Here is a 115,343-nt window from a genome sequence, read left to right on the forward strand (position 1 = left end):
TGGCTCCCCGAGGCCGGGCCCACCATGCCCTCGGTGACCTGGTCCGCGGTCGTCAGCATCGCGGTCCCGCTGTACATCGTCACCATGGCGGCGCAGAACGTGCCCGGCGTCGCCATCATGAGCTCGTACGGATACACCGTCCCGTGGCGGCCGGCGCTCACCGCGACGGGCGTGGCGAGCGCGGCGGCGGCGCCGTTCGGCGCCCACGCGGTCAACCTGGCCGCCATCACCGCGGCCCTGCCCGCATCCGACGAGTCCCACCCCGATCCCGCACAGCGGTGGCGCACCTCGGTGACCCTGGGCCTGTCGTACCTGGTCCTCGGAATCACCACCAGCGCCCTGATCAGTTTCCTGTCGGTGGCACCGACCGAGATCATCGCCACCGTCGCCGGCCTGGGTCTGCTGGGCACGCTCGGCTCGTCGCTGCGCTCCGCGCTCGCCGACGACACGGTGGCCCGGGCCGTCGACTGCCGCACTGCTGCCGTCGTCACCTTCGTCGTCGCCGCCTCGGGCACCACCCTCGCCGGGATCAGTTCATCATTCTGGGCCCTGATCGCCGGCCTGGTGGTCTACGGCGTTCTCGGCGCCGGCTCGAAAGCCCGCTGAGCGCCGCAGGCAGGACCCACGAAGCGGTCGCCGAACTCTAAGTCGTCGCCGGGACTGCGGCGGTGACGTCGACGCCGAGGCGGGCCAGGACCTCGGTGCTGGCCTTGGCGAAGTTGAGGCTGCAGAAGTGCAGGCAGGGGGCGCCCTCGGCGATGAGCCGCTCCGCCCACTCGGTGGCCAGGTCGATACCGACCGCGCGCACGGCCGCCCGGTCCTCCTGGTCTCCGGTGCCGGCGGCCGCGGCCAGGCGGGCCTCGACGTCGACCGGGATCACCGACCCCGACAGCGACACCATCTTGCGCACACTGGCCAGCGAGGTGATCGGCATGATGCCGGGGATCAGCGGTTTGGCCGCCTGCTCCGGATCGGCCGCGGCCAGCCGGTCACGCAGCCGCAGGTAGTGCTCGACGTCGAAGAAGACCTGGGTTATCGAGTACTCGGCACCGGCGCGCAGCTTGCTGACCAGTGCCTGGGTGTCCTGCCGGAGGTCGGGTGCGCGGTGATGTCCCTCGGGGAACGAGGCGACGCCGACGTGGAAGTCACCCAGGTCGCGGATCAGCCGGACCAGTTCCTCTGCGTAGGTGAGCCCCCTCGGGTGCCTGACCCACTCACCCAGCGGGTCGCCGGGCGGGTCACCACGCAGCGCGAGGATGTTGGTGATGCCCTGCGCCGCGTACGCGCCCACCAGCGACCGCAGTTCGTCGATGCTGTGGTTGACGGCGGTCAGGTGGGCAACGGGCAGCAGCGTGGTCTCCGCCGCGAGTTGGCCGGTGATCCGCACGGTGCGGTCCCGGGTCGAACCACCGGCGCCGTAGGTCATCGACACGAAGGCCGGACCGAGGCGCTCGAAGGTGCGTACGGCACGCCACAGCCGCTCCTCGCCCTCGGCGTCGCGCGGCGGCATGAACTCGACCGAGAACGGGATCCGGCCACGATGCGGCGCCGACAACCGATCCACAATGGAGGGGGACGTCGAATTGGTGGTCACCGGGACATCATACGGAACGGTCCGGAATGTCCGCCGGACCGGACGGCTAGCCTGATAGCCGTGACCTCCGCGCACCCGGTAGATCAATTCGCCATACCGTCCGGCCTCGACGACGTCCCGGCTGCCGTCGGCGGCGTCCTCGATGACTTCTTCGGCCGGGTGTTCCCGCATGCCGCGGCCATCGACCCGGTGGTCGGCGAGGCCGCGACGATGCTGCGCGAGTTCACCATGAACGGCGGCAAGCGGATCCGGCCGACGCTAGTGTACGCGGGCTGGCGGTGCGGTGTCTCCGAGCGGGACCGGTTGCGGCCCGGTGACGGCGACAATCCGGCCGAGGCGCTGCGGGCGGGTGCGGCGATCGAACTGATCCAGGCCTGCGCCCTTGTCCACGACGACATCATCGACCGCTCCGACACCCGTCGCGGCCGGCCGACCATCCATCGGGAACTCGAGTCGACGCACGCCGACGCGGGCTGGTCGGGAAGTCCCGCCGCGTTCGGGGTGGCGGGGGCGATCCTCATCGGCGATCTCGCGCTGTCGTGGGCCGACGACCTGTTCCACGGCGTCGGTGTCGCCGAGGAGATGCCCGCCGGACCGTTGCGGCGCGGCGCGGCCCGCCGGGCGGGTGCGGTGTGGGCGGCGATGCGCACCGAGGTGCTCGGCGGCCAGATCCTCGACGTGGTCAACGAGAGCCGCGGCAACGAATCGGTCAGCGCGGCCTACCGGGTGATGGAGTTCAAGACCGCCGCCTACACGGTGGCCCGGCCGCTCGAACTCGGCGCCACCCTGGCCGGCGGGTCGGTGGAACTGATCAACGCCCTGCGCAGCATCGGACACGACCTCGGAATCGCCTTCCAGCTGCGCGATGACCTTCTCGGTGTGTTCGGCGACCCCGAACAGACCGGCAAGCCGTCCGGCGACGACCTGGTCGCCGGAAAGCGCACCGCGCTGATCGCGGTCGGGCTCAACCGCGCGGGGGCCGCGGTGGGCGGCGAACTGCGCGGTCTCATCGGCCGCGAACTCTCGGCGGAGGAATTGGCCCGGGCCCGGGAGATCCTCGTCGACGTCGGTGCGGTCGCCGACATGGAGCAGCGCATCGACCATCTCGGCGAGCGCGCCCAGGCCACGATCACCGCGCTGAACACCGACGATTCGGTACGCGCCGAATTGTCCGCCCTGGGACATCGTCTCGGGCACCGGCAGCGGTGACGGCCCGCGAGGACCGCCATGCGGTGATCGTCGGGGCCGGGCTGTCCGGGCTGACCGCGGCGCTGCGGCTGCGGGGCGCGGGATACCGCGTCACGGTCGTCGAACGCGACGCCGCCCCGGGCGGTCTGGTCCGCACCGAAACACTCGCGGACGGGCCGCTCTACGACACCGGCGCCACGGTGCTCACGATGCCGGAACTGATCGTCGAATCCCTCGGTGAGGTGGGGATTCCCGCCGACGACGCGTGGCGGCGGCTGGATCTGGTGCCCGTGGACCCCACCTATGTGGCGACGTTCGCCGACGGCTCCGAGCTGACGCTGCCGCGGGGCGCCGAGGCCATCGAGGCGGAGATCGCCGCACGGCTCGGGGATCGCGAGGCCGCGGGTACCCGGCAGTTGTTCGGTTGGCTTCAGCGGCTGTACGACGCCGAGTTCGGGACCTTCATCGACCGCAACTTCCACCGGCCGGGTGACCTCGCCGATCGGCGCACCCTCACCGACGCGGCGACGCTGATCCGGCTGGGCGGACTCGCCAGCATGTCCTCGAAGGTGTCCTCGTTCCTCTCTGACGAACGACTACAGCGGCTGTTCACCTTCCAGGCACTTTATGCGGGTGTGCCGCCGCAGCGGGCCGCCGCCATCTACGAGGTGATCGCGCAGATGGACATCGGCCGGGGGCTGAGCCATCCGCGGGGCGGGATCGGCCGGGTCGGCGCGGTGCTGGCCGAGGCGCTGGTCGAGGCGGGCGGTGTGCTGCGGCTGTCCACGGCTGTGTCCCGGATCGTCACCGACGGCGGCGCTGTGAGCGGTGTGGTCGCGGGCGGTGAGTTCATCGCCGCCGACGCCGTGGTCGCTACGATTGCGCCGCCCACGGTCGCGACGCTGCTGGGCCGCCGGATGCCGCGCGGACCGCGCTGGCGCCGGGTGCGGTACTCCCCCAGCGCGGTCGTGGTGCACGGGACCGTCCCCCGGTCGGTGACCGAAACCTGGCCCGGCCATCACCACACCCTGAGCTTCGGTGCGGCGTGGGCGGAGACGTTCGAGGATCTGACCCGGCGGCCCGGCAGGCTGATGCGGGATCCGTCATTCCTGATCACCCGGCCCGCCTTCTCCGACCCCGCCGGGTACACCGCCGACGGTGCGTCGGGGCAGGTGGAGGCCGTGTCGGTGCTGGCGCCGTGTCCCAACCTGGATACCGCGAACCTGGCGTGGGAGGCGATCACCGGCCCGTACGTCGCCGAATGCCTGCGCACCCTGGATGGCCGTGGCTTCGCCGGCATCGCCCACCGTCTGGACATCGCCCGGGTCGATACGCCCCATACCTGGGCCGAGGCCGGACTACCCGCGGGCACCCCGTTCGGCGCCGCGCACACGCTGACGCAGACCGGTCCGCTGCGCACCCCCAACAAGTGGCCGTCGCTGCCGAATCTGTTGCTGGCCGGCTCGGCCACCATCCCCGGGGTGGGGATCCCCCCGGTTCTCCTCTCCGGTCGCCTCGCAGCGGCCCGGGTCCTCGAATCCTGGGACCGCCGGTGAGCACCGCCCGGATCCTGTACCTCGGTGCGCTCGGGTCCGCGCTGGTGTGCCTGGGGAGTTTCGGGATGGGCGATCTGCCCCGCAACTCGCCGGTGGTGACGGATTCGGGATGGGCGTGGGTGTCGTACGGGCACGGAAAGACGTTGTCGTCGATCGTGTTCTGGGCCGGCGTCGGTGCGATGGTGTTTGCGTGGATACGCCTGGGCAGGCGAATCCGGTACGGCACAGGGGACATCGGCACAGGGGACATCGGCACAGAGGACATCGGGAACACCACGGAGGACGACGCCCTCAGTGTGCGGTCGCTGCGGCGCGCGGCACTGCTGTGGGCGGCGCCGCTGGTGGTGGCCGCGCCGCTGTACAGCCGCGACGTGTACGCCTACCTCGCCCAATCCGCCCTTCTGCGTGAGGGTTTCAATCCATACACCGACGGCCCGGCGCACTACCCGGGGCCGCTCCTGGACAGCATGGCGCAGGTGTGGACCGCCACCACCGCCCCGTACGGGCCACTGTTCATGGGACTCGGCCGGGCCGTCGTCGAGATCACCGGCGACCACGTGATCCTCGGGGTGCTGGCGATGCGGCTGGTACTGCTGCCGGGCTTGTTCCTGGCGCTGTGGGCGATCCCGCGCCTGGCAACACATTTCGGAGCGTCACCGCAGTCAGGACTGTGGCTGGTGCTGTTCAACCCGATGGTGCTGATCCATCTGATCGGCGGCCCGCACGTGGAACTGCTGATGATGGGGGTGCTGGTCGCCGGCGTGGTGCTCGCCCTGCAGGGCAGGCACATCGCGGGTCTGGCGGTACTGGGGGTCGCCGTGTCGATCAAGGTCACCGCGGGTATCGCGGTCCCGTTCGTGGTGTGGATCTGGTTGTCGCACATCCGGCCTGAACGCGAGTCCGCCGACACAACCAGGACGGCCCCCGGCGCGTCAGGTTCAGACCGGGTGCGGGCGTTCGCCGCCGTCGCGGCGGTCCCCGGCGCCGTCTTCGGTGCGTCGACGCTGGTCCTGGGCCTCGGGGTCGGTTGGCTGCACGGTCTGAGCTGGGCCGACCGGATCATCAACTGGTTCACCATCCCGACCGCGGTCGGGCACGTGGTGACCTGGGTTGCCGCGCCGTTCACCGCGCTGAACCTGCAGGAGGTGCTGCCGGTCACCCGCGGCATCGGCTCGGTCTGTCTGGCGCTGATCCTGGTGGGCCTGTGGTGGTGGGGCCGCCACGACGAACGCTCCGCGGTGACCGGGATGGTCCTGGCGATGCTGGCGGTGCTGCTCCTGGAACCGTCGACGCTGCCCTGGTACTACACGTGGGCGCTGTGCCTGGCGGCGGCGCTCACCTTGTCCGACCGGATGCGGATGACGGTGGTGGGAGTGTCGACGTTCATGCTGGTGGCGTTCCAGCCCGACGATTCGATCTGGTTCTACCGTCCGCCGTACCTGATTCTGGCGCTGGCAGTTTCCGCTCTCGCCGCGGTGTCGCTGACCCACCGCGATCCGCTGCGGCTGGGCCGGATCGTGCGCACCTCCCCGCCCACGGCAGCGACATGAACGGCAGCGACATGAACGGCAGCGGCATGAGAGGTCGCCCGGCGTCGGGCGCGGCCGAACGCGGCTATCGTCGCGGTGCCGAACTCACCGCCCGGCACGGCCGCACCTATCACCTGGCGGCATCGCTTCTGCCGCAGGACAACCGGCGCGCGGTATACGCGCTCTACGGTTTCGCCCGCTACGTCGATGACATCGTCGACGCCCCCGGCGACGGCGATCGGCTGGCCGAACTGGACCGTGCCGAGGCCCTGCTGGACCAGGCGATGGAGCCGGGATCACCCGAGCAGGGCGGTGTCGGCGATCCGTTGGCCGAGATCGTCGCCGCCCTCGCCGACACGGTCCACAGGTTCGGCATCCCGGTGCGCACATTCGATGCGTTCCTGCGCTCGATGAGGATGGACGCTCCCGGTTCCCCGCTGTTCCGCAACCGGTATCGCACCCTGGCCGATCTGGCGGACTACACCGACGGTTCGGCGGCGATCATCGGCGAGCAGATGCTCCCGATCCTCGGGGTCAGCACCCCCGACGCACGGGTCACCACGGCGGCCCGTGCGCTCGGCGACGCCTTCCAGCTGACGAATTTTCTGCGGGATGTGGCCGAGGACCTGGCCCGTGACCGCATCTACCTTCCGCTGGACGAACTGCAGGCCTTCGCTGTCGACGAGGAGCATCTGCGGCACTGCCACGCCTCCCGCACGACATCACCGGAGTTGCGGCGGGCACTGGCGCATCTGATCGCGGTCAACCGCGACATCTACCGGCAAGCCCGGCCCGGTATCGCCCTGCTCCCCCGCCGGGCGCGTCCGGCAATCGCCGTCGCCGCGGCCGCCTACGCCGAGATCCTCTGCGAGATCGAACGTTCCGGCTACGACGTGATGTCGACCCGCGCCGTCGTCCCCACTCCCCGCAAACTCAGGGTCGGAGCATCGGCCCTACTTACCCGATAACCAAACACCGCGATCCGCGAGCGCAGCGAGCGGGCGCAGAACTACGGTCCGGAGGGCCGTCGTGTTCTGGACTGAGGAGCGCGAGGGAGCGTGCGACCGAGTGCGACGAGGGAAGAACACGACTCCTGGCCCGCAGGACCCGCGATCCGCGGAGCGGTCGCCATGTCACAGCGCGAGGGCCTGGGCGCGTCTCATCACCTCGCGGGCGGAGTGGGTGTGCAGCGCTTCGGCGGGGTGCATGCCGAGGTCGTCGATGGTGGTGAACATCCAGTGCATGGCCTCGTCGCGGCTGAAACCACCGTCGAGGAGGATGTGGACGAGGCCGGTGTAGTGCTTGGCGATGCCGGCGTCGTCCATGAACAGCGCGGGGATGGCGGGTTCGCCCGAATGGGATACCGCGAACAGGTTGTGGTCGCGGATGAGGGTGCGGACCCGGCCCGCGGAGACGCCGAGGTGTTTGGCGACCTGGTCGACGGTGAGGGTGTCGGTTCCGTCCGGCAGGGCGGTGTCCGCGGTCAACGGTAGTGATGCCACAGCACGAGGATACCGTGCCACCGGTAGATTCTTCCCCTGTGACAGCTTCCCCTGATCCGCTTATCGGCACATCCCTGGAGGGCCGGTATCGCATCGATGCGTTGATTGCCCGGGGCGGGATGTCGGCCGTGTATCTGGGCCTGGATCTGCGTCTGGGCCGGGCGGTGGCCATCAAGGTGATGGACGCGCGGTACGGGGCCGATTCACTGTTCTTGCGCCGCTTCGAGTTCGAGGCCCGCGCGGTTGCCGGGTTGCGGCATCCGGGGCTGGTCGCGGTATACGACCAGAGTGTCGACGCCGGGACCGCGTTCCTGGTGATGGAGCTGGTGGAGGGCGGCAGTCTGCGCGAGTTGCTGCGCGAACGCGGCCCGATGCCGCCGCATGCGGTGGTGGCGGTGGCCGATCCGGTGCTGGGTGCGCTGGGGACGGCGCACCGGGCGGGTCTGGTGCATCGCGATGTGAAGCCGGAGAACGTGCTGATCTCCGACGCCGGCGAGGTGAAGGTCGCCGATTTCGGGTTGGTGCGGGCGGTTGCCGAGGCGGGTGTGACGTCGGCGAGCGTGATCCTGGGGACTGCGGCGTATCTGTCGCCGGAGCAGGTGGAGTCGACGACGGCGGATGCGCGCAGCGATGTGTACTCGATGGGCGTGATGATCTTCGAGATGCTGACGGGCCGGACACCGTTCCGGGGTGACACACCGCTGTCGCTCGCCTATCAGCGGCTCACCTATGACGTGCCGGCACCGGGCGATGTGATCACCGGGGTGCCGCCGGAGCTCGACGAGATCGTGTTGCGGGCCACCGAACGCGCTCCAGCCAATCGCTATCCGGACGGTTTCGCCATGCAGGAAGCGATTCTGACGATGGCCGACGAGCTCGATCTGCCACCGTTCACGGTGCCCGCGCCACGCCGGTCGGCCGAGCGCATGATCGTGGCGCGCAATCGTGCGGTACAGACGCAACCGCACGCCCCGTCGGGGTTGTCCGCTGCCCGCCTCGCCCCCGGTGTGGCGGCGGTGGCCGGGCGGCCCGGCGACGGCCCGGCGGCCGATCCGCGGTCGATGCCGGCGGCGTTTCCCGATGCGGCCGCGCGCGGAACCGGGGAACCTCAACCGGAGCAGGCAACGCCTGACGACGCCCCGGCGGGAGCCGCAGGTACCCGCGACGCCGAACCCGCCAGCCCTCTGGCACAGCTCGATGAGGGAGCATCGGCGCTGGCCACAGCGATGTGGCTGATCGCGGTGGTGCTGTGTGCGCTCGGTGTGGGCGGTATCGGCTGGTGGGTCGGGGGCGGCCTGTTCCACTGAAGTCCGCCCGCCACCCGCGGTGGTGACGCGGGCGGCGGGCGGTGGGTGAAGCGAGTGGGGGCCCGGATTCAGCCGCGCAGCATCTCCGCGACGAGGAACGCCAGTTCCAGCGACTGCTGCGTGTTCAGCCGGGGGTCGCAGGCGGTCTCGTACCGGCCGGCGAGGTCGACGTCCGAGATGTCCTGGGCGCCGCCGAGGCATTCGGTGACGTCTTCTCCGGTGAGTTCGACGTGCACGCCGCCGGGGTGGCTGCCGAGGGCCCGGTGGACCTCGAAGAAGCCCTGCACCTCGTCGACGATGCGGTCGAAGTGACGGGTCTTGTAGCCGGTCGAAGACTCGTGGGTGTTGCCGTGCATCGGATCGCACTGCCAGATCACCTTATGGCCGGTGGCCTCGACGGCTGCGACGATGGGGGGCAGCACCTCGCGCACCTTGCCGTTGCCCATCCGGGCGACGAGGGTGAGGCGGCCGGGGGTGTTGTGCGGGTCGAGCTTCTTGACGTACTCGACGGCCTCTTCGGGGGTGGTGGTGGGCCCGATCTTCACCCCGATGGGGTTGGCGATGAGTTCGGCGAACGCGATGTGCGCGCCGTCGAGCTGCCGGGTCCGCTCACCGACCCACAGGAAGTGCGCCGACAGGTCGTAGAGCAGCGGCTCGTCGCCCTTGGGGTGGTCGGCCAGGCGCAACATCGCCCGTTCGTAGTCGATGACGAGCGCTTCGTGGGAGGCGAAGATGGCCGCGCTCTTGAGGCTCGAATCGGTGACACCGCAGGCGTCCATGAACCGCAGTCCGCGGTCGATCTCGGCGGCCAGGGCCTCGTACCGGGCACCGGCCGGGGAGGTGCGGACGAACTCGCGGTTCCAGTCGTGGACCCGGTAGAGGTCCGCCTCGGAACTGGTCAGCGCGCGCACCAGGTTCATCGCGGCGGCGGCGTTGGCGTAGGCCCGGACCAGTCGCGACGGATCGTGCACCCGGGCGCGCTCATCGGGTTCGAAGCCGTTGACCATGTCTCCGCGGTAGGAAAGCAGGCCGAGCGAGTCGGTGTTGGCCGAGCGCGGCTTGGCATACTGTCCGGCGATGCGGGCCAACTTGACCACGGGGACACTGGCGCCGTAGGTGAGGGCGACGGCCATCTGCAGCAGGGTGCGGATGTTGGCCTTGATGTGGGGCTCGGTGTTGGCGGCGAAGGTTTCGGCGCAGTCGCCGCCCTGCAACAGGAAGGCGCGGCCCTCGGCGACCTCGGCGAGCTGCGCGGACAGCGATTCGACCTCGGCCGGCATGCAGATCGGGGGCGCGCTCTCGAGCACGGTGCGTATCTTGCGCGCCTCGTCCTGCGGCCAGCTCGGCTGCTGCAGGGCCGGACGGCTGATCGCGTCGTCGAAACGCGCCTGCAGGTCCCCGGGAAGCGGGGGCAGCTCGGGAAGCTCGTCAATAGGAACGTCTACGGTCCAGTTCACCACCAGACAAGGGTAGACGACCTGTCCTGGCCGCCCGGCCACCGGGTTTACCGGCGGAACGTGACGAATCCGGCGTGGTCAGCGGCCGGCGTAGCCGGCGGCCTCGATGGCCTCCCAGCGGCGCAGGTTGTGGCGGGCATCGCTGAGGGCGTCGTGCGCGTCGTCGGGCGCCGGCGGCAGAGCGGGCTTCCCCGCCGATTCCCAGTGCTGTTTGAGTTCACGGGTGAACCGCGGCATCGGCCGCGGCAGCGCGGTCATGCTGCCCCACAGCTGACAGATCGCGACGTGGTCGTAGGCGCCGATCCAGGCCCACAGTTCGATGTCCGAGCCGTCGGCGGTGAGGAAGTCGAGCAGGTCGTCGCGGATGGCGCGGCGCGACCGCCACGCCTTCGACGATGGCGACGGCAGCTTGGGCAGCACGTTGGCACGGACCCAATCACCGGCCCGGCCAGGATCGAATTCGGTTGACACCGCATAGAACTCGCGGCCATCCTCAGCGACGACGCCGACCGAGACCAGGTCGATAGTGCTGCCGTCCTCGATGAACTCCGTATCGTAGAAGAACCTCATGCCGCGGGTGTCACGCCGCCGCCGGGGTACTGCCCCGGCCGTCGCCGCCACCGTCGGGAGACGAATCTGGCTGCGCCGGCTTGTTTTTCAGCGACGCGGCATAGACGTCGACATACTGCTGTCCGGACAGCTCCATCAGGCTGTACATGATCTCGTCGGTGATCGCGCGCTCGATGAAGCGATTCCCCTGCAGCCCGTCGTAACGCGAGAAGTCCAGCGGCTTACCGACTTTCACAACGATCTTCGCGGGCCGCGGCAGGATCGATCCGGGCGGGTTGAGCTTGTGCGTGTTGATCATTGCGACCGGGATCACCGGCACCCCGGCGTCGAGCGCGATCCGGGCCAGGCCCGTCTTGCCCTTATAGAGCCGGCCGTCGGGTGACCGGGTGCCCTCCGGGTACATACCCATCAGCTCGCCCTTCTCCAGCTGACGGCGGGCGGCGGTGAGCGCGCCCGCAGCCGCCTCGGCACCCGAACGGTCGATGGGGATCTGCCCCACCGCGGTGAAGAACCACTTCTGGAAGCCGCCCTTGAGGCCGGTTCCGGTGAAGTACTCGCTCTTGGCGAGGAAGTAGATCCTGCGCCGCACCATCAGAGGGAGGAAGAAGCTGTCCATCACCGCGAGGTGATTGCTGGCGAGAATGGCCGGGCCGTTGTCGGGGATGTTCTCCAGGCCCTCGACCCGCGGCCGTCCGAGGACACGCAGAATCGGGCCCAGAAAGACGTATTTGAAGAGGTAGTACCACATTCCCCGTGCTCCCTGTCGCCGCGCCGTACCAACCCCCGAAACATTACCCGCCGCCGGACCCGGTCACCCGGCGACGTCCGCCACCCTATGGCGAGCCCGGTTCGCCGAGGGTGCGGACCGGCGTCGGGGCGGCCACGGTGACGAACCGCGGGTCGGTGGCCCCGATCCCCTGCCGGGCGACCTCCGCCGCCCCGATGACGCCCGCGGCCTCGCCGAGCTGGGTGCCCCGGATCCTGGCCAGCTGCCGGTATCCGGCGCCGGTCACCAGCCGGGCGTAGTGTTCGCGCGCCTCGTCGAGGAACAGGCCCGACGAGGCGCCCACACCGCCGGCCAGCACGATCAGGTCCGGGTCGAAGATGTCGGCGATCATGGCCAGCCCCTGCCCCAGCGACAGCGCGAGTTGCGAGTAGGCGGCCACGGCGACGGCGTCACCGTCGGCGGCGGCCCGCGCGACCCGCCTGCCTGTCAGCGAACCAGGGTCCGCGGCGACGTCGGCGGCGAGCGCGCTGCGGCCCCAGTCGCCGTCGGCCAGCAGCTCGATGACGGTGTCGACGAGTGCGGTTCCGCTGCAATACCGTTCCCAGCAGCCGGCCTTGCCGCACGAGCACCGGCGGCCCCCGGGCACGATCGTCAGATGGCCCAGCTCCGGGGCCACCCCGAAACTTCCCCGGTAGATCTCTCCGTCGAGGATCAGGCCGGCGCCGATCCCGGTGCCGATCGCCAGCACCAGCGAATTGTGGCCGCGAGCGGCCGCGCCGTACCGGAACTCGGCGACGGCCGCGGCGTTGGCGTCGTGTTCGGTGAACACCGGCAGCCCGATCCTCGCGGACATGTCCGCGGCCACCGCCGCCTCGCGCCACGGCAGGTGCGGCGCGAACCTGACGATCTGTCGGTCCCGGGTGAGAAAGCCGGCGATGGCCAGGCCGACCGCCTTGACCGCCCATCGCGACACCAGTTCGCCCACCAGCCTGTCGAGGCAGTGTTCGAGCGCGTCGGCCGTCTGCGGGGTGGCCGCGCGCAGCGTGTCGAGCATCGCGCCCTTGTCGTCGACCACCGAGGCACGGACGCTGGTGCCGCCGATGTCGATACCGATCGTCAGGGCCGTCATCACTTCTCCTCCGGCGAGCCGGCCCGCCCGCCACGATCGATGCGTACCGAGATCGGCGCGTACGCGGTGTGCGCCCGCGCCGACGCCTGTGGCTGTGCCTGCGCCGATTGCAGCGCCCGCACCACGGCCTCGAGGACGGCGATCAGCGCGGTCAGGAGTCGGGCGAGCAGATCGCCGAGTTCCACCAGCAACTGCGCGATCTCTCCCGATGCCTCGGCGAGATACTCCCCGATCGGGACCTGGGCGCCGAGCCGGTCGCCGGCGCCGGGTGCGCCCGCGGCGAACGCGGCCGTTCCGGGTGAGAAGCCTGTGGCACCGGACGCGGTGTCGGTGGTACCGGGGGCTGCGGCCGCCGGGCGCGCGGCGGGGTGTCCGGGTGGGGCGAACACGGACGCGATGGTGTCGATGTTGGCCGCCAGACTGAGCAGTAGCTCGCGGACGACGTCCGTCCCGCCGGCCGCATCACCGGCCGAGGAGCTCTGGTGGGTTCCCCCGGCGTCCTCACCGTTGCTGGTCATCGTCTCTCGCGATTCCTCACGTGTCCGGCCGGGGTTCCCGGGTTCCCCAGATGTCTGTGCGCCGACACCGAAGTCGGGGTTGCGGTGCCCTGTCTGCAGTGTCCCTGTCTGCAGTGACCCTGTCTGGGTCCTTGTGGTCGGCATATTATGTGTCCCCGGTCCGTGGGAACGAACCGCCTGGTGATCGCGTGCCCCCGACCGGTGTGAACACGCTACACCGCGAGCCGCTCCCGCACGGCGAAACCGCGACCGGCAGAAGGGTTATCTGACCGGCCACACCGCCGGATCGGGAGCGAAGACGACGCGTAATCGGTCATCGTCCCACTGGGCGTCGACCGCGTCGCAGCGCCGCAGCACCGATGGCAGCCGCACCGGATAACGGAAACCGTCGATGGTGACCAGCAGATCGTCGTCGGCGCGGCCCAGCCGCAGGGTATCCGGGTCGGGCAGGCGCTGGCGCCAGACCAGCTCAAAGCGGGAGTCCAGTCCGGTGCCGGACAGCGTGCCGACCTTCGCCGTCGACGATCCCTGACCGACACCCGACGGCTCATCGAGCGTGACACCGAGTTTGCGCAGACGGGCGGGCCGGTCGAGCGGGGTGGGGGCGGTCGCCACCTCATACACCCGCACGCCGTCGGATTCGTCGGCGGCCAGGACCTCGCGGATCCCGGCGACCACCGGGTCCGGCCCGGTGCCGGGACCCTCGTCCCCGGTTGCTCCGAGTCCGGTGCGGTTGATCACCACCGAGCGCAGCGCCAGGCCCATCAGGTCGATGGTCGCCAGCGAGGACTCCAGTAGATCGGCACCCCGATCGTCGGCGGTCACCACCAGCGTCACCGCCGCACTCGTCGGGTCGCAGATCAGCTCGGCCACATCCAGACAGTCGGTGTCAATCGCGTCGACCGCTGCCGAAAGTTGCGCCAGCACAGGACGTTCGGCTGCCGCGGCGATGCGCAGATGCCGGGGCCAGAGCCTGTTGATGATCTGGTGCAGCACCGACGGTGCCCGCAGGAACACCATCGGATCGCCCGCGCCGGAACAGTCGAGCACAATCCGCCGCCAGCGTCCGGAGGTCGCCTCGTCGCGAACCCGCCGAAGCAGCAAGAAGTCCTCGATGCCGGGTAGCTGGACCAGCTCGCCCGGATCGACACCCGCGACGACGCCCACCCCGGGGAGTTTGATCGCCGAGCGGGCGGTCGCATCGGACAGGATCGCGCTGAACTGCGCCCAGGTCTCCTCCAGCAGTGCCAACCGGTCCAGTGACAGCAGGTACAGTCCGTCGGACACCGGGACGACCTCATTGGGGCGCCGGAAGACGCCCAGCCGCTGCGCGGTCCGGGACAGCCGGTCGAGGGTGATCAGCAGCGTGTCGTCGTCACCGTTGACCGGCCGCAGCACCGGCGACCCGGCGGATCGCCTGCCGCCCGGACGCCCGGACCCCGCATGGGCCAGGCCGAGTACGCCGGCGGTGGCCACCGAGGACACACCGGACCCCGCCGGACCGAGGACGATGTGGATGGGCGTCAGATCGATCAGCCTTCAACCCTCTTCTTCAACTCGTTGAGCGCGATGTCGGTGATCGCCTTCTCCGCCCGGCGTTTGAGCTGCCCGATCATCGGGACCAGGAGGTCGACCATCAGCTCGTAGGTGACCTTGGTGGAACCGGGAACCTGCTGGCTGAGCACGTACCGGCCGCGCTGATCGCGCTGCAGGTCGCTGCTCACCAGGCGCCACGACACCTCGGTGCCGCCGGCGGCCCACTCATAGGCCAGGACGTAGGTGTCCTGCAGGACACCGGCATCCAGTTCGAACCGGACCTGCGCGGCCCGCCCGTCGGGAAGGGTCTGCAGGACCTCGACCGTACGCGCCGCCGACACCCACTCGGGATAGCGCGGGAAGTCCGAGATCACCGCCATGATCCGATCCGGATCGGCGCCGATGACGACGGACTGCTCGGTCCTGTCGGCCATTAGGCCGCTCCGGACCACGGGGTGGCCGGGGAGCCGACCTCGCGGCCCCGTTCGAGCCGGTCCTTGACCTCGAACGACATGATCTTGCCCGCCACCCGCCGGGCCTTGTTGAGGTCGGCGAGCAGATCCATGAGCGCACCGGGATCGGCGGGCAGCGCCTCAACGGGCTCGGCGTGGAGAAAGTAGTGCAGGACGAATCCGTCGAGGACCGACTCGCACCAGATCTCCATCGTGCCGGTCACCGGTCCCGAGATCTTCCACCGCACGCCCTGCGCGCCGCGGTCCTCCACGACCTCCAGCCGCAGATCCGGCCACCAGCGTCGCCACGACGCCTTGTCACCGACCACATCGGCCGCGGATCCGGGGGCTGCGGCGACAAACGTCTGGTCCGCCACCTGAATGCTCGTCACACCCCATAGCTTCACATATCCCCTCACCGACCGGGTAGACACCTCGCCAAGTTGAGGGTTATGCCCGGTACACCCGATACAGGGAGATCGAGGTCGACTGGTTCTATTCACAAGTACACAGCGAGTTCGGTGACATGGATCATAGGGTTACGATTCGAGATGACCGGCACGGCACCGTGAAGAAAGGCCCCCCTTGACCACCGAATACAGCGTTCCCGCCGATTTCACGATCGCCGGCGACGCGAACTGCACCGACATCATCTTCGACATCGCTGCACGATCCCCCGGCCAGGCGGTCTTCCTCGACAAACGCGGCACCCAGTGGGTGCCGGTGTCGGCATCCGACGTCGCCGCCCGGATCACCGCGCTGGCAAAGGGATTCATCGCGGCCGGTGTCCAGCCCGGTGACCGGGTGGCCATCCTGAGCCGCACCCGCCTCGAATGGATGCTCATCGACGTCGCCATCTGGACCGCGGGCGGCGTTCCGGTCCCGATCTACGATTCGTCATCGGCCACCCAGATCGAGTGGATCCTCACCGACTCCGGGGCCACCACCATCGTCCTCGAAGACGCGGGCCACCGCGCCGAGTTCGACGTCGCCCCGTCGGCCGCCGGTGTGCGTGCCTTCCAGATCACCGGAGGCGACGGCCCCGGTGCCATCGAGGAGCTGGCAGCGCTCGGCGCGGACGTCAGTGACGACGAGGTCGCCGCGCGACGCGCGACGGTACGCGCGGACTCCCCCAGCGTACTCATCTACACCTCCGGCACCACCGGACGGCCGAAGGGCTGCGTGCTCACCCACTCCAACCTGCTCTCGGAGTGCCGCGCCGCACTGTCGACCGGTATCGGCGAGAAACTCGAACCCGGCAAGCGGCTGCTGATGTTCCTGCCGCTGGCACACGTTCTCGCGCACGCCATCACCCTGGTGGCCATCGACGGTGGCGCCGCGGTCGGTTTCACCTCCGACATCAAGAACCTGGTGCCCGAGTTCGGCAACTTCCGGCCGTCGGCGATCCTGTCCGTGCCACGCGTCTTCGAGAAGGTGTTCAACACCGCCCGCCAGGGTGCCCACGACGGCGGCAAGGGCAAGATCTTCGACCTCGCCGCCGACACCGCGATCGCCTTCTCCGACGCACAGCAGAACGGCGGCGCGAGCCTCGTCCTCAAGCTCAAGCACACCGTCTTCGACAAACTCGTCTACAGCAAGCTGCGCACCGCGCTCGGCGGTCAGTGCGAGATGGCGATCTCCGGCGGTGCCCCGCTCGGCGCACGCCTCGGTCACTTCTTCAGCGGCGTCGGCATCCCGGTGTACGAGGGCTACGGCCTGACCGAGACCACCGCGGCCTTCAGCGTCAACACCCCCGGAGCGACGAAGATCGGCACCGTCGGCAGGCCGCTGCCGGGCAACAGTGCCCGCATCGCCGACGACGGTGAGATCATGCTGCACGGCGGTGTCGTGTTCGACGGCTACTGGAACAACCCGACAGCCACCGAGGCCGCCGTCGAGGACGGCTGGTTCCACACCGGCGACATCGGCACCATCGACGACGAGGGCTTCCTCAAGATCACCGGCCGCAAGAAGGAACTCATCGTCACCGCCGGCGGCAAGAACGTCTCGCCGTCGGGCCTCGAAGACGTGATCCGGGCGTCGGCGCTGGTATCGCAGGCACTCGTCGTGGGTGAGGCCAAACCGTTCGTCGGTGCTCTCGTCACCATCGACGCCGAGGTGTTTCCGTCGTGGAAGGAACGCACCGGCAAGGCGGCCGACGCGACCGTCGCGGACCTCGCCGACGACCCCGACCTGCGTGCCGAGATCCAGGCCGCGGTCGACGAGGCCAACCTGACGGTCTCGCACGCCGAGGCGATCAAGAAGTTCCGGATCCTGCCCACCGATTTCAGCGAGGAATCCGGCGAGATGACCCCCACCCTCAAGGTCAAGCGCAACGTCGTCACCGAGAAGTTCAGCGCCGACATCGAAGCCATTTATAAGAAGAATTAGCGCACCCACGACTATCGGCCGCGATTCACGAGCCTGCGAGCGGGCGCAGTACAACGGTCTGAAGGGCTGTCGTGTTCTGGACTGACGAGTGAGCCGGGTGAGCTTGCGAGCCCGCGTGAACGAGGAGGGAAGAACACGACTTCCGGCCCGCAGGACCCGCGATCCGCGAGCCTGCGAGCGGGCGCAATACTAGAGCAACTGTTGGAGGCGGGCGGCCATGTGGCGCCATTGCCAGTGGTCGACCGCGAATTCACGGCCGGAGTAACCCATTTCGCGCAGGGTCACCGGATCGTTGAGGAGTGAGACGAGGGTGGCGGCCAGTCGGCCGGTGTCGCGGCCGTTGACCACGTGTCCGGTGATGCCGTCGCGGACGGTTTCGGGTGCACCCCCGGAATCACCCGCGACCACCGGGATCCCGGAGGCCGACGCCTCCAGGAAGACGATGCCGAGTCCCTCGACGTCCAGTCCCCTGCCGCGGGTGCGGCAGGGCATGGCGAACACGTCGGGCATGGCGTGGAAGGCGGCGAGGTCGGCGACGGGAACCGATCCGGCGAACAGCACGTGGTCATCGACACCTGTCGCGGTGGCCAATTCGTGCAGTTTCTCCGCGTAGGGTCCGCCGCCTGCGATGACAAGCATCACTTCGGGCACGTCCCGGATGACTGCGGGGAGGGCCCTGATGAGGGAGTCCTGGCCTTTGCGCGGCACCAGCCGCGACAGACACAGGATGGTGGGCCGCTCCCCGATGCCGAGTTGCTGCCGGATGCGTTGCCGGGCCTGTGGATCGGGGGCGAACCGCTCGATGTCGACGCCCGGCGGCAGGTACTCCAGGGCCGCCCGCGGCCCGAAGGCCGCCGAGAAGCGCCCGCGCGTGTATTTGCTGACGTAGGTGATCGCGTCGGTGTTGTCGCCGATGAACCGCAGCACCTGCCGGGCCAGCGGCAGCATCGACCAGCCCACCTCGTGCCCGTGGGTGGAGGCGATGATGCGCTGGGCTCCCGCCCGGCGCAGTGCGGGGGCCAGTACGGCCAGCGGCGCGGCCGCACCGAACCAGACCGTGTGGATGTCGTGGTCGCGGACCAGGCGCGCGGCACGGCGTGCCACCAGTGGCGTGGGCAGCATCAGGGTGGTGCGGTGCCGGATCACGGTGTACGGCGCGCGTGCGTCGAACTCCTCGCACCCGCGCCATCGGGGGGCGTACACCACCACCTCGCCGGGAGGCAGGCGGTCGACAAGGTTCTCCAGATACGACTGGATGCCGCCGGGACGGGGCGGAAAGTCGTTGGTGACCAGTAGGGTCCGGCGCATCAGCCGGCCTCTTTGACCAGCCAGCGCCGCCACTGGGTGACCAGGTCGCCGCTGGTGATCTTCAGTTCCGTGGAGAGGGCGGCGTCGGCGACGGCCGCGTCACCCGCCGCGGCCTTGCGGTAGAGAGACTTGAGCTTGTCTTCGCCGAACCGGGTCGCGATGAATGCCCACAACGACCAGGCGGACTGGTAGGCCAGGCCCGCGCGCGGCCCGGACACCGCGAAATCCGCGTCGGCGGGCAGGGTGCGTGGCCCGGACCCCGAGCGGACCGCGGACGCGAGGTCGGGTGCGGCGTCCGCCAGCCGACGGTAGGTGTCCTTGCGGCCGACGTATTCGGCCAGGCCCTCGGTGACCCACAGCGGCGCCTTCGCCGAGGTGATCGACCGGGTCGCGACGTGGGTGATCTCGTGACGCAGCACGACGCCGAGCGCCGGCGGCGGTATCTGTTGGGCGTTGGGGGTGAGCACGATCCGCTGGCCCCGTACGGTCTTGTCGGCGTCGATCCCGGTGAACACCGTCGCGGCGGCCGCTGCACCGTCGGCGTCGGGGGCACCCGACACCTGGGTGAACTGCCTGCCGGTTCCGGTGGCCACGACGACCACCTTGCGCGGCCACTCCACGCCCCAGAACGCCTCCACCGCGCGCACCGCGCCCGGCAGGAGCCCGCGGGCCCGCTCGACGGTGTCAGCGGTGCCCGGGTAGGACGCGATCACTGAGGTGCCCCCCGCGGTCGGCACGTCATCGACACGCAGCCCGGCGAGTTCCCACAGCATGGTGGCCGGCGCGTTCCCGCCGATCAGGGTGGCGTCGCCGACGACCTTCCAGTCGTCTTCGTAGCGTGCGACGACCATCTGTTCGTTGACGACGAGCTCGGGCTCGTCGACGCCGGGGGCGCGGGCGCCGCCCAGCGCGTAGTGCAACTCGACCGGGGCCACCCATACGTCGGAGCTGCCCTGGTCTGTCAGCTTGTCGGTGATCGCCTCGGGCGCCTGGGTCTCCGCCTCGTCGGACAGGACCAGTTGGTACCGCAATTTCGCGAGGCGCAGCGCCGAACCGCGAGAGTCGTCCGGCATCGGCCGTGCGGGCGTCGAGCTGACCGGTCCCGACTGCTTCGGCGCCGTCGACCGCGGCGTCGCAGAGGTGGACGTTCCCCCTGCGCCCCGACGGCCCGGGTTATCCGGCTCGGTGGACGACGGACCAGGGCTTTGCGTCGGCCCGGCACTTGGGGAAGGAGCAGACGACCGGGTGGTTGTTGAGGTTGCCCGGGGCGGGCGGGTGCCGAAGTTGGCGGCGGCCGTTTCCAGCCGCGTACGGAAGGCCGGTGTCGCGCTCGCGTCGATCAGCCCGGCCAGCGTCTTGGTGTCACCGGTGGCGAGAGCCGTGGACAACTTGTCGAGCAACGCGGTGACCCCGTCGGCGCGCTGCTGCTCGTAGACGTTCGCATTGGTCGTGGTGGTGGCGGCACCCGACGGGATCGGCAGCTTCCCATCGTCGCCGGAACATCCCGCGAGGAGTGCGGAAGCCACGAGAACGACCGCCAGTGCGGCGGTGAGCCGATGGCGACGCGGACAGGCTTCGGGCACCGATGTGAGAAAGGGCATGTAGGACGCGTTCAGTACCGGCGCGCCGAGTTGTACGGTCCGGCGTCGTCCACCGGCACGACCTTGACGGGCACACCGAAGGTCGAGGCGTGGATGACATAGCCGTTGCCCACGTACATGCCGACGTGCGAGGCGTCGGGGTAATAGATGATCAGGTCACCGGGCTGCAGCTGTGAGCGGTCGACCGGTGAACCACCGGCGAGCTGCGCCTGGCTGGATCGTGGCAGGGTCTTGCCGACCTGCTGATACGCCCACACCATCAGACCGGAGCAGTCGAAGGAGTCGGGGCCGGTGGCACCCCAGACATAGGGATCGCCGATGCGGGTGAGCGCCGCCTGGACAGCGGCCAGGGTGTACGCGGTGCCCGTGGGCAGCAACCGGGGATCGAAGGTGAATCGCGGGCCGCGCAGCGCGGCGAGCTGCTTACCGGTCATCGACTCGTAGATGGTGCGCACCTGGATCGCCTGCAACTGCAGCGCGTTCTGTTTGGACTGCAGTTCGCTCTTGGTCTTGGTGACCGTGGCGATGGCCTTGTCTGCGTCGGCGGCCTTGCGGTCGGCCGTGGCCTTGGTCGCGGTGGCCTCATGCTTGGCCTTGGTCAGCCCGCGCAGGTTGGCGGCGGTCTGCCGGGACAGCACCTCAAGTCCCGACATCTGGTCGAGAAGCGATTGCGGCGAGTCACTGACGAGCACGGCGTAAAGCCGGTTAACGCGTGCGCCTTTGGAGCTGGCCCGGGCAAGCGCGTTCACCGTGCGCTTGTAGCGCGCCAGTTGCCGGACCGCGTAGTTTCTCTCGGCGTTGGCCTTGCGGGACTCGGTACGTGCGCGCTGGGCGATTGTGCGCTGCTTGTCGTACTCGATCTGCGCGTTGTGCATCGCCTCGGCGGACTGCTCGGACTCGCGTGCGAGCTTCTTGTACCGCACGAGGAGCTGTTCGGCGGAGGCCGCAGGCTCGGCTTGCGCAGGGGTCGCCACAGCGGCGGTCGTGGCCGCAATCAGCACAATCGCGGTGATCCACGCGACAAAACGCATCGGTGACAGACTAGGGCGCCACTCATAGAGTGACAGCCCCTCACCACAGCGGTCACGACACACGACCGGCGTCGGTCGCGCCCCCTCCGATACCACTATCGCCACACTCCTCGCGCGACTCTCCTCATTGACGGGCCGCGGGCGGGGCACCCGTCACCAGGTACGACCCGCCCGTGTTGAGTACGGCTGCGCTCAGTAGCGCCGGACTCCCACCAGGTCCCACTGCTTGACGTGGGCGCGCTGCACGGGCACGCCGTAGGTGGACGAGTGGATAAAGATTCCGTTGCCCTCGTAGATGCCGGCGTGACCGCCACCGTTGAAGATCAGGACGTCGCCGGGCTTGGCGTCGGCGTAGTTGACGGCCTGGCCGCCGCCGAGCTGACCGTAGCTGTCGCGCGGAATGGTCTTGCCGGCCTGCTGGTAGGACCAGTACACGAGGCCGGAGCAGTCGAACGCGCTCGGGCCGGCGGCACCGTAGGAGTACGGCGACCCGATCTTGGTCGCGGCATACCGGACGGCTTTCTCGCCGGTGGTCTGGCGCGGGGCCAGGATGCTACGGGGACCATGCTGGGTGATCTTGCCGTGGCTCTTCGGCGTGACCGTCTTCTGCAATTCGCGCAGTTCCTTGGGGATCTGCTTCTCGCTGATGCCCGGAATCTCGAAGGTGCCGACGTTCGGGATGGTCACCGGGGCCGCCTCGGCAGCACCAGCGGCAACGCCGAGCGAGCCGATCGAAAGCGATCCGGCGATCAGCGCCGACTTGGCGAGCTTGCCGGTCCGTGCAGGCTGTTCCAAACGATGTTTGGCCACGAAGAACGTTCTCCTTCTTACTTCTCCCTGAACCGCCTACCGAGTTAGCTGTCGGGTTCGGGCGGAAGAAATTGCCCTACGTCTCGTCCGGTGGGACGGTGACGATTCACCCCAATTCGGCCATCGCTGGCGATGTCCGAAACCGGTGGGTCCCCGGTTCATCCGGTTGGATGACTAAGCGGTGACCTTCACGGACCACTCCGGTTGGAGTTACGACGCTCCGTCAAGGTCTCAGAAAGGTTACGAAATGAAACGGCCTTCTGTCCACTGGTCGACCGAATAAATTTCTACACGCTCATCACCCGGCGCGCAGCGTTTTGGCCGACTGGCCCGTAACGGGGCCCTGAACAGCTGAAATGCAATTTCTTGCAGATCGCGCAGACACAGTTGTCACCATTGCAGCGAGCGAGAAAACCTCGATGGCCGACGATATATCGCGGTCAGCCGCCGACTCCCGCCCTGTTACCAAGACTTCACCTTGTTCGCCGGCATCTGCGCTGCTCGGAGCGGCAAACAGTACCTGCATCATGCAGCCGTCACAGGCCGCCGGGCGCCCCGGGCACCCATAGCAATCGATCAGCATGTGTGACTTCCCTCTCGTTCTGTGCGTTCCAGCGACCAGATGAGCAGGACCCTAGAACACACGTACGACAATTGTTCTGCGCCCACTCGCTGCGCTCCTGGATCGCGGGTCCTGCGGGCCACAAGCCGTGTTCTTCCCTCGTCGCACTCGGTCGCAAGCTCCCTCACGCTCCTCAGTCCAGAACACGACGGCCCTGCCAGCAGTGTTGGGGCACCCCGCTCACGAGCTCGCGGAACCACCTGGCGCGAAGCGAGTGGACACAACCGGCCAGGTCCGGAGGGCCGTCGTGTTCTGGACTGACGAGTGAGCCGGGCGAGCCTGCGAGCCCGCGTGAACGAGGAGGGAAGAACACGACTCCTGGCCCGCAGGACCCGCGATCCGCGAGCCTGCGAGCGGGCGCCGTATCCCTGTCGTAGGTGCGAACTAGTGTGCGATCCGTGCACGAGCAGTTGAGTTTTGCCGATGTCGACGGAGGCGCCGCTCTTTTCGGCGAGGTGCCCTCGCGGTACGACGACATCTCCCTGTTCGACGCGACCCTGGTGGTCGTCGATCTGGAGACCACCGGCGGCAGCCCGGTGGACGACAGGATCACCGAAATCGGGGCGGTCAAGGTCCGGGGCGGCGAGGTGATCGGCGAGTTCGCGACACTCGTCGACCCGGGGATGCCGATCCCGCCGCAGATCGTCTCGCTCACCGGGATCACCGAGGCGATGGTGCACGACGCACCACGCGACAGCGAGGCCTTCCTGTCGTTCCTGGAGTTCGCCCGTGGCTCGATCCTGGTCGCCCACAACGCCCGGTTCGACATGGGATTCCTGCGCCGCTGCGCCGAGCGCCTGCACGTCCGCTGGCCGTTCCCGGCTCCCCTGTGCACCGTGACGCTGGCACGCCGCATCCTGAGCCGCGACGAGGCCCCTTCCGTGCGGCTGTCGGCGCTGGCCGAGCTTTTCGACGTCACGGTGCGCCCCACCCACCGCGCGCTCGACGATGCTCGTGCCACGGTCGAGGTGCTGCACCGGCTGCTCGAGCGGGTCGGCAACCAGGGCGTGCGGACAGTCCGGGAGCTGGCCTCCTACCGTTCGGAATCCGCGTCGCGGCTGGCCGCCAAACGTCATCTCGGCGAATCCCTGCCAACCCGTCCCGGCGTGTACCTGTTCCGTGGGCCGACCGACGAGGTCCTCTATGTCGGCACCGCGGTGAATCTGCGCAGGCGCGTCATGTCTTACTTCTCCGGCACCGATCCGCGTCGGCGGATGAGCGAGATGGTGCGGTTGGCGACGCGCGTCGATCACGTGGAATGTGCGCATGGGCTGGAGGCGGGCGTGCGTGAACTCCGGCTGCTGGCCGCCCACGCGCCCGCCTACAACCGTCGCTCGACACAGCCCAGGCGCGGCTGGTGGCTGGTGCTGTCCACCGAGCGCTTTCCCCGGCTGAAGGTGTCCCGCTCCCCCACCGACCAGTCGGTGGGCCCGTTCTCCGACCGCATGGTGGCCGCGTCGGTCGGAGACCTGATCTCGGTGGGTGCGGGGCTGCGGACATGTGCGACCACGGGTCGCGGGGCCACACACCATTGGTGCCGGCCCGACTCGTCGGGGCGGATGATCGGCGGGTGCCGGGCCGCGTCGCCGGTCCCGGTGACGCTGACGGAGTACGCGGGCCGGGTCATGAAGGCGCGCGCCGTGATGCTCGGCGACTGCGGCGACATCGTCGAACGCGCCATCGCGGAGGTGTCGCGGCTGGCCACGGCTGAGATGTTCGAATCCGCGGCCCGGCAGCGGGACAGGACCGCCGCGATGATCGACACGCTCGCCCGGTGCCAGCGGCTGCGGGCGCTGTGCGTCGTGGCCGAGCTCGTCGTCGCCCGGCCGCACGACGGCGGCGGCTGGGAGCTCGGGGTGATCCGGCACGGCCAACTGGCCAGTGCGGGCCTGGCACGCCGCGGGGTACCTCCCATGCCGGTGGTGGAGGCGCTGGTGGCCGGTGCACAGACCGTCAACCCGGGGGTGGGGCCGCTATGCGGGGCACCGCCCGAGGAAGCCGCGCTGATCTATCGGTGGATCACCGAGCCCGGCGCGCGCATCGTGTCCGCGTCGCAGCCGCTCACCCTCCCCGCCCACGGCGCGGCCCGGAGGCTGGACTGGTCACGACTGGCCCGCGAGGCACGACGGTAGGAGCCCCGGGCTATTCCTCGCCGATCGAGAACCCGCCCTCGACCTCTGAGCTGGAGTAGCTGCGGAAGGCGATGTGGGTGGCGCTGTGGGTGACGCCGGGCAACCGGTTGATCTTGCCGGTGACCACCTCGGCGATCTGCTCGTGGTCGCGCACCTTGATCTTGGCGATCAGGTCGACGTCTCCGGCGCACGAGTACACCTCACTGACGCCGGGGATGTCGGCGACGGCCTGCGCCGTTTCCGGGATCCGGTGGACATCGGCGGAGATGAGGACGATGGCGGTGATCATGCTCGTCACCCTAGTTCTTCGCGGCGCCGAGTTCGGTGCTCAGCGCAACCCAGCGATCGAGTACGTCACGGGCCGTGCCCGAGTCGATGACCGCCGCCGCCCGGTCCCGTGCCCCGGACATCGCCGCGGTGAGGGTTTCCGCGGTGAACGATTCGGTCTGCTCGAAGGCGACGATCGCTCCCGCCGCGTTGAGCAGCACCGCATCACGCACCGGACCGATCTGCCCGTCGAAGAGCTCCCGGGCGATCCGGGCGTTCACCGCGGCGTCGCCGCCTTGAAGGGCCGACAGTTCGACCAGCCCGATCCCCAGATCCCGCGGATCCAGGGACAGTTCGGTGACGGTGCCGCCGACCACCTGCCATACGTGTGAGGTGGTCGTGGTGGTCAGTTCGTCGAGACCGTCGTCGCCGCGGACGACGAGTGCCGACGTCCCACGCTCGGCGAATGCCTGCGCCAGCACCGGCGCGAGATCGCCGAACGCGCAGCCGATGAGACCGGCCGCCGGCGCGGCCGGGTTGGTGAGCGGCCCGAGGACGTTGAAGACCGTCGGGATACCGATCTCCTTGCGCGGCGGCCCGGTAAAACGGAACGCGGGGTGGAACACCGGGGCGAAGCAGAAACCGACGCCGACCTCGGCGACACAGCGGGCGACGGCGTCGGGGCCGAGTGAGATGGTGACACCGAGTGCTTCGAGGACGTCGGCGCCGCCGCTCTTCGACGACGCGGCGCGGTTGCCGTGCTTGACCACCGGAATCCCGGCGGCGGCGACCACGATAGAGGTCATCGTGGAGATGTTGACGGTGTGCGAGCGGTCACCGCCCGTCCCGACGACGTCGACGGCGCGCTGCGGGACCTCGACGAGGCTCGCGTGCGAGAGCATGGCCGAGGCAAGGCCGCTCAGCTCCGCGGCCGCCGCGCCCTTCATCTTGACGCCGACGCCGAACGCGGCGATCTGTGCTCCCGTGGCCGAGTCGGTCATGATCTCGTTCATCGCCCATGCCGCCTCCTCCGCGGTCAGGTCGATGCCGTCGGTGACGCGGCCGAGGATCTGCGGCCAGGTATGGGTTGTCGCGCTCACAGTCGTCCACAGTAGTGGGCGACCGGCGACGGCAGCAGCCGGACCTCGACCACCGGATATCCACGCCGACGCCGCGCGATCACTCGGGGAGTTGCAGCACCTGCCAGCCGAGGACGGTCCCCCGGTGCCGGGAGGCCATGCTCGCGATGCGCGAGCGTTCGCGCGAGACATCCACTGTGGTGAACGACTCAAGTTTGGCGAAGGCGACCATGTCGTCCGGGACCTCGGCACCCGCCGGCCCGGCGGCGCCGGTGATGACCTGATAGCCGTTGATCTCGGCGACATGGACCGCATCCTCGGCCCGCCCGCCGCCGAAAGCGAGGTAGTGCCGCAGTACCGCGGGCTCTCCCGCGCGCCAGGGCGACGGGTCGAGCACCACCGAACTGGCCACGGCCTCATCCGCGGATTCGGCGACGATAACGAGCCTGTCGTCATCCACCGACGTCAGAGCATCTTTTCCTGCGCCACGGGAGAAAAACTCCCGCAGCCGGTCCCATCGCCGCGGCGAGTGCCGCCGCCCACCGGGTTCGGTCATACCAGGAAGCAAATCACGACGGGCCGGACACGCCGAATTTCACCCCCGATACGGCCCCGGACCAGCGCCGGAAGAATTTGTTAGGGCAATTTCGTGACCCGAGTGGTCAGGGCTTACTACGAACCGTCATACTTCACATGTGACTAGCGCCGTAGGTACCCAAGGGACAGCCATCACCTCGCGCGTGCACTCACTGAACCGACCCAACATGGTCAGTGTCGGCACTATCGTGTGGCTGTCGAGTGAGCTCATGTTCTTCGCCGGCTTGTTCGCGATGTACTTCGTCGCGCGAGCCAATTCTTCGTCGGGGTGGCCGCCAGAGCCCACCGAGCTCAACCTCGCCCTCGCCGTCCCGGTGACGCTCGTCCTCGTCGCGTCATCGATCACCTGCCAGATGGGTGTGTTCGCCGCCGAGCGCGGCGACGTCTTCGGCCTGCGTCGCTGGTACCTGCTCACCTTCGCGATGGGCGCCTTCTTCGTCGGTGGACAGGGCTACGAGTACTACCACCTCGTGCACGAGGGCACCACGCTCGCCTCCAGCGCCTACGGCTCGGTGTTCTACATGGCCACCGGTTTCCACGGCCTGCACGTCATCGGCGGTCTGGTCGCGTTTATCTTCCTGCTGATCCGGACCAAGCTTTCGAAGTTCACCCCGGCCCAGGCCACCGCAGCGATCGTCGTGTCCTACTACTGGCACTTCGTCGACATCGTGTGGATCGGCCTGTTCGTCACCATTTACTTCATCCGGTAGTACAGCCCGGGTCATCCGCGCAGCCTTCATCGTCAGGACGACCCGGAACAGAGAAAACAGTCCGTCCGCTTAAGTAGAGAGTCACTGATGAGTTCATCTCCACCGCTACCGTCGGATAGCGACGACGTGGACTTCGGTGCAGCAGGGGCCGGCGCAGCCACGCCGGCCACCGGTGCCGGATCCGCAGCGTCGGCGGCCCGTAAAGCCAAGTCCCGTCGTAAACTTCGCCGTCGCGCAAGCGGCACAATCCTTCTGCTGGCAGGCCTCGTACTCGCCGGGATCATCGCGGCGGTGGTGTCACCCAAGCCGCAGGTGGCCACGGCCGACGAGTCCAGTGCCGCCCTCATCGCCGACGGCAAGAAGCTCTATGAGACCTCCTGCATCACCTGCCACGGCGCCAATCTGCAGGGCGTGAGCGATCGCGGACCGTCGCTGGTCGGCGTCGGCGATGCCGCCGTGTACTTCCAGGTGTCCTCGGGCCGTATGCCCGCGGCCCGCGGCGAGGCACAGGCCCAGCGCAAGCCCGCCAAGTTCACCAAGGCACAGATCGACCAGCTCGGCGCCTACATCCAGGCCAACGGCGGCGGTCCGCAGGTCATCTACGAGCGCAACGACGACGGCACCATCAAGAAGGATGAGGCCGGTCTCCCCGTCATCGCGCAGAAGTCCCTACGTGGCGACAACATCGGCCGGGGCAGCGAGCTGTTCCGCCTGAACTGCGCCTCGTGCCACAACTTCACCGGTCGCGGCGGTGCCCTTTCTTCGGGCAAGTTCGCACCGACCCTCGATGACGTCACCGAGCAGCAGCTGTACACGGCGATGCTCACCGGGCCGCAGAACATGCCCCGGTTCTCGAACCGCCAGCTGTCGGTCGAGGACAAGGAAGACATCATCGGCTTCATCAAGTACGTCACCGAGACCAAGCAGCAGGGTGGCCTGGGTATCGGCGGTTTCGGCCCGGTGAGCGAAGGCATGGTGATGTGGGCCGTGGGTGTCGTCGCCATCGTTGCCGGCGCAATGTGGATGGGATCGCGCTCATGAGTGGATCAAACGACAAGGACCTGCCGTCGCAGGACGAACTCGACCAGATGAGTAAGGAAGACCTGGTCAAGCTCGGTACCAATCTCGACGGTGTGGAGATCATCCACCGGGCTCAGCGCTATCCCGAGCCCGGCACCAAGGTGGAGAAGCGCGCCGAACGCCAGGTCGCGATCTGGCTGACCGTCTCGGGCATCTCCGCGCTGGCCTGCTTCGTGATCTTCATCTGGAATCACTGGGAGTTCGCACTCCCCGGTACCGACGACTACTGGCGCTACACTCTCAACACCCCGCTCCTCGGTATCACCTTCGGCCTGTCGATCCTGTCGATCGGCATCGCGATGGTGCTCTTCACCAAGAAGTTCATCCCGTCGGAGATCTCGGTCCAGGACCGGCACGACGGTGAGGGTGCCGGATCGTCCGAGGTCGACCGCAAGACCATCGTCGCCGAGCTGGGTGACTCGCTGGAGAGCTCCACCCTCCCCCGCCGCAAGATGATCATCGGGTCGGGCCTGTTCGCCTTCGGCGCGCTGGCCCTGACCGGTGTGGTCGCCGGCCTCGGCGGATTCATCAAGAACCCGTGGGCCAAGGGTGACAAGTCGGAGCTGTGGCACACCCACTGGTCGCCGATCTACAACCCGCCGGAGAACCCGAACGAGACCGTCTTCCTGCGCCGGGACACCGGCAACCCGTACCAGGTCACTCTGGTCCGCCCGGAGGATCTCGACGCCGGTGGCATGGAGACGGTGTTCCCGTGGCGCGTGTCCGACGGCCTGGGTGAGACCGAGCATTCGCGTCACAAGCTGCTCGAAGGGCTGCGCTACGTCAGCAACCCGGTCATGCTGATCCGTCTGCGCCCGTCCGACACGGCCAAGGCGATCAAGCGCAAGGGCCAGGAGAACTTCAACTACGGCGACTACTTCGCCTACACGAAGGTCTGCAGCCACCTCGGCTGCCCCACCTCGCTGTACGAGCAGCGCACCAACCGCATCCTCTGCCCGTGCCATCAGTCGCAGTTCAACGCCCTGGAGTACGGCAAGCCGATCTTCGGACCGGCCGCCCGCGCCCTGGCCCAGCTGCCGCTGACGGTCAACGACCAGGGCTACCTGGTCGCCGCGGGTGACTTCATCGAACCTGTCGGACCGGCCTTCTGGGAGCGTCGATCATGAGCAACCGCCTGGCCTTACAGGCCAACGAAATGGACCAGCGCTACCGCATGGCGCCAGGTATGCGTCGGCAGATCAACAAGGTCTTCCCCTCGCACTGGTCGTTCATGCTGGGTGAGGTCGCGCTCTACAGCTTCATCATCCTGCTGGTCTCGGGTGTCTACCTGACACTCTTCTTCGATCCGTCGATGGCGCATGTGATCTACGACGGCGCGTACACCCCGCTCAACGGCGTCACCATGACGCGGGCGTACGAGACCACGCTGAACCTCTCGTTCGAGGTACGCGGCGGCCTGTTCGTCCGGCAGATCCACCACTGGGCGGCACTGCTGTTCGCGGCGTCGATCATCATCCACATGGCCCGCATCTTCTTCACCGGTGCGTTCCGGCGCCCGCGCGAAGCCAACTGGGTCATCGGCTGCGTGCTGCTGCTGCTGGCGATGTTCGAGGGCTTCTTCGGCTACTCACTCCCCGACGATCTGCTCTCGGGCACCGGCGTTCGCGCCGCCATGTCGGGCATCGTGATCGGTATCCCGCTGATCGGCACCTGGGTGCACTGGGCGCTGTTCGGCGGCCAGTTCCCCGGCGACATCGTGATCCCACGCATGTACGTGCTGCACATCCTGCTGTTCCCGGGCATCATCCTGGCCCTGATCGGCGCACACCTCGCGCTGGTCTGGTACCAGAAGCACACCCAGTTCCCCGGCCCCGGCCGCACCGAGACCAACGTCGTCGGCGTCCGGATCCTCCCGGTGTTCGCCGCCAAGGGCGGCGCGATGTTCGCGATCGTCACCGGTGTGCTGGCCATGATGGCGGGTATCTTCCAGATCAACCCGGTCTGGGTGATCGGTCCGTACGATCCGGCACACGTCTCGGCCGGCTCGCAGCCGGACATCTACATGATGTGGACGGACGGTCTGGCCCGACTGATGCCGGCCTGGGAGCTCTACCTCGGCCCGTACACCGTGCCGGCGGTCTTCTGGGTGGTCGTGGTGATCGGCATCATCATGGTGGGCCTGTTCGCGTATCCGTGGATCGAGGCCAAGCTCACCGGCGACACCGCACACCACAACCTGCTGCAGCGTCCGCGTGACACCCCGGTTCGCACCGGCATCGGTGCGATGGCCCTGGCGTTCTACATCATCCTCACGCTCTCGTGCATGAACGATGTGATCGCCCTGAAGTTCCACGTGTCGCTGAACGCGACCACCTGGATGGGCCGTATCGGTCTGATCATCGTCCCGCCGCTGGCCTACTTCATCGCCTACCGCTGGGCCCTCTCGCTGCAGCGCAGCGACCGCGAGGTCCTGGCCCACGGCATCGAGACCGGCATCATCACCCGCCTCCCCAAGGGCGAGTACATCGAGCTGCACCAGCCGCTCGGCCCGGTCGACAGCCACGGTCACCCGATCCCGCTCCCCTACCAGGGCGCGGCTCTGCCGAAGCGGATGAACAAGCTCGGCTCCTCGGGTGCACCCGGTACGGGATCGATCCTGTCCGCCGATCCGCTCGAGCAGCAGCGGCGCAACGTCGAGCTCGAACACGAGCACGAGGCGCAGGAGAAGAAGGCCTTGCAGGAGCTGCAGGCCAAGGGCGGCAACCCGCTCGCCTGATCCTCACCGGAAATACAGCAACCGGGGCGGTCCGAGATCATCGGACCGCCCCGGTTGTTTTCTGTCTGTAGCTGCCCGGGGCTCTCCCCTCCCCTACGTCAGGCCAGTGCGCCTAGTCGAGGACGAAGACCGGGATGAGCCGGTCCGTCTTGGTCTGGTATTCGGCGTACGGCGGATAGGCCTGCACCGCCAGCTGCCACCACCGGTCCCGTTCGTCACCGGACACCTCACGTGCGGTCATCTCGACGACCTTGTCACCGTCCTGCACGGTGATCTGAGGGTGCGCTTTCACGTTGAAATACCACGACGGATGCGTCGACGCTCCTCCCTTGGAGGCCACCATGGCGTAGCTCTGACCGTCTGTGACCCGCATAAGGGGCACGTAGCGCTTCTTACCGGTCCTGGCGCCCGTCGTGGTGAACAGCACCACGGGACGGTTGATGATGTCGACGGCGGCTGTGGTGCCGGCGTTGAGGATCTCCTCGGTCTGCCTGCGCACCCAATCGGTGGGGCTGAGTTCGGGCTGGGTCTGTTCGGCATCCTGCGTCATGTACCAATTCAACCATCGCCCGGCGAGACAATTCCGGCGAACACAGACCGGAACGCGCTGCGCCCACCGGCTGCCCCCTGGCCGCCCGCAGGAGCGCGAATCCGCGAGCCATGCGGGGGGACGGGAGCACATGACAAAAGCCGCCTCAGAAGAGTTCTGAGGCGGCTTTTGTTGTCTGGTGAGAGGTGCGTCAGTGCTTCTCGGGACCGATGTGGTACTCGAACACCATGCCCGCTGCCGTGCCGATGATCACGAAGGCGGAGAAGATCGCGAACCACAGGTTCCCGGTGGCGAAACCAAACGCGAAGAGCGCGGCACCCGCGGCGACCGAGATCGGCCACCAGCTGTGCGGGCTGAAGAAGCCCAGTTCGCCCGCGCCGTCCTCGATCTCGGCCTCTTCGTAGTCCTCGGGCCGGATCTCGACACGCCGGGCGACGAACCGGAAGTAGGTTCCCGCCAGCAGCGTCAGACCGCCGCTGAAGAAGATCGCGGTCACACCGGCCCACTCCACTCCCCTGCTGGAGAAGTAGGTGCAGATCGTGTAGACGACGCCCGCGAGGAAGAAGAACGCGGTCAGGAGCTCAAAGATCCTGGCTTCGATTTTCATCCGTTGGCTCCCATCGTGCAGTTGGCGATCTGGGTCTTGCTGGCGTCGCCGAGATCCTTGGGGGTGTCACCGTTGGTCTTACGCCGGGTCTCGAACGGCACCGTTGTGACCGAGGTGGGCTGCTCGCACACGGACTCAAGGGCCTGGCCGTTGGTCCAATCGGGGTTATTGACGCGTGCCTGGATGTAGCGGTCGAAGGTCTCCCGCTTCACCGCGCGAACCTCGAAGTTCATCATCGAGTGGAACGTGCCGCACATTTCCGCGCACCGGCCGACGAACGCGCCCTCACGGTCGATCTTGGAGATCTGGAAGCGGCTGTCGGTGTGGTTCTGCTTGGGGAACGGCATCACGTCGCGCTTGAACAGGAACTGGGGAACCCAGAACGAGTGGACAACGTCGGCGGACTTCACGTCGAACTCGATGCGCGCGCCGACCGGCAGCACCAGGACGGGGATCTCGGCCGAGGTGCCGACGGTCTCGACCTTGTCGAAGTTCAGGTAGTCGCGGATGTCGTCGTCACGTCCGCCGGCGGGACCGGGCTTGTCCTCGTCGGTCTCGTGGCCGCCGTGCTCAAGCTTCTCGGGAACCTGGACGTCGAACGGGGTCTTGTTCACCCCGCCAGAGGCACCCTTCTCGATCTCCCCGGGGTTGCCCTTGCGGTCGAGCAGGTCGAGCTTCTGGCCGTTGGCCAGGGTCACCTGGTTGTAGCCGAACTTCCAGTTCCACTGGAACGCGGTGACGTCGACGACGACCGCCGGGTCGTCATGCTTCTTCTCGACGTCGTTCTGGACGACGACGGTGAAGTAGAACAGCACCGCGATCAGCACGAACGGGGTGGCCGTGAGGCCCAGTTCGAGCGGCACGTTGTAGCCGAACTGCCGGGGGAACTCATCTTCGCCGTCTTTGTGCCGGTGGAAGGTGATGGTCCAGAAGATCGCGATCCAGACGAGGAGACCGACGACCAGGGCGGCGATCACCGACCAGGTCCACAGATGCTCCATGTCCTTCGCCTCGGGGGTAACGCCCTCCGGCCATCCGAAACGCATGGCGTCGCGGGCATCACACCCTGACATCAGCAGGGCGCCGAGTCCCAGTGCGACCGCCAAACCAAGTCGCTTCACGTTTCGACCTGCAGATGAGACATGCCTCGCTCGGGGCCGTCCACCGTGTGCCAATTTCACGCCTTCCTGCTCGCTCGGCCAGCATTTTCCAGCTGTCCGAGTCGCCGTGCCACATGACGAGCGCGGTGCGAAAAACATCACGCTGCGCCGAGTAAAGGGCTCTCGGCACACCACGATTCTCGCACCTAGTACTACGCAGCGTAGACCAACCCGGCGAACCTTTCGTGATTGGGGCGGGTATGGCGCATGACCTGGTCGATTCGCCCAGGTCGGACACCGGCGGGAAGGCCCGCCGACGGTGCGTTCGGGGCATCTGGGGCACGGCCCCGGAGACCACGGCGAAAAACCGTAGCCCGTGGCCGACGCACCGGTTCCGCATCGTCTGCGGCATACTCGACCCGTCGGATTCTCCCGGCCCGCCCGGCCGCCGCCCTGGTCTCCCGACACCCAACGGACGTGAGGAACTGCCTGAATGTGTGGACTGCTCGGCCTTCTGACCTCCGACGGCTCCGCCGCGGACGCGGTCGACCTCGTGGCTGCGGCCACGCACTGCATGCGTCACCGGGGTCCGGACGAGCCGGGCACGTGGAATGACGAGCACATCGTCCTCGGATTCAACCGCCTGTCGATCATCGACATCGAGACCTCACATCAGCCGCTGCGCTGGGGACCGCCGGACAACCCGGAGCGCTACGCGATGGTCTTCAACGGAGAGATCTACAACTACCTGGAACTGCGCGCCGAACTGGGCCGCGACGAGGGTGCCGTCTTCCGCACCGAGGGCGACGGTGAGGCCATCGTGGCCGCCTTCCACCACTGGGGACCGGACTCGGTGCGCAGGCTGCGCGGCATGTTCGCCTTCGCGATCTGGGACACCGCCGACAACTCGCTGTTCATCGCCCGCGATCCGTTCGGCATCAAGCCGCTGTTCATCGCGACGGGTCCCGGCGGCACCGCCTTCGGCAGCGAGAAGAAGAGCCTGCTCGAACTGATCGACCGGATCGGACTGTCCGAGGATCTCGATCCGCGAGCCACCGAGCACTACACCGTTCTGCAGTACGTTCCCGAACCGGAGACGCTGCACGCCTCGATCCGCCGGCTCGAATCGGGGACGTACGCCACTCTCAAGCCCGGTTCGGCCCCCTCGGTGCGTCGCTACTTCACCCCGCAGTTCGCCGTGCGCCCGGTGACCGAGGCGACCCGGCAGCAGCGCTACGACGACATCGCGCAGGCGCTGCGAGACTCGGTGGCCAAGCACATGCGCGCCGACGTGACCGTCGGCTCTTTCCTGTCCGGCGGCATCGACTCGACTGCCATCGCCGCGCTGGCCATCCAGCACAACCCCGACCTGATCACGTTCACCACCGGGTTCCAGCGTGAGGGCTACTCGGAGGTCGATGTCGCGGCCGAATCCGCGGAGGCGATCGGCGCCCGGCACGTGATCAAGGTCGTCGGGCCCGACGAGTTCATCGCCTCTATTCCCGAGATCGTCTGGTACCTCGACGATCCGGTCGCCGACCCGGCCCTGGTCCCGCTGTACTTCGTGGCCAAGGAGGCACGCAAGCACGTCAAGGTGGTGCTCTCGGGTGAGGGTGCCGACGAGTTGTTCGGCGGCTACACCATCTACAAGGAACCGCTGTCGCTGAGCGCCTTCGACAAGCTGCCCGGCACCCTGCGCCGCCTCGCCGGCAAGGTCTCCGACCGTATCCCGGAGGGCACCCGAGGCAAGAGCCTGCTGCATCGTGGCTCGCTCACGCTGGAGGAGCGCTACTACGGAAATGCCCGGAGTTTCGACGACGCCCGGCTGCGGGCCGTCCTGCGCGACTACCGCCCGGAGTGGACGCACACCGACGTCACCGCACCGATCTACGCGCAGTCCCGCGGCTGGGATCCGGTCGCCCGGATGCAGCACATCGACCTGTTCACCTGGTTGCGCGGCGACATCCTGGTGAAGGCCGACAAGATCACAATGGCCAATTCACTGGAACTGCGGGTGCCGTTCCTCGACTCTGAGGTCTACAAGATCGCCGAGACCCTCCCTTTCGACGAGAAGATCGCGCACGGCACCACCAAGTACGCGTTGCGCAAGGCACTGGAGCAGATCGTGCCCCCGCATGTGCTGCATCGCCGCAAGCTCGGCTTCCCGGTGCCGATCCGGCACTGGCTGGCCGGTACCGAGATGTACGACTGGGCGCACGAGACGATCGCCGCGTCCCAGACCGACCACATCTTCGACAAGAGCGTGGTGGTGGCGATGCTGAACGAACACCGCGACGGTGTCGTCGACAACAGCCGCCGCCTGTGGACGATCCTGATCTTCATGGTGTGGCACGCGATCTTCGTCGAGAAGACGCTGGTGCCGGCGATCACCGACCACGACTATCCGGTGCGCCTGTAGTTCCGAGATGCGCCTGGAGTCCCGACATGCGATAAGGGCCGCCCGTCGATGTCTCGACGGGCGGCCCTTGTCGTATTCGGCCTGAACTACAGCACGGCGCCGATCTCCGCGACCGCATCCTCGCCGTAGGCGCCCTTGATGCGGGTCAGGGCGGAGTCGCAGTCCCATGACCAGTCCTGCGTCGAGATCGCCTCGAGCACGAGAACGGCCACCATCGACCCGAGCTGAGCGGCGCGCTCAAACGACAGACCCTTGCTGACGCCGAGCAGGAAGCCTGCGCGGAAGCCGTCGCCGACGCCGGTCGGGTCGACCTTCTCGGTCTCCGGGACGACGGCCACGTGCACGGACTCGCCGTCGACGATGTCGACGCCCTTGCTGCCGAGGGTGGTGATACGGGTGCCGACCATCGCGGCGACCTGCGCCTCCGACAGGCCGGTCTTCTGCTGCAGCAGGCCCCACTCGTATTCGTTGGTGAACAGGTAGGTGGCGCCGTCGATGAGTTCGCGGGCCTGCTCGCCGTCGAGGCGGGCGAGCTGCTGCGACGGGTCGGCGGCGAAGGGCACCCCGGCCTCGCGGCATTCGCGGGTGTGGCGCAGCATCGCGTCCGGGTCGTCGGCGCCGATCAGCACCAGTTCGGGGGTGCCGTTCTTCGCGAACAGTTCCTTCAGCGAGATCTCGCGGGCCTCGCTCATCGCACCGGGATAGAAGGTGGCCAGCTGGGCCATGGTCTCGTCGGTGGTGCAGGTGAAGCGCGCGGTGTGGTGGTTCTCGGAGACCCGGACGGCGCCGCAGTCGACGCCGCCGGCTTCTAGCCACCGGCGGTAGTCATCGAAATCGGGGCCGACGGCACCGACGAGAGTGGGAGTGCCGCCGAGCTGTCCCATGGCGTAGGCGATGTTGCCGCCCACCCCGCCCCGCCGGACGACGAGATCGTCGACGAGGAAGCTCAGCGAGATGTGCTCAAGCTGATCGCGGAGCAACTGTTCGGAGAACTTGCCCGGAAAGGTCATCAGGTGATCGGTCGCGATGGACCCGCATACGACGATAGTCACGGGACCTCACGCTACCGGTTGACAACGCACGACCGGCCGCACCCCCTGCGCGGAGGGGGTGCGGCCGGTCTGTGAAAAACTCAGCTGCCGGAACTCAGTTGAACGAGTCGCCGCAGGCGCAGCTGCCGGTGGCGTTGGGGTTATCGATGGTGAAACCCTGCTTCTCGATGGTGTCGACGAAGTCGATGGTGGCGCCCTGCACGTACGGTGCGCTCATCCGGTCGACGGCCAGGGTGACGCCGCCGAAGTCGGCGGTCAGGTCGCCGTCCATGGAACGGTCGTCGAAAAACAGCTGGTAGCGCAGGCCCGCGCAGCCACCCGGCTGGACTGCGATGCGCAGGGACAGGTCGTCACGGCCCTCCTGGTCGAGCAGCGCCTTGGCCTTGCCCGCGGCTGTGTCGGTCAGGATGACGCCGGTCGACGTGGCGGCGCCGGATTCGTTGGCAACGGTCATGTGCTCAGCTCCTCGTGCAATCGAGCGGGGGTCTTCATCGTCAACGGTACCCCGTCAGCCGCTATTCCCACGGGTCCGGCCCGTTCGGCCTGGCCCACTCAGTCACCCCACCGGGCCGCGACGTCGGCCGCGAACCCGGTCAGTTGCGCCGCCGCATCCGACATCGCGACCTCGACCGAGCCGGCCCGGTCGACGATCGCGTAGGCCCCGGCGATCCCGGCGTCGGCGATCTCCTCGGCGGGCAGCGTCACCTGCCCGGCGAAGACGATCGCGGGCACGCCCCGCCCGATGGCCGCCGACGTCAGGGCCGAGACCACTTTGCCGCGCAGCGTCTGTGAATCGAACTTGCCCTCCCCGGTGATCACCAGATCGGCCTGGGCCACCACCTCGGACTGTCCGGTGGCCTGGGCGACGACCGTCGCGCCCGCCACCCGGTGACCGCCCAGCGCCAGCAGTGCCGCACCCAGACCGCCGGCGGCACCGGCACCCGGCAACTCACCGACATCGCGCCCGGCCATCTCGGTGAGTACCTGCGCCCACTGCCGCATCCGGTCCTCGATCCGCTCGACCGTCACCGGGTCGGCGCCCTTCTGCGGCCCGAACACCGCGGCCGCGCCGAGCGGCCCGAGCAGCGGATTCTCGACGTCGGAGGCCACCACGATCTCGATATCGGCCAGCAGTGCGCGGGCGGCGTCGGGACCACCGAGCGCGGTGATCATGCCGGCGCCGCCGTCGCTGGTGGAGCTACCGCCCAGACCGACGACGAGGCGGCGCGCACCGGCGGCGAGGGCGGCCACGACCAGTTCACCGAGTCCGGTGGTGTCGGCGGCGAGCGCGGTGTGCGGGGTGGGGGTTCCGCCGAGCTGGTGCAGTCCGCAGCATTGGGCGCATTCCAGGTAGGCGGTGGTGAGTCCGGAAGCCGCGCCGTCGGGGTCGTCGTGCAGCAGCCACCTGGCGTCGACATCGGCGCCGAGAGGCCCCGGCACCCGGGTGGTGTGGACGGCGCCCAGCCGGGAGGCAAGGACATCCACGAAACCCGGGCCGCCGTCGGATTGGGGTGCCAGCAGGACGGTGTCCTGGCTGCGGGCCGCCAGCCAGCCTTCGGCGATACAGTCGGCCGCGGCGACTGCGGTGAGCGTGTCTCCGAACGAGTCGGGCGCCACGAGCACGGTCATGGGCTGCGTCATAGCCGGAGTATAGGGAGGTCCGCGCGCATCGGCACGACGGAATCCCCTACTCTCGAGGCCGTGAAACTGCCATGGAAAAAGGACGCCGACGCCCCTTCGCCAGCCCCCGAGGAGCAGACCCCGGCCGCGGAGGAGACCCCCGGCACCGGCAAAGGCAGTGCCTACACGCCAGGCAAGGGCCGTCCCACCCCGTCCCGCCGCGACGCGCAGGGACGTAAGCGCGGTCCGGTGGCTCCCGCGCCCACCACGAGGGCCGAAGCAAGGGCCCGCAAGAAGGAACTCAAGTCGACGATGACGCGCGAGGAGAAGCGCGCCGCCTCCGATGACCGGCGCGCCCGGCGGCTGGAGCAGCGCGAGGGCATGATGGCCGGCGAGGAGCGGTACCTGCTGCCGCGCGATCAGGGTCCGGTCCGCAGGTTCGCCCGCGACATCGTGGACTCGCGCCGCAACCTGGCCGGCCTGTTCATGCCGTTCGCGATCGTGCTGATCTTCTTCATGTTCACCCCGATCTCGGTGAACTACCCGATGATCATGAACATCGTGCTGCTGGTGTTCGTGGTGGTGATGATCGTCGACGCCGTCGTCCTGGGCCGACTGGTGAACCGCCGGGTGCGTGAACGCTATCCCGACAGCGCCGACGGCGGCTTCAAGCTGGGCTGGTACTCGTTCAGCCGGGCGATGCAGCTGCGCAGGATGCGCGCGCCGCGTCCCCAGGTGTCGGCCGGCGACGCGGTCTGACGCGCATGGCAGGTACACGAACCCTCATCCTGGGCGGGGTGCGGTCGGGCAAGTCCGCGCACGGTGAGGCATTGCTCGCCGCCTATCCGCAGGTGCGCTACATCGCCACCGGTCCCACGATCTCCACGGACACCGAGTGGGTGGCCCGGGTGCGTGCCCACCGGGAACGCCGCGGGGAGCATTACCTGACCGTCGAGACCTCCGACGTCGCGGCGGCGCTCACCGGCGATCCGGACACGCCGACGCTCGTCGATGACATCGGCAACTGGGTCGCCGCACACGTCGACGCCGTCGACGGCTGGGACCATCCCGAACGCGGCATCGCCGATGCCGCAGCCGCACTGCACGACGCGGTGGCCGGCTACACCGGCGACCTGGTGCTGATCAGCCCTGAGGTGGGGCTGGCCCCGGTGCCGCCCACCCCCGCCGGACGCCGCTTCCAGGACGATCTCGGCTCCGTCAACGCGCTCCTGGCCCAGGTGTGTGATCGCGTGCTGCTGGTCGTCGCCGGACGGGTGCTGGAACTGCCCGCCGGTGAACCCGTCGACATCACCGCGGCACAGCCCGTTCCGATCACCCCGGCCCCGGTGCCGGTTGAGGCTGCGACGCCGACCGAGGCTGTGGCACCGGTGATGGACACCCCGCCCGGCCCCGGAGCGATACCCGCCGCCGACGACGCCGATGCTGTCGTCCGGGTGGGAGCGCTGCCGGTACCGGCCCGGCCCGTCGACCCGGCCGACGCCGAGATCTTCCCGCCGATCGACGCACCCGATCACGACGTGGCCGAGGCCGCTCGCGCCCGGCAGCTCACCCTCACCAAACCTCCGGGGTCGCTCGGCAGGCTGGAGGAGCTGGGCAACTGGGTGGCGGCATGCCAGGGTATCTGCCCGCCGCGGCCGCTGCGCTCCCCCAGGGTCGTCGTGTTCGCCGGCGATCACGGCGTCGCCCGCGACGGTGTGTCGGCATATCCGCCCGAGGTCACCGCGCAGATGGTCGCCAACATCGGTGGTGGCGGCGCCGCAATCAATGTGCTCGCCCGGCGCGCCGGTGCGACGGTGCATGTGGCCGACATCTCGGTCGATGCCGACACCGACCCGGCCGTGGCCGCGTTCAAGGTGCGGCGCAGCTGCGGCGACCTGCGGGTGACCGACACCCTCACCATCGACGAGGCCCGCCAGGCGCTCGCGGCCGGCCGGGCCATCGCCGACAGCCTCGTCGACGCGGGTGCCGACCTGCTCATCGCCGGCGAGATGGGTATCGGCAACACGACGCCCGCCTCCGTGCTGATCGGCACGATCACCTCACGCGAACCCGTCGAGGTCGTCGGCCGGGGTTCCGGTATCGACGACGCGGGCTGGATCCGCAAGACCGCCGCCATCCGTGACGGCATGCGCAGGGTGCGACCGCACCGGCACGACCCGCTGACCATGCTCGCCACGGTCGCCGGCGCCGATCTTGCGGCGATGGCCGGTTTCCTGGCACAGGCCGCGGTCCGCAGGACACCCGTGATCGTGGACGGGGTCATCGTCACCGCCACGGCACTGGTCGCCGAACAGCTGGCCCCGGGCGCCGTGCAGTGGTGGGTGGCCGGGCATCGGTCGGTCGAACCGGCCCACGCGGCCGCGCTGGAGCATCTCGACCTCGAACCGATCATGGAGATGTCGATGCGGCTCGGTGAGGGTACCGGCGCCGTGCTGGCGTTGCCGGTGGTGCAGTCGGCGATCGACGTGCTCACCTCGATGGCCACGTTCGGCGAGGCGGGCGTGTCGGGCGGCTGAGCACACCACCATGACCCGACTGTCCCCCGTCACCGCGGTGCATGTGGCCGTCAGTTGGCTGACCGTCGTGCCGGTCCCGTCGCCGGCGGTAGAGATGGACCGGCGTACCGGCGCCGCAGTGATCGCGGCCGTGCCCGTCGTCGGAGCGCTACTCGGAACCGCCGCGGCGGCACTGGCTTTCGGCCTCTCGCACACCGCTCTGCCGGCGGTGATGATCGGGGTGCTGCTGGTGATCGGCCTGGCCCTGATCACCCGCGGCATGCATGTGGACGGCCTGGCCGACACCGTCGACGGGCTGGGCTGTTACGGGCCTCCGGAACGGGTCGCCGAGGTGATGAAGTCGGGGTCGGTGGGCCCGTTCGGTGCGGCGGCGATCGTGGCGGCGGGTGCGGTGCAGGCCATCGGATTCGCCATACTCACCGAGCAACATCGTTGGTATGACATCGTTTTCGCGGTCGTCGCGGCGCGGGTCGCCGCAGTACTCGCCTGCCGGCGGAGCCTCGCACCGGCCGCCTCCACCGGGTTCGGTGCGATGGTCGCCGGTACGCAAGGACTGTCGCTGATCGTCTGGCCAGCCGTCATGCTGGCCGGGGCAGCGATACTCGGCGCCACCGGACCGGGCGGCTACGACGTGGGCCACATGCTCACCGCGGTAATCACTTTCGCAGTCATGGCCGGGGCGGTCTGGCTGCTGTCGCGGCACTGCGCACGCCGCATCGGTGGGATCACCGGCGACGTCCTCGGCGCGGCGATCGAGATCGGTCTGGCGATGACCGTCGTCGGCCTCCTTGCCCGCTGACCCGAGCCCGGTCAGACTCTCCAGATATGTGTACCTCGGCACCACAACCGTTCAGCCCGGCGGAGGCCACCTCGATCCGGGCGTTCACGGACGATCTCGGACTGCCCGGACTGATCGACGTGCACACCCATTTCATGCCCAAACAGGTTCTGGACAAGGTCTGGGCGTACTTCGACTCCGCCGGGCCGATGATCGGCCGCGAATGGCCCATCACCTACCGCACCGAGGAGAACAGCCGGGTTGCGGCGCTGCGCTCGTTCGGGGTTCTGGGCTATTCATCGATGATCTACCCGCACAAGCCCGGGATGGCGCAGTGGCTCAACGGCTGGGCGATCGACTTCGCCGCCTCTCATCCCGACTGTCTGCAGACAGCGACGTTCTACCCAGAACCTGACGCACCAGGCTACGTCGCCGACGCGATCGCCGCCGGGGCACGGATCTTCAAGTCGCACATACAGGTCGGCGACTACCCACCCGACGACCCGCTGCTCGATCCGGTGTGGAAACAGATCGACGACGCCCAGATCCCCGTCGTGATCCACTGCGGTTCGGGACCGGCTCCGGGAACCTACACCGGTCCGGAACCGATACGTCGGCTTCTCGGCAGGTTTCCGTCTCTGCCACTGATCATCGCGCACATGGGCATGCCTGAGTACGCGGATTTCCTCGACCTCACCGAACGCTACGACAACGTTCACCTCGACACGACGATGGCGTTCACCGACTTCTCCGAACAACTCGCGCCGTTTCCGCGCGAACTGCGCGGGCAGCTCCGCGACCTCGGCCACAAGGTGCTCTTCGGCAGTGACTTCCCGAACATCCCGTACCCGTACAGACACTCGCTCGACGCGTGTGCGCGCCTCGACCTCGGCGTCGACTGGCTACGCGCCGTGTGCTTCGACAACGCTTCCCACCTGTTCGGCATCAAGCATCGATAAGTACCGCCACCGCATCGCGCAACGGCTCCGCCAGGTCGGTTGACGCCGCTGTTCGTCACACCTTTCGGTGTCTTCGCGCCATACACCGTTCGGAATACCTGACGGGTGCGCCAGGTGTCACACTAAGCAATACGGCACTCCACAGTGCCGTGCACCGCATGAATCATGGGAGGCATCGACATGCGACGTACCAGGACCATTGTGATGGCAGGCCTGGTGGCAACAACCGTGGCGGCGGCCTCGGTCGCCGTACCCGCCGATGCCGCGCCGGCCGTACCGAAGGCGAGTTTCGTCGTGCAGGGAGGCAAGGTCGTCGCCCGCGCCGACAATCTTCCGCGAGTGCCGGTGGACTGCATCTTCACCATCAGCGATCCACGCACCGACAACCCGCTCGGCAGCAACCAGGGCGGGGTGCACATCGAACGCACCACCAAGACCGGGTCGATCGTCCTGTCGGCGTATCCCCCGCTGCATCCGCTGCCGGCCTCCTACAAGGTCGGTCTCGACTGCTTCTGGACCATCAAGTCGAAGTCCCGCAATCTGACGTCCCACAAAACCCTGTTCGTCACGCCCCTGGGCGGTTTCGGCTCGTAGCGGCAGTTTCGGCTCGCACCGACTTGCCCACCGGCGCGTGATCCCCGACCTCGGCTGAAGTCGGGGATCACTGAGCGGGAGAGTCGCAGCCTTCGAACTCGGCGCCCGGCGCCGCCGACGAGCGAGAGCTGAATCCCCCGGATTTCAGACCAATTCACCTACTGCCTGTCGCGGTTCGTCACCTCGTCGGCCGACATCTTCGCTGCGAAACTGGTTGTCCGTCGCCATGGTCGGCATTTCAGTCTTCGCTGTCACCACCACCGAAATGACCCCCATGGGAGTCCTCCCGGCAATCGCCCACGATCTCAGCGTCTCCGAAGGACTTCTCATATCCTCACGCCGAGGCCGATGGTCTGCGACGATGGATACGGTCGTCGCAGACCGTCAGGAGGTAGGAGATGGCACGGATACCACGCACGCCATCCCGGACCGCGGGCCCGGCGCTCGCGCTGCTGATCATGCTCGTGGGTGCACTGCTCGCCGCGGGTGGCACCGCGCTGGCACCGGTACCGGCCCACGCCGCCCCGGCCGCTCCCCGCGCCGACTTCTCGGTGTCCGGCGGTGTCGTCGCGCTGCATGTCTCGGGCCTCCCGAAACAGCCCCTGACCTGCGAACTCATCATCGGAGACCCGAATCGTCTCAGCAGCAGTTCCCGCGGTGACAGATTCGTCCACGGCAAAACCGCCACCGGGTCCATCACCCTGAGACTCGCACCACAGCTCGGCGGGTTCCCCATGGTGTACTCCACACAGGCCAACTGCAACGGCTGGATCGCCACCCCGAACCGGCAGTTCTACAGCTTCCATCGCGTTCGCGAAGTCGTCGTCACCCCGGCCGGTGGATTCGTTTTGTAGACGGATAAACGGCACTGCCCGCATCTGAGTCACTCAAATGCGGGCAGTGCGGGGATTCCGCCGTGTTCAGAACAGGCGGGTCATCCAGCCGTGGGTGTCGGCGAAGGTGCCGCGCTGGATCCCGGTGAGGGTGTCGCGCAGGGCCATCGTGACCTCGCCCGGCTGTCCGTCGGCGATGGTGTAGTCCTCGCCCACGCCGCGGACGCGGCCGACGGGGGTGATCACAGCGGCGGTGCCGCAGGCGAACACCTCGGTGATGTCACCGGACGCCACGCCCTTGCGGAGTTCCTCGGTGCTGATCTTGCGCTCCTCCACGCCGAAGCCGGCGTCGGCGGCGAGGGTGAGCAGCGAGTCGCGGGTGATGCCGGGCAGCAGCGAACCGCTCAGCTCGGGGGTGACCAGGCGGGCGTCGGAGCCGGAACCGAACACGAAGAACAGGTTCATGCCGCCCATCTCCTCGATGTAGCGGCGTTCGATGGCGTCGAGCCACACGACCTGATCGCAGCCCTGCGCGGTGGCCTGCTGCTGCGCGAGGAATGCCGCGGCGTAGTTGCCGCCGCACTTGGCGAAACCGGTGCCGCCGGGCGCGGCGCGCACGTACTCGGTGGACAGCCACACACTCACCGGCTTGATGCCGCCGGAGAAGTAGGCACCCGCCGGGGAGGCGATGACCGAGTAGATGTACGACCCGGACGGCGCGTTGACGCCGAGTCCGGCCTGCGAGGCGAACATGAACGGGCGCAGGTACAGCGACTCCTCGCCGCCGGCGGCAGGCACCCACTCGTTGTCGGCGTCGAGCAGCGCCTTCAGCGATTCGATGAAGTCGTCGATGGGCAGGGCGGGCATGGCGAGGCGCTGCGCCGAGCGTTGCAGGCGCTCACCGTTGGCCTCGGGCCGGAACGCGGCGATCGTGCCGTCGGGCTGCCGGTAGGCCTTGAGGCCCTCGAAGATCTCCTGGCCGTAGTGCAGGACCATGGCCGACGGGTCGAGCGCGATGGGGCCGTATGGCTTTACCTGCGCGTTATGCCATCCCCGGTCGACGTCGTAGTCGACCATCACCATGTTGTCGGTGAAGAACTTTCCGAATCCCGGTGCGGCGAGGATCTCCGAACGCCGCCCCTCCGAGACGGGATGGGGGTGTTCGGTGCGGCTGAACTGCAAGGTCATTGGTCCATCCTATCGCCGCGCGGCAAGTGCTTTCCGCCGACCCGGCCGCCGGTGGTTCAGACGTGCGACTCGACGAACGGCGGGATGACCACTTCGCAGGCCAGCGCACGGCCCCGCACGTCGATCGCGACCTCGTCACCCTTCTTGACCCCGGACGCCGTGTCGAGCAGTGCCAGCGCGATGCCCTGTTTGAGGGTCGGCGAGAAGGTGCCCGAGGTGCAGGTGCCGATCTGCTGTCCGTCGGCCCCGGTCACCGCGCAGCCCTCGCGGGGAATACCGCGGCCGGTGGCCCGCAGACCGTAGAGCCGGCGCACCGGACCCGCGGACTTTTCCACGAGCAGGGCATCGCGGCCGAAGAACGCCGGTTTGTCCCAGCCGACGGCCCAGCCGACACGGGCCTGGACAGGGGTGATCTCGGTGGACAGTTCGTGTCCGTGCAGCGCGTAGCCCATCTCGGTGCGCAGGGTGTCCCGGGCGCCGAGGCCCGCCGGCTGACCGCCCACCGCGGTCACCTGAGCCAGCAGGGCGTCGAACACCGGCCCGGCGTCGGCCCAGCGAGGCAGGATCTCGAAGCCACGTTCGCCGGTGTAGCCGGTTCGGCACACCCGTACCGGCGCCGCCCCCTCGGACAGGATCAGCTCGGCGTCGGCGAATGCCATGTACTCCATGTCCGACGGCAGCCCGAGTGCGTCGAGCACCTCGGGAGCGCGCGGCCCCTGCACCGCGAACACCGCGTAGTCGCGGTGCTGGTCGGTGATGGTGATCGTCTCGGGGGCGGCGGCCCGCAGGGCGGCCACGACGGTGGCGGTGTTGGCCGCGTTGGGCACCAGGAACACCTCGTCGTCGCCGACGAGGTAGGCGATCAGATCGTCGATCACGCCGCCTGCCTCGTTGCAGCACAGGGTGTACTGCGCCTTGCCCGGCGCGATCTTGCCCAGGTCATTTGTCAGCGTGGAGTTCACGAAGTCCGCCGCTCCCGGGCCGCTCACCAGCGCCTTGCCCAGGTGACTGACGTCGAAGATGCCCGCGGCCTCGCGGACGGCGGTGTGTTCGGCGACGGTACCGGCGTAGGAGACCGGCATGTTCCACCCTCCGAAGGCGGCGAAACTCGCTTCCAGCGCGACGTGCCGGTCCGCGATCGGACCATCCAGCAGCTCACTCATAACGCCTTACGCTACTGGGTCGGCGGCACCGGCTCGCGCCGGTCGGGCGAGGTCAGGATCAACCGTCGCCGATACCTTCCCGGGTGTCGGCGCTGTGGCAGAGTTGACCAGGTGAGCAAGAACGACTCCTTCGACCGCGTTCGCGGCCCCGAATTGCACCTGTCCGCCACCATCGACGCCGACGACACGGTCCTCGTTCTCGGCCTGATCGCCCCCGACTCGTCCGGCGAAGACACCGGTGCCGAACCCGGCGACCCCACCCTGGTGACCATCGACGGGATTCTCGACGACGCTGCGGCAGAACAGATCTCGGCGTCACTGAAGGTGCTGGGCGCCACCGGCAAACACGGTGAGGTGCATCGCTTTCCGGCGCCGTCGTCGGTGCCGGTCGAGCTGATCGTCACCGTCGGCCTGGGTGCCGCCGCCGATCTCGACGACGCCGACAAGGTGCGGCAGGCCGCGGGCATCGTGGCACGCTCGCTCGACGGCCTGGCCTCGGTGGCCACCACACTGTCGGATGTGAACCTGGCCGCCGCGGCCGAGGGCTTCTTCCTGGGCTCGTACCGGTTCGAGGAGTTCCGCTCCGACAAATCCCGGTCCAAGAAGGCGCCGCCGACATCGGTCACCCTGCTCGTGGAGGAGCGGACCAAGGAGGCCAAGACCGAGCTCGCCCACGCCGTCGCTGTCGCCGACTGTGTGGCGCTGGCCCGTGATTTCGTCAACACTCCCCCGAGCCACCTGTATCCGCAGGAGTTCGCCGAACGGGCGCGGGTGCTGGCCGGCGCCGCCGGACTGAAGGTCGAGATCCTCGACGACGCCGAGCTCACCAAGAACGGCTACGGCGGCATCATCGGCGTCGGCAAGGGCTCCTCGCGGCTGCCGCGGCTGGTCCGCCTCACCCACAACGCCGGCAAGGACGCCAAGACCGTCGCCCTGGTGGGCAAGGGCATCACCTTCGACACCGGTGGCATCTCGCTCAAGCCGCCGGCGGGCATGGAGAACATGACCTCCGACATGGGTGGCGCGGCGGCGGTGATCGCCTCGACGATCCTGGCCGCGAAGCTCGGTCTCGGCGTGAACGTCATCGCCACCGTCCCGATGGCCGAGAACATGCCGTCGGACACCGCGCAGCGCCCCGGCGACGTGCTCACCCAATATGGCGGTATCACCGTCGAGGTCATCAACACCGACGCCGAGGGCCGCCTGATCCTGGCCGACGCGATCGTGCGCGCCGGCGAGGACGACCCCGACTACCTCATCGACACCGCGACGCTCACCGGTGCGCAGATGGTGGCCCTGGGTACCCGCACCCCAGGGGTGATGGGCACCGACGAGTTCCGGGACCGGGTGGCGCGGCTGTCCGCGGAGACCGGTGAGAACGCGTGGGCCATGCCGCTGCCGTCCGAGCTACGCTCCGAGCTCAACTCGCGGGTCGCCGATCTGGTGAACGCCGGGTCGCAGCGCTGGGGCGGCATGCTGCTGGCCGGCGTGTTCCTCAAGGAGTTCGTGCCCGACGGGGTGCAGTGGGCCCACATCGACATCGCCGGACCCGCGTTCAACACCGGCGGTGCGTGGGGCTACAACCCCAAGGGTGGCACGGGCGTACCGGTCCGCACGATCCTCGCGGTCCTCGAAGACATCGTCGCCAACGGCTGACCCACTCACCCTTGGAGTGGGGCAGCAAACTTACCCGCGCGTAACTACCGCACATCACATGTCGGCAGACGAACACGGGTAGGGTTCTATCCCGAGGAATCGACCACCCGCCGATGCCGATCCGCACATAATTTGTCCGTCATCAACGCGTCAAGTTTGAGTTTGAGGAGTCAACAACGATGACCTTCTCCGTCCAGATGCCCGCCCTGGGTGAAAGCGTCACCGAAGGAACAGTGACCAGGTGGCTGAAGGAGGAGGGAGACACCGTCGAGGCCGACGAGCCATTGCTGGAGGTCTCCACCGACAAGGTCGACACCGAGATCCCCGCCCCGGCTTCCGGTGTGCTGATCAAGATCGTCGCGCACGAGGACGACGTCGTGGAGATCGGCGGCGAGCTGGCCGTCATCGGTGACGCCTCCGAGTCCGCCGGCGACGCACCTGCGGCCACTCCCCCGGCCGCGGAGGAGCCCGCCGCACCCGAACCGGCCGCCGAACCCGCCGCTGAGCCGGAACCCGCCGCTCCCGCCGCTCCCGCCGCGCCGGCATCGGCCGCCGAGGGCACCGAGGTCGTGATGCCGGCTCTGGGCGAGTCCGTCACCGAGGGCACGGTCACCAACTGGCTCAAGGCCGTCGGCGACGAGGTCTCCGAGGATGAGCCGCTACTGGAGGTCTCCACCGACAAGGTCGACACCGAGATCCCCGCACCCGCCTCCGGCACCCTGCTGGCGATCTTCGCCCAGGAGGACGACGTCGTCGAGGTCGGCGGCAAGCTGGCCATCATCGGTGCGGCCGGGGCCGTGCCCGCTGCCGCACCCGCCGCCCCTGCCCCCGCGCCGGAACCCGAACCCGAACCGGAATCGGAACCCGAGCCGGAACCGGTCGCCGCGGCACCGGAACCCGAGCCCGCCCCGGCTCCCGCCGAGACCGCGACCGTCGTCAAGGCCGATCCGCCGACCATCGAGTCGACGCCGTACGTGACGCCGCTGGTCCGCAAGCTGGCCGCCGAGAACAACATCGACCTGAACACGGTCAAGGGCACCGGCGTGGGCGGACGCATCCGCAAGCAGGACGTGCTCGCCGCTGCCGAGGCTGCCAAAGCTCCGGCCCCAGCAGCTCCCGCCGCCGCCGCGCCCGCCGCTGCGAGCGCACCCGCTGCGACCGCCGCCGGCCCCGAGGTCAAGCCCGAGCTCGCCGCACTGCGCGGAACGACGCAGAAGGCCAACCGGATCCGCCTCATCACGGCCAAGAAGACCCGCGAGTCGCTGCAGGAGAGCGCGCAGCTCACGCAGGTGTTCGAGGTCGACATGAGCAAGATCGTCAGCCTGCGCAAGGCCGCCAAGGAGTCGTTCAAGTCCTCCGAGGGCGTCAACCTGACGTTCCTGCCGTTCATCGCCAAGGCCGTGGTCGAGGCGCTCAAGGCGCACCCGAACGTCAACGCCTCCATCGATGAGGGCGCCAAGGAGATCACCTACTACGGCAACGTCCACCTCGGTATCGCCGTCGACACCGATCAGGGTCTGCTGTCGCCGGTGATCCACAACGCCGACGACCTGTCGATCGCCGGACTGGCGCGCGCCATCGCCGACATCGCCGCCCGTGCCCGCTCCGGCGGGCTCAAGCCCGACGAGCTGGCCGGTGGCACGTTCACCATCACCAACATCGGCAGCCAGGGCGCGCTGTTCGACACCCCGATCCTGGTTCCGCCGCAGGCGGCCATGCTCGGCACCGGTGCGATCGTCAAGCGCCCGGTGGTCGTCACCGAGCCCGACGGATCCGACGTGATCGCCATCCGCTCGATGTCGTACCTGCCGCTGACCTACGATCACCGGCTGATCGACGGCGCCGACGCCGGCCGCTTCCTGACCACCGTCAAGAAGCGCCTCGAAGGTGGCTCATTCGCCGCGGATCTCGGTCTGTAGCCCGTCATGAGGATCGCCGTCGCAGGGTCGGCGGGGCTGATCGGTTCGGCCCTCGTCGACACCCTGCGCGGCTCCGGACACACCGTGATCCGGCTGGTACGCCGGCAGGTCCGGGCCGACGACGAACACTATTGGGATCCCGAGACCTTCGGCGTCGACCCGCGGACTCTCGACGGAGTCGGGGCAGTCGTGGGTCTCGGTGGTGTCGGTATCGGCGATCACCGCTGGTCGGGCCGGTTCAAGCAGGAGATCCGCGATTCCCGGATCACTCCCACCGAGGTGCTGGCCGAGGCGGTCGCCGAGGCGGGGGTGCCCGTGTTCGTCAGTGCCAGTGCCACCGGCTACTACGGTGACACCGGCGCCCACGCGGCCGTCGAAACCGACCCCGCCGGAACAGGTTTCCTCGCCGACGTGGTGCGGGACTGGGAAGACGCCGCCACCTCGGTGGCGGGTGCCGGCACCAACGTCGTCCTCCTGCGTACCGCCCCGGTGATCTCCTCCCGCGGCGGACTGATCGGCAAGCTCACGCCGCTGTTCCGGATGGGGCTCGGCGCCACGTTCGGCGCGGGCGATCAGTACTTCTCGTGGATCACGCTGCCCGATGAGGTGGCGGCGATCGTGACGATCCTTGAGAACAGTCTTACCGACAACAAGATCACCGGCCCGGTCAATCTGTGCGCCCCGAATCCGGTGCGGTTCACCGACTTCGCCAAGGCGCTCGGTTCGGCGCTACACCGCCCGGCCCGGCTGGTGGTGCCCGATTTCGTGGTCCGCAGGCTCGGCGGCGAGATGGCGGAGGAAATGATTCTGCACTCCCAGCGTGTTGTACCTCAGGTGCTCACCGACGCCGGTTTCACCTTCACCCATCCCGACATCGACTCCGCTCTGGAATACGCAAGTGCCTGAAATACCCACCCGCACCCGTGGCGGCGCCCGGATGAGCGCGGCGCCGATCGAGTTCCGCCGGCTCGGCGTCGTCGACTACCGCGACGCCTACGACCTGCAGCACCGCCTCGCCGCCGAGCGTGCCGACGGTGCCCTCGACCACGACGTGCTGCTGCTCCTGGAACATCCGTCCACCTACACCGCCGGTAAACGCACCGAGGACTCCGACAGGCCGACCGACGGTTCCCTCGTCATCGACGTCGACCGCGGCGGACGCATCACCTGGCACGGTCCCGGTCAGCTCGTCGGCTACCCGATCGTCCGGCTCGCCGAACCGCTCGACGTCGTCGATTATGTGCGGCGTCTGGAAGGGGCGCTCATCGACGTGTGCGCGGGCCTCGGCGTCACCACCGGGCGCGTCGAGGGCCGGTCCGGGGTGTGGATCCGCGACGCCGCGGGTGAACGCAAGCTCGGGCAGATCGGCATCCGGGTCGCCCGGGGTGTCGCGCTGCACGGTTTCGCGCTCAACGTCGACCCGGACATGTCCGCGTTCGACGCCATCGTCCCCTGCGGCATCGCCGACGCGGGTGTCACCTCCCTGGCTCGCGAACTCGGCCGGCCGCTTCCCGTCGACAGCGTCGTCGACGATGTCTGCATGCGGGTTGCCGATGCCCTGGACGCACCCCGCCCACTCAACCCCGACGCACCGGCCGACGGCCCGGCGTCCACGACGCACGTAGGATCAGCACAGTGACAGCCACCCCCGACGGCCGCAAACTCCTGCGCTTGGAGATCCGCAACGCGCAGACCCCCATCGAGCGCAAACCCAAGTGGATCAAGACCCGCGCCACGATGGGTCCCGAGTACACCGAACTCAAGGGCCTGGTGAAGCGTGAGGGTCTGCACACGGTGTGCGAGGAGGCAGGCTGCCCCAACATCTACGAATGCTGGGAGGATCGCGAGGCGACGTTCCTGATCGGCGGTGAGCAGTGCACCCGCCGCTGCGACTTCTGCCAGATCGACACCGGCAAACCGGCCGAGCTCGATCGCGACGAACCGCGCCGGGTCGCCGAGAGCGTGCAGGCGATGGGCCTGCGCTATTCGACGATAACCGGTGTTGCCCGCGACGACCTGCCCGACGAGGGTGCCTGGCTGTACGCCGAGACGGTGCGCGCGATCCACCGGCTCAATCCGGGCACCGGCGTGGAGAACCTGATCCCGGACTTCCATGCCAAACCCGACCTGCTGGCCGAGGTGTTCGACGCCCGCCCCGAGGTGCTGGCGCACAACCTGGAGACTGTGCCGCGCATCTTCAAGCGCATCCGTCCCGCGTTCCGCTACGAGCGTTCGCTCGACGTACTCACCGCCGCACGCGATTTCGGACTCGTCACCAAGTCCAACCTGATTCTGGGCATGGGCGAGACACCCGAGGAGGTCCGCGAGGCCCTGGCCGACCTGTACGACGCCGGCTGCGACATCGTCACGATCACGCAGTACCTGCGCCCCTCCCCCCGCCATCATCCGGTGGAACGCTGGGTCAAGCCGGAGGAGTTCGTCGAGCACTCGCAGTTCGCCGAGGAGCTCGGATTCGCCGGGGTGATGGCCGGGCCGCTGGTGCGCTCGTCCTATCGCGCTGGACGGCTCTACGCCCAGGCGATGGCCCGTCACGGACGGGAGCTCTCCCCCGCGATGGCGCATCTGGCCGAGGAAGGCTCGGCCAGCCAGGAGGCTTCCAGCGTGCTGGCACGGATGGCGCGCTGACCGGAACGCTCCTCGTTCACACCTGGCGAACCCGGGCACTCAACGCTGAGGTGAGCACGTAAACTGGCCACCATGGCAAAGGCGAAGTCGGCGGTCAGCAAAGAAGAGAAGGCCGCGGCCAAACAGGCGCGTAAGACGGCATCGAAGGAACGGCGCCAGCAGCTCTGGCAGGCGTTCCAGATGCAGCGCAAGGACGACAAGCGCCTCATCCCGTACATGGTCGGGGTGTTCGTGCTGGTCGTCGCGCTCGGCGTGGTGCTGGGCCTCGTCTTCGGTGCGCCGTGGCTGTTCATCCCGCTGAGCGTCGTGCTCGGTGTGCTCGCCGCGTTCATCCTGTTCGGCCGCCGCGTGCAGAGTTCGGTGTACAAGAAGGCCGAGGGCCAGCCGGGCGCCGCGGGCTGGGCACTGGGCAACATGCGGGGCCAGTGGCGCGTCAAGCAGGCCGTGGTGGGCACCTCACATCTCGACGCCGTGCACCGCGTGATCGGCAAACCGGGTGTGATCTTCGTGGCCGAGGGAAACTCGGCCCGCATCAAGCAGTTGCTCGCGCAGGAGAAGAAGAAGGCCGCCCGCGTCGTCGGCGACACCCCGATCTACGAGATCATGGTCGGCAACGAGGACGGGCAGGTCCCACTGTCCAAGCTCGAACGCCACATCAACAAGCTGCCCAGCAACATCGACGGCAAGCGGATCGACGCCCTGGACGGCCGTCTGCAGGCGCTCGGCGGTAAGACCGGCGCCGCGGGTATGCCGAAGGGCCCGATGCCCGCGGGCGCCAAGATGCGCGGCATGCAGCGCACCGCCCGCCGTCGTAGCTGAGGGCAGGCGTGAACAGAACCACGGGTGCCGCGGTCCTCGCCCTCGCGTGTTCGGCCGCGCTGACCGGTTGTATGTCCGATGACTCCGGTCAGCGGTTCAGTCTGTCCGGGGGAACGTCGGTGCAGATTCAGGTGCCGGGCGGCTGGCAGGCCCGCGACCTTGACGGCACTGTGCTGCTGACCCCGAAGGGCGACGACAGGGACCTCAGCGCACTCACCGACGCCCTGACCACCACCCAGCTCGGGTCGTCGTCGCGGGGCGCCAACTATCTGACGGTCACCGGCGTCCGGCAGTGCGACGGCAAGGGCAAGTGGGTGTGGAGCGTCCCCGAGCGCACCAACAGCGGCGTCCGGACCGGCGAGGTCCGCCGCAAGACCGACGGCGGCTGTGTCGCGGTCCGCGCCGGCTTCGCGCAGGGCAGTGGTGACGATTCCGCCAACACCGCCGAGGCGGGACCGCCCGCCGTGGATCTCCTGAAGAAGATCGTGGACGGCGAAATCGTCACCGCCGACTGACTCCACGCCGGAACTGGCCACGGGGTGGTCTCAGCCGTACTGGATCACCGAGGCGTGCCGCTTGGTGGTCCGCGCGTTGTACCAGTACAGGTTCGGTCCGACGAACCGGACATTGACGTTGTCGGCGCTCTCGGTGGACTTGACCCGCCAGACCTCCCGTCCGGTGGCACTGTCGTACCCGGTCAGCGCGCCCGGGCCGGGTTCTTCGGACGTGCGGTCGCCCTCGTACACGATGCGCTCACCGTCGCTGCCGACGATCTTCTGGTAGATGCTGGTGGTCAGCGAACCGAGCTTCGTGCCGTCGGAGAGCCGGTAGATCTGCCACTTCTTCTGGTCGTCGTCGTAGTCGCTCTCGACAACGAAGGTGCCCGCCACCATCTCGATGTCCGTGGAGTAGGTGAAGTCCGACGATGCCTCCCACACGACCGAGAAGGTGGTCGCCGAGATCACCCCGCTGGTGTAGTTCGAGCCTCGGTCCTCCCGCTGGAACACCACCGCCGTGCCCTCGGTCCCGTCGGCGTAGCTCGGCAGCTGGATGTCCTTGACGTCCTGCAGATGGATACCGTTGTTGTCGTAGAACTTGACCACGCTCGAATAGATGGAACGAAAGCTGACGGCGAACCCGCCTGCGTGCGGTATCGCGCTGACGTACACGTTCACCTCACCGATGCGGCTGCGCTTGTCCGCTTCCTCCTTGAATACCTTCTGGTCGCCGGCCGAGTCGTACAGGACCGCACCCGTGTCGAGCTGGTACATCGAGACCGAATCCTGGTTGTCGCGGACGGCGAGCACGTTGCCGGCCTCGGACAGGGTGACGTCGTCCTCCTCGACGCGCGGCTTGCGGGTCCACTGCTTGGAGCCGTCCGAGCTCATCCAGGCGATCGTCGCCTGCGAGGACTTCGAGATCTCGTCGTACTCGCTGGTCCACACCACGAAACCGTCACCGGCTCGCGACATCTTGGCGGTCCCGGGTGCGTCGATCGTGATGGTGCGCAGTTCTTTGCCGGTGGCCGGATCCAGGAACGCGACCTGGCTCGATGACGTGGCGGTCTGGCCGTTGCGCAGGCACGCCAGCTTCTTGTCGCGGCTGATGGCGCACCACTGCACGGGGACCAGGCTGGGCTCTTTCCACAGCGGTGCGCCGCCTTCGGTGTCGACGGCCATGATGGGTGCAGGCCCCTGATCCTCCGGGACTCCCGCGACCACAGCCATGTCCTCGTCGGCGGCGCGGACCATCATGTACTTGATGCTGCGGGTCTTCCCGAACAGCGAGTCGGCGTCGACCTCCCAGCGTCGCTGCGGCTGTGCCGGCAACGACCTGAGCTTGGTGGCCTGACCGGCCTCGACTGGTTTGACCGTGATTCTCGACGCCGTTCCGTTCAGGCTCACCGGCACTGCAACCGTCGCGATCAGCGCAAGCACGACGGCACTGATGACACCCAACACAAACAGCGTGAAGCCGAGAATTCTCCCCATTTGAGCTACCCAAGCACATGCGCCGAGGCATATGCCACTGCACCCCGTGCGTCAGCGGGTGCGGATCAGCGCCGTTCCGGTGGCCCGGTCGTGCAGCGCCCGGCCGTTGTAATCGTTGATCAGTGCGGGTACCAGGAACACGATGAGCACCTGCCGGGCCACCGCGCGCACGATCCCGACCGCTGCGGGAGAGGTCTGTCCGGTGACCTCGGCGGTGGCGCGATCGGCACCCAGATCGACGCGCATCACCCGCATACCCGCGACGAACTGTCCCGGCGTGAAACCGAAGACCGACACTGCGAGCACACCGATGGCGAACCACACGCCGAGCACGATGGTTCCCAGGTAGGGCGAGCTCAGCGGTGTGAACAGCAGGCTCAGCCCGTAGGCGAGCACCCAGTCGATGAGCAACCCGAGGACGCGGGTCCAGCCGGTGGCGAGGGAACCGGGCCCCGACTGTGGCAGCCCGAGGTCCGCTCCGCGGTATTCGATGCTGTCGGGGCTGCCGATCTGGGGACCCGACAGCCATGATCCGGTTACTCGACCCATGCGTTCCATAGTAGTGGCCGCCGGGCCACCCCCTCCCCCGGTGCAAGTGCGGGCGACGTGCCCGGCGATGTGGGCCACATCGGACCCTCCGGAGGAATAGTGTTGACACCGCAGAACAGAGCCCGTCGACGTAACACAGGGGAAACATGTACTTGACTCCTGGGCAACCTCGGCTCCATAGCGTTCTGACTTGAGATCCGCCGCTGGAAGCTCGGTGGCGGATGAGACAACCGAACGCGACGGTCTCTCATTTGACGGGGACCGCAGCGTCCGCGCGTTTCGCTCCCGGCGCCGGGAAACCGGCAACCGATCACGAAGGAGTCACCGGACGGTGTACAGCAGCAACGAAGAACTACTAGAGGGCATCAAGGAATCGGGCGTCGAGTACGTCGACATCCGTTTCTGCGACCTGCCCGGCGTGATGCAGCATTTCTCCATCCCCGCATCGGCGTTCACCGAGGATGTGTTCGAGGAAGGCCTGGCGTTCGACGGCTCCTCGGTGCGCGGCTTCCAGTCGATCGACGAGTCCGACATGATGCTGCTGCCCGACCCGGCCACCGCGCGGATCGATCCGTTCCGCAAGGCCAAGACGATGAACCTGAGCTTCTTCGTCCACGACCCGTTCACGCGTGAGGCCTACAGCCGCGACCCGCGTAACGTCGCCCGCAAGGCCGAGGACTACCTGGCCTCCACCGGCATCGCCGACACCTGCTTCTTCGGCGCCGAGGCCGAGTTCTACATCTTCGACTCGGTGGCCTTCGACTCGCAGATGAACGGCACCTTCTACGAGGTCGAGTCGGAGTCGGGCTGGTGGAACTCCGGTTCACCCACCGATCCTGACGGCAGCCCCAACCTGGGCTACAAGGTCCGTCCGAAGGGTGGCTACTTCCCCGTCGCCCCGTACGACCACTACGTGGATCTGCGCGACGAGATGTCCACCAACCTCACCAACGCCGGGTTCACCCTCGAGCGCGGGCACCACGAGGTGGGCACCGGCGGCCAGGCCGAGATCAACTACAAGTTCAACACGCTGCTGCACGCGGCCGACGATGTGCTGCTGTTCAAGTACATCATCAAGAACACCGCCTACCAGGCCGGCAAGACCGTCACCTTCATGCCCAAGCCGCTGTTCGGTGACAACGGTTCGGGTATGCACGCCCACCAGTCGCTGTGGAAGGACGGCAAGCCGCTGTTCCACGACGAGTCGGGCTACGCGGGTCTGTCGGATCTGGCGCGCTACTACATCGGCGGCATCCTGCATCACGCCCCGTCGCTGCTGGCGTTCACCAACCCGACCGTCAACTCGTACAAGCGTCTGGTCCCCGGCTACGAGGCCCCGATCAACCTGGTCTACAGCCAGCGCAACCGGTCGGCCTGTGTGCGTATCCCGATCACCGGCAACAACCCGAAGGCCAAGCGCCTGGAGTTCCGTTGCCCGGACAGCTCGGGCAACCCGTACCTGGCGTTCGCCGCGATGATGATGGCGGGCCTGGACGGCATCAAGAACAAGATCGAGCCGCACGAGCCCGTCGACAAGGACCTCTACGAGCTCCCGCCGGAGGAGGCCAAGGGCATCCCGCAGGCTCCCACCTCGCTGGCCGCGGTCATCGACAAGCTCGAAGAGGATCACGAGTACCTCACCGCCGGTGGCGTGTTCACCGAGGACCTCATCGAGACCTGGATCGCGCTCAAGCGTGAGAACGAGATCGAGCCGGTGCAGATCCGTCCGCACCCCTACGAGTTCGCGCTCTACTACGACTGCTGATCCTCGGCCCGGGCAATGACCGGGTTCACCGCAGCCGTGTCGGCCCGCCCAGCTATTCGCCGGGCGGGCCGTCTGCTGCCTGCACCGGCCGGCTTCTATACCGGCGGGTAGGGGTGTTTTGCCTGGTCAGCTGGGGACCAACGGCCCTGCCTGCACTGATGTCACATCGTGAACGATGTTGTTATGCACCGCACACGGTTTGTCGACGACCTGGCTCCTGGGGACCGCATCGCCATCGAGGGTTGGCGTGGGACGGTCCGGAACAACCATCCGCACGGCACCAACGATCGGTTGATCGAACTGGTGCTGAGTTCGGACAACCGTAGCCAGATCGTGCTGAAGGCGGGCGAGGTCGTCGAGGTTCTCTGACGGCGATTTCCGACCGGTCCGGAACCCCGACGCCGCAGGGGCGCGTCGGGGTCCGGATCTTTTTGTCTCAGGCGGCCAGTTCGGCGAACAGTGCCTCGTTGTACTCGAATGCCCGGATCGCCTCGTCGACAAGTCGCCGGTGAGCGTCGTCGTCGATGGGCAGGCCGTCGAGGGCGTCGCGATAGCCGTCCTTGTACCGCTTGAGTTTGTCGATGCCGTCGAAGGCGTAGAACGTCAGCGAGTCCTTGTCGATGCCGTAGTGCGAGATCATCCGGCTCTTGATCACCTGGCCGCCGCTGAGGTCACCCAGGTAGCGCGTGTAGTGGTGCGCGACGTACCGGGCGGGATCGTTGCGGGTTGCGTCGATCGCCTCGACATAACGGGCCACGGCCGGGAGCGGTTCGACAGTGCTGATGTCGACGCCGAGCGCATCCAGGTCGGCGGCCAGGCGCGGCAGCCGGCGCAGGCGTTCGTCGAAGATCGGTGCGACGACCGCGCGGGCGCCGTCGGCGGCATGGAGGTCGTCGCCGACCTCTTCGAGCGCGCGGTACACGAAGTACAGCTGGGCGGCGAGGGTCCGGTAGGCCTCGGCGTCGAGCCGGCCCGCCATCAGGTCGCCGATGAAGTCGGAGCGCTCTGCGCGCTCATGCGCCACGGCGGTCGCGTCGCGGAGACTGCTGGAGATCGACGGCCGTTCGCCCACGGAAACTGTGCTCATGATGTCACCACAGATACCAGCCGGGGGCATCGACGAGAAGTCCTGGGCCCGAACTGGACGGAATCTCACAGGCGGGTGTCCGGTATCTGAGGTTCAGTCCGCCACGAGGGTCGCCACCACTGCCCGGTGGTCGGAGCCCGAGATGAAATGCGTCCGCACCGAGGTGGCCACGAACCCTCTGACGATCACGTGGTCAATGCCGACGACGGGCCGGTTGCCGAGCCTGCCGTTGGTCGGATATGTCGGCAGGTACCCGGACCCGGCCTGTTCACCGGCGTCGCTGTAGCCGTCCCGCAGGATACGACGGAAGCGTGCCTGGTCCCAGGTGGCGTTGTAGTCGCCGGCCGCGATGACCGGCCCGTCACCGAGTTTGTGCAGATAGTCGGTGATGGTGTCGGTGTCCTCGACCCAGTCCCGGGCGTCTCCGGTGGGTGCGGCCGGGTGGATGGTGAGCACCTTGGCCGCCCGTGCGCCGGGCAGGTCGGTGACGGCCCGCAGATTCTTGAACGCGGTGCCTTCGATGGTGTCGTGACCGCGCAGCGGGGTGCGGCTGAACAGCGCCGACCCGGAGGCCGCGGCGAAAGGGACGACCTCGGACAACTCAAACGGCAGACGCTGCGCGATGGCGCTGACCCGGGCCTTGTCGAGCCATTCGGTGGTGACCTCCTGCAGGGCGAGGATGTCGACGTCGCTGTCCCGGACCAGCGATTCCACCGCCCGCACGTCGGCGTGGCCCTTGAGCACGTTCACGGTGGCGATGGTGATCCTCGGTCCGTCGGGGGTGTCGGCGCTCACGATCAGCGGAACCTGTGTGTACACAAGCGCCGCGGCGGCGACGGCGGCCACAGCGGTCCCGAGCCAGTGTGTGAGCCCGGCGAAGATCACGACCGCCACGATCGCGATCACGAGCAGGAACGGCACCCCGCTGGTGAGCGCGATCAGCGTCGGCCTGCCGAACGGTACGTAGTGAAGCAGCACCGCGACGACGGTGGCCAGCACCATCAGACCGGCGGCGCCGAGCACGGCCAGCCGCAGGGTACGCCAGAGGACGCCCCGGAAACCCTCAGGCACCGAACACTTTACGGACGACGACCTTGGCCCGCCGGGTCACGCGCAGGTAGTGCTCCAGGAACTCCGCCCCTTCATCCTCGGCCCACCCCGCGGCGAAGGCGATCTGCCGCAGCTGCTGACCGGGTCCGGGCAGCTGATCGACGGGCTTGCCACGCACCAGGACCAGTGCGTTGCGCGCCTTGGTGGCCGTCAGCCACGCCTCCTTGAGCTGGGCGACGTCGTTCTCGCCGAGAAGTTCCACCGACCCGACGGCGTCGAGCGATTCGAGGGTGGAGGTGTTGTGCAGCACCGGGAAGCGGTGCGCGTACTTGAGTTGCAGCAGCTGCACAGTCCACTCGATGTCGGCGAGGCCGCCGCGGCCGAGTTTCGTGTGCGTCATCGGATCGGCGCCGCGCGGCAGCCGTTCGGAGTCGACACGCGCCTTGATGCGGCGGATCTCCTTGACCGCCTCGCCCGACACCCCACCCTCGGGGTAACGGATCCGGTCGGCCATGTGCAGGAAGGCGACGCCGAGGTCGTCGTCCCCGGCCACCTGATGCGCTCGCAGCAGCGCCTGGATCTCCCACGGCAGGGCCCACTGCTCGTAGTAGGCGGCGTAGGAGGCCAGGGTGCGGACGATGGGCCCGTTGCGTCCTTCGGGCCGCAGGCCGGTGTCCACCTCCAGCGGCGGATCCTGGCTGGGTGAGCCGAGCATGGTACGGACGTTCTCGGCGACGGTCCTGGCCCATTTCACGGCCGTTTCCTCATCGACGCCGGGTTCGGGGTCGCAGACGAAGAGGACGTCGGCGTCGGAGCCGTAGCCGAGTTCTCCCCCGCCGAGCCGGCCCATGCCGATGACGGCCATCCGGGCGGGTGCCGGTTCACCGGACTGGCGCACCGAGTCGTCGATGACGACGGTGAGTGCGGCGTTGAGGACGGCCGCCCACACCGAGGACAGGGCCCGGCACACCTGTGGCACGTCCATCATGCCGAGGATGTCGGCGGACGCGATCCGCGCCAGTTCGGCGCGGCGGTGTGAACGGGCCACGGCGACAGCCCGTTTGAGGTCGCGCTGGCGCACGGTCGAGGCGATGAGACCCTTGGCGACGTCCTCGGGTTGCTGTTCGCACAGTTTGGGGCCGTGGGAGCCGTCGGAGTACAGGCGGATTGTCTCGGGCGAACGCATCAGCAGGTTGGCGATGAACTCGGAGGTGCCGAGCAGTTTCATCAGCCGTTCGGCGACCACGCCGTCGTCGCGCAGCAACCGCAGAAACCAGTCCTGGTCGATGACTTCGTCGCACAGTTTGCGGTAGTTGAGCAGACCGGCGTCGGGGTCGGGGGTGCGGCCGATCAACTCGAGCAGCCGCGGCAGGATGAGCAGTTGGATCTGTCCGCGCCGGCCGGCCCCCGAGGCCAGCGCCCGGATGTGACTCAGTGCCCGGTCGGGTTTGGCATAGCCCAGGGCGGCGAGCCGTCGCTGCGCCGCTGCACTGCTCAGGGTCAGTTCATCGGCGTTGAAGTGCATGACAGATTCGAGCAGTGGCCGGTAGAACAGCTTCTCGTGCAACCTCCGGATGCGCAGGCTCTGCCGGCGGATCTCGGCCCGCAGCACCTCGGTCGAGTCCTTGTCGCCCTGGCGCCGGATGTGCGCGGCACGGGCGAGCCAGCGCATGCCGGCGTCGTCACCGAACTCGGGCAGCAGGTGGGTCCGGCTCAGTTTCTGTAGTTGCAACCGGTGTTCGAGCAGGCGCAGGAACTGATAGGAGGCACTGAGGTTGGCACCGTCGTCACGACCGACGTAGCCGCCGTCGGTGAGCGCGGCGAGGGCGTCGACGGTGGCCTGGACGCGCAGGCTTTCGTCGACACGGCCGTGCACCATCTGCAGTAGTTGCACCGCGAACTCGACGTCGCGCAGGCTACCACTGCCGAGTTTGAGGTTGCGGTCGCGGAGTTCTTCGGGGACAAGGGATTCGACGCGGCGCCGCATCGCCTGCACCTCGGGCACGAAGTCGTCGCGTTCGGCGGCGTGCCACACCATCGGGTTGACCGCGTCGTAGTACTCGCGTGCCAGTTCCATGTCGCCGGTCATCGGCCGTGCCTTGAGCAGCGCCTGGAACTCCCAGGTCTTGGCCCACCGCTTGTAGTACGCCAGATGCGATTCGAGGGTCCGGGTGAGCGCGCCGGCCTTGCCCTCGGGGCGCAGCGCGGCATCGACCTCGAAGAAGGCGAGCGTGCCCACGCGCATCATCTCGCCTGCGACGCGCGCGGATTTTCCGTCGGCGGGTTCGCTGACGAAGACGACGTCGACGTCGCTGACGTAGTTGAGTTCGCGGGCACCGCATTTGCCCATCGCGATGACGGCCAGCCGCACTGTGATCGGCTTGTCGGCGAACACCTCGCGGTAGGCCACGGCGAGTGCGCCGGTCAGCGCGGCGTCGGCGAGGTCGGCCAGGTAGGCCCCTACCTGTGGGAACCACAGGACGGGTTCGTCCTCGACGGTGGAGGCGACGTCGTGCGCGGCCAGTTCGAGCAGCAGGTTCCGGTAGGCGATCCGCAGGGCGACCACGGCTTTGGGCCCGGTGATGCCGGCCCGGTAGACGAGGTTCCCCTTCTCGACCTCCCCGGCCTCGGGTTCGGCGTCGACGGAGGCGAGCATCTGACGGAACAGTTCGTCCCGGTCGGGCAGCTCGGACGACAGCAGCCGGCGCCAGCTCGACGTCTCGGCGACCAGGTGATCGCCGATCGCGTCGGACGATCCGAGCACACCGAACAGTCGGCCCCGGAATCCCTTGTCGGTGCGGAGTTCGGCGTCGATATCGGCCCATTCCGGGCCTGCCGCGTCGTGCAGGCGGACGAGCGCACGCAACGCCAGGTCGGCGTCGGGTGCCCGGGACAGCGACCACAGCACATCGATCGACTTCTCGTTGCTCCACCCCAGGGTGGCCAGGTTGGCCGCCGCGGCGTCGTCGAGCAGCCCCAGGCGGCCGGCGCTGGGCACGCTGCCGCGCCCGTACAAGGTACTCACCCTTGAAACGGTAGCCGGTCGGCCCCACGGGCCGCGATCAGGTCAAGCGCACCAACCCACAGACGGCCGGGCAACAGGCCGATGCCAGGCCGCCCACATGTTTGGCCGCGTTGGTGGTTGTTGATCGAGGCCGCCCCCCGTCTGGACGACTGACTGAGCCAGGCGAGGAACGAGCCTGCGCGAAGGAAGGAAGAAGACCGGGGCACAAGGCCTCGATCAACAACCACCAACCATCACAACGGCAAGTAATTGCGGAGCTCGAACGGCGTGACGTGGCTGCGGTAGTTGGTCCACTCGGTCCATTTGTTGCGCAGGAAGTAGTCGAAGACGTGTTCGCCGAGGGTTTCGGCGACGAGTTCGGACTCTTCCATCGCGACGAGGGCTTCGGCGAGGCTGCCGGGCAGTTCCTTGTACCCCATGGCGCGACGTTCGGCCGGGGTGAGTGCCCACACGTCGTCTTCGGCCTCGTCAGGAAGTTCGTAGTCCTCGGTGATGCCTTTGAGCCCGGCGGCAAGGAGGACGGCGAACGCGAGGTACGGGTTGCACGCGGAGTCGACGCTGCGGATCTCGACGCGGCGTGAGGACACCTTGTTGGGGGTGTAGAGCGGTAGCCGGACGAGGGCGGACCGGTTGGCGCGTCCCCAGCTGGCAGCGGTGGGCGCCTCACCGCCGTGGATGAGGCGTTTGTAGCTGTTGACCCACTGGTTGGTGACGGCGCTGATCTCGTTGGCGTGGTGCAGGATGCCGGCGATGAACTTCTTGCCGGTGTCGGACAGCTGCATGGGGTCGTCGGGGTTGTGGAAGGCGTTGGTGTCGCCTTCGAACAGGCTCATGTGGGTGTGCATGGCCGAGCCGGGGTATTCGCTGAACGGTTTGGGCATGAAGGTGGCGGAGCTGCCTTCGGAGATGGCGACCTCTTTGATGACGTAGCGGAAGGTCATCACGTTGTCGGCCATGGAGAGGGCGTCGGCGTAGCGCAGGTCGATCTCCTGCTGGCCGGGGGCGCCTTCGTGGTGGGAGAACTCGACGGAGATCCCCATCGATTCGAGGGCTTCGATGGCGTGCCGGCGGAAGTGGGGTGCGGCGTCGTGGACGGCCTGGTCGAAGTAGCCGCCGGAGTCGGCGGGGGTGGGCGGGGTGCCGTCGAGGGGGGCGTCCTTGAGGAGGAAGAACTCGATCTCGGGGTGCACGTAGCAGCTGAAGCCGAGGTCGGCGGCGCGGTTGAGGCCGCGGCGCAGCACGTGCCGGGAGTCTGCCCAGCTGGGGGTGCCGTCGGGCATGGCGACGTCGCAGAACATGCGGGCGGAGTGGTGGCGGCCGTTGGAGGTGGTCCACGGCAGGATCTGGAAGCTCGACGGGTCGGGTTTGAGGACGGTGTCCGCCTCGGACACGCGGGAGAAGCCTTCGATGGCGGAGCCGTCGAACCCGATGCCCTCGGTGAAGGCACCTTCGAGCTCGGCGGGTGCGATCGCTACTGACTTGAGATATCCGAGGACGTCGGTGAACCACAATCGGACGAATCGGATGTCACGCTCTTCGAGGGTCCGGAGCACGAATTCCTTTTGGCGATCCATACCGTCGGACAGTAGGAGCCGCCTGTTAAATCCGTGTTACATTCACAATTCCGATGCGATAACCTGCAACTTTGCTTAAGAAATCTCAGCATATGAGACGCCTTGTGACTGGTGTGGCTCACCGATGCCCTGTCACGATGTGAGATGAGACGGGGCGGTCGGCCCTATTCTGCCGCCGATCCACCGAACGCGCACGTCGGCGCACCACCGGACGCCGCACAGCAATCCTCGCCGACCCGATACGGCAGTCGACCCTGTGAGCAAGAGCACAGCCTGAACGGGTGTGAACGAGCGTTCGGCAGGTGGAGAATACGTGGTGTCCTACCCGCCCGGGTACCTGCTCAGCAGGACTCGAGGAACGAAATGAGACAACGATGTCCGAAACCTCGGTCTACGGTGCTGCCCCCACCACCCCCGCCAAGCCCCGCCGCGCGATGCGCGTGCATCACCTCGCGCAGATGAAGGCCGACGGCGAGAAGTGGTCAATGCTCACCGCCTACGACTACTCCACCGCCCGCATCTTCGACGACGCCGGCATCCCGGTCCTGCTCGTCGGCGACTCGGCCGCCAACGTCGTCTACGGCTACGACACCACCATCCCCGTCACCCTCGACGAGATGATCCCGCTGATCCGTGGCGTGGTCCGCGGCGCGCCGCACGCCCTCGTCGTCGCCGACCTCACCTTCGGCAGCTACGAGGCCGGCCCGCAGCAGGCCCTCGAGTCGGCCACCCGCATCTTCAAGGAGACCGGCGCCCACGCGGTCAAGCTCGAAGGCGGCGAACGTGTCGCCGACCAGATCGCCACCCTCACCGCCGCCGGCATCCCGGTCGTGGCGCACATCGGGTTCACCCCGCAGTCCGTCAACGGGCTCGGCGGGTTCCGCGTCCAGGGCCGCGGCGATGCCGCCGACCAGCTCATCGCCGACGCCATCGCCGTCCAGGAGGCGGGCGCGATCGCCGTCGTGATGGAGATGGTGCCCGCCGACCTCGCCGGCCAGATCACCCGCAAGCTCACCATCCCCACCGTCGGGATCGGCGCGGGCAACGAGACCGACGCCCAGGTTCTCGTCTGGCAGGACATGGCCGGTTTCACCCACGGCAAGACCGCCAAGTTCGTCAAGCGTTTCGCCGACGTGGGCGGCGATCTGCGCAAGGCCGCCGAGCAGTACGCCGACGAGGTGCGTCGCGGCGTCTTCCCCGGCCCCGAACACTCCTACTGAGTTTCCCTACCTTGCTGCCGGTTCCGGAAATCCGGAACCGGCAGCAAGGGTCCCTGCGCTCTCACCCCATTCGTCGAAGAAACCTGCCGACCGTAGCCGCCAGGTCGCCGATCGACGTGTCGCCGTCGCCATACAGCAGCCGCACCAATCTCCCGGTCAGCAGGTCAACAAGATCCGTGGCGTCGGCCAGGGGTGTGTCACTTCCCAGTGCCTCGAACAGTCCGGTGGCGAGTTCCACCGAGAAGAGGCACCGCATCAACCCGACGCGTAGGTCTGATCGCTCCCGAACCTCACCGAAGAGTGCGAACACCGCGAGCGCCTGATCCCGCCTTTCCCCCGCGAGACCGGCCAACTGCCCTGCGATGAGGGCCGCGGCGCCGTCCACCGTGGCCGGAGCCGCGGACCCAGTGTGTGCATCGTCGAACGACGCCCGCGAATGGACCCGGATCCGTTCGACGACCGCCTCGATCAGGGCGGCCCGCGTCCGGTAGTAGTACGACGTCGAGCCGGCGGGCAGGCCCGCATGCCGGTCGACGGCCTGATGGGTCAGTGCTCGCGCGCCACCCTCCGCCAGTACGGCGATCGCATGATCGGCGATCAGCGGCCGCCTGTCCCCCGGTCGTGCCACGTTCCCTCCTTTACCGAAACCTTCGGTCCTGACACCGTCTCGCACCGAGACGCATCTCACCGATCAGGTCGCCTCACCTTCTATTACTCTACGAGTATAGAGTAATGGAGGTCCACCATGAATCTGCTTCGACGTCATTCACCGGGATCGTCAGCGACTGCGCTGGCCGCTCGGACTGCACCGTTGTTCCAGGAGTCCGTCGCGGCGTCCGGAATCGCCTTCGACGACGCCCAGTTGGGGGCGGTCGCAGCCATCACCGAATCAACCAGGACAGGTATCTATCTCCACGGCACCACCGGTCGGGGTAAAACCGACCTGGCCACAAGGTATTTCGACGCGATACCGGGCGAGAACAACGTCCGGATGCACTTTCACGGCTTCCTTGACGACGTTCAGGCCCGCATCGCCCACGAACGCATCTCCCACCGCGATGCCATCCGGTCGATCATCGGCACGGCCCCCGCTGTGTTCTTCGATGAGTTCCACGTCCACGATGTCGCCGACGCGATATACCTGACCGAGTTGCTCCGCACGTTGTGCGACGGCCGGACACTCGTGGTCGCGACGAGCAACTACGCACCCGCTGATCTCATGCCGAATCCCTTGTTCCACCATAGGTTTTTAACGGCGATCGACATCATCACCAGATCGTTGACAGTGGTACCGATCGGCGATGGCCCGGACTACCGCACACGAGTTACGCACACCGACAATGGCTTTGCCTCTGGATACTGGCTAAGCCCCCTTGCGAGACAGAACAGTTCCGAACGAATACCACTGCACTCCGACGGAATCGCCTGCCACGCGACGCACACCGAATCCCGCACCGCCACCTTCACATTCACCGAAATATGCGAGCGACCCATCGGCACCCGCCAATACCTTTGGCTGGCACACCATTTCAACGCCATCACGATCGTCGAAGTCCCCGACCTCGCCACCGCCGACCGGGACGCGCTCATGCGCCTGACCAACCTGATCGACGTGCTCTACGACCGCGACATCCGCGTGGACGTCCACGCCGCCGGTCCGCCGGATCGCCTCCTCGACGCGCAACCCCCACCTCTCGATGCCGCACGAACTGTCAGCCGGCTCGCCACACTCCGCGCGATCGGTTAGCACCACAGGATCGGCAGAGGGGGCACCTGTCACGTACGTACGTACAAGTATTGTGGACGCCACTGTTCACTGACGAACTGCGGGGGCCATGAAACTTCATCCTGGAAAACAATTTTCGGGGTACCACATCGAGCGGCGATTGGGTACCGGTGGCATGGGCGAGGTATATCTCGTGACCAACCCCTCATTGTCTCGCCGTGAAGCGATGAAGATCCTCTCCGTTTCCGGGCAGGGTAACGGCAATCTCGGGCAGCGATTCATGACCGAGGCACAGATTGCCGCCGGCCTCACCCACTCATCGATCGTGACCGTCTACCGTTACGGGATAGAGGACGACACGCCCTGGTTCACCATGGCATATCTGGACGGCCCCGATCTGGCGGAGGCCACGCTGTCACCGACTGAGATCGGCGCGACCATCACCGAAGTCGCGGACGCTCTGGACTACGCGCACGAGCGCGGCGTGGTGCACCGCGACATCAAACCGTCCAATATCGTGATCACCCGCCGGCGCGACAATTCGGTCCACGCGACAGTGCTCGACTTCGGCATCGCCAAGCTGGCCACCAACCCGGATCTGACCGCCGTCAACTCGTTGGTAGGCACCGCCGCATACACCGCACCGGAAGTGGTCAGCGGGCGCACGGCCACCGCGGCTTCAGACCAATACTCGTTGGCGTGCACCGTATATGCCTCGTTGACGGGACAACCACCGTTCGTCGGCGAGCTCCCGGCAATCCTGCACGCGCACGTGGCCGCGCAACCTCCACTCGTGTCGGCCGTACGTCCGGAGCTGGCTGCGGCCGATCGGGTTGTGCAGCGCGCGATGTCGAAAGCCCCCGCCCAGCGCTACCCCGACTGTCAGTCGTTCGCCAACGACCTCAGAACGGCGCTCGCCGCACCGGGTCCGTCGGTGGCCGGCCACCAGTGGTCACCGTCACCGGCCTATGCCCCGGCAGCCGGTCAATCGTCGTCGCCTGGGCACCTGGGACAGTCAGGTTATCCGCCTCTACCCGGATATGTTGCGACACAGGTCTCCTCGGTGACTTCGCCGACCCCTGGCGGCCTTCCCGCGCTGCCATTGCCACAGGGACCGGCACACCCCGCTCCCCCGCTCTCAGCGGGTCCGTACCCGTTCCCCGGCCCTCCGAACGCCGCGACGGTCGCAGCACCCGGCTTCTACCCGGCAGCACCTGCGTCGGGCTATCCTGCTGCCGCAGAGGCACACCCAAGTCCGGCGCCCACGGGTCCGCGGCACAAAAAGCGCAGCACCGGCATCATCGTCGGCGTGGTCCTCGCGGTCGCCGCATTGGTGGCGGTCGGCGCGACCAGTCCGCTGTGGTGGCCTGACTCCACGCCGACTGGGAAGACCGCGTTCCCGCAGAATCAGATCGCCGCCTCGGGCGGGACGACGTGCGTCATCCGGCTCGGCGAGCTCTACTGCTGGGGTAGTAACAAGAACGGGCAGGTCGGGGACGGATCAACGACGGACAGGTCCACACCGGTCAAGGTGCCCGGTCTCACCGACGTCACCGCTGTGTATGTCGGCAGGGTTACATACACCGACAACACCTCGGGGGTAACCACGTGCGCGGTCGCCGGCGGCGCTGCGTACTGCTGGGGTCACAACCGTAGCTACGAGGTCGGTGATGGTTCGACCACCGACCGCAGTAGCCCGGTCAAGGTGCCCGGTCTGCCGGGCACAGTGGTGGGTATCGCAACCGGATTCGGCACCACCTGCGCGGTGACCGCGGTGAAGACACTCTACTGCTGGGGTCATGCCAAGACAGGCGCCGTAGGCACCGGCCCCAGCGAGGAACCCATCGCCCAGCCCGTCGAGGTCAACCTCGCAGACGTCGAGACGGTGGTCACCAGCGGAGGTGCGACATGCGCGATCGTCACCGGCGGTGACCTGTACTGCTGGGGTTCAAACGGAACCGGACAGCTCGGTAACGGCACGACCGAAATGCGCTCCCGTCCGGGAAGGGTTCTCAACATCGACGACGTGACGGCTGTCGCCATCGGAAGCGCCATCGTGAAGGACGATGGCGAAGACTTCACGACAGTGACCCCGTGTGCGATCGCGGCGCAGACCGTCCACTGTTGGGGTTACGGATTCACGCCGGACTCCCGTGGCAACCGCACCGTTCCCGTTGAGGTTCCCGGGACCGATGGCGCCGACTCGATCACCGTCGACGTCGGCACAGCCTGCACAACCTCTGGCGGACTGGTGCACTGCTGGGGCAACAACGAGTACGGACAGGCTGCCGTCGAAGACACCGGCAGGTTGGTCCCGAAACCCAACCTCGTCGCGGGCCTGACCGACACCCGAGCAGTGGTCACCGGGTCGAGTGTCACCTGCGCGATCGGACAGGCCGACGAACTCAAGTGCTGGGGTGCTCTGCACGGTTCCGAAAAAATAACGAGTCCGCAGACAGTCGACTACTGATCACGACAGCGAATCGATATCGCGGCAATACGGCCAGTGGGCTACCTGATGCGTTGTGCCGCAAAGTGTGCGGCGGCATCGCTCACCGGACCGGGCCCGTAGAGGACGTGGAGCGCATTGGGCCGGCCGACCCCGGCGCCGTTGCAGATGGTGTCGCCGGGGATGCAGTAGCGGTAGGTCTTGGACCGGTATGGGATTCCGACGCGCAGCGGCGGGGTGCCGACGTCGCGCATCCAGCGGTCCGACGGTGCGCCGAGCAGGATGACCGCCGCGACGTGGTCGGCCACCGACCGCGGCAGGACCTGGGGCAGCCCGGTCAGTTGCCGCTCGTACCGCTCGGGCAACCGCAGCCGCGTCGACGACGTGGCGTAGGTGGTGACGACCGCGCCCTGCGAATACCCGCCGAGGACGATGCTCGTGTGCGGGCAGGCGGCGGCGATCCGGGTCATCCTCTGCTGGATCATGTTGATGCCGTCGATCGCGGTCTGCGCCACGTAGCGGCGATCGCTGAACCGGGCGGTCGCCTTGTACGGCACACCCCAGACACTCACGCTCTTGCCCGGCAGATCACGCCGCAGGGCGTCGCTGAACGCGAGCCCGGTCAGCCCGACCGGCGGCGCGGTCTCGACGGTCCCGCGGGCGAACATCACCTCGACGTCGGGGCACCGCGCCGCGTCGGCACGTCCCTGACCGGCTACCACACCCACTGTGAGTACCGTCGCCCAGCACACCATCACCACGACGAACCGCTTGATCATCTGCTGATGCTAGCGCCGGATCGCTGACACTTCGAGTACGGAAATCGGCCGGTCATCCATCCGACCTACCGAGTCGGCGGCGACAGCGGAGAAGGCCGGATCGAGAGCACACTCAGCGGGCGTCGCCGACGAAACCGGTGATCTTCCCGATGGTCTCCTCCGGTTTGTCGAATTGCAGGAAGTGACCGGCGTCCGCGACGACGTGGACCGAGCTGCCTTCCGGGAGGACCACGCGGGCACGGTCGGCGAAACCGGCACCGAGTGCGCCGTCACGGTCGCCGTGCAGGTAGAGCACCGGGATCTGGGGTGGCTGCCCGAAGCGGTCCTGATAGGCCCGATAGCGCGCCGGCACGGTCTTGTCGCGGGCGGCGCACCGGTAGTACGAGATGGCGGCGGTCCAGCGGTCCGGGGCGCCGATCGCGTCGTACACGGGGGTGAGGTCGACGTCGCGGCGCACCGACCACCGTCGCCAGAGGAACGGGATGACCTGGCGCGCGGAACGCTCGGGGAGCTTGGGCAGCTGGAAGAACATGATGTACCAGCTGCGCAGGAGTTGCGCGGGCAGCAGGGCGAGCAACGACCGCCGCACGCCCAGCCCGCGGATCGGGTAGAACACCGGGATCGGCGGCACCGACATCAGCACGGCTTTGCGAAACGGGTTGTCGGGCAACGACGCCAGCACACCGGCGATGATCGCACCCCAGTCATGGCCGATCACCACGTCGCGATCGGTGGTGCCCAGCGCATCGACGACGCGCAGGGCGTCGTCCATCAGCGCGCCGACGTGATAGCTGCCGTCGGAGGCCAGATCCGACGGCGCGTACCCGCGCAGGTACGGCGCGGCGACCCGCCAACCGTCCGCCGCCAGGCGCCGGGCCATCGGCTCCCAGGTGTCGGGGGCGTCGGGAAATCCGTGCAGCAGCAACGCGATCGGCCTGCCGGTATCGCGCGCGCCGGACTCCGACCAGCACAGCACCCGCAGTGTTCCCGCGGCGCCACCGACCTCGATGACCTCCCGGTCAACCATCACACCAGCTCCTCCTCCGGCTCACGCTCCCCCACCGCGCCCCTGCGGCCACCGGTGGCGACGGCCACGACCATCGCCAACGACAATACAAAACAGGTCAGAGTGTATGGCAGGTTGCCGGCGAGCCGGTTGTCGACGGAACCCGCGAGCAGGCCGGGAATCTCCCACGCCCACAGGATCGCGAACACCAGCAGGTACACCCCCATCGCGGGCACTACGTACCGGCGCGCGGCGTCGTCGCCGGGATCGTCCGACGCCTGGTTGTGGCGCCACCGCGCCGGCAGCACAATGAACGCGGTCACCGCGAACGCGGCGACGAACAGCATCATCACCACGGTTTGCGCGGTGGTGTCGGGGTCACCGCCGATCATGCCTGCGAGGATTCCCGGTGCTCCCGCGACCAACACGGCGACCGTCGTCAGTACGCCGCTGAGCACGATGCCGCCGGCGATCGGCCACCCGCCGCGATCGGCTTTCGTGGTGACCAATGTCCTGACCAAAAAGGTGAGCGCCGCCGGCCCCACCGTCGCGAACATGAACACGCTCGCCACCGGAACGGACCCGATGACGGCGGCGATGTTCTTCTCCTTGGGATTCCATACCCACCACAGCAATTGCGGTCCGATCTGATCGAAGATCTCGTACAGGCAGTGGTGGACAAACCCGACACACACCGAACCGACGAGCAAGCCGCGACTGCGGAACACCCCGAGACTGCGCACCGCCTCGTAGGCGAGCACCGCCATCGCCGGATAGAGACACACGATGTAGAGTGGCATCCGGTCGAACAGGAACTCGACGGTGAAGACGTTGTGCACGAACGCTATTGACAGTCGGTCCTCGATCCCGAACTGCGCCGGAAAATACACGGGCGGTTCCATCACCAGCAGGTACACCACCGAACCCAGCCACAGCGCCGCGGGCGTCACATCCCCCGCCCGCCATCGCCGAAAGGCATGCACCGCAGCGGCTATCGCCAGCGACACGATCAGCAGCTCGACGACCGGCAGGGTCCAGTTCTCCAGATAAGCCGGATTACGAAGGTGAAGAACGGGTTTCACATCGGCGCAGGAGAATCCCAATCCCCTTGCCATCGAGGCGAAATCGGCGGGACACGGACCGGACATCTACCGCTCCCCGGCGTCGGTGGCGGTGTCGGCGGCGGAACGGGTGTCGGCGAGGCTGCCGTACCAATGTGCGACGTCGTCGCCGCGGCGGTACCGCTCGAACCAGACGTCAGCGAACTCCGGCAACGGCTCGGAGGCGGGATCGTGATAGGGAGTCTGGCTCAACAAGACCCGTAATCCGCCGGCAAGCTTCTCCCGCCACGGAATCTCCCCGAGCGCCGGCATGACCGGTGCCGTCTTGGGAGCGAGCCCGGGAATGCGGGACAGCAGTGCGGTGCGCATACTCAAAGCGGGTTTGATGTCGTGTGCGTCCATCCCGCGTTCGGCGAACGGCACGTGCTCGTTCATGCCGTCGGCGACGATCCGCGCGGCAGTCAGCAGATGCCTGGCAATCGACGGCAGCACCCGCACCCGGTACCAGTCATCGTCGACGACCGCGTCATAGATCACCAGCGCCGAACTCCGGTGTTCCACCTCTTCAACGAAGTGCCACAACAGAAGTGACGAAACGCGATCGTCGCCCGTGCGGAACAGCACGTCCTCGTTGTCGAGGAGGAGTTTGAAGAACGGGGTGAACGTCGCCTCCAGGTCGGCGATGTAGGCGAGCCGGTAATTGAGCGGCTTGGTGTCGGTGATCTCCTCAAAGGAGGCGATGACGTCGTCGAAGGTCTGCCGCAGGCCCGGGTAGTGCCGCACCAGCGCCTTGAGGTGACGACGGTGACATGCCGAGTGCTGCGCCTCCTGCCGCAGGAACTCCGTGGCCTCCCGTGCCACCTCGTCGTCATCGATGAGCGGGATGGCCTCGCGCACGGCGGCGACGATCATCTGCTCGAACGCCACCGCGTACACCGACACCACGTTCATGAACGTCGAGAAGGCGACATTCCGCGGATTCCACACGAACGGCACATCGTCGCCGAACTCGAACGGGATTCTGCGTACTTCGAGCGTCGCCATCGGTCACTCCCTGCATGATCTGGACCACACCAACAGTGACGAGATTGACAGTATGCGTCTGAGTTGTCAATCACCCGGTGGGTGACGGTGCAGGCCCATCGCCGGCACCAGCACCTTCGCCAGATAGTCGCGCATACTGTCGTCGCTGCGGCCAGACGGTCCCTCGAAGGTCATCAACGAGATCACGAAACGCAGGAACGTCTCCGTCATCTCCTCCAGGTCGCCGGTGAGGTCGGGACGATAGCCCAGCACCGGCTCCAGGTACCCACGGGCCAGTGCCAGCGCCTCCGGGTCCAGCAGCCGTCGGCGTGCGGCGGGCTGTTCCAGAACGGTGATCATCGGCGAGATGGCCGGGTTGGCAGTGAACTCCCGCACCACCGACAGACACAACTCCACCACGAACTCCTCCGCACTTCCGGCGGTGCGGGCCAATGCCACGAGTCGGTCGCCGGCGTCGGTGACCGCGCGCTCGAGGGCGATCTCGACGATCTCCTCCTTCGTGGAGAAGTACTTGTACACCGTCTGCCGCGACACCTGCGCCTCACGCGCGATCACCGTCAGCGATGTGTGCTCCAGTCCGTGCGTGGCGAGCGTCCGGATCGCGGCCTCGACGATCCGCGACCGGGGATCCTCCGGCTGCCCTTGTCCGCCCCAGGCCACCCGCCGCCGCGAACCACGAGTCCCGGAAGTCACGATTCTCCTTTCGCCGACGCCACCTCGGTAGGCATATCACACCGGGCGGTGTCGTCCGACCGGACGGACCGGGCAGCAAGTCCCTTTTCCCCACCGGCAGGTGCGGTAACGTTCACCAGCAAATTCGGGTATACCCCCACACCCTGCCAACCACTCACAGATGAGAGTCTCCATGCGCGACTTCTATCCGGCGATCGAACCCTACGACTCCGGGTTCCTCGATGTCGGTGACGGTCAGCTCATCTATTGGGAGACCTCGGGTTCACCCGACGGCAAGCCGGCCGTCTTCGTGCACGGCGGCCCGGGCGGTGGCACCGGACCCGACCAGCGCCGGTTCTTCGACCCGGCCAGGTACCGGATCGTGCTGATCGACCAGCGCGGCTGCGGCCGGTCCCGTCCGCACATCGCCGACGGCGCCGACCTGTCCGTCAACACCACCGACCACTTGATCGCCGACATGGAACTCCTGCGTGAGCGCCTCGGCATCGAGCGCTGGCAGGTGTTCGGCGGTTCGTGGGGTTCGACGCTGGGACTGGCGTACGCGCAGACGCATCCCGAGCGCGTCACCGAACTGGTACTCCGCGGAATTTTTCTGTTGCGGCGCAGCGAGATCGACTGGTACTACAACGGCGGCGCCGCCAATATCTTCCCGGATCTGTGGGAGGGCTACCTGGCACCGATCCCGGAGGCCGAGCGCGACGGCGATCTGGTGGCCGCCTACCACCGACTGCTCACCGGCGACGACCGCGAGGTGGCCCAGCGGGCGGCGGCGGCATGGACCGCGTGGGAGCAGTCCACCAGTCACCTGCTCCCCCATTCCGATGCCGGCGCCGACGGTTCCCGGTTCGACCTCGCGTTCGCGACCATCGAGAACCACTACTTCACCCACCGCGGATTCCTCACCGACGGACAGCTTCTGGCCAACATCGACCGCATCAGCGACATCCCGGGTGTCATCGTGCAGGGCCGCTACGACGTGGTGTGCCCGGCACGCAGCGCCTGGGATCTGCACCGGGCCTGGCCATCGGCCGAGCTGCATATCGTCGACGACGCCGGTCACGCGTCGTTCGAGCCGGGCATCAAACATCACCTCATCGAGGCGACGGACAAGTTCGCCGGACTCTGATCCCGGTCGATCGTCGCTCGGCCGGGCCGCGTTCGGCAAACGGCTGTTCGCCAGGGCTTTCCGCCTTGTCCCCCACCGGGACTTCACCAGCAGTTCCTCAGGGATGCCGACGGTGAGCCGGTTAGAATCGGACACTGCGACCGGTATCCGGTCGCACCCAGATCCCACCGTCCAGGACTGACCGTGGGGGCCAAGACGAAGGAGTCGCGGTGGTCGCATCCGAGCAGATCGAAGTCGAACTGAAATTTGATGTGGAGGCGGGTATCGAAACTCCCGACCTCCGCGTTCTGCCCGGCGTCGTCGGCGCCCGGCAACCCGAGACGTTCCTGCTCGACGCCACCTACTACGACACCGAGAACCTCGATCTGGCCGGCAACAAGATCACCATGCGGCGCCGCACCGGTGGTCACGACTCGGGCTGGCATCTCAAGCGCCCCACCGGGATTGCCGGGGCCCGCCGCGAACTCCAGGTGAGCTTCGACGAGTCCGCCGACGACTCGACCCCGCCGGCGGCGCTCACCGATCCGGTGCGGGTGCTCATCCGCAGCAGGCCGTTGATCCCGGTGGCGGTGATCTCCACGCAGCGCACCGTCACCACCCTGCTCGGGGCGGGTGACGAGCCGGTCGCCGAGCTGGCGGCCGACCTGGTCACCGCCCGCTCACTGCTGCCCGGCGGGCACAGCCAGGAGTGGGCGGAGTGGGAGTTCGAGCTGCTCGGCGACTCCGGGAACTCCCGCCTCCTCAAGGACGCGTCGCGGGCACTGGCCCGCGCAGGCGGCCGCGAGCCGTCGAGCGCGTCGAAGCTGGCGCGTGCCATCGGGGCCACCCCCGCGGTCTCGTCGGCGGTGCCGGAGCTCGGAAAGAACCCGACCGCACTGGATCTCGTGCTCACGGACCTGGCCACCCATCGCAACGCGCTGGTGGCGTGGGACCCGCAGGTGCGGGTCGACACCTACGATGCGGTCCACCAGATGCGGGTGTCCTCGCGCCGGCTGCGCAGCGTGCTCACCGGGTTCAAGGGCGTGCTCGACGACGAGAAGACCACCCACCTCGACGGTGAACTCCGCCTGCTGGCCCGCATCCTCGGCGACGCCCGCGACAGCGAGGTACAGATCGACATCGACATCTCATTGTTGGAGGGCGAGGACGTCTCCGACGCGCTACGGGAGGCGCTCATCGGGCAGGAGAAGGCCGGTCACGACCGGGCGTTGCGGGTGGCACATGCTGCGATGAACTCCAACCGGTATTTCGCGCTGCTCGATGATATCGACGAGTTGATCGCCGATCCGCCCACCGGACCGGCTGCCGACGACACCGCCGAGATGGCCGCGGACAGGTCGATCCACCGCAGCCGCAAGCGGATTCGGCGGGAACAGGCCACACTGGCCACACTGCCGGAGGGGTCGGACGAGTGGCTCGAACAGCTTCATGTGGTGCGTAAGAAGGCCAAGCGCCTGCGGTACCGGGTCGACGCGGTGTCCCCGCTCGGCAAGAAGCATCACCAGCGGGCGGGCAAGGTGGCCAAGGTGATTCAGACAGCGCTCGGTGACGTGAACGACGCCCTGATCAACCGGCAGCGGATCGCCGAGTTGGTGGCGCAGGCCCAGTCGGGCGCGCTTCGACTGGAGCCGCGGGATCTGTTCGTCCTCGGCCGCGTCGACACCCGGCAGGCGGAGGCGATGCAGCGCGCCATCGCCACCTACGGCTCGGTCATCAAGGATTTGTGACGGGACTGAACCGCACCTGACGTTTCACCGGGTCCGCCGCCGACAGCACGACGTCGAGGCGGTGGCCCGGCTCGGGTGTGCCCTCGCACGGGGCGATGACGGCCGGGGTGTCGATGTACACCTCAGCCGGCCTCTTCTCACCCGCCGCCCGGGTGGCGACGGCAGAGAATCGTTGGCCGACTTGATCTTCCAGAACGATGGACTCTGCGAGGTCGACGCTGAGTCGGTCCGCCGACGAACTGAGCGAGTCCGCGGACCGCAGTGCCTTGGGCAGCGTCGGAAGCGCCCTGGTCACCCAGTCCGGCACCGGCGCTCCGGCGGTCACCGCCAGGCACACCTCGGTGGCGAACCGGTCGCCGAGCCTGCGCAGCGGCGCGGTGACGTGCGCGTACTGTCCGGCGATCGCGGCATGCCGGGTGCCCTCGTCGGAGACCGGTTCACCGTGGACGGCGTCGATGAGCGCGCCGTCGGCGCCGCGGCCGAGCACCAGATAGTCCGCTCCGCGCATCAGCGAGGTGGCCGCGTTCATCAGCGCCAGCGTCGACGGTTGTTCGGGGGCAAGGCCTTTGAGGAATCGTCCGGGTGTGTGACCGTCGGGCCAGGGCACACCGAGCGCCGCGGCGATGGTCCGCAGCGTGTCGACGGCTTCCGCTTTGCCCGGTGGCAGCGTGCGCAGCAGCCCGATCCCGGCGTCGGCCATGATCTTTCCCGCGCACATGCCGGTCAGCAGCGACAGTTGCGAGTTCCAGCCGTCGGCCGGGGTCCGGGGTGCCAGTTCCACCGACCAGCCGCCGTCGTCGCCGCGTACCACCTCCTGGTCGGGCAGGTTGAGGTCGACGGCCCCGCGATCGAGGGCGACGCGGGCACGCAGTTCGCCGAAGTCGGGCAGCGCCGCAATCGACGGGTGCAGTGTTCCGGCCGCGGCGTCGGCAGCCACGCCCGCGTAGTTGAGTTTGGCGACCGACCGAACGATCGCGCGCCGCACCTTCACCTGCACGGGATCCCCCGCGGCCGACACCCGGATCGTCCACAGCACGCAGGGCCGGATCTGGTCGGGCAGCAGCGATCCCGCGCCCTCGGACAGTTCCCGCGGGTGCAGCGGCACCGAACCGTCCGGAAAGTACACGGTGGTGCCGCGACGCCGGCTTTCCTGGTCGAGCGCGCCTTCGGGTTCGATGAGCGCCGCCACGTCGGCGATGGCGTAGTCGATGATGAAGTCGTCGCCGTCGCGGGCGATGTGGACCGCCTGGTCGAGGTCCATCGACGACGGTGGGTCGATGGTGACGAACGGCAGATCGGTGCGGTCCTCGCGGTCACCGGCGTGCCGGTCGGTGGCATTGTGCGCCTCGGTGAGTGCGTCGTCGCCATAGTCCTCGGCCACCCCGAGTTCGGTGCGGATGGCGTCGAAGTCGATATCGGGTGCGGAGAAGCGACGGTGCATACCCACCGACCTTAGTGGCCCCCGGTACCGGTCGACCGCCAGATGCCTCAGAACTGATCCACCGAACCAGGTCAGCAGTCGATGTCGCGGCGGGTGAAAGCTGTCGTGCCGGCGGCGATCAGGGCCGCGGCGATGACGGTCAGCACGATCAGCGGCGTCCACCGGACATCGTCGAGCGGGACCAGCGCGATGTGGGTGAACGGCGAGATGTCGAGCAGCCACTGCGGGAACTTGAGCAGCGGACCGAAGAACATGGCGATCGCGGCGAACGCGACGACCACCCACGACAGTGCCGCGAATCTCGGTGCGGCACCGACCAGTACGACCGTGACCGCGACCACCGTCCAGAGCGCCGGAGTGTAGCCGAGACCCGCGCCCGCGAACTCCGCGACGCGGGGTGTGCCGCCGGAGACGATCCCGTACACCAGCCCTGACGCGGCCCCCGCGGCGACGACCGCGACCACCGGCGCGGTCAGCGCCAAGACGACGTGACTTCCCAGGTAGGTGGTGCGCCGCACCCCTGCCACCAGCAGCGGTTCGGCATGGTGGGCGGTCTCGTCGCGATGCGCGCGCAACACGAGGTTGACCGCGAAACCGGCCGCGATGATGGCGAACATGAGCACAGCGCTGCCGTAGAAGCCGTCGACGAGAGCGGATCCGGCGGACTGGCCGCCGGTCAGGGAACCGGTGAGGTCGCTGTCGCCGGAGATGACGTCGTCCACGCCGTCGCCGATGGAGCCGTAGGCGGCGCCACCGAACATCAGGCCGAGGATCCAGCCGATGATGGCCGGCCTGGCGAGCCGCCACGACAGTTCGTACGCTCCGCCGCCCCAGGCTCGTGACGACGGGCCGGGATGCTGCCGGAGCAGCCCGGAACCGAAGTCGCGGCGCGAACGCAGCACCGTCGCCACCGCCACGGCGACAACGGCCACGACGACCAGCATCGCCAGCGGCCACCACCGTTCGCCGGCATAGGCACGCGCCTGCTGCCCCCACCCGATCGGCGACAGCCAACGGGCCGGGTTGTTGCTGACATCGCCCACCGCGCGGAGCGCGTAGGCGAGACCGATCGCCGCACCACTCATCCCCCACACCCCTCGGGTGGTGCTGCTGACCTGGGCGAAGATCAGTGCCAGGCCACCGAACACCACACCGGTCAATCCGCAGGCGGCCCCGAGCGTCCACGAACCGGCCGCCGACAGGCCGCACGCCGTCAACGACAGTCCCACGATGACGATCAGCGCGACGTTGGCCAGAAGAACGGTCAGCACCGTCGCGGCGATGGGTGCGCCGCGGCCGACCACGCCCGAGCCGATCAGTTCGTCGGCGCCGGACTCCTCACCCGACCGCGCGTGCCGGGCCACCAGGAAGGTACTCATCAGCCCGGCCAGGATCGCCCCGAAAGCCGACAACTGCCACGCTGTCTGGCCACCGACCGTGTTGAGTTCCAGATCGGGGCCGGCCATCGCGATGACCGCCGCGTTACCGGACATACTCGCGGCGAGTTTGTCGAGATCCGCCTGTGTCGGATAGGCACCGGCAAGCGCCACCGCCGTCAACGGGTACAGGCCCGCTGTGCCCAGCACCCACAGCACCAGCGCCAACCGGGACCGTCGCAGAAAGAACCGGAACAGCTGCCCGGTTCCCACGTACTCGCTCTCCCGCACGGCCGGTCCGGCAGCACGGCGGCCGTCGCCCACCGTGGCGGTGGTCATCGGCCGGCGCCGGCAGAGTGCGCGGAACCCGTCGCCGCGGTGTCGTAGTGCTGCAGGAACAACTCCTCCAGGGTCGGTGGACTGCAGGTGATCCCGACGATGCCGAACGTGCCGAGATACCCGAGCATCTCCCCGATGCGTTCGGTGTCGACGGCGAACCGGGTGCGGATCTGCCCATCGGCGTGATCGGGAGACCCCTCCACGATGTCGTGCACCCCGGCCAGGTCGGCCAGGCCGGTGATCGGCCGCTCGGTGGTCACGGTGACGGAGGTGCGGGTCAGGTGCCGCAGCGAGGCGAGTGTTCCGGTTTCGACGGTGTGACCGTTGCGGATGATGGTGACCCGGTCACACAGCGCCTCCACCTCCGACAGGATGTGGCTCGACAGCAGGACGGTGCAGCCGCGTTCGGACGCCTGCGCCACCGTCTCCCGGAAGACCTGCTCCATCAGCGGATCGAGTCCCGATGTGGGCTCGTCGAGGAGCAGGAGTTCGACGTCGGAGGCGAGCGCTGCCACCAGGGCCACCTTCTGCCGGTTGCCCTTGGAGTAGGTGCGGCCCCGTTTGGTGGGGTCGAGGGCGAAACGTTCGAGGAGTTCGTCGCGGCGGGCCTTGTTGACACCGCCGCGCAGGCGAGTGAGCAGGTCGATGACCTCACCACCGCTCAGATTGGGCCACAGCGTGACATCGCCGGGCACGTAGGCGAGCCTGCGATGCAGTGCGGTCGCCTCCGACCAGGGGTCGAGCCCGAGCACCGATGCCGACCCCGAGTCCTTGCGGAGCAGACCCAGCAGTGTCCGGATGGTCACCGACTTGCCCGCGCCGTTGGGACCGAGGAATCCGTGCACCTCACCCGACGCCACCGACAGGTCGAGGTGATCGAGTGCGACAGTGGTGCCGAATCGTTTGCACAGCCCGGAAACAGCGATGGCGTCGGTCATAGATCCCACGCTAGAACGGCCACCGCCGTCCGCCAAGGGGCGAATGATCCACCACCCGCGGACGTTCAGGACACGACGGCGATCGGGACGGGGCGCCGGGAGCGGCCGGTTGCACCGGCCGGACGTAGCGGAGTTCGATGAGCCTGGGTGCGATGCCGAGCATCGCCTTGCAGATCCGATTGAAATGCGGTCCGTCGTAAAAGCCGGCACCGGTGGCGGCATCGGTGCATCCGCTGCCCTCGGCGATGAACTCGATCGCCAACCGCAGGCGTTCCCACTGCACGATCTGCGAATAGCTCACGTCCAGGCCTGCGGCGAGGATCCGGCGCACGGACGGCGCGGACAGATGAAAACTCATGGCGACATCGGGCAGGTGCAGCGCGGCGGTCGGGGTGTCCCGGATTCGCTGTCCGATCCACAGAACAATCTCGTCCGCCACTGAATCCGGGCGGCCACCCTCGGGACCGCCGGTGACCGCTGGTCCCGGACAATCGGCGGTATCGGAGCTGATCGACTCACCGAGCCGCCGGCCGTCGGCGGTGTGCGGTGCGACGTAGGTGACCGTCGCGCGGCCGTACGAGAGCAGTTGGTGCGGTACCCCGGACCCGATCACCACGCCGGTCACTCCGGTCAGCGTGTCATCACCGCGTCTCAGGTCGATCCCCTGCGGACAGTCGACCACCTGGATCGCGTAATGCCGGTGGATTGCGGTCGGTGTGAAGGTTCCCCGATAGACGACGGCACTCACGCCGAGGTCGGAGTAGTCACCGCTGAACCGGTCTGTCATCTGCCCTGTCGGCCCCCGTTCATCACGACCCACGCCCCTCCACAGCCGGACCGGGTACCCGCCACCGACGTCAGCTTTCATGCGACAGACGCATTCGACGGTACACACCGTCCAGCAGTCGCGGACGGTACCAGACGGCGTCCCCACAGATCCGCATCACAGCGGGCAGCAGAAACAGGCGCACCACGAACGCGTCGACGAGCACGGCCACGGTCAATCCGAGACCGAGAATCTTGAGGTAGGTGAGCCCCGAGGTGGCCATCGCCGCGAGGACCACCGAGATCAGGATGGCCGCCGCACCGATGACCCGGCGGGTGGTGGCGATACCGATCCTGACCGCTTCATCGCCCGATCTTCCCGCAGCGTGTTCTTCGGCGATCCGGGCCAGGATGAACATCTGGTAGTCCATCGACAACCCGTAGGCGATGCAGAACAACAGGATCGGTGCGGACACGTTGATCGCACCGAAGGCGGTGAACCCGCCGAGGACACCGGCGAAGTTCCCGTCCTGGAAGATGTGGACGAGCAGACCGAACGTGGCCCCGAGCGACAGCACCGACAGCGCGACACCGATCAGCGGCAACACGACCGAACCGGTGAGCAGGAACAGCAGCACAGCGGTGACGACGACGATCGCGGTGATCGCGTACGGCAGGGCTGCGCCCAGACCGTCCGTCGTGTCGACGACCAGAGCGGTCTGTCCGCCCACCAGTGCGCCGAGCCCGGCGACGGCGGTGCGGACCTGCCGCAGGACCGTAGCCGCCTCGGGCGATCCGGGGTCGACGGCCAGATCCACCCGCATCCATGTCGCTCCGTCCGCGGCCACGAACGTTGCGCGACCGGGTGCGCCGGCCGGCTCGGTCAGTACCTGGCCGGTCCCGGACCGGCGAGCGGTGCCGCCGCTCCAGGCAACGCCGGCCACGTGGTCCAGCGACGCGATACGCTCGGCGGCTCCGGCCAGCGAGGCGTCGTCGGGTGCCTTCTCGAACACCACATCCACCGAACCCTGACCGACCTCCGGAAAGTCCGCCACGACCTGTTCGGCCGCAACACGCGCAGGATCCCCGACCGGCAGCTCCCGGTAGTCGCGCAAGATGAAGTGCGCGCCGAGGAACGGTGCGGCGACCACCAGGAGGACCGCGGTCACCACGATCACCGTCGCCCACGATCTCACGCGTGATTGCGGCCGGACGCTCGACGAAGATCCCGACGCGGGTTCGCGTTCGATACTCGCCCAGCGGCTCCACGCGTACCGGCGCGTCGCACGGTCGCCGAGCAGAACCAGTAGCCGCGGCACGATGCCGATGGTCACCGCCATGACCGCGGTGACGGTGAGGATTCCGGAGTAGGCCAGCGACTTCAGGAAGTATCCCGGGAACACCAGGAGCGCGGCCATCGCGATCACGACGGTCATGCCGGAGAAGATGATCGTGCGCCCGGATGTGCGTACGGCCAATTCCCGGGCGTCCTCGGGGGATAGCCCCCGTTGCCTGCCTTCGCGCCAGCGGGCGACGAGGAACAGGCTGTAGTCGATTGCCAGACCGAAACCGATGGCGGTGGCAAGGTTGAGCGCGAACGCCGACACGTCGGTCACCCGGGTCAGCAGGTTGAGGCCGAGCATCGCGATCGCGACGGCGACCGCGCCGGCGAGCAGGGGAATCATTGCGGCCCACACTGATCCGAAGACGACGAGCAGGATGAGCGCGACCACAGGTGCGGCGAACAGTTCGGCGCGTACCAGGCTTTCCTCGGCGAGGACGTCGATGGATCCGTCGATCACCTTGTCACCGGTCGCCGTGACCTGCACTCCCGAGCGGTCACCGATGTCGTCGGCCGCCTCGGCTATGTCGGTGATGACGTGTGCGGGCTGTTCCGGGGCGACGGTCACGAAGGCGAGGCTGCTGTCTCCCCCACCGGCGGTCGGCACCGAGTGGACCCCGGTCACACCGGTCAACGATCGCACCTCGCCGAGAACGTCGTCGAGCGTGGCCGTAGGCGTCGACCCGGGTGTCAGGACGAGGACGATGTCGGGTCGCGCGGTCGGGAAATATTTCGTCATCTGGGCTTCCGCACGGACCGACTCGGCGGAATCGGCGGTGATCCCACCGGTCAGCAGCCGCGTCTGGGTGGACGGCAGCAGGACGAGGCAGACGGCCGCGAGCATGATGGCAGCGGCAACCGTGACGAGGTAACCGCGACGGACGGTGGTGGTCTTCATCAGCACCGTTCCATCGTTGGCGACGGCACCCGTTCAGCACTTGTACGAATGGATCGAACTGGTGCCGCGCTACCCGACGGCGTCGGCGCCGAGGAGAGCTTTGAGTTCGCCGGTCAGTCCGGATGATGGGTGAACCCGAAGGCGTGGGGCGACGGCGAGCCGTGTCGTTTGCTGCGGCGCACGGAGCTGGATGTGCACGTCGGTGGAGCCTGGATGTCTCTCCAGGATCTCCCGAAGTGCCCTGATCGTGGTCGGAGTGCAGGCGGCTGCGGTGAGCGACAGTGTCACTGGTCGGCCGACGGTCCGGACCGAGAGTTCGGGCGCCCGAGCGCCGACGGCGAACAGGCTGCGGCGACCGTCCCGGACGCTGACCGTCGCTACGACGACGAGCACGCTGTCGGGAGTGAGGAGCGACTGTGATGCGTCGTATGCGGTGGGAAAGAACAGTATCTCGGTGCCGGCTACCAGATCCGCGAGTTCGACGATCGCCCAGGGTTCACCCTTCTTGGTGATACGTCGGTCGACCGATGCGACGATGCCGCCGATGGTGACCTGCTGCCGGTCGGTGACCTGTCCATCGAGGATCGAGGCGATGGAGGTGTCGGTTTCGGCGGCGAGCGCCGCAGCGATGCCGTCGAGAGGGTGGCCGGACACGTACAGGCCGAGCATTTCGCGTTCGAGTGCCAGTTTGTGTTTGGTGTCCCATTCTTCTTCGGGCACCTTGACCGCGAACACGTCGGCCATCGAGTCGTCGGCGCCGCCGGCGTCGCCGAACAGGTCGAACTGGCCGGTCGCTTCGGCTTTTTTGGTTCCGAGGACCGATTCGATGGCGTCGCTGTGCACCAGGAACAAGCCCTTGCGCGGGTGACTGAGCGAGTCGAAAGCGCCTGCCTTGACCAGTGATTCGGTAACCTTCTTGTTGCAGGCCACCACGTCGATCTTGTTGAGGTAGTCCGAGAAGCTAGTGTACTTCCCTTTCTCCTCGCGTGCGGACAGGATCGAGGAGACCACGCCGGTGCCGACGTTGCGGATGGCGGCGAGTCCGAAGCGGATGTCGGTGCCGACGGCGGCGAAGTTGCGTTGCGACTCGTTCACGTCCGGTGGCAGCACGATGATGTGCCGTTGCCGGCAATCGGCCAGGTATACGGCCGTTTTCGCCTTGTCCTCACCGACGGAGGTAAGGAGCCCGGCCATGTATTCGGCCGGATAGTTGGCTTTGAGGTAGGCGGTCCAGTAGGTGATCAGTGTGTATCCGGCGGCGTGGGACTTGTTGTATGCGTATCCGGCGAACGGCAACACGGTATCCCATAGCGTACGGATTGCATCGTCGGAGAAGCCGTTGTCCCGCATGCCTTCGGCGAATCCGTCGTACGCCTCGTCGAGGATTTCTTTCTTCTTCTTACCCATCGCGCGGCGCAGCAGGTCGGCCTGGCCGAGTGAATATCCGGCGACCTTCTGCGCAATCTGCATGATCTGTTCCTGGTACACGATCAGCCCGTATGTGGATCCGAGAATGTCGTGCAGGGGTTCGGCCAGTTCGGGATGGATCGGCGTGACGGGTTCTCGCCCGTTCTTGCGGTCGGCGTACGCCCAGTGCGCGCCGACGGCCATCGGCCCGGGTCGATAGAGCGCGTTGGATGCGACGAGATCGTCGAAAGTCGTTGGTGCCATGCGCAATAGCAGCTCACGCATGCCGGCGGAATCGAATTGGAAGATGCCCAGATTGTCGCCGCGGGCGAGCATGGCGTATGCCGCGGCATCGTCGAGAGGAAGTTCGTCGAGGTCGAGATCGATACCGCGGTTGAGTGTGATGTTCTCCAACGCATCACCGATAACGGTGAGGTTCCGCAACCCCAGAAAGTCCATCTTCAACAACCCGATGGCCTCACACGACGGATAATCCCACCCGGTGATGATCGCCCCGTCCTGAGCACGCTTCCACACCGGAATCGCATCGGTGAGCGGCTCCGAGGACATGATCACCGCACACGCATGCACACCCGCGTTCCGGATCAAACCTTCCAACCCGAGCGCGGTGTCGTAGATCTTCTTCACATCCGGATCGGTTTCAATGAGCGTGCGCACCTCAGCAGCCTCAGAGAACCGTTCATGATCAGGGTTGGTGATACCCCACACCGGAATATCCTTGGCCATGATCGGCGGCGGCAACGCCTTGGTGATCTTATCGGCGATAGCGAACCCCGGCTGCCCGAACTGCACCCGCGCCGAATCCTTGATCGCCGCCTTCGTCTTAATCGTGCCGAACGTGATCACCTGCGCAACCTTGTCCGACCCCCACCGATCAGTCGCATAGCGCACCATCTCACCACGACGACGATCATCGAAATCGATATCGATATCGGGCATCGACACACGTTCGGGGTTGAGGAACCGTTCGAACAGCAGACCGTGCGGGATCGGATCGATATTGGTGATCCCCAACGCCCACGCCACCAGAGAACCAGCAGCCGAACCACGACCCGGACCCACCCGGATCCCCACTTCGAGGGCATGCCGGATCAGATCACCGACCACCAGGAAGTACGCCGGGAACCCCATCTGGTTGATCACCCCAAGCTCATACTCCGCGCGATCCAGATAGTCCTGCGGCACCGTGCGCCCGGCGAACCGGCGCTGCTCCAACCCCGCGAACACCTCCCGGCTCAGCCACGACTCCTGCGTGAACCCATCGGGCACCGGGAAGATCGGCATCCGATCGCGGTGAGTGAACACCTCCGCATAGGACTCGACGCGCTCACCGATCTCCACCGTCGAATCACACGCCCCCGGCACCTGCGAATCCCACAACTCGCGCATCTCGGCCGCGGACTTGAGATAGTAGCCATCACCATCGAACTTGAACCGCGTCGGATCCGAGAGTGTCTTACCGGTCTGCACACACAACAACGCCTCATGCGCCGACGCGTGCTCACGGGTCACATAGTGACAGTCATTGGTGGCCAGGGGTTTGATCCCCAGCTTGCGGCCCACATCCACAAGCCCCTCCCGGACCCGGGATTCGATCTCAATACCGTGCTCCATCAACTCCAGATAGAAATTCTCCGGCCCAAAAATCTCCTGCCACTTCGCCGCCGCCTCCAACGCCTCCCGATCATGCCCGAGCCGCAACCGGGTCTGTACCTCCCCCGACGGGCAACCGGTGGTGGCGATGATGCCTTCGGCATGGGCGGCGATCAGATCCTCATCCATCCGCGCCCACTTACCCAACTGCCCCTCGATCGACGCAGCCGAGGACAGCTTGAACAGATTCCGCAACCCGGTCGCGTTCGCCGCGACCATCGTCATATGCGTATAGGCACCCGAACCCGACACATCATCAGACTTCTGATCGCGGGTCCCCCACAACTGCCGCTTGGTGTCGAACCGCGACCCCGGCGCGATATACGCCTCGATCCCGATGATCGGCTTCACCTCGTGCTTGACCGCCGAGTTGTAGAACTCCGACGCCCCGAACATGTTGCCGTGGTCGGTCATCCCGATCGCCGACATCCCCAACCGCTGGGCCTCAGCGAACAACGGCGACACCTTCGCCGCCCCGTCAAGCATCGAATACTCGGTGTGATTGTGCAGGTGAACGAAGGAATCGGACACGACACACTCCCGCCTCAAACGTTGTCACTCCATCGCAGACCTCCCGCGCAGAAACGAGTGTGACCTGCTACTTTCAATGGCGTCCAACATCCAACACTCGGAGATTGACAACCATCAGTTGTACAGGGAGGTTGCCCGTGGATCTCGACTTCGGTGCCGTCAGAGCCGTCGTCGCCGTCGAGGATGAGCGAAGTTTCAGCGAGGCGGCCCTCATGCTCGGTATCAGCCAGCAGGCCGTGTCGAAACGAATCGCCAAACTGGAGAACACGTTGGGGATCCGGCTGTTCACCCGCGACCGCAATACCGTCGTACCGACCGCGACCGGCGTCCGATTCCTTGTGCATGCACGAGCGCTGATCGTGGCCGCCGATGCCGCGGTCGTCGCCGTATCGCAACCCGCTGTTCTCCGGATCGCCGTTCATGGCTCGGTGATCGCCGACGCCAATCTGCTGCGCTTCTACCTCGATCAGAACCCGGACGCCCAGATCGAAATCGTCATGTCGTCGCCGTCTCGGACATCGCGGCAGGCCGTCATCGACGGTCGCGTCGACGCCGCGTTCGCCCGCCCGTCGTGGACCGGGCACCCCTTGCCGGCGCAGATCGGGACCGCCCTCGCCTACCTGGATGTGCTTCATCTTCTTGTTGGCGTGGACAATCCGCTCGCCGACCGAGAACAGATCGAGTTCAGCGAACTCGGCGGACGTACCCTGTGGGTGCCGGGCGCCGGATTCGACTCCGAGGTCGCCGACTTCTACCGCCAGTTCGCGCACGTAGCCGGCATGACGCTCGACACCGAACGCGGAACGCACAGCATCGGTTTCAGCGGTCTCCTCGACCGGGTCGCCGCATCCGAGAGCCTCATCACCACCGGCGGCGAGGGCACCACCACGCCGTGGCATCCACGAATCCGGCGCATCCCGATCGTCGGTCCCGCACCCGCCTACCCGATGGCTCTGCTCTGGGGCGAGTCAGCGGCCGGTCACCCGGAACTCGACGCGCTACGCCGTTTTCTCACAGCCAACTACAGCACACCGGCACACCGCTTGTGGGTACCCGGCGACGACGCAGACCTGATGCACTACGCGGCCGTGTAAGGACCCCGCTACCGCAGCATCAGAATCGCTGCCAGCGATGGCGCCCGAACCTCGCGGGCCAGATCTTCCATCGCGACAAGCACATCCATCGATGGAGTGACCTTGCCCGCGAGGTAGGAGTTCAGCCGGGACCGCGAGGTACCGATCCGGTCGGCCACCTCGGCTTGAGTCATCCGGGTGCCTGCGAACGCCATTCGCAGTCGTTCGACAGCCCGCTCGGATGGGGACTTCCTCTTGTCGGCGAGCATCGTGTCGAGCAGAGTGACCGTCGAATCCGATTCCGCTGCTTCCGTTGCCTCGCGGTACACCTGTTCCAGGTCCGGATTCGCATGAACCGCGGTCACAAGTTTCGCCCAGTCACGGGCGTAGCCGCGGTCGATCGCCGCAAGGATCCCCTCGAATCCCCAATCCTCGACCGGATCATCGGGGGTGACGCCGATATTGCGGAACTTCAGGGCCATTGCGCGCCTCCTTCAATCATCCCCATTCACTTATCCCCGCCTTCACTTATCCATTGACGACACACGCCGCCAATGCCACGCACTCGGCCACCACGTCATCCCACTTCCGCCACCGGGGTTCAAGTGCCTTGTAGGTGGGTAGGTCCCGAATGCTGCGGGAATCCTTCGGCCTGGGATCGGCGAGCTGTCTGGCCAGTTGTGACTGCACCGGCCGATCATCGGGATGGGTGTCGTCGGAGTAGTACTCATCGATCCGTGCCAGAGTGGCGCCCGCTGATTCCCGGCCGAACCTGCCCGACAATGCAGCCAGATCGAGATAGTCCCGCATCTGATTTCGTTTCACGATCAGATATGCCTTTATTCGGGCAATCTCGTCGACAGTGGGCACCGTAAGGCGCGCGCCCGACGGCAAGTCAACGCACTGGACCTCCAGCGGGCGCTTCCTGATGAGCTGCCGGACACCTGCTTCGATTCCGCCCAGCTCGTCGAGGATGATCTTGCCCGGCACCGCGCGGTTCAGTATGAAGTCCCCATCCCGATCCAGCGCGTCAAGCACGGCATCGAAACGGTCACGCAGATCTGCGAGTACGTGATCGTGATCGGTGGAAAGCCGGTGCTGCGCGTAGTAGGCGGCAGCAGAGCCACCTACGAGCACCGCATCGGGAACAAGCTGCTGAAGCCTCGCAGCAGATTCGAGAACGACGGCGAGGCCAGGAGGTTTCACCTGCAAACCAGAACGAGAGTCACCAACGCCCATCCATCAACTGTATCAGATCCGATACATGCCTGCCGGTGCGAACGAGTCGGCGTGTAAGCCGGATCCTGTGCCCACGCGAGGCGTGGGCGGCGACCATCCATCTGGGCACACCGTCGCCGGGTACCTCAAGCGGCCCACCCGCAGGCTCGGGCGAGCAGCCCTCGAACACCTGCGCACCCGCACCTGTCGGTGCGGACTTCAGCCTTGCTCCGGGTGGGGTTTACCAAGCCGGCGCGGTCACCCGCGTCGCTGGTGCGCTCTTACCGCACCGTTTCACCCTTACCGGCGGCACCGAGATGCCGTCGGCGGTCTGTTTTCTGTGGCACTGTCCCGCGGGTCACCCCGGGTTGCCGTTAACAACCACCCTGCTCCGTGGAGTCCGGACTTTCCTCGGCGCTCGGCGTCTCCGGTGACCGGTCGTTCCGCGCGCCGCGGCCGCCCGGCCGACTCGTTCGCCCGTTCAGGATAGACGGAGGTGAAGCGCGAGCTAGAGGTGGCTCGTGTCGTTGACGAGTTTCACCACGGAACCGCCGTCCGGGTAGAACTCGACGATCGACACCGACGCCAGGTCGAGGTGGATGCTGTAGAGCACCTCGGGCCCGGCACGCAGCGCATCACGCAGCAGCGTCTTGATCGGCGTGACATGGGAGACGACCAGCACTGTTTGCGCCGGAAACCTGTGCAGCAGAGACTGTTTGACGTCACCGATCCGGTCGGCGACGGCGGCGAAGCTCTCCCCACCCGGCGGGGGCAGCGTCACATCGCCGAGCCATTCGCGGTGTGCCTGCGGGTCGCGCTCGGCGGCTTCGAGGAACGTCAGCCCCTCCCAGTCGCCGAAGTCGGTTTCGGTGAGGCCGTCGACGACCTCCACATCGAGACCGTTCACATCTGCGACGGCGCGAGCGGTGGCTGTGGCCCGGGCCAGCGGTGAGGACACGATCGCCGAGATCGAGGTGTCCGCGCCGAGTCGCTTACCCGCCGCGGCCGCCTGCGCACGGCCCAGCTCGGTCAGTTCGGGGTTGCCACGGCCGGAGTAGCGCCGTTCCACCGACAGCGGTGTCTGCCCGTGCCGCAGCAGCACCAGCCGGGTCGGTGCCTGCCGCTGCCCCTGCCAGGTGGGGGTGCTCTTCTGCTCGCTCATTCCCGGACCGGATTCTCTACAGACCGGACTCGGCGGTGCGGACCAGCACGGCGCCGCATTCGTCGCAGCGCACCACCTCGTCCTCGGCGGCCGCGGTGATCTGCGCGATGAGACCGCGATCGAGTTCCATCCCGCAGCCGCCGCAGCGTCGTGCCCGCAGCAACGCCGCCCCGGCCCGGCCCTGCGAGCGCTGCCGGTCGTAGACGGCCAGCAGACCCTCGTCCACACCGGCGGCCACCTCGTCGCGGCGCTGCGCCTTCATCTCGCGGTCGCCGTCGAGCTTGGCGAGGGCGGCGTCGCGGCGACCGGTGGCCTCACCGATCTTGGTGTCGATGTCCAGGACGGTGGCCTGCGCCCGTTCGCTTTCGGTGCCGACGGCCTCCTGCTGTTCCATCACCGACAGCAACTCGTCCTCAAGCACCGAACGCCGGCGCCCGAGGCCGGCGAGTTCGTGCTGGAGTTCGGTGAGCGCCTTGGGGGCCAGCTTGCCCGACTGCAGCAGCGCCTTGTCCTTGGCCTCGCGGGCGCTCATCCCGTTGACCTCGGAGTCGATCCGCTTGTACTCGCGGGCCAGGTCCTCGGCGGCGATCTCCGATCGCACCAGGTCGGCGTGGGCGGCCTCGCGCTGCTTGCCCAACTCGGCGAGTTCGGCGTCCTCGGGCAGGGTACGGGCGCGGTGCGCGATACGGGCCAGCTCGGCATCGAGATCAGCCAGGTCGAGGAGCTGTCTCTGCGCGGCGGAACCAGCCTTCATCGGGGCCTGCTTTCTGTTGTGGTGATCGCGGTCAACTGACTGATTGTGTCACCTGCCGTTCACCCGTCCAATCGCGCTCCCCGGCCACCGTGGTCAGTGACCGGGCGCGCAGTGGATGCCGAACGGGTCGGTGGATTCGGCGAACACCGTGGCCCCGATTCCGGCACGCTCGCGCAACAGCGCGGCGGCCTGTGCGCACCAGGGAAATTCGGTGGCCCAGTGGCCGGCGTCGACGAGGACGGGCCCGCCCGCGCGCAGCGCCTCGTCGGCCGGATGGTGGCGCAGGTCGCCGGTCAGGTACGCGTCGACGCCGGCCGCCGCGGCCGCGCCGAGCAGCGAATCACCCGCGCCGCCGCACACCGCGACCGTCGCGATCATCGCGGCGGGATCGCCGGTGCCGCGAACACCCCACGGCCCGTTCAGTTTCCGCTGGGCGAGGGCGACGAAGTCGGCTGCGGTCATCGGCTGCGGCAGATGCCCGATCCGCCCGAGGCCCAGGTCGCTGTCGAGGTCGGCGAGTTCGAGGACGTCGAAGGCGGGTTCCTCGTACGGATGTGCCGTGCGCAGCGCGGCGAGGATGGTGGCGCGCAGCCGGCGTTCGGCGACCATCTCCACGCGCGCCTCGTCGACGCGTTCGCGCCTGCCGATCTCCCCGATCGTCGGGTTGGCCGCGGCCTGCGGCTCGAACTGGCCGACCCCCACCACCGACCACGAGCAGTCGCGGTAATCGCCGATCTCGCCTGCGCCCGCGGCGAACATCGCCTCGCTCACCTGATCGCTGCTGCCCTCCGGCACCATGACGACCCACTTGTCCATGGGCGGCACGTGCAGCGGCCGCAGCGGCACGGTGTCGAGGAGGCCGAACTCGGCGGCCAGCGCGTCGGACACCCCGGGCCGGGCGCTGTCGGCGTTGGTGTGGGCGGTGAACAGGCCGATGCCCGACCGGATGAGCCGGTGGACGATGCGTCCCTTCGGGGTGTCGGCGGCCACGGAGTCGACGCCGCGCAGCAGCAGCGGATGATGGGCGAGGATCAGTCCCGCGCCGTCGGCAATCGCCTGATCGACGACCCGGTCGGTGACGTCGACGCAGACCAGCGCCCGGGCCACTGTGTCATCAGGGTCACCGCACACCAGACCGACCGAGTCCCAGGATTCGGCGAGCCGGCGCGGATACGCCTCGTCGAGAACTCCGATGATCCGCGCGAGAGTCTGGGCCGTGTTCTCACTCATGGTCATTCACCCTGTCACCCACACCGACCGGTTCACAACAGACCAGAAGACCCACCGATCGTTCGCAACGCGTCAACGAGGTGCGCGGTGGCCGGCTCGTCGCGGACCGCCAGCCGTAGATAACCCGGCCCCAGGCCCACGAAGTTCGCCGCGCTACGCACCGCGATCCCCCGCTCCCGCAGCCGCTCCTTGACCCCCAGCCCGTCGCGGACCTCGATGAGTACGAACGGTGCCTGCGGCCGCACCGCGGGCTCGATGCCCAGCCCGCGCAGCCCGTCGACCAGGCCGGCCCGGTACCCGGCCACCGTCGCGGCGACCTCGTCGCAGTACCGCTGGCCTTGCGCACCAACGCATTCGGTGAGCGCGACCAGCGCCAGCGTACCCAGCGCCCAGGGCCTGCGCCCCATCGACAGCCGCTCGATGATCTCTCGGTCGGCGAGCAGATATCCGGCGCGCAGACCCGCGAGCCCGAACGTTTTGGTGATGCTGCGCACCACGATCACATCGGGCCACCGGCGTGCGGCCACCGATTCCGGTTCCCGCTCCCCCGACCCGGGGTCGACGGTCAGGTCGGCGAACGCCTCGTCGACGACGACGACACGGCCCGGCGCCCGCAGCGCCTCGATGGTGGCGGCCGGATGCAACACCGACGTCGGGTTGGTCGGGTTGCCGATCACCACCAGGTCGGCATCGGCGGGGATCAGTCGCGCGATGTCGTCCGCACCCAGACGCCAGGGACGCTCCAGCACCACCTGTGTGATCGGGATCCCGGCGGCCCGCAACGCGAGCTCCGGTTCGGTGAACGACGGCTGGATCAGCGCGGCATGCCGGATCCCGAGGCGCGGCAGCAGCTCGAAGCCCTCCGCGGCCCCGGACAGCAACAGGATCTCCTCCGCCGGCCGACCGTGCGCCGCGGCGACCGCGGCCACCGCACGCGCCTCGTCGGCGGCGGTGGGATACCGGGCCAGATCCGGCAGCCGGGCGCCGAGCGCGTCGAGCACGAACCGGGGCGGACCCTCACGGACGTTGACCGCGAAGTCCAGCAGGCCGGCGGCGCTGTCGCTGTCGCCGTGCCGATCCGGCGAGAACAGATCCCCGCTCATCGGCGCCCCACGCTGTCGTGTGCCCGTTCCCACCGGGACCGGGCACGGCCGTCCCACAATGTCGCCACCTCACCGGTGTCACCCGTTCTGGGACCCTCGTTATGCCGGAACCGCTTCACACGTGCACGATAGAGGGCGTGCACGAGACTCCAGCCGAGCAGATCCCCTTAGCGCAGATCCCCCCGCGCATCACCGAGGCGCCTTCGGCAGGAGCGCAACCCGCGGACCCCGGTGCGGCGTTGCTGCTCGATCTCGACGGCACCCTCACCGACAGTTTCGCCGGGATCGCGAACAGCTTCGCCCACGCGCTCGACGTGATGGGGCTGCCACCGGCGGCACCCGAGGTGATCGCGGGTGTGGCGGGCCCACCGTTGCTCGACACGCTGCACGCCATGGGCCTGGACGAGCCGACCGCCGACGCCACTATGACCGCCTACCGTGCGCGCTACTCCACCGTCGGCTACCTGGAGAACTCGGTATTCGCCGGTATCGGGCCGCTGCTGGCCGACCTGGCCGCGGCGGGCCGCCGGATGGCCGTGGCCACCTCCAAGAATCAGGCGACGGCGATCCGGATCCTCGAGCATTTCGGGCTGTCCGAGTACTTCGAGCTGATCGCGGGCGCCTCCGACGACGGCACGCGCCGCAGCAAGGCGGATGTGATCGCCTATGCACTGGCCGGCCTGGGCGTCGAGGTCGACGCGACCGGCACGGTGTCGGCTCCGGTGGTCATGGTCGGCGACCGCTCCCACGACATCGAAGGCGCCGCCGAGTTCGGGATTCCGACAGTCCACGTCGAGTGGGGGTACGCCCTCGACGGGGAGGCCGGTGCGGCAGCCTGGATTGTGCGTTCCGTACCTGAACTCCGTACGCTTCTCGGAGTGTGACGCCCACCACTATGGGCCCGTCAAACCCGACAACCGGTGCCCATGACGGTAATTTCGAATAAGAAACTTCGGTTGTTGTAGTAAATAACCCGCGTGTTGTACCCGTGTCCGTGTTGTGCCAGTGGTTTCGAACAGCCTGAGGAATTACACCGTGTCCGACGATCTACACATCTGCTTTGTCTGCACCGGCAACATCTGCCGCTCCGCCATGGCCCAGAACATCTTCCGGTCCGCCCTCGCCGGAGCCGGCCTCGACCGCCGGGTCCGGGTCACCAGCTGCGGGACCAGCGGATTCCACACCGGCGAACCGGCCGACAACCGGGCCCGCACCGAGCTGCTCGCCAACGGCTACCCCGACGACCATGTCGCCGCCCAACTCTCGCCCGAGCATTATGACGCCGACCTGTTCGTCGCCGCCGACCACGGTCACGTGCGCGACCTCGAACGCAAACGCCTCGGCGACCGGGTTCGCCTGCTGCGCAGCTTCGACCCCTCCGTCGGCCCCGGCGACCTCGACCTGAGTGACCCCTACTACGGGACTCCGGAGGATTTCGCGGAGACCCGGATCCAGATCGAGGCGGCGATTCCTGGACTGGTCGACTGGGCGGCCGCGGCGCTCGACGAGCTGTAACCGCGGCCGGTTCCTAGTCCGAACTGATCAGACCGTGCACGAACCGGATCTTGTCCAGCACGGGTCCGGCGAGGACGAACGGGTACATGTCGGGGTGGCCCATCGACCGGTTGATCTGGTTGAGCGCCCACGACAGTGGCAACCACCACTCGATAATGCGGTCAAAACCGACGTCGCCGGGCAGTTCGCTGTCGAGAGTCGACCCGGCCGGAGCCATCGCGAACGCGGCCGCGGTGTCGAGGGTGTCGCGGATGTGCAGGTAGTGCGCAAACGTCTCGGCGAAGTCCTCCGCCGGATGCATCGTCGCGTACGACGACACATAGTTCTGCTGCCAGCCCTGCGGCGCACCCTCGGAGTAGTGCCTGTCGATGGCGGCCTGATAGTCGTCGTCGGGATTGCCGAACAGCGCCTCGAAGCCCGGCCGCGCGGCGTCATCGATCAGCACCATCTGGTAGTAGTGGCCGATCTCGTGCCGGAAGTGCCCCAGCACGGTGCGGTACGGCTCGGCCAGCTCGACGCGCATCTGTTCGCGGTGCACGTCGTCGCCTTCGGCGAGGTCCAGGGTGATGACGCCGTTGGCGTGGCCGGTGACCACCGACTGGGCCGCGCTGGAAAGCAGGTCGAAGGCCAGCCCGTTGGGGACGTCATCGTCGAATCCCGCGATCGGGAGACCGAGCTCGTTGAGTTCGAGGACGAGCCGGCGCTTGGCCGATTCGGCCTGCCCGAACGCCTTCAGCGCCTCGGGATCGGAGTCCGCGGGCCGCGTGCGGGTCAGCGCGCACGAGGGGCACAGCTCCGGATGGCCGGTCCACTCGACGAGCCAGTTGCATTGGGCGACCACAGCATTGGCACACTTCTCCAGCAGCGTGTCATCGACCTCGACGCGACCGGCGTCGTCGAGGGTGTAGATGGTCTTGGTGTCGAGCCAGAAGCCGAGCGGCGACTGGCAGTGAAGGCACAGGCTGTTCTCGAACGAGAGGCGTTGGCCACATTCTCGGCAAAGGAAGTCACGCACGGGAGCAACGCTACCGTTGATGCGGTGTCTGCGCGGGTTACCGGCAACCTCCGTGTCGACCACACTCGGTACCGTTGAGACGTGCATGCGCTGCGAACATTCCTCCGGCCCGGGTGGATCGTCCTGGCTGTGGTGGTGGTCGCTTTCGCCGCCGCCTGCTTCATGCTGCTGGCGCCGTGGCAGCTCGGCAAGAACTCCAACACCGAACATCGCAACGACCTCATCAAGAAGGCCGTGGCCACCGACGCGGTGCCGATCGACGACGTCGCCCGTGCCGGCGCACCGTTCGACAAGGACACCGAGTGGCGCGAGGTGACCCTCACCGGCACCTACCGTGAGGACAAGCAGGTCCTGGTGCGGCTGCGGTCCGCGGAGGAGCGGCCCGCCATCGAGGTGCTCACCCCGTTCGCGCTCACCGGATCCGGCCGCATGGTGCTGATCAATCGCGGTTGGGTGCGTCCCGAGCAGGATCGGGAGGGTGTCGCCGTGCCCGCCGCGCCGTCGGGGCAGACCACCGTCACCGGACGTATCCGGGCGTCGGAGGGCACCTCACCCGGCCGCGGCGCGCATCAGGAGGCCGGGGCGCTCGCGGTCTACACCATCGATCCGATGGAGGTGGGCGCGGCCACGTCGCTGACCTTCGATCCGTTCTACGTGCAGTTGTCGGCCGATCAGCCGGGTTCGCTGGGAACGATCGCCCTGCCGCAGCTCGACTCGGGGCCGTATCTGTCCTACGGCCTGCAGTGGCTGGCATTCGGGATCATGGCGCCGCTGGGCCTGGGGTACTTCATCTGGTCCGAGGTCAAACACCGCCGCCGCGCCAAGGAGGCCGCGGAACAGAACGACGTCCCCGAGGACACGCCCACCGCCCGGGCCTCGTCCAAACGGGCGCAGGCGCGGGCCGACCTGCAACGCGCCTCGTCGGGAGGCGCGGTTGCGGTGACCACCCGGACTTCTGACACGGCCGGCATCGGGCACGGACCTGACACGCAGAGTTCCGAGGCCGCGGTCCGCGACAAACTCAGCCGGCGTTACGGCGGCTGAGCCCCCTGCGCAGCAAGCGGTAGCCGACACCGACCGCGACGGCACCCGACTGCACCCGCCGCGACAATCGCACGGCCTCCCGGAGGTCGGCGGATGTGGGCGCGGGCCCGCTGCCCAGTTGTGGACGCATCTCCACCCCGTGCGCGTACACCGTCCGACCGCCGAGCCCGATGCCGAGCGCCCCCGCGAACGACGCCTCCACGACGCCCGCGTTGGGGCTCGGATGCTTACGCGCGTCGCGGTGCCAGGCCGCCCACGCCGACGCCGGGTGCGGTCCCAGCGCCACGGCGAGCAGTCCGCTGACCCGCGCGGGAATCACGTTGGCGAGGTCGTCGAGCCGGGCACTGGCCCAGCCGAACCGCTCGTAACGTGGCGATCGATACCCGACCATCGCGTCGAGGGTGTTGATTGTGCGGTAGGCCACCAGCCCGGGCACGCCCGCGACCGCCCCCCACAGCACCGGGGCGACGGTCGCGTCGGAGGTGTTCTCGGCGATCGACTCGACCGCGGCCCGGCACATCCCGTCGGCGTCGAGGGAGTTCGGGTCGCGGCCGCACAGGCTCGGGATCAGGGCCCGTGCCCCGTCGAGGTTGCCGCCGTCGAGATTGCCCGCCATCTGCCCACCCACTCCGGCCAGCGTGGTACCGCCGAGCGCCGCCCACGTCGCGGCCGCCACGAGGACCGGTTCGATCGGGCGCAGTCTCCTGGTCAGCAGTGCGGAGCCGATGCCGGCACCCCCGACAGTCAGGGCCGTGTACGCAACCCCCGCCGTCCGCGAGTCCCGGTAGAGCCCGCGTTCGAGTCCGCCGAGGATCCGGCCGAGTCCTGCGACCGGATGGAAACGGCGCGGATCGCCCAGCATCCGGTCGGCGAGGTATCCCGCCACGAGTCCCACTGCCACAGAGTCCACCCGAACGGTCACGGGGCGTGAGCGTAACACCGGCCCCTCGCCACTACACTGACCTCGATGTCCAAGACGCAGCCCACCCCTGTCGCCGGGGTACACCAGATCGATTCGGGCACCTGCGAACTGGCACCGGACCCGATCGCAGGGGGCTGGCTGCTCACCATCAACGGCGCGCACAGCTCGCATATCGACCCCGACGATCCGTTGCTGCTGGACTTCGATTACATGCGGCAGATGGTCGCGGTCATCGAACAGCGGTACGAGTCGTCGGCCGCGCTCCGGGTGCTGCATCTGGGTGGGGCCGCCTGCTCCCTGCCGCGGTATCTCGCGGCCCGCTATCCGAACGCCCGGCAGGTGGCCGTCGAGGTCGACGCCACGCTCGCCCGGCTGGTCCGCGAATGGTTCGCACTCCCCCGTTCGCCGCTGCTGCGGATCCGTGTCGGCGATGCCCGCGAGGTCCTCGAATCCGCCCATGACGCCTCCCGCGACATCATCGTGCGAGACGCGTTCAGCGACGCCGTCACCCCCGACCACCTGACCACCCGCGAGTTCACCGGCCACGTCCACCGGGTTCTCGCCCCGGGCGGGCTGTACCTGGCCAACTGCGGCGACGACCGCACCCTGCGCCGCGCCCGCGCCGAGGTCGCCACCGTCGCCGACACCTTCGCGAACGTCGCGATCATCGCCGACCCGTCGATGCTGAAAGGCCGCCGCACCGGCAACGTCGTCATCGTCGGCTCCGACGGCCCCCTCGACGCCGACCCCGCCTTGGTCCGTCGCCTCCTCTCCGACGCCCTCCCGTCATCGATGGTCACCGGCGCGCAGGCCCGCACCTTCGGTTCCCGCCCGATCCTCCACGATCCCGCACCCGCACCCGCACCCACGGAGTAGGACCCAGATCACAGACTGCCCGCCGACCGGACGACGCGGGAAGGTATCGCCACGCGATCGCGACGACAACGGCAACGTCATCTACGCCGTGTATCGGGTGGCGGGCCCGGCCCGCTCCGACGTCTGCTCGCTGCGTGCCGAACTCGGCGCACTGGCCGCGCAACTCGGCAACGACGCCCCGTACGGCAAGTGGCTCGACAACACGACCGATCCGTCCACGTTCCTGTCCGCCACCGATTGCGGACAGTAATTGTCCGCCCACTGGGGCACCATGAGTGCATGTTGGAAACGTCGGCACGACTCCTGCGCCTGCTGTCCCTGCTGCAGATGCGGCAGGAATGGACGGGTCCGGAGCTTGCCAACAGACTGAACATCACCACCCGGACGGTGCGGCGCGACATCGACAAACTGCGCGACCTCGGCTATCCGGTGGAAGCCAACGTCGGCGTGGGCGGCGGCTACCGGCTCGGCGCCGGCGCCGAGATGCCACCGCTGCTGCTCGACGACCAGGAGGTGCTCGCTGTCGCGGTCGGGCTCAATACCGTCGCCACGGGCGGTATCGCAGGCATTCAGGAGGCATCGGCGGGCGCGCTCACCAAGCTGCGGCAAGTGATGCCGTCGCGGCTGCGCCACCGCCTCGACGCCCTGTCGGTGGATTCGGTTCCGCGCGACGCGTCGTGGACGACGATCCCGGCCGACCGGCTCACAGACATCGCCACCACCTGCCACCGGCATGAGCGGCTGCGCTTCGACTACCACAAGGCAGACGGCACCGAAAGCCGCCGCGACATCGAGCCGTACCGGGTGGTGCGCAACGGATCACGCTGGTACCTGATCGGCTGGGACCTGGCCCGCGAGGATTGGCGGTCGTTCCGCATCGACCGGATGGAACCGAAAACCCCCACCGGCCCCCGATTCTCACCCCGCGAACTCCCCGAGGGCGGAGCCGGGGAGTATCTGGCCCGCAGCATCGGCGCCGTCTACCGCTCGGCGACCGCCCGAGTGCGTGTGCACGCCCCGCTCACCGACATCGCCTCGATGGTCTCCGACGACTGGGCCACCGTCGAATCCGGCAACGACGCCGCCTGCGAACTGCGCGTCTACAGCAAATCCCTCACCTCGATCGCCCGCTGGCTGCGCGCCTTCAACGCCGACTTCGAGATCCTCGAACCGGCCGCCCTCCGCGCCGAATGCGCCGCCCTCGCCGACGAACACGACCGCCTCGCCGACCGTTACCGCAGGTCGATCGCCCGCTCCTGACCACGTATGTCGGTTCCGCCAACAGCGTCCACACACGAAGACACTTGACTTGGCAACGTCGCGCGCTTGCCCACCCGGCACCATCAGGGTGTAAAGTCTTCCTTGACAGCAGTAGAAGTGTAAAGATGACCTTTACAAGTGGAGATACGGGACAGCGCCCGCAAACACGACATCACTGGCGAGTCGATTCTCCACGCTTGGGAGAACGCAATCCGACTGGTCGAGTACGACTATCACGGTGAGGATCGCCTACTGGTCATCGGCCCCGACGTCAGCGGCGCACTACTCGAACTCGTGGCGGTCCCCGCCGGACGACCGACGCGGATCATCCACGCAGATCGACTGCGCTCCAAGTTCTACGACTTTCTCCGTTAGGAGAGTGAAACGCTATGACAACAAAGAACATCCACGATGTCAGCGGCCTCGACGACCTCGACCCCACGCACACGCCGTCACGCGATGCCACCCACTTCCGACGCATCATCGCCGCCCGCAAGAACCTCGACGATGCCAGGGCAGAGCTCAACGCCGCCGTTGCCGCCGCACGGGCAGCCGGTGACTCGTGGACGGTGATCGGCGCCGCACTCGACACCACCCGGCAGGCCGCCTATCAGCGTTTCGGCCAGAGCTCACCCGAACACTGAACCACCGAGTCCGCGACAATGCACCGCCTCGCCGACCGCTACCGCAGGTCCATCGCCCGCTCCTGAACTCCGCGTTATGTGTCGCTGAGCGCCACAAACCGCGGAGTCCGGCAGATCCCGGTTTGGACCGTGACCCGATCAACCGCTAGATTCTTACGTTGGTGCGCGAGCAGTGCGCCGCCCGCGCGTATAGCTCAGCGGTAGAGCTCTGGTCTTACACACCAGCGGTCAGGGGTTCGAATCCCTTTGCGCGCACAACCATAGCCGCTGGTCAAAGCGGTCCACGCCGCCCGGCGGGCACCCCGAAACCCCCGCAGTAGACCGACAGTGGGCCAACGCACGAGACGGTGGCCACTACTGCGGGCCGACCGCGGTGAAACCGGCTACCCCGCTTGCCGCATCCGATCCAGGGCCGTATTCATGGCATCTGTCCATCCGGGCACCATCTCGAACATCCCGTCATCGACCTCTTCTTGCACCAGTTCAACCAAGTGTGGTGGCAGTGCCTTCGACGTGCCGAGTACTGCGTCAGAGATAGCCAAAACCGGTTCACCCGCGCCGAGCGTCGCAACAGCAATCGCCCGGTCGTCATCGGCCATCACCGCAGCAGCGAGCACTGCGTCGGCAAAGTGTTCGACAAACCCCGCAGTAGGCGTGCCAGTGCATATCATCGGCTGCGCATACGCACCATTTGCGGAAGCATCGGGTCGGTGTTGTCAACGACAATTGAAGCGCGTGCCGCAGGGTTGCGTTCATCGACGTATATCCGGCACGCTGCCATGTACCGCCGCTCGTACGCCTGTCGCGCCCTATTCACGCCACCGAGGTTCGCGGCATCTCGGGCGATACCCCGATCGAGCGCAACCGACTCCTCGGCATGCAAGTACACGACGTCGTCCCAGAGCCCGTCGAGTTCGGGCCGCTGGATGAATGTCGCATCGAAGATCATCACCGCATCTGTGGGAGCGATCGCGGGGGCCTGGCCTGTGACGATCTCATCGGTCACCAGATCGTGAACCTTGGTGGCATACCGGCGGTCCCCACCCGGCCCCAGTGGCCGTAGGACCTTGCTGGCGAGCGAACCGAAGTCATAGGCGTCCTCATAGTAGCCACGCGCCGAATCGATGTCCTGCAACCGCCGACGACGCGCCCTGACATGGTGAAAACCGTCCGAATCAACACGAACAGCGGACCGGCCCTGATCCCGGACAGCCGCCACCAGTGAACGGGCGAACGTCGACTTACCCGCTCCGCAGATGCTGTCGATTCCCACACGCCACGGGTGATCAGCCGTCGACACAGCCAATTCGGCCGCGATCGCCCTCAGTACGTGATTGTGCCCGTTCGCCATTCAGCGAGTGAACATGAGTCACCGCCCGCATCGCAACACCGAACGCCCGGCTTCGGGGCAGGAATCGCCCCACGACGCAGGGGGCGGTCGTGGTGCGCCGATTCGCGACCGCCCTGACCGAAGTGGTGATCAATGAGGCGCGTGCGATGCGAAGCACTACCATCGACCCGGCGTCCCACGGACATTTATGTCTTGAGCCCGAGCTGCCAGGTCACACCGAAGCGATCCCCCACCCAGCCGAAGGGCCCGAACCCGTAGTCGTCGAGCGGCATGTATACAGCACCACCCTCGCTGAGTGACGCAAAAAGACGCTGCTGTTCGTCGGCAGACTCGCAGTCGATCATCAGCGATATGGCTGGAGTGATGTTCCATTCATGCTGGATGAAGCTGTCACTGCACCGCATTCGAAGGCCGGCGATCTCGAATTCGGCCAGGATGACGGTACCCTCCTCGCCGGGACCCTCGGGACCGTAGCGGCGATCGTCGACGACTCGACCATCGGGAAACACCGAACAATAGAACTCCATAGCGTCCGCTGCGCGCTGGCCGCGGCTCGGCTGGAAAGTAATGAACGGAACTGTCTGATTCATGGCGTAACAGTAGTGCACCTGTGTGGGCCAAGAAGCTCTGATTCTGCTCCGTATTCCGGCACAGCACTTCCGGAGGCAACCATTCACAGTGAAAGCTCAGCGTCGTCTTGCCCGCCTCCCCAGAATTCGCGCGGACCATCGGAGGGTATGAGTATCACGGTCCTGGTCGTCGGAGGTACCGGCGAGTCGTTTGTGGGTGACGAGCGCACCGAGGTCACCGGACTGCTGTCGGCGGTGACCGACTGCCTCGATGACCGGTTCACCGCGCGGTGGGTGCCGTACGCCGCGAGCTACGGTCCTGTTCCACTGCGGGACGGGCTGAGCTATGCCGAGAGCGTCGACGGCGGTGTCGCGAGCCTCGCAGAGGCATTCGGTCGGTGCTCCGGAGATGTGGCGTTGCTCGGCTATTCGCAGGGGGCGGTTGTGGTGCGCCGGTTCGCGGCCTCGCTGACCGACGCGGAGTGCGCCCGGATCGTCGGCCTCGGACTGGTCGCCGATCCGCACCAGCCGCCCGGTGGTGTGCCCGGTTGCGACGGTTGGGGTGTGGCCGGTCCCGGCGACCCGCTGCCGCCGTCGCTGCCGGTGTTCTGGGTCGGGGCACCCGACGACGTGATCTGCAATGCGAGCCCGGATTCGCTGCTGCGTGACATCGCCGACCTCACCGGCGCGATGGAGTTGCGCTACCCGGGACGGTGGTGGACTGAGATTCGCAAACGACTGTTGCGCAACGACCTTCAGAATGCCGACGCGACGTCGGTGTCACCGGAGCAGTGGCGGCGCGATCCGGGGCGGATCGCCGGCGCATGGCGTGAGGTATGTGGTTATCTCCCAAAGGAACTCGCCTGGCATCAGGTGCGCATCGCCAACAACGAAGGTGGACAACACACCTCATACGCGGCGCGACCCTACGGACATACCCCGCTCACCGATGCCGATGCGACCGGGTGCCAGACCCTGGCGATGTGGCTTCAGGTGCAGGCCACGTTCACCCCGCCGCACCACCCCGCCCCGCCCACAACTGCCGCATGGACGCCACCTTCGGCGGCGTAATCGTCCTCGCCGGACCCTGATAGCCCAAACCTGCCGTCATCGGGCACCCCGTACGGTTCAATGACTCGAAGTGGCACTACAGGACGACGTAGCGCCGTACGCATTTGTGACCCGACACGAAGGAGTCGAAGGTTGTCCCGTTCATTGAGAGTGGCCGTACTCGGCGGCGGATCGTGGGGCACCTCGGTCGCCGCACTGGCCGCCCGTAACACCCCCACCCTTATCTGGGCACGCGACAGCGCGACGGCCGACGACATCAACAACAACCACCGCAACAGCCGCTACCTCGGCGACACCCCGTTGCCCGACGCCCTGCGCGCCACCTCCGACGTCGCCGAACTCGCCGACTTCGCCGACGTCCTGGCCGTCGGCATCCCGTCGCACGCGATGCGCGAGACACTCGGCCGCATCGCCGACGAGCTGCGGCCCTGGGTTCCGGCGATCTCACTGGCCAAGGGCCTCGAACCGGGCACCCGGCGCCGCCCGACCGAGGTGATCGCCGACTGCCTGCCCGGCCACCCCGTGGGATTGCTCGCCGGCCCCAATATCGCCGGTGAAATCGCCGAAGGCAAAGCCGCGGCCGCGGTCATCGCGACCAAGGACGAGCGGGTCGCCACCGCCCTTCAGCCACTGTTCACCTCCAAAGTGTTCCGCGTCTACCGCAACGACGACGTGCTCGGCTGCGAGCTCGGCGGGATCCTCAAGAACATCGTCGCGATCGCGAGCGGCATGGCCGAGGGCCTCGACGTCGGCGACAACACCCGGGCGATGGTCCTGTCCCGGGGGCTTGCCGAGATGACCCGCCTCGGCGAGGCGATGGGTGCCAATCCCCGGTCGTTCGCCGGCCTGACCGGCATGGGTGACCTCATCGCCACCTGCACGAGCCCCCGCTCCCGTAACCGACGGCTCGGCGAACTCCTCGCCCAGGGAAAGACGACCACCGAGGCCGTCGAGGCACTCGGGCAGGTCGCCGAGGGCGCGAAGACGGCGCCGACCGTCCTCGAACTCGCCACCGAGTTCGGGGTGCGGATGCCGATCGCCGAGACCGTCGCCGCCGTGGTCATGGGCCAGATGACACCGGCCGACGCCTACCGCGGCCTGCGTCAGGTGACCCCGGGTACCGAAACCGACATGGGCTGACGCCCGGTCCGAACTCGAGGGCCACGCGGCAACTCTGAAAGGCAATGGACGGTGACCTGCGAGTGACCTCCTGATGCTTTGTCCTTGTCGTGCCCGGCCGCCTGCCGCTACCAGGACTTGGCCGGTCCATTGGTCGCGCCACAACGGCAGGGTTCACGGCCGTACCAGGTAGTCCCGGACCGACCTGCGCAGCACCACACCCGACATTCGGGTATGGGACTACCCATGTGCTCAGCGCCGCGACGAACCACCGTGGTTGTTGCCACCACCGGCACCGACAACCCGAAGGATCTCGTCATGAGCGCACCGACCGCCGACCGCCCCGCAACCGAGTTCGACACCGTCAGTGCCGACGCGACTGCCACCTCCGACAGCACGGAGACAGCTCCGCGGCTCGGGCTCCGCAAGTTCCGCGACGAACTGCCACTGCCGAAAGTCATCAAGATCGCCGACACCGGCGATGAACACCGCACGGTCAGCATGCGTGCGAAGGTCGGTCGTCACCGGTTCCACCGCGACCTTCCCGAGACCGATGTGTGGGCCTATGAGGGGCAGCTCCCCGGGCCGACGATCGAGGTTCGGCGCGACACCCCCGCGACGATCGACTGGGTGAATGACCTGTTCGATAGCGACGGAGACCCGGCCACCCTCCCCTACGACGTCGTCCGGGTGCCCCCGAGCACGACACCCACTCCGACGACCAGGATCGCGATGACCCCCGGCGGCCGGTCCGTCAAGCTGGACCCCACCGGCGCGGCCGACGACTCCTACCCCGCCCTGGCAGGTACCGACGATCTCACCGGCGCCACCGTGGTGCACCTGCACGGTGCACTCACCGATGGACACAATGACGGCTGGTCACACAACGTCACCGCCCCAGGTGGACGTACGCGCGTGCTCTACCCGAACAAACAGGAGTCGGCGACCCTCTGGTACCACGACCACGCGATGGCGGTGACCCGATTCAATGTCTATGCGGGACTCGCCGGTTTCTATCTCCTGCGTGATGCCAACGAAGCGTCGCTGAAGCTGCCGTCGGGACCGTATGAGCTGCCGTTGATGATCACGGACCGCAACTTCGAGACCCGGGTGCCGAAACAGCCGGGCGAACAACGCTTCACCGGCCGGCCTATCTACAAGCAGGCCGGGATTGTCGCGGTCGACTCCGACGGCGAGGCGGTGGACACCGAGATCCCGGTGAGCGGACCCTTCACCCTTGTCAACGGCAAGGTCTGGCCCACCAAGAAGGTCACACCACGTTGGTACCGGCTCCGAATCCTCAACGCCTGCAGCACCCGCACGCTCGTGCTCGCGGTGCACAACACGACGAACGAATCGGCGCCACCGAGTTCCCCGGCGAACAACACCGACAGCGCGGGTTTCATCCCCGACCGCGTCACGCCGATGTCGGTCATCGGCACCGACGGTGGGTTGCTCGCCGCTCCGGCTCCGGTGTCGACGCTCGAGATCGGCCCTGCCGAACGGTACGACGTCCTGATCGACTTCCGGTCGCTGGCAGGGCAGACGCTCGAACTGCGCAACGAGCAGGGAACCTTCATCAATGCCGGTCCGGGGGAGGCAGACGCGACAATCATGCAGTTCGTCATCGGCAAGTCCGCCGCCTCCGACGCGGACTGGGAGCCGCCCGTGGAACTGAATCCGGACTACCGTCGCTATCTCCACGTGGGCACCGACCTTCAGGTGGGTTCACAGACAATCCACTCGCACGAGCACTTCTGGGTGGCGCTCATCCCGCCGGGACCCGGCGGCAAAGGCCATCCCGAGCTGTGGGAGCTGCGGCAACTCGGCAGCACAGAGCCGTCCCCCGGCCACGATCTGATCAAAGTCATCGATCCGAGGGACGCGACGCTCCCGCCTGCCGAACGCAAAGTTCTCCGGTTCGTACCGGTGGCCAAGCTGTTCGACGATGCCAACAGCATCGTGTTCTCCGAGGGGAGCTGGGCGGTGTGGAACATCCTCCATCTCGGCGGGCCTCCGCACCCGTTCCATATCCACATGACGCAGTTCCAGATGATCGAACGCGGTCAATGGGACCTGGCCGCATTGGGTGAGGAAGGCTGGAACGCGGACAACGGCACAACGGGTGTCCTGCCGATTCCCGTCGACTCCGCCATCGATCCGGTACGCCAGGGAATGAAGGACACCTACCTGATCAAACCGGGTGAATGGGTCAAATTGCTCGGCGACTTCACCGGCGCGACCGGCAGTTTCATGTATCACTGCCACATCCTCGACCACGAGGACCACACGATGATGCGCCCCTTCGTGGTCCTGCCGAAGGAGCTGATGGCCTTCCACGGCGCCCACGGCAGCGGCCATCACTGACCGCCGCGCTCAAACCTCCGCACTGTGTCGCGCCCGGCGAGGCACAGTGCGGAGTCTGCGGGTCAGACCGCGGACAGGGCCTTGGTCCAGACCGACTCGTCACGGGACTCACCCGGGCCGACGACGTCGGCGAAGGCGATGGTGCCGTCGCGATCGACGAGGAAGGTGCCGCGGTTGGAGTAACCGCTGACGTCGTTGAACACCCCGTAGGCCTGCGCCACCTCGCCGTGCGGCCAGAAGTCGGACAGGATGGGGAACAGGAATCCCTGCGCCGACGACCACACCTTGTGGGTGGGCGGCGGCCCGACGGAGATGGCGACGGTGGTCACCTCGTCGTTGCTGAACAAGTCGACGTTGTCGCGGATGTAGCCGAGCTCGCCCTGACAGGTTCCGGTGAACGCCAGCGGGAAGAACACCAGCAGCACCCGACGATCGGCGCGCAGCTTCGACAGCAACACCTTCTGCATGTTCTGGTCACGCAGCTCGAAGTCGGGTGCCTGCTCGCCTACCGCGAGCGGAGCCCTCATGCCCGTTTGCCGGTGCGTGACTTGGGCTGCACCAGACGTGAACCCGACCAGGTGCCGAAGTTGACGACGCTGGTCTGGGTGAGTCCCGCCGTCGAAGCGGCCTCCGAGATGTCGGCCGGGTCGACGTAGCCGTCCTGACCTGTCTTCGGGGTGAACACCCACACGAACCCGTCGTCGGCGAGCGGGGTGATCGCGTTGATGAGGCCGTCGACCAGGTCGCCGTCGTCGTCGCGCCACCACAGCACCACAACATCGGCGACGTCGTCGGAATCCTCATCGAGCATCTCGGCGTCGATGGCGTCCTCGACGGCGATACGGAGATTGTCGTCGGTGTCTTCGTCCCAGCCGCGTTCCTGCACGACCATGCCGAGGGTGAATCCCAGCTTGCGGCCGACCTCCGCCGCGCTCTCCTCGTCGGGACTACCGGACTCTGTGGCGGCAACCACCGCGTGCGACCTCCAAGTTCTCGCTTCTCGAAATCTCACCAGGAAATTCTCCCGGCGACATCTGACAATAGGAACAGCCTAAAGGTCACATGTGCAACACGCACGGGCGACCTGCGGGCAGATTTGAGGCAATTGCCGTGACCAACCTCGCGTACTCCTCGGTAACAACGACGTCCGGTGCGAAATGGGGCACGATAAGGGATGGAGTCGGCGTGACTCACACCACGACACGTCGGGTCCGTTGATCACCCACAGCACGATCAACCCACAGCACGATCGATGACCTCGGTCCGGCCGAGGCCAGCAGATTCGAGTCGCCGGCGGCCACCTGCCCACCGGCCGAGACACCAAGGAGCTGTCAGCACCGTGACCGACCAGTTGGACCAGTCGCCGCCCACCGAGACCGCGAAAAACCGAGTGCGGGTCATCCGCGAGGGCGTGGCATCGTATCTGCCGGATATCGACCCGGAAGAGACCGGTGAATGGCTCGATTCCTTCGACCAGCTTCTCACCAGCGCAGGTCCGGCGCGCGCCCGCTACCTCCTGCTGCGGATGCTTGAGCGCGCCAACGAGAAGCACGTCTCCATCCCCGCGCTGACCTCCACCGACTACGTCAACACCATCCCCACCGAGAACGAGCCGTGGTTCCCCGGCGACGAGGACCTCGAGCGCAAGTTCCGGCAGTTTATCCGGTGGAACGCGGCCATCATGGTCCATCGCGCCCAGCGTCCCGGTGTGGGGGTCGGCGGCCACATCTCCACCTACGCGTCGTCGGCATCGCTGTACGAGGTCGGTTTCAACCATTTCTTCCGCGGCAAGGAGCACCCCGGCGGCGGCGACCAGATCTTCATCCAGGGGCACGCCTCCCCCGGCATCTACGCCCGCGCCTTCCTTGAGGGTCGCATCGACACCCATCGTCTCGACGGATTCCGCCAGGAGCACAGCCATGCCGGGCTCGGCGGCGGCCTGCCGTCGTATCCGCACCCGCACCTGATGCCGGAGTTCTGGGAGTTCCCGACGGTGTCGATGGGTCTGGGACCGATGAACGCGATCTATCAGGCGCGGTTCAACCACTACCTGCACGATCGGGGCATCAAGGACACCTCCGACCAGCATGTGTGGGCATTCCTCGGCGACGGCGAGATGGACGAGCCCGAATCGCGCGCCTACGCGAGCATGGCCGCACTGGAGGGGCTGGACAATCTGACCTTCGTGGTCAACTGCAATCTGCAGCGTCTTGACGGCCCCGTGCGCGGTAACGGAAAGATCATCCAGGAGCTGGAGTCCTACTTCCGCGGCGCCGGCTGGAACGTGATCAAGGTGGTGTGGGGCCGCGAATGGGATGCGCTGCTGCACGCCGACCGCGACGGCGCGCTGGTGAACCTGATGAACACCACCCCCGACGGCGACTACCAGACGTACAAGGCCAACGACGGCGCGTTCGTGCGCGAGCACTTCTTCGGCCGCGACCCCCGCACCAAGGATCTGGTCAAGAACCTCACCGACGCGCAGATCTGGAACCTCAAGCGCGGCGGCCACGACTACCGCAAGGTGTACGCCGCCTACGCCAAGGCACTGGCGCACAAGGGCCAGCCCACGGTGATCCTGGCCAAAACCATCAAGGGCTACACGCTCGGCAAGCACTTCGAGGGCCGCAACGCGACCCACCAGATGAAGAAGCTGACGCTCGATGACCTCAAGGACTTCCGCGACAGCACCCGCATCCCGATCACCGACGCCCAGCTCGAAGAGAACCCGTACCTGCCGCCCTACTACCACCCCGGCATGGACTCCCCCGAGATCAAGTACATGCTCGACCGGCGCAAGTCGCTCGGCGGTTTTCTGCCGAGCCGGCGCACCGTCGCCAAGCCGCTGCATCCCGATGTGTCGCGGGCACTGAAGACCGCGGCCAAGGGGTCCGGCAAGCAGCATGTGGCCACCACGATGGCCCTGGTGCGGATCTTCAAGGATCTGTTGCGCGACAAGGAGATCGGCCACCGCATCGTGCCGATCATCCCTGACGAGGCCCGCACCTTCGGTATGGACAGCTGGTTCCCGACGCTCAAGATCTACAACCGCAACGGGCAGCTGTACACCTCGGTCGACGCCGACCTGATGCTCGCCTACAAGGAAAGCGCGCAGGGCCAGATCCTGCATGAGGGCATCAACGAGGACGGTTCGACGGCCTCGTTCATCGCCGTGGGCACCTCGTACGCCACCCACGACGAGCCGATGATCCCGCTGTACATCTTCTATTCGATGTTCGGCTTCCAGCGCACCGGCGACAACTTCTGGGCGGCCGGCGACCAGATGGCGCGCGGTTTCGTGATCGGTGCCACCGCGGGCCGCACCACGCTCACCGGCGAGGGTCTGCAGCACGCCGACGGCCATTCGCATCTGCTGGCCGCCACCAACCCGTCGGTGGTGGCCTACGACCCGGCGTTCGCCTACGAACTCGGCCACATCATCGCCGACGGTCTCAAGCGGATGTTCGGCGACAACCCGGAGAACATCTACTACTACATCACCGTCTACAACGAGCCGATCCTGCAGCCGGCCCGGCCCGACGACGTCGACGTCGAGGGGCTGCTCAAGGGCATCTACCGGTACGCCGCCGCCCCGGCCGGCAAGAAGCATCCGGCCAATATCCTGGTGTCCGGGGTGACCATGCCGGATGCGCTGCGTGCGGCCGAGTTGCTCGCCGACGAGTGGGATGTGGGCGCCAACGTGTACTCGGTGACCTCGTGGAACGAACTTGCCCGCGATGGCCGCGCCCTCGACAGGACCGCGGTCCGGGAACCAGGATCGGAAGTGGCCCAGCCCTTCCTGACCACCACCCTGGCCCAGACCGAGGGCCCGTTCGTCGGTGTCAGCGATTACGAACGCGGTGTCACCGATCAGATCCGCGCGTACGTGCCCGGTACCTATCTCACGCTGGGCACCGACGGTTTCGGCTTCTCCGACACCCGGCCGGCGGCCCGCCGGTTCTTCAACGTCGACGCCGAGTCGATCGTGGTGGCCACCCTCGTCGCGCTCGCCCGGGACGGTCACATCGACGTCTCGGTGGCGGCAGCGGCCGCCGAGAAGTACCAGATCACCGATGTCTCGGCGGCACCCGAGCAGACGAGCGATCCGGGCAGCGCCTGAACCGCACGCGCTCCACATGACACGAGCCGGTTCGGTATCCACGGATGCCGGACCGACTCGTGTCCGAGCTGACGTCGGGGTTTGTTGACGCCGATTCCGGCGGTCGTTCCACAGCACCTTGCACACCCCCTACATTGAGAAGATGCCCGAGAAGTCCGGCCAGCAACTGCCCCGCATCCGCAGCAACCGGTTCCTCACCACCGCCGACGCGCACGACACGCTGCACGAGGCGTTCGCCGACGGCCTGCTGCGCCGCCTGAAACAGTACAGCGGCAGGCTCGCCACCGAGGCGATCGGTTCGATGCAGGAACAGTTGCCATACTTCGCCGAACTCGACGCCGCACAGCGGGCCAGCGTCCAGTTGGTGGTCCAGACGGCGGTCGTCAATTTCGTCGAGTGGCTGCAGGACTCCGAGGGTGACGTGAAGTTCACAGTCGAGGCGTTCCAGGAGGTGCCCCAGGATCTGGCCCGGCGTATCTCCCTGCTGCAGACGGTGGAGATGGTCCGGGTGGCGATGGAGTTCTTCGAGACCTGGCTGCCGGCGCTGGCCCGCAACGACACCCAGCTCCGGGCCCTGACCGAGGCGATACTGCGGTACGGCCGCGAGATCGGTTTCGCGGCCGCGGCGATCTACGCCTCCGCGGCCGAGTCGCGTGGCGCGTGGGACTCCCGACTGGAGGCGCTCGTCGTGGACGCCGTGGTCCGCGGCGACACCGGCCCCGAGCTGCAGTCCCGCGCGGCCGCCCTGAGCTGGGAGTCCGACGCCCCGGCGACGGTGATCGTCGGGACTCCGCCGCCGGAGCAGAACGTGTCGGTGCCGCTGTCCATCCATTCGACGGCCAAGAGCTTCAACCGCTCGGCACTGTCCGTGGTCCAGGGCCCGTTGCTGGTGACCATCATCAGCGGTCCGCTGCATCCGACCGAGCGGTTCGCCGTGGCCCTGCTGCGGCATTTCGCCGACAGCCCGGTGGTGATCGGTCCGACCGCGGCTGATCTGGGCAGCGCACACGCCAGCGCGGTCGAGGCGATGGCCGCGATCAGCGCGGTGCCCGGATGGCCGAGCGCACCGCGCCCGGTGCACAGTTCGGAGCTGCTGCCCGAGCGTGCGCTCAACGGCGACCCGATCGCGATCGAGAGCATGTCCGCCACACTGATCGACCCCCTGATGAAGGGCGGTGAGACCCTTGTGCCGACGCTCGACGCCTATCTCGACTCCGGCGGATCGATCGAGGCGTGCGCCCGCAGTCTCTACATTCACCCAAATACTGTTCGATATCGCCTAAAGAAAATTGCAGACATCACAGGACGTGACCCAACTAACGCTCGCGATGCCTACGTCCTGAGGGTCGCCAGCACAGTGGGTCGTTTGACACGCTTAGGAAACAAACCTGCTACACAAACCTCATGAGTCACACAAGTCACAGTTTGATAGCCCAGTGATCGCAGGTCGGCGCGTAAAAACACAGCCAAGTAACAAATCACGGCTCGATGACGAACAGACTCCATAGCAGACCTAATTTGTAGGGTTCCCACAAAACCACGCGGTAAGGTTCATGCTGAACAACACCCACAAATCCCGTCACGAAGGTGTTCTCTAGTCACGTGCTTTCGATCCTCGCGCCCGGACAGGGCTCACAGACACCCGGCATGCTCGCCACCTGGCTTGAGCTGCCCGGCGCCCGCGACCAGCTCGCCACCTGGTCGAAACTCGCGAGCCTCGACCTGGAGGGTCTGGGCACCACCGCCACCGCCGATGAGATCACCGACACCGCGGTAACCCAGCCCCTGATCGTCGCCGCCTCGCTGCTGGCCTACGACGAGCTGTCCAAGCGCGGCACCCTGCCCGCCGAAACCGTCGTCGCCGGCCATTCCGTCGGCGAGCTCACCGCAGCCGCCATCGCCGGCGTCATCAGCGCCGACGAAGCCATCACCCTCGCGGCGGTCCGCGGCGAGGCCATGGCCCAGGCCTGCGCCACCGAACCCACCACGATGGCCGCCGTCCTCGGCGGCGACGAGCAGGCCGTGCTCGACCGCCTCGCCGAACTCGGGCTCATCCCGGCAAACCGCAACGCCAAGGGCCAGATCGTGGCCGCGGGCGCCGCCGAGGCCATCGACGAACTCGTCGCCACCCCGCCGGAGAAGGCCCGCATTCGCAAGCTCGCGGTCGCCGGCGCCTTCCACACCGACTACATGGCATCGGCACGCGACGCCGTCGCCGAGGCCGCCGCGGCCATCACCCCGGGCGAGCCGACCATCACGCTGCTGTCCAACTCCGACGGCCTGCCTGTAACGAACGGCGCCGACGCGCTGAACAAACTTGTAGGCCAGGTCACCCGCCCCGTGCGGTGGGATCTGTGCTCGGACCGGCTCCGCGAACTCGGCACCACCGCGCTCCTGGAGTTGCCGCCCGCCGGAACACTGGTCGGCATCGCCCGGCGCGAACTGAAAGGGATCCCCGGCCGCGCTCTCAAGACGCC

At 67.6% G+C, this 115,343-nt stretch carries 104 protein-coding genes, 1 tRNA gene, 1 other RNA gene and 1 riboswitch (2 of these 107 cut by a window edge); of the genes, 49 read left to right on the forward strand and 57 right to left on the reverse strand.

Annotated elements, in window-relative coordinates:
• A protein-coding gene (locus GOAMR_RS10585; RefSeq protein ID WP_005186874.1) for a benzoate/H(+) symporter BenE family transporter crosses the window boundary here: on the forward strand, positions 1 to 606 show its 3' portion. The gene continues 594 nt to the left of window position 1, outside the view; only the last 606 of its 1,200 coding nucleotides appear in the window; the start codon falls outside the window, past its left edge; the stop codon is at positions 604 to 606.
• A 37-nt stretch (positions 607 to 643) separates the two neighbouring features.
• Here the strand turns inward: GOAMR_RS10585 and GOAMR_RS10590 are convergent, their stop codons facing one another.
• Positions 644 to 1,594, reverse strand: coding sequence for a methylenetetrahydrofolate reductase (locus GOAMR_RS10590; RefSeq protein WP_040514950.1), 951 nt, complete (start codon positions 1,592 to 1,594; stop codon positions 644 to 646).
• Positions 1,595 to 1,654: 60 nt separating this feature from the next.
• Between GOAMR_RS10590 and GOAMR_RS10595 the strand changes: the two genes are divergently transcribed.
• From GOAMR_RS10595 to GOAMR_RS10610, 4 genes are all read left to right on the forward strand, one after another.
• On the forward strand, positions 1,655 to 2,803 hold the full coding sequence (locus GOAMR_RS10595; RefSeq protein WP_005186882.1) for a polyprenyl synthetase family protein: 1,149 nt from the start codon (positions 1,655 to 1,657) through the stop codon (positions 2,801 to 2,803).
• Complete coding sequence (locus GOAMR_RS10600; RefSeq protein WP_005186884.1) at positions 2,800 to 4,338, forward strand: phytoene desaturase family protein; 1,539 nt, start codon at positions 2,800 to 2,802, stop codon at positions 4,336 to 4,338. The genes GOAMR_RS10595 and GOAMR_RS10600 overlap by 4 nt, the downstream gene beginning before the upstream one ends.
• A gap of 65 nt (positions 4,339 to 4,403) precedes the next feature.
• Positions 4,404 to 5,888: an alpha-(1->6)-mannopyranosyltransferase A gene (locus GOAMR_RS10605; RefSeq protein WP_244427385.1), complete on the forward strand. Its 1,485-nt coding sequence runs from the start codon at positions 4,404 to 4,406 to the stop codon at positions 5,886 to 5,888.
• Complete coding sequence (locus tag GOAMR_RS10610) at positions 5,885 to 6,835, forward strand: phytoene/squalene synthase family protein (protein WP_005186888.1); 951 nt, start codon at positions 5,885 to 5,887, stop codon at positions 6,833 to 6,835. The genes GOAMR_RS10605 and GOAMR_RS10610 overlap by 4 nt, the downstream gene beginning before the upstream one ends.
• A gap of 165 nt (positions 6,836 to 7,000) precedes the next feature.
• On the opposite strand, the gene GOAMR_RS10615 is transcribed toward GOAMR_RS10610, so the two are convergent.
• Entirely contained in the window at positions 7,001 to 7,369 is a 369-nt protein-coding gene (locus tag GOAMR_RS10615; protein WP_040514951.1) for an Rv2175c family DNA-binding protein, read from the reverse strand.
• Between GOAMR_RS10615 and GOAMR_RS10620 the strand changes: the two genes are divergently transcribed.
• Complete coding sequence (locus GOAMR_RS10620) at positions 7,363 to 8,676, forward strand: protein kinase domain-containing protein (RefSeq protein WP_373278774.1); 1,314 nt, start codon at positions 7,363 to 7,365, stop codon at positions 8,674 to 8,676. The genes GOAMR_RS10615 and GOAMR_RS10620 overlap by 7 nt on opposite strands.
• Positions 8,677 to 8,744: 68 nt before the next feature.
• On the opposite strand, the gene GOAMR_RS10625 is transcribed toward GOAMR_RS10620, so the two are convergent.
• The 8 genes from GOAMR_RS10625 to GOAMR_RS10660 form a co-directional block, all read right to left on the reverse strand.
• A complete protein-coding gene (locus GOAMR_RS10625) occupies positions 8,745 to 10,136 on the reverse strand; it encodes a class II 3-deoxy-7-phosphoheptulonate synthase (protein WP_005186891.1) in 1,392 nt (463 codons plus the stop codon).
• 75 nt (positions 10,137 to 10,211) lie between these two features.
• Positions 10,212 to 10,703, reverse strand: coding sequence for a polyadenylate-specific 3'-exoribonuclease AS (locus tag GOAMR_RS10630; RefSeq protein WP_005186893.1), 492 nt, complete (start codon positions 10,701 to 10,703; stop codon positions 10,212 to 10,214).
• Between the two features lie 10 nt (positions 10,704 to 10,713).
• Positions 10,714 to 11,451: a lysophospholipid acyltransferase family protein gene (locus GOAMR_RS10635; protein WP_005186895.1), complete on the reverse strand. Its 738-nt coding sequence runs from the start codon at positions 11,449 to 11,451 to the stop codon at positions 10,714 to 10,716.
• A gap of 85 nt (positions 11,452 to 11,536) precedes the next feature.
• Entirely contained in the window at positions 11,537 to 12,559 is a 1,023-nt protein-coding gene (locus GOAMR_RS10640; RefSeq protein WP_005186898.1) for an ROK family protein, read from the reverse strand.
• A complete protein-coding gene (locus GOAMR_RS10645) occupies positions 12,559 to 13,077 on the reverse strand; it encodes a hypothetical protein (RefSeq protein ID WP_005186901.1) in 519 nt (172 codons plus the stop codon). The genes GOAMR_RS10640 and GOAMR_RS10645 overlap by 1 nt, the downstream gene beginning before the upstream one ends.
• A 261-nt stretch (positions 13,078 to 13,338) precedes the next feature.
• The gene (locus tag GOAMR_RS10650) at positions 13,339 to 14,589 is read right to left on the reverse strand and encodes an ArsA family ATPase (RefSeq protein WP_040514952.1); all 1,251 of its coding nucleotides are present in this window, start codon (positions 14,587 to 14,589) and stop codon (positions 13,339 to 13,341) included.
• A gap of 20 nt (positions 14,590 to 14,609) precedes the next feature.
• Positions 14,610 to 15,047, reverse strand: a complete 438-nt coding sequence (locus tag GOAMR_RS10655; protein WP_005186906.1) for an SRPBCC family protein — start codon at positions 15,045 to 15,047, stop codon at positions 14,610 to 14,612.
• Positions 15,047 to 15,472, reverse strand: coding sequence for a hypothetical protein (locus tag GOAMR_RS10660; protein WP_005186909.1), 426 nt, complete (start codon positions 15,470 to 15,472; stop codon positions 15,047 to 15,049). Before GOAMR_RS10660 ends, GOAMR_RS10655 begins: the two co-directional genes overlap by 1 nt.
• 178 nt (positions 15,473 to 15,650) lie before the next feature.
• Between GOAMR_RS10660 and GOAMR_RS10665 the strand changes: the two genes are divergently transcribed.
• Positions 15,651 to 17,456 carry an AMP-dependent synthetase/ligase gene (locus GOAMR_RS10665; protein WP_005186912.1) on the forward strand — a complete coding sequence of 602 codons (1,806 nt, stop codon included), beginning with the start codon at positions 15,651 to 15,653 and terminating at the stop codon, positions 17,454 to 17,456.
• Positions 17,457 to 17,645: 189 nt separating this feature from the next.
• Here the strand turns inward: GOAMR_RS10665 and GOAMR_RS10670 are convergent, their stop codons facing one another.
• The 4 genes from GOAMR_RS10670 to GOAMR_RS10685 all read right to left on the reverse strand — a co-directional run bounded on the left by GOAMR_RS10670 (position 17,646) and on the right by GOAMR_RS10685 (position 22,206).
• Entirely contained in the window at positions 17,646 to 18,764 is a 1,119-nt protein-coding gene (locus tag GOAMR_RS10670; protein WP_005186914.1) for a glycosyltransferase family 4 protein, read from the reverse strand.
• Positions 18,764 to 20,290, reverse strand: coding sequence for a gluzincin family metallopeptidase (locus tag GOAMR_RS10675; RefSeq protein ID WP_244427382.1), 1,527 nt, complete (start codon positions 20,288 to 20,290; stop codon positions 18,764 to 18,766). Before GOAMR_RS10675 ends, GOAMR_RS10670 begins: the two co-directional genes overlap by 1 nt.
• 86 nt (positions 20,291 to 20,376) lie before the next feature.
• Positions 20,377 to 21,396 carry a C40 family peptidase gene (locus tag GOAMR_RS10680; protein WP_005186918.1) on the reverse strand — a complete coding sequence of 340 codons (1,020 nt, stop codon included), beginning with the start codon at positions 21,394 to 21,396 and terminating at the stop codon, positions 20,377 to 20,379.
• Between the two features lie 192 nt (positions 21,397 to 21,588).
• Positions 21,589 to 22,206, reverse strand: coding sequence for a C40 family peptidase (locus GOAMR_RS10685; protein ID WP_005186921.1), 618 nt, complete (start codon positions 22,204 to 22,206; stop codon positions 21,589 to 21,591).
• Positions 22,207 to 22,224: 18 nt separating this feature from the next.
• Positions 22,225 to 22,397: riboswitch (cyclic di-AMP (ydaO/yuaA leader) on the reverse strand.
• Positions 22,398 to 23,226: 829 nt separating this feature from the next.
• Here GOAMR_RS10685 and GOAMR_RS10690 point away from each other — a divergent pair.
• On the forward strand, positions 23,227 to 24,960 hold the full coding sequence (locus tag GOAMR_RS10690; protein ID WP_005186923.1) for a DEDD exonuclease domain-containing protein: 1,734 nt from the start codon (positions 23,227 to 23,229) through the stop codon (positions 24,958 to 24,960).
• A gap of 10 nt (positions 24,961 to 24,970) precedes the next feature.
• Here GOAMR_RS10690 and GOAMR_RS10695 read toward each other — a convergent pair whose 3' ends face one another.
• From GOAMR_RS10695 to GOAMR_RS10705, 3 genes are all read right to left on the reverse strand, one after another.
• Positions 24,971 to 25,249, reverse strand: a complete 279-nt coding sequence (locus GOAMR_RS10695) for an Lrp/AsnC family transcriptional regulator (RefSeq protein ID WP_005186927.1) — start codon at positions 25,247 to 25,249, stop codon at positions 24,971 to 24,973.
• A gap of 10 nt (positions 25,250 to 25,259) precedes the next feature.
• Positions 25,260 to 26,327, reverse strand: coding sequence for an anthranilate phosphoribosyltransferase (gene trpD / locus GOAMR_RS10700; protein WP_005186930.1), 1,068 nt, complete (start codon positions 26,325 to 26,327; stop codon positions 25,260 to 25,262).
• A gap of 79 nt (positions 26,328 to 26,406) precedes the next feature.
• Positions 26,407 to 26,766, reverse strand: coding sequence for a hypothetical protein (locus GOAMR_RS10705; RefSeq protein ID WP_005186933.1), 360 nt, complete (start codon positions 26,764 to 26,766; stop codon positions 26,407 to 26,409).
• Between the two features lie 235 nt (positions 26,767 to 27,001).
• Between GOAMR_RS10705 and ctaE the strand changes: the two genes are divergently transcribed.
• From ctaE to qcrB, 4 genes are all read left to right on the forward strand, one after another.
• Complete coding sequence (gene ctaE / locus GOAMR_RS10710) at positions 27,002 to 27,613, forward strand: aa3-type cytochrome oxidase subunit III (RefSeq protein WP_083836925.1); 612 nt, start codon at positions 27,002 to 27,004, stop codon at positions 27,611 to 27,613.
• 87 nt (positions 27,614 to 27,700) lie between these two features.
• Positions 27,701 to 28,654: a cytochrome bc1 complex diheme cytochrome c subunit gene (qcrC, locus tag GOAMR_RS10715; RefSeq protein WP_040514958.1), complete on the forward strand. Its 954-nt coding sequence runs from the start codon at positions 27,701 to 27,703 to the stop codon at positions 28,652 to 28,654.
• On the forward strand, positions 28,651 to 29,820 hold the full coding sequence (gene qcrA, locus GOAMR_RS10720) for a cytochrome bc1 complex Rieske iron-sulfur subunit (protein WP_005186941.1): 1,170 nt from the start codon (positions 28,651 to 28,653) through the stop codon (positions 29,818 to 29,820). Before qcrC ends, qcrA begins: the two co-directional genes overlap by 4 nt.
• The gene (gene qcrB / locus GOAMR_RS10725; protein WP_005186943.1) at positions 29,817 to 31,430 is read left to right on the forward strand and encodes a cytochrome bc1 complex cytochrome b subunit; all 1,614 of its coding nucleotides are present in this window, start codon (positions 29,817 to 29,819) and stop codon (positions 31,428 to 31,430) included. The genes qcrA and qcrB overlap by 4 nt, the downstream gene beginning before the upstream one ends.
• Positions 31,431 to 31,542: 112 nt before the next feature.
• Here the strand turns inward: qcrB and GOAMR_RS10730 are convergent, their stop codons facing one another.
• The 3 genes from GOAMR_RS10730 to ctaC form a co-directional block, all read right to left on the reverse strand.
• Complete coding sequence (locus GOAMR_RS10730) at positions 31,543 to 31,980, reverse strand: nitroreductase family deazaflavin-dependent oxidoreductase (protein WP_005186946.1); 438 nt, start codon at positions 31,978 to 31,980, stop codon at positions 31,543 to 31,545.
• Positions 31,981 to 32,170: 190 nt separating this feature from the next.
• Entirely contained in the window at positions 32,171 to 32,587 is a 417-nt protein-coding gene (locus tag GOAMR_RS10735; RefSeq protein WP_005186949.1) for a cytochrome c oxidase subunit 4, read from the reverse strand.
• Positions 32,584 to 33,708, reverse strand: a complete 1,125-nt coding sequence (gene ctaC, locus GOAMR_RS10740; protein WP_040514959.1) for an aa3-type cytochrome oxidase subunit II — start codon at positions 33,706 to 33,708, stop codon at positions 32,584 to 32,586. Before ctaC ends, GOAMR_RS10735 begins: the two co-directional genes overlap by 4 nt.
• Before the next feature lie 472 nt (positions 33,709 to 34,180).
• Here ctaC and asnB point away from each other — a divergent pair, with 472 nt between their 5' ends.
• Positions 34,181 to 36,106 carry an asparagine synthase (glutamine-hydrolyzing) gene (gene asnB / locus GOAMR_RS10745; protein ID WP_005186953.1) on the forward strand — a complete coding sequence of 642 codons (1,926 nt, stop codon included), beginning with the start codon at positions 34,181 to 34,183 and terminating at the stop codon, positions 36,104 to 36,106.
• A gap of 86 nt (positions 36,107 to 36,192) precedes the next feature.
• Here asnB and GOAMR_RS10750 read toward each other — a convergent pair whose 3' ends face one another.
• The 3 genes from GOAMR_RS10750 to GOAMR_RS10760 form a co-directional block, all read right to left on the reverse strand.
• On the reverse strand, positions 36,193 to 37,158 hold the full coding sequence (locus tag GOAMR_RS10750; RefSeq protein ID WP_211599619.1) for a carbohydrate kinase family protein: 966 nt from the start codon (positions 37,156 to 37,158) through the stop codon (positions 36,193 to 36,195).
• A 94-nt stretch (positions 37,159 to 37,252) separates the two neighbouring features.
• Positions 37,253 to 37,612, reverse strand: a complete 360-nt coding sequence (locus GOAMR_RS10755; RefSeq protein WP_005186959.1) for a HesB/IscA family protein — start codon at positions 37,610 to 37,612, stop codon at positions 37,253 to 37,255.
• Between the two features lie 98 nt (positions 37,613 to 37,710).
• Entirely contained in the window at positions 37,711 to 38,787 is a 1,077-nt protein-coding gene (locus GOAMR_RS10760) for a glycerate kinase family protein (protein ID WP_005186962.1), read from the reverse strand.
• 72 nt (positions 38,788 to 38,859) lie between these two features.
• Here GOAMR_RS10760 and GOAMR_RS10765 point away from each other — a divergent pair, with 72 nt between their 5' ends.
• The 6 genes from GOAMR_RS10765 (at position 38,860) to GOAMR_RS10790 (ending at position 44,500) form a co-directional block, all read left to right on the forward strand.
• A complete protein-coding gene (locus tag GOAMR_RS10765) occupies positions 38,860 to 39,537 on the forward strand; it encodes a DUF3043 domain-containing protein (RefSeq protein ID WP_005186966.1) in 678 nt (225 codons plus the stop codon).
• Between the two features lie 5 nt (positions 39,538 to 39,542).
• Complete coding sequence (gene cobT, locus GOAMR_RS10770) at positions 39,543 to 41,315, forward strand: nicotinate-nucleotide--dimethylbenzimidazole phosphoribosyltransferase (protein WP_005186969.1); 1,773 nt, start codon at positions 39,543 to 39,545, stop codon at positions 41,313 to 41,315.
• Between the two features lie 10 nt (positions 41,316 to 41,325).
• The gene (locus tag GOAMR_RS10775; RefSeq protein ID WP_005186972.1) at positions 41,326 to 42,114 is read left to right on the forward strand and encodes an adenosylcobinamide-GDP ribazoletransferase; all 789 of its coding nucleotides are present in this window, start codon (positions 41,326 to 41,328) and stop codon (positions 42,112 to 42,114) included.
• 26 nt (positions 42,115 to 42,140) lie between these two features.
• Positions 42,141 to 43,052: an amidohydrolase family protein gene (locus GOAMR_RS10780; protein ID WP_005186974.1), complete on the forward strand. Its 912-nt coding sequence runs from the start codon at positions 42,141 to 42,143 to the stop codon at positions 43,050 to 43,052.
• Between the two features lie 180 nt (positions 43,053 to 43,232).
• Positions 43,233 to 43,646, forward strand: a complete 414-nt coding sequence (locus GOAMR_RS10785; RefSeq protein WP_005186982.1) for a hypothetical protein — start codon at positions 43,233 to 43,235, stop codon at positions 43,644 to 43,646.
• Positions 43,647 to 44,044: 398 nt separating this feature from the next.
• Entirely contained in the window at positions 44,045 to 44,500 is a 456-nt protein-coding gene (locus GOAMR_RS10790; protein WP_005186985.1) for a hypothetical protein, read from the forward strand.
• A 66-nt stretch (positions 44,501 to 44,566) separates the two neighbouring features.
• On the opposite strand, the gene GOAMR_RS10795 is transcribed toward GOAMR_RS10790, so the two are convergent.
• Both GOAMR_RS10795 and gcvT read right to left on the reverse strand, forming a co-directional pair.
• Positions 44,567 to 45,667 (reverse strand): branched-chain amino acid aminotransferase, encoded by a 1,101-nt coding sequence (locus GOAMR_RS10795; RefSeq protein ID WP_005186987.1) that lies wholly within the window; start codon positions 45,665 to 45,667, stop codon positions 44,567 to 44,569.
• 56 nt (positions 45,668 to 45,723) lie between these two features.
• Positions 45,724 to 46,830 (reverse strand): glycine cleavage system aminomethyltransferase GcvT, encoded by a 1,107-nt coding sequence (gcvT, locus tag GOAMR_RS10800; RefSeq protein ID WP_005186990.1) that lies wholly within the window; start codon positions 46,828 to 46,830, stop codon positions 45,724 to 45,726.
• A gap of 111 nt (positions 46,831 to 46,941) precedes the next feature.
• Between gcvT and GOAMR_RS10805 the strand changes: the two genes are divergently transcribed.
• The 7 genes from GOAMR_RS10805 (at position 46,942) to GOAMR_RS10835 (ending at position 54,385) form a co-directional block, all read left to right on the forward strand.
• A complete protein-coding gene (locus tag GOAMR_RS10805) occupies positions 46,942 to 48,486 on the forward strand; it encodes a leucyl aminopeptidase (RefSeq protein ID WP_005186993.1) in 1,545 nt (514 codons plus the stop codon).
• A 179-nt stretch (positions 48,487 to 48,665) separates the two neighbouring features.
• The gene (gene sucB, locus GOAMR_RS10810; RefSeq protein WP_005186996.1) at positions 48,666 to 50,405 is read left to right on the forward strand and encodes a 2-oxoglutarate dehydrogenase, E2 component, dihydrolipoamide succinyltransferase; all 1,740 of its coding nucleotides are present in this window, start codon (positions 48,666 to 48,668) and stop codon (positions 50,403 to 50,405) included.
• Between the two features lie 6 nt (positions 50,406 to 50,411).
• The gene (locus GOAMR_RS10815) at positions 50,412 to 51,311 is read left to right on the forward strand and encodes a TIGR01777 family oxidoreductase (RefSeq protein WP_005187000.1); all 900 of its coding nucleotides are present in this window, start codon (positions 50,412 to 50,414) and stop codon (positions 51,309 to 51,311) included.
• Between the two features lie 31 nt (positions 51,312 to 51,342).
• Positions 51,343 to 52,044, forward strand: a complete 702-nt coding sequence (gene lipB / locus GOAMR_RS10820) for a lipoyl(octanoyl) transferase LipB (RefSeq protein WP_040514964.1) — start codon at positions 51,343 to 51,345, stop codon at positions 52,042 to 52,044.
• On the forward strand, positions 52,032 to 53,051 hold the full coding sequence (gene lipA, locus GOAMR_RS10825) for a lipoyl synthase (RefSeq protein ID WP_040514965.1): 1,020 nt from the start codon (positions 52,032 to 52,034) through the stop codon (positions 53,049 to 53,051). Before lipB ends, lipA begins: the two co-directional genes overlap by 13 nt.
• Positions 53,052 to 53,123: 72 nt before the next feature.
• Positions 53,124 to 53,870 (forward strand): DUF4191 domain-containing protein, encoded by a 747-nt coding sequence (locus GOAMR_RS10830; RefSeq protein ID WP_005187017.1) that lies wholly within the window; start codon positions 53,124 to 53,126, stop codon positions 53,868 to 53,870.
• Between the two features lie 8 nt (positions 53,871 to 53,878).
• Positions 53,879 to 54,385 (forward strand): hypothetical protein, encoded by a 507-nt coding sequence (locus GOAMR_RS10835; RefSeq protein WP_005187019.1) that lies wholly within the window; start codon positions 53,879 to 53,881, stop codon positions 54,383 to 54,385.
• A gap of 30 nt (positions 54,386 to 54,415) precedes the next feature.
• On the opposite strand, the gene GOAMR_RS10840 is transcribed toward GOAMR_RS10835, so the two are convergent.
• Entirely contained in the window at positions 54,416 to 55,828 is a 1,413-nt protein-coding gene (locus GOAMR_RS10840) for a 9-bladed beta-propeller domain-containing protein (protein WP_170319145.1), read from the reverse strand.
• Positions 55,829 to 55,912: 84 nt separating this feature from the next.
• Positions 55,913 to 56,410: an RDD family protein gene (locus GOAMR_RS10845; RefSeq protein ID WP_005187024.1), complete on the reverse strand. Its 498-nt coding sequence runs from the start codon at positions 56,408 to 56,410 to the stop codon at positions 55,913 to 55,915.
• Positions 56,411 to 56,741: 331 nt separating this feature from the next.
• Here GOAMR_RS10845 and glnA (GOAMR_RS10850) point away from each other — a divergent pair, with 331 nt between their 5' ends.
• Positions 56,742 to 58,175: a type I glutamate--ammonia ligase gene (gene glnA / locus GOAMR_RS10850; protein WP_005187027.1), complete on the forward strand. Its 1,434-nt coding sequence runs from the start codon at positions 56,742 to 56,744 to the stop codon at positions 58,173 to 58,175.
• A 183-nt stretch (positions 58,176 to 58,358) separates the two neighbouring features.
• Positions 58,359 to 58,544: a hypothetical protein gene (locus GOAMR_RS10855; RefSeq protein WP_005187030.1), complete on the forward strand. Its 186-nt coding sequence runs from the start codon at positions 58,359 to 58,361 to the stop codon at positions 58,542 to 58,544.
• 67 nt (positions 58,545 to 58,611) lie between these two features.
• Here GOAMR_RS10855 and GOAMR_RS10860 read toward each other — a convergent pair whose 3' ends face one another.
• The 4 genes from GOAMR_RS10860 to glnA (GOAMR_RS10875) form a co-directional block, all read right to left on the reverse strand.
• Positions 58,612 to 59,262, reverse strand: coding sequence for a biliverdin-producing heme oxygenase (locus GOAMR_RS10860; protein ID WP_050942678.1), 651 nt, complete (start codon positions 59,260 to 59,262; stop codon positions 58,612 to 58,614).
• 93 nt (positions 59,263 to 59,355) lie between these two features.
• Positions 59,356 to 60,333 carry an endonuclease/exonuclease/phosphatase family protein gene (locus tag GOAMR_RS10865; RefSeq protein WP_005187036.1) on the reverse strand — a complete coding sequence of 326 codons (978 nt, stop codon included), beginning with the start codon at positions 60,331 to 60,333 and terminating at the stop codon, positions 59,356 to 59,358.
• Complete coding sequence (locus tag GOAMR_RS10870; RefSeq protein WP_005187039.1) at positions 60,326 to 63,328, reverse strand: bifunctional [glutamine synthetase] adenylyltransferase/[glutamine synthetase]-adenylyl-L-tyrosine phosphorylase; 3,003 nt, start codon at positions 63,326 to 63,328, stop codon at positions 60,326 to 60,328. Before GOAMR_RS10870 ends, GOAMR_RS10865 begins: the two co-directional genes overlap by 8 nt.
• Positions 63,329 to 63,570: 242 nt before the next feature.
• Positions 63,571 to 64,911 (reverse strand): type I glutamate--ammonia ligase, encoded by a 1,341-nt coding sequence (gene glnA, locus GOAMR_RS10875; protein WP_040514967.1) that lies wholly within the window; start codon positions 64,909 to 64,911, stop codon positions 63,571 to 63,573.
• Between the two features lie 374 nt (positions 64,912 to 65,285).
• On the opposite strand from glnA (GOAMR_RS10875), the gene panB reads away from it, so the two are divergent.
• A complete protein-coding gene (gene panB / locus GOAMR_RS10880) occupies positions 65,286 to 66,131 on the forward strand; it encodes a 3-methyl-2-oxobutanoate hydroxymethyltransferase (protein ID WP_005187045.1) in 846 nt (281 codons plus the stop codon).
• A 61-nt stretch (positions 66,132 to 66,192) separates the two neighbouring features.
• Here panB and GOAMR_RS10885 read toward each other — a convergent pair whose 3' ends face one another.
• Positions 66,193 to 66,759: a TetR/AcrR family transcriptional regulator gene (locus GOAMR_RS10885; protein ID WP_005187047.1), complete on the reverse strand. Its 567-nt coding sequence runs from the start codon at positions 66,757 to 66,759 to the stop codon at positions 66,193 to 66,195.
• 117 nt (positions 66,760 to 66,876) lie between these two features.
• On the opposite strand from GOAMR_RS10885, the gene zapE reads away from it, so the two are divergent.
• Together zapE and GOAMR_RS10895 are read left to right on the forward strand one after the other, a co-directional pair.
• Positions 66,877 to 67,878, forward strand: a complete 1,002-nt coding sequence (gene zapE, locus GOAMR_RS10890; protein ID WP_005187050.1) for a cell division protein ZapE — start codon at positions 66,877 to 66,879, stop codon at positions 67,876 to 67,878.
• Positions 67,879 to 67,966: 88 nt separating this feature from the next.
• A complete protein-coding gene (locus GOAMR_RS10895; protein ID WP_040514969.1) occupies positions 67,967 to 70,327 on the forward strand; it encodes a protein kinase domain-containing protein in 2,361 nt (786 codons plus the stop codon).
• A gap of 41 nt (positions 70,328 to 70,368) precedes the next feature.
• Here GOAMR_RS10895 and GOAMR_RS10900 read toward each other — a convergent pair whose 3' ends face one another.
• The 5 genes from GOAMR_RS10900 to GOAMR_RS10920 all read right to left on the reverse strand — a co-directional run bounded on the left by GOAMR_RS10900 (position 70,369) and on the right by GOAMR_RS10920 (position 74,889).
• The gene (locus GOAMR_RS10900; protein WP_005187055.1) at positions 70,369 to 71,085 is read right to left on the reverse strand and encodes a cutinase family protein; all 717 of its coding nucleotides are present in this window, start codon (positions 71,083 to 71,085) and stop codon (positions 70,369 to 70,371) included.
• A 112-nt stretch (positions 71,086 to 71,197) separates the two neighbouring features.
• Positions 71,198 to 72,112 carry an alpha/beta fold hydrolase gene (locus GOAMR_RS10905; protein WP_005187058.1) on the reverse strand — a complete coding sequence of 305 codons (915 nt, stop codon included), beginning with the start codon at positions 72,110 to 72,112 and terminating at the stop codon, positions 71,198 to 71,200.
• Entirely contained in the window at positions 72,112 to 73,173 is a 1,062-nt protein-coding gene (locus GOAMR_RS10910; protein WP_138943671.1) for a DUF7802 domain-containing protein, read from the reverse strand. Before GOAMR_RS10910 ends, GOAMR_RS10905 begins: the two co-directional genes overlap by 1 nt.
• A 66-nt stretch (positions 73,174 to 73,239) precedes the next feature.
• A complete protein-coding gene (locus GOAMR_RS10915) occupies positions 73,240 to 74,196 on the reverse strand; it encodes a metal-dependent hydrolase (RefSeq protein WP_005187068.1) in 957 nt (318 codons plus the stop codon).
• A gap of 66 nt (positions 74,197 to 74,262) precedes the next feature.
• On the reverse strand, positions 74,263 to 74,889 hold the full coding sequence (locus tag GOAMR_RS10920) for a TetR/AcrR family transcriptional regulator (protein ID WP_005187071.1): 627 nt from the start codon (positions 74,887 to 74,889) through the stop codon (positions 74,263 to 74,265).
• Positions 74,890 to 75,061: 172 nt separating this feature from the next.
• Here GOAMR_RS10920 and pip point away from each other — a divergent pair, with 172 nt between their 5' ends.
• Together pip and GOAMR_RS10930 are read left to right on the forward strand one after the other, a co-directional pair.
• A complete protein-coding gene (gene pip / locus GOAMR_RS10925) occupies positions 75,062 to 76,015 on the forward strand; it encodes a prolyl aminopeptidase (protein ID WP_005187074.1) in 954 nt (317 codons plus the stop codon).
• A 209-nt stretch (positions 76,016 to 76,224) separates the two neighbouring features.
• Entirely contained in the window at positions 76,225 to 77,742 is a 1,518-nt protein-coding gene (locus GOAMR_RS10930; protein WP_005187076.1) for a CYTH and CHAD domain-containing protein, read from the forward strand.
• On the opposite strand, the gene GOAMR_RS10935 is transcribed toward GOAMR_RS10930, so the two are convergent.
• From GOAMR_RS10935 to dnaE, 6 genes are all read right to left on the reverse strand, one after another.
• A complete protein-coding gene (locus GOAMR_RS10935) occupies positions 77,729 to 79,183 on the reverse strand; it encodes an RNB domain-containing ribonuclease (protein ID WP_005187080.1) in 1,455 nt (484 codons plus the stop codon). The genes GOAMR_RS10930 and GOAMR_RS10935 overlap by 14 nt on opposite strands.
• A 71-nt stretch (positions 79,184 to 79,254) precedes the next feature.
• The gene (locus GOAMR_RS10940) at positions 79,255 to 80,898 is read right to left on the reverse strand and encodes an ABC transporter permease (protein WP_005187083.1); all 1,644 of its coding nucleotides are present in this window, start codon (positions 80,896 to 80,898) and stop codon (positions 79,255 to 79,257) included.
• Positions 80,895 to 81,836, reverse strand: a complete 942-nt coding sequence (locus GOAMR_RS10945; protein WP_005187087.1) for an ABC transporter ATP-binding protein — start codon at positions 81,834 to 81,836, stop codon at positions 80,895 to 80,897. The genes GOAMR_RS10940 and GOAMR_RS10945 overlap by 4 nt, the downstream gene beginning before the upstream one ends.
• A 10-nt stretch (positions 81,837 to 81,846) precedes the next feature.
• Positions 81,847 to 82,623 carry a helix-turn-helix domain-containing protein gene (locus GOAMR_RS10950; protein WP_005187090.1) on the reverse strand — a complete coding sequence of 259 codons (777 nt, stop codon included), beginning with the start codon at positions 82,621 to 82,623 and terminating at the stop codon, positions 81,847 to 81,849.
• Positions 82,624 to 82,693: 70 nt separating this feature from the next.
• Positions 82,694 to 84,841 (reverse strand): MMPL family transporter, encoded by a 2,148-nt coding sequence (locus GOAMR_RS10955; protein ID WP_138943672.1) that lies wholly within the window; start codon positions 84,839 to 84,841, stop codon positions 82,694 to 82,696.
• 69 nt (positions 84,842 to 84,910) lie between these two features.
• Positions 84,911 to 88,453: a DNA polymerase III subunit alpha gene (dnaE, locus tag GOAMR_RS10960; protein WP_005187100.1), complete on the reverse strand. Its 3,543-nt coding sequence runs from the start codon at positions 88,451 to 88,453 to the stop codon at positions 84,911 to 84,913.
• Positions 88,454 to 88,590: 137 nt separating this feature from the next.
• Here dnaE and GOAMR_RS10965 point away from each other — a divergent pair, with 137 nt between their 5' ends.
• Positions 88,591 to 89,547, forward strand: coding sequence for a LysR family transcriptional regulator (locus tag GOAMR_RS10965; protein ID WP_005187105.1), 957 nt, complete (start codon positions 88,591 to 88,593; stop codon positions 89,545 to 89,547).
• An 8-nt stretch (positions 89,548 to 89,555) separates the two neighbouring features.
• Here the strand turns inward: GOAMR_RS10965 and GOAMR_RS23620 are convergent, their stop codons facing one another.
• From GOAMR_RS23620 to cobC, 7 genes are all read right to left on the reverse strand, one after another.
• Positions 89,556 to 90,008, reverse strand: coding sequence for a helix-turn-helix domain-containing protein (locus tag GOAMR_RS23620; protein WP_005187108.1), 453 nt, complete (start codon positions 90,006 to 90,008; stop codon positions 89,556 to 89,558).
• A 46-nt stretch (positions 90,009 to 90,054) separates the two neighbouring features.
• Entirely contained in the window at positions 90,055 to 90,765 is a 711-nt protein-coding gene (locus GOAMR_RS10975; protein ID WP_005187110.1) for a hypothetical protein, read from the reverse strand.
• Positions 90,766 to 90,803: 38 nt separating this feature from the next.
• Positions 90,804 to 91,216: RNase P RNA component class A (gene rnpB, locus GOAMR_RS23625), an RNA gene on the reverse strand.
• Positions 91,217 to 91,252: 36 nt separating this feature from the next.
• The gene (locus GOAMR_RS10980) at positions 91,253 to 91,906 is read right to left on the reverse strand and encodes a histidine phosphatase family protein (protein WP_005187111.1); all 654 of its coding nucleotides are present in this window, start codon (positions 91,904 to 91,906) and stop codon (positions 91,253 to 91,255) included.
• Positions 91,907 to 91,922: 16 nt separating this feature from the next.
• Complete coding sequence (locus GOAMR_RS10985) at positions 91,923 to 92,660, reverse strand: zinc ribbon domain-containing protein (protein ID WP_005187113.1); 738 nt, start codon at positions 92,658 to 92,660, stop codon at positions 91,923 to 91,925.
• A gap of 93 nt (positions 92,661 to 92,753) precedes the next feature.
• Positions 92,754 to 93,896 (reverse strand): Nif3-like dinuclear metal center hexameric protein, encoded by a 1,143-nt coding sequence (locus tag GOAMR_RS10990; RefSeq protein WP_005187115.1) that lies wholly within the window; start codon positions 93,894 to 93,896, stop codon positions 92,754 to 92,756.
• A gap of 26 nt (positions 93,897 to 93,922) precedes the next feature.
• A complete protein-coding gene (gene cobC / locus GOAMR_RS10995) occupies positions 93,923 to 94,993 on the reverse strand; it encodes an Rv2231c family histidinol phosphate aminotransferase CobC (RefSeq protein WP_005187117.1) in 1,071 nt (356 codons plus the stop codon).
• 137 nt (positions 94,994 to 95,130) lie between these two features.
• Here cobC and GOAMR_RS11000 point away from each other — a divergent pair, with 137 nt between their 5' ends.
• Together GOAMR_RS11000 and GOAMR_RS11005 are read left to right on the forward strand one after the other, a co-directional pair.
• A complete protein-coding gene (locus tag GOAMR_RS11000; protein ID WP_005187119.1) occupies positions 95,131 to 95,877 on the forward strand; it encodes an HAD-IA family hydrolase in 747 nt (248 codons plus the stop codon).
• Between the two features lie 151 nt (positions 95,878 to 96,028).
• Positions 96,029 to 96,508 carry a low molecular weight protein-tyrosine-phosphatase gene (locus GOAMR_RS11005; RefSeq protein WP_005187130.1) on the forward strand — a complete coding sequence of 160 codons (480 nt, stop codon included), beginning with the start codon at positions 96,029 to 96,031 and terminating at the stop codon, positions 96,506 to 96,508.
• A gap of 13 nt (positions 96,509 to 96,521) precedes the next feature.
• Here the strand turns inward: GOAMR_RS11005 and GOAMR_RS11010 are convergent, their stop codons facing one another.
• Entirely contained in the window at positions 96,522 to 97,523 is a 1,002-nt protein-coding gene (locus GOAMR_RS11010) for a zinc-binding metallopeptidase family protein (RefSeq protein WP_040515016.1), read from the reverse strand.
• Positions 97,524 to 97,604: 81 nt separating this feature from the next.
• Between GOAMR_RS11010 and GOAMR_RS11015 the strand changes: the two genes are divergently transcribed.
• On the forward strand, positions 97,605 to 98,567 hold the full coding sequence (locus GOAMR_RS11015; protein ID WP_005187135.1) for an SURF1 family cytochrome oxidase biogenesis protein: 963 nt from the start codon (positions 97,605 to 97,607) through the stop codon (positions 98,565 to 98,567).
• Here GOAMR_RS11015 and GOAMR_RS11020 read toward each other — a convergent pair.
• Positions 98,545 to 99,468 (reverse strand): cobalamin biosynthesis protein, encoded by a 924-nt coding sequence (locus GOAMR_RS11020; RefSeq protein ID WP_005187138.1) that lies wholly within the window; start codon positions 99,466 to 99,468, stop codon positions 98,545 to 98,547. The two genes, GOAMR_RS11015 and GOAMR_RS11020, sit on opposite strands and share 23 nt — an antisense overlap.
• Before the next feature lie 66 nt (positions 99,469 to 99,534).
• On the opposite strand from GOAMR_RS11020, the gene GOAMR_RS11025 reads away from it, so the two are divergent.
• From GOAMR_RS11025 to GOAMR_RS11045, 6 genes are all read left to right on the forward strand, one after another.
• Entirely contained in the window at positions 99,535 to 100,365 is an 831-nt protein-coding gene (locus tag GOAMR_RS11025) for a spermidine synthase (RefSeq protein ID WP_005187150.1), read from the forward strand.
• Between the two features lie 88 nt (positions 100,366 to 100,453).
• On the forward strand, positions 100,454 to 100,615 hold the full coding sequence (locus GOAMR_RS25120) for a hypothetical protein (protein ID WP_005187152.1): 162 nt from the start codon (positions 100,454 to 100,456) through the stop codon (positions 100,613 to 100,615).
• Between the two features lie 29 nt (positions 100,616 to 100,644).
• On the forward strand, positions 100,645 to 101,625 hold the full coding sequence (locus GOAMR_RS11030) for a helix-turn-helix transcriptional regulator (RefSeq protein WP_005187155.1): 981 nt from the start codon (positions 100,645 to 100,647) through the stop codon (positions 101,623 to 101,625).
• A gap of 138 nt (positions 101,626 to 101,763) precedes the next feature.
• Positions 101,764 to 102,000 carry a hypothetical protein gene (locus tag GOAMR_RS11035; protein ID WP_005187157.1) on the forward strand — a complete coding sequence of 79 codons (237 nt, stop codon included), beginning with the start codon at positions 101,764 to 101,766 and terminating at the stop codon, positions 101,998 to 102,000.
• A gap of 14 nt (positions 102,001 to 102,014) precedes the next feature.
• The gene (locus GOAMR_RS11040; protein ID WP_005187160.1) at positions 102,015 to 102,269 is read left to right on the forward strand and encodes a hypothetical protein; all 255 of its coding nucleotides are present in this window, start codon (positions 102,015 to 102,017) and stop codon (positions 102,267 to 102,269) included.
• A gap of 183 nt (positions 102,270 to 102,452) precedes the next feature.
• Positions 102,453 to 102,524: transfer RNA gene (locus GOAMR_RS11045), tRNA-Val, on the forward strand.
• A gap of 128 nt (positions 102,525 to 102,652) precedes the next feature.
• Here the strand turns inward: GOAMR_RS11045 and GOAMR_RS11050 are convergent.
• The 3 genes from GOAMR_RS11050 to GOAMR_RS11060 all read right to left on the reverse strand — a co-directional run bounded on the left by GOAMR_RS11050 (position 102,653) and on the right by GOAMR_RS11060 (position 104,210).
• Positions 102,653 to 102,868, reverse strand: a complete 216-nt coding sequence (locus GOAMR_RS11050) for a hypothetical protein (protein WP_138943674.1) — start codon at positions 102,866 to 102,868, stop codon at positions 102,653 to 102,655.
• 68 nt (positions 102,869 to 102,936) lie between these two features.
• Positions 102,937 to 103,620 (reverse strand): nucleoside/nucleotide kinase family protein, encoded by a 684-nt coding sequence (locus GOAMR_RS11055; RefSeq protein WP_040514976.1) that lies wholly within the window; start codon positions 103,618 to 103,620, stop codon positions 102,937 to 102,939.
• 185 nt (positions 103,621 to 103,805) lie between these two features.
• On the reverse strand, positions 103,806 to 104,210 hold the full coding sequence (locus GOAMR_RS11060) for a VOC family protein (RefSeq protein WP_040514977.1): 405 nt from the start codon (positions 104,208 to 104,210) through the stop codon (positions 103,806 to 103,808).
• Positions 104,211 to 104,357: 147 nt separating this feature from the next.
• On the opposite strand from GOAMR_RS11060, the gene GOAMR_RS11065 reads away from it, so the two are divergent.
• The 3 genes from GOAMR_RS11065 to GOAMR_RS11075 all read left to right on the forward strand — a co-directional run bounded on the left by GOAMR_RS11065 (position 104,358) and on the right by GOAMR_RS11075 (position 108,746).
• Complete coding sequence (locus GOAMR_RS11065) at positions 104,358 to 105,260, forward strand: alpha/beta hydrolase family protein (protein ID WP_005187167.1); 903 nt, start codon at positions 104,358 to 104,360, stop codon at positions 105,258 to 105,260.
• Between the two features lie 132 nt (positions 105,261 to 105,392).
• A complete protein-coding gene (locus tag GOAMR_RS11070) occupies positions 105,393 to 106,400 on the forward strand; it encodes an NAD(P)H-dependent glycerol-3-phosphate dehydrogenase (protein ID WP_005187170.1) in 1,008 nt (335 codons plus the stop codon).
• Positions 106,401 to 106,697: 297 nt separating this feature from the next.
• Positions 106,698 to 108,746: a multicopper oxidase family protein gene (locus tag GOAMR_RS11075; protein WP_005187172.1), complete on the forward strand. Its 2,049-nt coding sequence runs from the start codon at positions 106,698 to 106,700 to the stop codon at positions 108,744 to 108,746.
• Between the two features lie 62 nt (positions 108,747 to 108,808).
• Here GOAMR_RS11075 and GOAMR_RS11080 read toward each other — a convergent pair whose 3' ends face one another.
• Both GOAMR_RS11080 and GOAMR_RS11085 read right to left on the reverse strand, forming a co-directional pair.
• A complete protein-coding gene (locus GOAMR_RS11080) occupies positions 108,809 to 109,273 on the reverse strand; it encodes a peroxiredoxin (RefSeq protein ID WP_005187173.1) in 465 nt (154 codons plus the stop codon).
• Entirely contained in the window at positions 109,270 to 109,719 is a 450-nt protein-coding gene (locus GOAMR_RS11085) for a DUF3052 domain-containing protein (protein ID WP_005187174.1), read from the reverse strand. The genes GOAMR_RS11080 and GOAMR_RS11085 overlap by 4 nt, the downstream gene beginning before the upstream one ends.
• Before the next feature lie 366 nt (positions 109,720 to 110,085).
• Between GOAMR_RS11085 and aceE the strand changes: the two genes are divergently transcribed.
• From aceE to GOAMR_RS11100, 3 genes are all read left to right on the forward strand, one after another.
• Positions 110,086 to 112,866 carry a pyruvate dehydrogenase (acetyl-transferring), homodimeric type gene (aceE, locus tag GOAMR_RS11090; protein ID WP_005187175.1) on the forward strand — a complete coding sequence of 927 codons (2,781 nt, stop codon included), beginning with the start codon at positions 110,086 to 110,088 and terminating at the stop codon, positions 112,864 to 112,866.
• A gap of 142 nt (positions 112,867 to 113,008) precedes the next feature.
• Positions 113,009 to 114,274 carry a PucR family transcriptional regulator gene (locus GOAMR_RS11095; protein ID WP_083836932.1) on the forward strand — a complete coding sequence of 422 codons (1,266 nt, stop codon included), beginning with the start codon at positions 113,009 to 113,011 and terminating at the stop codon, positions 114,272 to 114,274.
• A 194-nt stretch (positions 114,275 to 114,468) separates the two neighbouring features.
• Positions 114,469 to 115,343, forward strand: partial view of an ACP S-malonyltransferase gene (locus GOAMR_RS11100; RefSeq protein ID WP_005187178.1) — the 5' portion only. It continues 34 nt past the right edge of the window; 875 of the gene's 909 nt are visible here — the first part of the coding sequence; it begins with the start codon at positions 114,469 to 114,471; its stop codon lies beyond the right edge, outside the window.

Source organism: Gordonia amarae NBRC 15530 (assembly GCF_000241345.1).
GTDB classification, from domain to species: Bacteria; Actinomycetota; Actinomycetes; order Mycobacteriales; family Mycobacteriaceae; genus Gordonia; species Gordonia amarae.

What these genes read in the sequence shown, in the direction of transcription:
- GOAMR_RS10605 (WP_244427385.1), top strand. Translation starts at nt 4,404, where the DNA reads ATGGGCGATCTGCCCCGCAACTCGCCGGTGGTGACGGATTCGGGATGG.
- GOAMR_RS10610 (WP_005186888.1), top strand. Translation starts at nt 5,885, where the DNA reads ATGAACGGCAGCGACATGAACGGCAGCGGCATGAGAGGTCGCCCGGCG.
- GOAMR_RS10620 (WP_373278774.1), top strand. Translation starts at nt 7,363, where the DNA reads ATGCCACAGCACGAGGATACCGTGCCACCGGTAGATTCTTCCCCTGTG.
- GOAMR_RS10630 (WP_005186893.1), bottom strand. Translation starts at nt 10,703, where the DNA reads ATGAGGTTCTTCTACGATACGGAGTTCATCGAGGACGGCAGCACTATC.
- GOAMR_RS10635 (WP_005186895.1), bottom strand. Translation starts at nt 11,451, where the DNA reads ATGTGGTACTACCTCTTCAAATACGTCTTTCTGGGCCCGATTCTGCGT.
- GOAMR_RS10640 (WP_005186898.1), bottom strand. Translation starts at nt 12,559, where the DNA reads ATGACGGCCCTGACGATCGGTATCGACATCGGCGGCACCAGCGTCCGT.
- GOAMR_RS10645 (WP_005186901.1), bottom strand. Translation starts at nt 13,077, where the DNA reads ATGACCAGCAACGGTGAGGACGCCGGGGGAACCCACCAGAGCTCCTCG.
- GOAMR_RS10655 (WP_005186906.1), bottom strand. Translation starts at nt 15,047, where the DNA reads ATGGCCGACAGGACCGAGCAGTCCGTCGTCATCGGCGCCGATCCGGAT.
- GOAMR_RS10670 (WP_005186914.1), bottom strand. Translation starts at nt 18,764, where the DNA reads ATGCGCCGGACCCTACTGGTCACCAACGACTTTCCGCCCCGTCCCGGC.
- GOAMR_RS10680 (WP_005186918.1), bottom strand. Translation starts at nt 21,396, where the DNA reads ATGCGTTTTGTCGCGTGGATCACCGCGATTGTGCTGATTGCGGCCACG.
- GOAMR_RS10695 (WP_005186927.1), bottom strand. Translation starts at nt 25,249, where the DNA reads ATGATCACCGCCATCGTCCTCATCTCCGCCGATGTCCACCGGATCCCG.
- qcrC (WP_040514958.1), top strand. Translation starts at nt 27,701, where the DNA reads ATGAGTTCATCTCCACCGCTACCGTCGGATAGCGACGACGTGGACTTC.
- qcrA (WP_005186941.1), top strand. Translation starts at nt 28,651, where the DNA reads ATGAGTGGATCAAACGACAAGGACCTGCCGTCGCAGGACGAACTCGAC.
- qcrB (WP_005186943.1), top strand. Translation starts at nt 29,817, where the DNA reads ATGAGCAACCGCCTGGCCTTACAGGCCAACGAAATGGACCAGCGCTAC.
- GOAMR_RS10730 (WP_005186946.1), bottom strand. Translation starts at nt 31,980, where the DNA reads ATGACGCAGGATGCCGAACAGACCCAGCCCGAACTCAGCCCCACCGAT.
- GOAMR_RS10735 (WP_005186949.1), bottom strand. Translation starts at nt 32,587, where the DNA reads ATGAAAATCGAAGCCAGGATCTTTGAGCTCCTGACCGCGTTCTTCTTC.
- asnB (WP_005186953.1), top strand. Translation starts at nt 34,181, where the DNA reads ATGTGTGGACTGCTCGGCCTTCTGACCTCCGACGGCTCCGCCGCGGAC.
- GOAMR_RS10755 (WP_005186959.1), bottom strand. Translation starts at nt 37,612, where the DNA reads ATGACCGTTGCCAACGAATCCGGCGCCGCCACGTCGACCGGCGTCATC.
- GOAMR_RS10760 (WP_005186962.1), bottom strand. Translation starts at nt 38,787, where the DNA reads ATGACCGTGCTCGTGGCGCCCGACTCGTTCGGAGACACGCTCACCGCA.
- cobT (WP_005186969.1), top strand. Translation starts at nt 39,543, where the DNA reads ATGGCAGGTACACGAACCCTCATCCTGGGCGGGGTGCGGTCGGGCAAG.
- GOAMR_RS10775 (WP_005186972.1), top strand. Translation starts at nt 41,326, where the DNA reads ATGACCCGACTGTCCCCCGTCACCGCGGTGCATGTGGCCGTCAGTTGG.
- GOAMR_RS10780 (WP_005186974.1), top strand. Translation starts at nt 42,141, where the DNA reads ATGTGTACCTCGGCACCACAACCGTTCAGCCCGGCGGAGGCCACCTCG.
- GOAMR_RS10785 (WP_005186982.1), top strand. Translation starts at nt 43,233, where the DNA reads ATGCGACGTACCAGGACCATTGTGATGGCAGGCCTGGTGGCAACAACC.
- GOAMR_RS10790 (WP_005186985.1), top strand. Translation starts at nt 44,045, where the DNA reads ATGGCACGGATACCACGCACGCCATCCCGGACCGCGGGCCCGGCGCTC.
- GOAMR_RS10795 (WP_005186987.1), bottom strand. Translation starts at nt 45,667, where the DNA reads ATGACCTTGCAGTTCAGCCGCACCGAACACCCCCATCCCGTCTCGGAG.
- gcvT (WP_005186990.1), bottom strand. Translation starts at nt 46,830, where the DNA reads ATGAGTGAGCTGCTGGATGGTCCGATCGCGGACCGGCACGTCGCGCTG.
- sucB (WP_005186996.1), top strand. Translation starts at nt 48,666, where the DNA reads ATGACCTTCTCCGTCCAGATGCCCGCCCTGGGTGAAAGCGTCACCGAA.
- GOAMR_RS10815 (WP_005187000.1), top strand. Translation starts at nt 50,412, where the DNA reads ATGAGGATCGCCGTCGCAGGGTCGGCGGGGCTGATCGGTTCGGCCCTC.
- lipB (WP_040514964.1), top strand. Translation starts at nt 51,343, where the DNA reads ATGAGCGCGGCGCCGATCGAGTTCCGCCGGCTCGGCGTCGTCGACTAC.
- GOAMR_RS10830 (WP_005187017.1), top strand. Translation starts at nt 53,124, where the DNA reads ATGGCAAAGGCGAAGTCGGCGGTCAGCAAAGAAGAGAAGGCCGCGGCC.
- GOAMR_RS10845 (WP_005187024.1), bottom strand. Translation starts at nt 56,410, where the DNA reads ATGGGTCGAGTAACCGGATCATGGCTGTCGGGTCCCCAGATCGGCAGC.
- GOAMR_RS10855 (WP_005187030.1), top strand. Translation starts at nt 58,359, where the DNA reads ATGCACCGCACACGGTTTGTCGACGACCTGGCTCCTGGGGACCGCATC.
- GOAMR_RS10860 (WP_050942678.1), bottom strand. Translation starts at nt 59,262, where the DNA reads ATGAGCACAGTTTCCGTGGGCGAACGGCCGTCGATCTCCAGCAGTCTC.
- glnA (WP_040514967.1), bottom strand. Translation starts at nt 64,911, where the DNA reads ATGGATCGCCAAAAGGAATTCGTGCTCCGGACCCTCGAAGAGCGTGAC.
- panB (WP_005187045.1), top strand. Translation starts at nt 65,286, where the DNA reads ATGTCCGAAACCTCGGTCTACGGTGCTGCCCCCACCACCCCCGCCAAG.
- zapE (WP_005187050.1), top strand. Translation starts at nt 66,877, where the DNA reads ATGAATCTGCTTCGACGTCATTCACCGGGATCGTCAGCGACTGCGCTG.
- GOAMR_RS10895 (WP_040514969.1), top strand. Translation starts at nt 67,967, where the DNA reads ATGAAACTTCATCCTGGAAAACAATTTTCGGGGTACCACATCGAGCGG.
- GOAMR_RS10900 (WP_005187055.1), bottom strand. Translation starts at nt 71,085, where the DNA reads ATGATCAAGCGGTTCGTCGTGGTGATGGTGTGCTGGGCGACGGTACTC.
- GOAMR_RS10905 (WP_005187058.1), bottom strand. Translation starts at nt 72,112, where the DNA reads ATGGTTGACCGGGAGGTCATCGAGGTCGGTGGCGCCGCGGGAACACTG.
- GOAMR_RS10915 (WP_005187068.1), bottom strand. Translation starts at nt 74,196, where the DNA reads ATGGCGACGCTCGAAGTACGCAGAATCCCGTTCGAGTTCGGCGACGAT.
- pip (WP_005187074.1), top strand. Translation starts at nt 75,062, where the DNA reads ATGCGCGACTTCTATCCGGCGATCGAACCCTACGACTCCGGGTTCCTC.
- GOAMR_RS10935 (WP_005187080.1), bottom strand. Translation starts at nt 79,183, where the DNA reads ATGCACCGTCGCTTCTCCGCACCCGATATCGACTTCGACGCCATCCGC.
- GOAMR_RS10940 (WP_005187083.1), bottom strand. Translation starts at nt 80,898, where the DNA reads ATGACCACCGCCACGGTGGGCGACGGCCGCCGTGCTGCCGGACCGGCC.
- GOAMR_RS10945 (WP_005187087.1), bottom strand. Translation starts at nt 81,836, where the DNA reads ATGACCGACGCCATCGCTGTTTCCGGGCTGTGCAAACGATTCGGCACC.
- GOAMR_RS10950 (WP_005187090.1), bottom strand. Translation starts at nt 82,623, where the DNA reads ATGACAGACCGGTTCAGCGGTGACTACTCCGACCTCGGCGTGAGTGCC.
- GOAMR_RS10955 (WP_138943672.1), bottom strand. Translation starts at nt 84,841, where the DNA reads ATGAAGACCACCACCGTCCGTCGCGGTTACCTCGTCACGGTTGCCGCT.
- GOAMR_RS23620 (WP_005187108.1), bottom strand. Translation starts at nt 90,008, where the DNA reads ATGGCCCTGAAGTTCCGCAATATCGGCGTCACCCCCGATGATCCGGTC.
- GOAMR_RS10975 (WP_005187110.1), bottom strand. Translation starts at nt 90,765, where the DNA reads ATGGGCGTTGGTGACTCTCGTTCTGGTTTGCAGGTGAAACCTCCTGGC.
- GOAMR_RS10980 (WP_005187111.1), bottom strand. Translation starts at nt 91,906, where the DNA reads ATGAGCGAGCAGAAGAGCACCCCCACCTGGCAGGGGCAGCGGCAGGCA.
- GOAMR_RS10985 (WP_005187113.1), bottom strand. Translation starts at nt 92,660, where the DNA reads ATGAAGGCTGGTTCCGCCGCGCAGAGACAGCTCCTCGACCTGGCTGAT.
- GOAMR_RS10990 (WP_005187115.1), bottom strand. Translation starts at nt 93,896, where the DNA reads ATGACCATGAGTGAGAACACGGCCCAGACTCTCGCGCGGATCATCGGA.
- cobC (WP_005187117.1), bottom strand. Translation starts at nt 94,993, where the DNA reads ATGAGCGGGGATCTGTTCTCGCCGGATCGGCACGGCGACAGCGACAGC.
- GOAMR_RS11025 (WP_005187150.1), top strand. Translation starts at nt 99,535, where the DNA reads ATGTCCAAGACGCAGCCCACCCCTGTCGCCGGGGTACACCAGATCGAT.
- GOAMR_RS11030 (WP_005187155.1), top strand. Translation starts at nt 100,645, where the DNA reads ATGTTGGAAACGTCGGCACGACTCCTGCGCCTGCTGTCCCTGCTGCAG.
- GOAMR_RS11040 (WP_005187160.1), top strand. Translation starts at nt 102,015, where the DNA reads ATGACAACAAAGAACATCCACGATGTCAGCGGCCTCGACGACCTCGAC.
- GOAMR_RS11050 (WP_138943674.1), bottom strand. Translation starts at nt 102,868, where the DNA reads ATGGCCGATGACGACCGGGCGATTGCTGTTGCGACGCTCGGCGCGGGT.
- GOAMR_RS11055 (WP_040514976.1), bottom strand. Translation starts at nt 103,620, where the DNA reads ATGGCGAACGGGCACAATCACGTACTGAGGGCGATCGCGGCCGAATTG.
- GOAMR_RS11060 (WP_040514977.1), bottom strand. Translation starts at nt 104,210, where the DNA reads ATGAATCAGACAGTTCCGTTCATTACTTTCCAGCCGAGCCGCGGCCAG.
- GOAMR_RS11065 (WP_005187167.1), top strand. Translation starts at nt 104,358, where the DNA reads ATGAGTATCACGGTCCTGGTCGTCGGAGGTACCGGCGAGTCGTTTGTG.
- GOAMR_RS11075 (WP_005187172.1), top strand. Translation starts at nt 106,698, where the DNA reads ATGAGCGCACCGACCGCCGACCGCCCCGCAACCGAGTTCGACACCGTC.
- GOAMR_RS11080 (WP_005187173.1), bottom strand. Translation starts at nt 109,273, where the DNA reads ATGAGGGCTCCGCTCGCGGTAGGCGAGCAGGCACCCGACTTCGAGCTG.
- GOAMR_RS11095 (WP_083836932.1), top strand. Translation starts at nt 113,009, where the DNA reads ATGCCCGAGAAGTCCGGCCAGCAACTGCCCCGCATCCGCAGCAACCGG.